The 112,704-nt window shown below is 69.4% G+C and carries 102 protein-coding genes, 4 tRNA genes and 2 pseudogenes (2 of these 108 running past the window's edge); 51 read left to right on the top strand and 57 right to left on the bottom strand.

Annotated features, from left to right (window positions below; genetic code table 11):
* Window positions 1-1,156, bottom strand: partial view of a MalY/PatB family protein gene (locus ACYVKA_RS12890; protein ID WP_460705966.1) — the 5' portion only. 20 nt of this gene lie to the left of the window's left edge; the window shows 1,156 of its 1,176 coding nt (coding positions 1-1,156); it begins with the start codon at window positions 1,154-1,156; the stop codon falls past the left edge of the window.
* 155 nt (window positions 1,157-1,311) lie between these two features.
* Here ACYVKA_RS12890 and ACYVKA_RS12895 point away from each other — a divergent pair, with 155 nt between their 5' ends.
* Complete coding sequence (locus ACYVKA_RS12895; protein ID WP_460705968.1) at window positions 1,312-2,703, top strand: MFS transporter; 1,392 nt, start codon at window positions 1,312-1,314, stop codon at window positions 2,701-2,703.
* 217 nt (window positions 2,704-2,920) lie between these two features.
* Here the strand turns inward: ACYVKA_RS12895 and ACYVKA_RS12900 are convergent, their stop codons facing one another.
* Window positions 2,921-3,127 (bottom strand): cold-shock protein, encoded by a 207-nt coding sequence (locus ACYVKA_RS12900; protein ID WP_394276014.1) that lies wholly within the window; start codon window positions 3,125-3,127, stop codon window positions 2,921-2,923.
* A gap of 300 nt (window positions 3,128-3,427) precedes the next feature.
* Between ACYVKA_RS12900 and ACYVKA_RS12905 the strand changes: the two genes are divergently transcribed.
* The 3 genes from ACYVKA_RS12905 (at window position 3,428) to ACYVKA_RS12915 (ending at window position 9,837) form a co-directional block, all read left to right on the top strand.
* Window positions 3,428-4,966: a DUF2079 domain-containing protein gene (locus ACYVKA_RS12905; RefSeq protein ID WP_460705970.1), complete on the top strand. Its 1,539-nt coding sequence runs from the start codon at window positions 3,428-3,430 to the stop codon at window positions 4,964-4,966.
* Between the two features lie 45 nt (window positions 4,967-5,011).
* Window positions 5,012-8,338, top strand: coding sequence for a GH92 family glycosyl hydrolase (locus tag ACYVKA_RS12910; protein ID WP_460705972.1), 3,327 nt, complete (start codon window positions 5,012-5,014; stop codon window positions 8,336-8,338).
* 254 nt (window positions 8,339-8,592) lie between these two features.
* Window positions 8,593-9,837, top strand: a complete 1,245-nt coding sequence (locus tag ACYVKA_RS12915) for an arginine deiminase (protein WP_460705974.1) — start codon at window positions 8,593-8,595, stop codon at window positions 9,835-9,837.
* Between the two features lie 75 nt (window positions 9,838-9,912).
* On the opposite strand, the gene ACYVKA_RS12920 is transcribed toward ACYVKA_RS12915, so the two are convergent.
* Complete coding sequence (locus ACYVKA_RS12920) at window positions 9,913-12,054, bottom strand: bifunctional metallophosphatase/5'-nucleotidase (RefSeq protein WP_460705976.1); 2,142 nt, start codon at window positions 12,052-12,054, stop codon at window positions 9,913-9,915.
* 257 nt (window positions 12,055-12,311) lie between these two features.
* Here ACYVKA_RS12920 and ACYVKA_RS12925 point away from each other — a divergent pair, with 257 nt between their 5' ends.
* Window positions 12,312-12,944, top strand: coding sequence for a peptidyl-tRNA hydrolase (locus tag ACYVKA_RS12925; protein WP_460706184.1), 633 nt, complete (start codon window positions 12,312-12,314; stop codon window positions 12,942-12,944).
* Window positions 12,945-12,957: 13 nt separating this feature from the next.
* On the opposite strand, the gene ACYVKA_RS12930 is transcribed toward ACYVKA_RS12925, so the two are convergent.
* From ACYVKA_RS12930 to ACYVKA_RS12945, 4 genes are all read right to left on the bottom strand, one after another.
* On the bottom strand, window positions 12,958-13,548 hold the full coding sequence (locus tag ACYVKA_RS12930; RefSeq protein ID WP_460705978.1) for an HAD family hydrolase: 591 nt from the start codon (window positions 13,546-13,548) through the stop codon (window positions 12,958-12,960).
* A 58-nt stretch (window positions 13,549-13,606) separates the two neighbouring features.
* Window positions 13,607-14,866, bottom strand: a complete 1,260-nt coding sequence (locus ACYVKA_RS12935; RefSeq protein WP_460705980.1) for a TIGR04053 family radical SAM/SPASM domain-containing protein — start codon at window positions 14,864-14,866, stop codon at window positions 13,607-13,609.
* A complete protein-coding gene (hemG, locus tag ACYVKA_RS12940; RefSeq protein WP_460705982.1) occupies window positions 14,863-16,275 on the bottom strand; it encodes a protoporphyrinogen oxidase in 1,413 nt (470 codons plus the stop codon). Before hemG ends, ACYVKA_RS12935 begins: the two co-directional genes overlap by 4 nt.
* 93 nt (window positions 16,276-16,368) lie before the next feature.
* Window positions 16,369-17,022, bottom strand: coding sequence for a LuxR C-terminal-related transcriptional regulator (locus ACYVKA_RS12945; protein ID WP_460705984.1), 654 nt, complete (start codon window positions 17,020-17,022; stop codon window positions 16,369-16,371).
* A 211-nt stretch (window positions 17,023-17,233) separates the two neighbouring features.
* On the opposite strand from ACYVKA_RS12945, the gene alr reads away from it, so the two are divergent.
* Complete coding sequence (gene alr / locus ACYVKA_RS12950; protein WP_460705986.1) at window positions 17,234-18,358, top strand: alanine racemase; 1,125 nt, start codon at window positions 17,234-17,236, stop codon at window positions 18,356-18,358.
* A gap of 36 nt (window positions 18,359-18,394) precedes the next feature.
* Here the strand turns inward: alr and ACYVKA_RS12955 are convergent, their stop codons facing one another.
* Window positions 18,395-19,069 carry an EcsC family protein gene (locus ACYVKA_RS12955; protein WP_460705988.1) on the bottom strand — a complete coding sequence of 225 codons (675 nt, stop codon included), beginning with the start codon at window positions 19,067-19,069 and terminating at the stop codon, window positions 18,395-18,397.
* A gap of 183 nt (window positions 19,070-19,252) precedes the next feature.
* Between ACYVKA_RS12955 and ACYVKA_RS12960 the strand changes: the two genes are divergently transcribed.
* The 3 genes from ACYVKA_RS12960 (at window position 19,253) to ACYVKA_RS12970 (ending at window position 22,313) form a co-directional block, all read left to right on the top strand.
* Complete coding sequence (locus ACYVKA_RS12960; protein WP_460705990.1) at window positions 19,253-20,569, top strand: citrate synthase; 1,317 nt, start codon at window positions 19,253-19,255, stop codon at window positions 20,567-20,569.
* Between the two features lie 90 nt (window positions 20,570-20,659).
* Entirely contained in the window at window positions 20,660-21,457 is a 798-nt protein-coding gene (gene aat / locus ACYVKA_RS12965) for a leucyl/phenylalanyl-tRNA--protein transferase (RefSeq protein WP_460705992.1), read from the top strand.
* Window positions 21,450-22,313: an Fpg/Nei family DNA glycosylase gene (locus ACYVKA_RS12970; RefSeq protein ID WP_460705994.1), complete on the top strand. Its 864-nt coding sequence runs from the start codon at window positions 21,450-21,452 to the stop codon at window positions 22,311-22,313. Before aat ends, ACYVKA_RS12970 begins: the two co-directional genes overlap by 8 nt.
* A 125-nt stretch (window positions 22,314-22,438) precedes the next feature.
* On the opposite strand, the gene ACYVKA_RS12975 is transcribed toward ACYVKA_RS12970, so the two are convergent.
* From ACYVKA_RS12975 to ACYVKA_RS12985, 3 genes are all read right to left on the bottom strand, one after another.
* Entirely contained in the window at window positions 22,439-23,209 is a 771-nt protein-coding gene (locus ACYVKA_RS12975; RefSeq protein WP_460705996.1) for a hypothetical protein, read from the bottom strand.
* A gap of 270 nt (window positions 23,210-23,479) precedes the next feature.
* Window positions 23,480-24,148, bottom strand: coding sequence for a response regulator (locus ACYVKA_RS12980; RefSeq protein ID WP_460705998.1), 669 nt, complete (start codon window positions 24,146-24,148; stop codon window positions 23,480-23,482).
* Window positions 24,133-25,344 carry a sensor histidine kinase gene (locus ACYVKA_RS12985; protein ID WP_460706000.1) on the bottom strand — a complete coding sequence of 404 codons (1,212 nt, stop codon included), beginning with the start codon at window positions 25,342-25,344 and terminating at the stop codon, window positions 24,133-24,135. The genes ACYVKA_RS12980 and ACYVKA_RS12985 overlap by 16 nt, the downstream gene beginning before the upstream one ends.
* Before the next feature lie 90 nt (window positions 25,345-25,434).
* On the opposite strand from ACYVKA_RS12985, the gene pheA reads away from it, so the two are divergent.
* The gene (pheA, locus tag ACYVKA_RS12990) at window positions 25,435-26,355 is read left to right on the top strand and encodes a prephenate dehydratase (protein ID WP_460706001.1); all 921 of its coding nucleotides are present in this window, start codon (window positions 25,435-25,437) and stop codon (window positions 26,353-26,355) included.
* Window positions 26,355-26,789 (top strand): SRPBCC family protein, encoded by a 435-nt coding sequence (locus tag ACYVKA_RS12995; RefSeq protein ID WP_460706003.1) that lies wholly within the window; start codon window positions 26,355-26,357, stop codon window positions 26,787-26,789. The genes pheA and ACYVKA_RS12995 overlap by 1 nt, the downstream gene beginning before the upstream one ends.
* 33 nt (window positions 26,790-26,822) lie before the next feature.
* On the opposite strand, the gene ACYVKA_RS13000 is transcribed toward ACYVKA_RS12995, so the two are convergent.
* The 8 genes and pseudogenes from ACYVKA_RS13000 to ACYVKA_RS13035 all read right to left on the bottom strand — a co-directional run bounded on the left by ACYVKA_RS13000 (window position 26,823) and on the right by ACYVKA_RS13035 (window position 34,336).
* Window positions 26,823-27,497 (bottom strand): FMN-binding negative transcriptional regulator, encoded by a 675-nt coding sequence (locus ACYVKA_RS13000; RefSeq protein WP_460706005.1) that lies wholly within the window; start codon window positions 27,495-27,497, stop codon window positions 26,823-26,825.
* A 10-nt stretch (window positions 27,498-27,507) separates the two neighbouring features.
* Window positions 27,508-27,987 (bottom strand): annotated as a pseudogene (locus ACYVKA_RS13005) (HutD/Ves family protein); the annotation flags it as partial.
* A 187-nt stretch (window positions 27,988-28,174) separates the two neighbouring features.
* A complete protein-coding gene (locus tag ACYVKA_RS13010) occupies window positions 28,175-29,155 on the bottom strand; it encodes an aldo/keto reductase (protein ID WP_460706007.1) in 981 nt (326 codons plus the stop codon).
* Window positions 29,156-29,203: 48 nt separating this feature from the next.
* Window positions 29,204-30,016 (bottom strand): Cof-type HAD-IIB family hydrolase, encoded by an 813-nt coding sequence (locus tag ACYVKA_RS13015; protein ID WP_460706009.1) that lies wholly within the window; start codon window positions 30,014-30,016, stop codon window positions 29,204-29,206.
* Window positions 30,009-30,884, bottom strand: coding sequence for a PRD domain-containing protein (locus ACYVKA_RS13020; protein WP_460706011.1), 876 nt, complete (start codon window positions 30,882-30,884; stop codon window positions 30,009-30,011). The genes ACYVKA_RS13015 and ACYVKA_RS13020 overlap by 8 nt, the downstream gene beginning before the upstream one ends.
* Window positions 30,885-30,984: 100 nt before the next feature.
* Window positions 30,985-32,391: a glycoside hydrolase family 1 protein gene (locus ACYVKA_RS13025; RefSeq protein ID WP_460706013.1), complete on the bottom strand. Its 1,407-nt coding sequence runs from the start codon at window positions 32,389-32,391 to the stop codon at window positions 30,985-30,987.
* Window positions 32,392-32,431: 40 nt separating this feature from the next.
* Window positions 32,432-34,093, bottom strand: coding sequence for a glucose PTS transporter subunit IIA (locus ACYVKA_RS13030; protein WP_460706015.1), 1,662 nt, complete (start codon window positions 34,091-34,093; stop codon window positions 32,432-32,434).
* Complete coding sequence (locus ACYVKA_RS13035) at window positions 34,094-34,336, bottom strand: PTS transporter subunit EIIB (protein ID WP_460706017.1); 243 nt, start codon at window positions 34,334-34,336, stop codon at window positions 34,094-34,096.
* A 294-nt stretch (window positions 34,337-34,630) separates the two neighbouring features.
* On the opposite strand from ACYVKA_RS13035, the gene ACYVKA_RS13040 reads away from it, so the two are divergent.
* From ACYVKA_RS13040 to ACYVKA_RS13050, 3 genes are all read left to right on the top strand, one after another.
* On the top strand, window positions 34,631-35,644 hold the full coding sequence (locus tag ACYVKA_RS13040) for a zinc-dependent alcohol dehydrogenase family protein (RefSeq protein ID WP_460706019.1): 1,014 nt from the start codon (window positions 34,631-34,633) through the stop codon (window positions 35,642-35,644).
* A gap of 69 nt (window positions 35,645-35,713) precedes the next feature.
* Entirely contained in the window at window positions 35,714-36,361 is a 648-nt protein-coding gene (locus tag ACYVKA_RS13045) for a TetR/AcrR family transcriptional regulator (RefSeq protein ID WP_460706021.1), read from the top strand.
* A gap of 202 nt (window positions 36,362-36,563) precedes the next feature.
* Window positions 36,564-37,415, top strand: a complete 852-nt coding sequence (locus ACYVKA_RS13050) for an NmrA family NAD(P)-binding protein (RefSeq protein ID WP_460706023.1) — start codon at window positions 36,564-36,566, stop codon at window positions 37,413-37,415.
* An 83-nt stretch (window positions 37,416-37,498) separates the two neighbouring features.
* Here ACYVKA_RS13050 and ACYVKA_RS13055 read toward each other — a convergent pair whose 3' ends face one another.
* Window positions 37,499-39,091: a bifunctional phosphatase PAP2/diacylglycerol kinase family protein gene (locus ACYVKA_RS13055; RefSeq protein ID WP_460706025.1), complete on the bottom strand. Its 1,593-nt coding sequence runs from the start codon at window positions 39,089-39,091 to the stop codon at window positions 37,499-37,501.
* 76 nt (window positions 39,092-39,167) lie between these two features.
* Between ACYVKA_RS13055 and serS the strand changes: the two genes are divergently transcribed.
* A complete protein-coding gene (serS, locus tag ACYVKA_RS13060; protein ID WP_460706027.1) occupies window positions 39,168-40,442 on the top strand; it encodes a serine--tRNA ligase in 1,275 nt (424 codons plus the stop codon).
* A gap of 191 nt (window positions 40,443-40,633) precedes the next feature.
* On the opposite strand, the gene ACYVKA_RS13065 is transcribed toward serS, so the two are convergent.
* Together ACYVKA_RS13065 and ACYVKA_RS13070 are read right to left on the bottom strand one after the other, a co-directional pair.
* Window positions 40,634-41,416, bottom strand: coding sequence for an HAD family hydrolase (locus tag ACYVKA_RS13065; protein ID WP_460706029.1), 783 nt, complete (start codon window positions 41,414-41,416; stop codon window positions 40,634-40,636).
* 88 nt (window positions 41,417-41,504) lie between these two features.
* On the bottom strand, window positions 41,505-41,996 hold the full coding sequence (locus tag ACYVKA_RS13070) for a WhiB family transcriptional regulator (RefSeq protein ID WP_460706031.1): 492 nt from the start codon (window positions 41,994-41,996) through the stop codon (window positions 41,505-41,507).
* Window positions 41,997-42,302: 306 nt separating this feature from the next.
* Between ACYVKA_RS13070 and ACYVKA_RS13075 the strand changes: the two genes are divergently transcribed.
* The 5 genes from ACYVKA_RS13075 to ACYVKA_RS13095 all read left to right on the top strand — a co-directional run bounded on the left by ACYVKA_RS13075 (window position 42,303) and on the right by ACYVKA_RS13095 (window position 50,128).
* Window positions 42,303-43,619 (top strand): DUF4921 family protein, encoded by a 1,317-nt coding sequence (locus ACYVKA_RS13075; protein WP_460706033.1) that lies wholly within the window; start codon window positions 42,303-42,305, stop codon window positions 43,617-43,619.
* Between the two features lie 226 nt (window positions 43,620-43,845).
* Entirely contained in the window at window positions 43,846-45,798 is a 1,953-nt protein-coding gene (locus tag ACYVKA_RS13080; RefSeq protein WP_460706035.1) for an ABC transporter transmembrane domain-containing protein, read from the top strand.
* Window positions 45,795-47,747 carry an ABC transporter ATP-binding protein gene (locus ACYVKA_RS13085; protein ID WP_460706037.1) on the top strand — a complete coding sequence of 651 codons (1,953 nt, stop codon included), beginning with the start codon at window positions 45,795-45,797 and terminating at the stop codon, window positions 47,745-47,747. The genes ACYVKA_RS13080 and ACYVKA_RS13085 overlap by 4 nt, the downstream gene beginning before the upstream one ends.
* Window positions 47,748-47,912: 165 nt before the next feature.
* Window positions 47,913-49,658, top strand: coding sequence for a pyruvate dehydrogenase (locus ACYVKA_RS13090; RefSeq protein ID WP_460706039.1), 1,746 nt, complete (start codon window positions 47,913-47,915; stop codon window positions 49,656-49,658).
* Between the two features lie 119 nt (window positions 49,659-49,777).
* Window positions 49,778-50,128 (top strand): hypothetical protein, encoded by a 351-nt coding sequence (locus ACYVKA_RS13095; RefSeq protein WP_460706041.1) that lies wholly within the window; start codon window positions 49,778-49,780, stop codon window positions 50,126-50,128.
* Between the two features lie 143 nt (window positions 50,129-50,271).
* Here the strand turns inward: ACYVKA_RS13095 and argG are convergent, their stop codons facing one another.
* Window positions 50,272-51,690, bottom strand: a complete 1,419-nt coding sequence (argG, locus tag ACYVKA_RS13100; RefSeq protein ID WP_460706043.1) for an argininosuccinate synthase — start codon at window positions 51,688-51,690, stop codon at window positions 50,272-50,274.
* A gap of 85 nt (window positions 51,691-51,775) precedes the next feature.
* Here argG and ACYVKA_RS13105 point away from each other — a divergent pair, with 85 nt between their 5' ends.
* On the top strand, window positions 51,776-52,165 hold the full coding sequence (locus tag ACYVKA_RS13105) for a hypothetical protein (RefSeq protein WP_460706045.1): 390 nt from the start codon (window positions 51,776-51,778) through the stop codon (window positions 52,163-52,165).
* A gap of 142 nt (window positions 52,166-52,307) precedes the next feature.
* On the opposite strand, the gene ACYVKA_RS13110 is transcribed toward ACYVKA_RS13105, so the two are convergent.
* Window positions 52,308-53,282, bottom strand: a complete 975-nt coding sequence (locus ACYVKA_RS13110; protein WP_460706047.1) for an NAD(P)H-quinone oxidoreductase — start codon at window positions 53,280-53,282, stop codon at window positions 52,308-52,310.
* Between the two features lie 110 nt (window positions 53,283-53,392).
* Here ACYVKA_RS13110 and ACYVKA_RS13115 point away from each other — a divergent pair.
* Together ACYVKA_RS13115 and ACYVKA_RS13120 are read left to right on the top strand one after the other, a co-directional pair.
* Window positions 53,393-53,480, top strand: a tRNA-Ser gene (locus ACYVKA_RS13115).
* 63 nt (window positions 53,481-53,543) lie between these two features.
* A complete protein-coding gene (locus ACYVKA_RS13120) occupies window positions 53,544-54,140 on the top strand; it encodes a hypothetical protein (protein ID WP_460706049.1) in 597 nt (198 codons plus the stop codon).
* Window positions 54,141-54,171: 31 nt separating this feature from the next.
* Here the strand turns inward: ACYVKA_RS13120 and ACYVKA_RS13125 are convergent, their stop codons facing one another.
* The gene (locus tag ACYVKA_RS13125; protein ID WP_460706051.1) at window positions 54,172-55,884 is read right to left on the bottom strand and encodes an LCP family protein; all 1,713 of its coding nucleotides are present in this window, start codon (window positions 55,882-55,884) and stop codon (window positions 54,172-54,174) included.
* A gap of 130 nt (window positions 55,885-56,014) precedes the next feature.
* Between ACYVKA_RS13125 and ACYVKA_RS13130 the strand changes: the two genes are divergently transcribed.
* Window positions 56,015-56,108 (top strand) — tRNA-Ser (locus tag ACYVKA_RS13130).
* Between the two features lie 61 nt (window positions 56,109-56,169).
* Here the strand turns inward: ACYVKA_RS13130 and ACYVKA_RS13135 are convergent.
* Window positions 56,170-57,417, bottom strand: coding sequence for a PTS transporter subunit EIIC (locus ACYVKA_RS13135; RefSeq protein WP_394275925.1), 1,248 nt, complete (start codon window positions 57,415-57,417; stop codon window positions 56,170-56,172).
* Between the two features lie 8 nt (window positions 57,418-57,425).
* Window positions 57,426-58,211 carry a GntR family transcriptional regulator gene (locus ACYVKA_RS13140; protein WP_460706053.1) on the bottom strand — a complete coding sequence of 262 codons (786 nt, stop codon included), beginning with the start codon at window positions 58,209-58,211 and terminating at the stop codon, window positions 57,426-57,428.
* 197 nt (window positions 58,212-58,408) lie between these two features.
* Between ACYVKA_RS13140 and ACYVKA_RS13145 the strand changes: the two genes are divergently transcribed.
* Both ACYVKA_RS13145 and ACYVKA_RS13150 read left to right on the top strand, forming a co-directional pair.
* Complete coding sequence (locus ACYVKA_RS13145; protein WP_394275927.1) at window positions 58,409-58,639, top strand: glucose PTS transporter subunit EIIB; 231 nt, start codon at window positions 58,409-58,411, stop codon at window positions 58,637-58,639.
* Window positions 58,636-59,082 (top strand): PTS sugar transporter subunit IIA, encoded by a 447-nt coding sequence (locus ACYVKA_RS13150; protein WP_460706055.1) that lies wholly within the window; start codon window positions 58,636-58,638, stop codon window positions 59,080-59,082. Before ACYVKA_RS13145 ends, ACYVKA_RS13150 begins: the two co-directional genes overlap by 4 nt.
* Window positions 59,083-59,190: 108 nt before the next feature.
* On the opposite strand, the gene ACYVKA_RS13155 is transcribed toward ACYVKA_RS13150, so the two are convergent.
* On the bottom strand, window positions 59,191-61,098 hold the full coding sequence (locus ACYVKA_RS13155; RefSeq protein WP_460706186.1) for a phosphoenolpyruvate carboxykinase (GTP): 1,908 nt from the start codon (window positions 61,096-61,098) through the stop codon (window positions 59,191-59,193).
* A 259-nt stretch (window positions 61,099-61,357) separates the two neighbouring features.
* Between ACYVKA_RS13155 and ACYVKA_RS13160 the strand changes: the two genes are divergently transcribed.
* The 5 genes and pseudogenes from ACYVKA_RS13160 (at window position 61,358) to ACYVKA_RS13180 (ending at window position 65,923) form a co-directional block, all read left to right on the top strand.
* Window positions 61,358-61,430: transfer RNA gene (locus ACYVKA_RS13160), tRNA-Arg, on the top strand.
* Between the two features lie 535 nt (window positions 61,431-61,965).
* A complete protein-coding gene (locus ACYVKA_RS13165; protein ID WP_460706057.1) occupies window positions 61,966-62,688 on the top strand; it encodes an Lrp/AsnC family transcriptional regulator in 723 nt (240 codons plus the stop codon).
* 43 nt (window positions 62,689-62,731) lie between these two features.
* Window positions 62,732-63,574, top strand: a pseudogene (locus ACYVKA_RS13170) (PEP/pyruvate-binding domain-containing protein); the annotation flags it as partial.
* A gap of 652 nt (window positions 63,575-64,226) precedes the next feature.
* The gene (locus ACYVKA_RS13175; protein ID WP_460706059.1) at window positions 64,227-65,363 is read left to right on the top strand and encodes a PEP-utilizing enzyme; all 1,137 of its coding nucleotides are present in this window, start codon (window positions 64,227-64,229) and stop codon (window positions 65,361-65,363) included.
* Window positions 65,360-65,923, top strand: a complete 564-nt coding sequence (locus ACYVKA_RS13180; RefSeq protein ID WP_460706061.1) for a hypothetical protein — start codon at window positions 65,360-65,362, stop codon at window positions 65,921-65,923. The genes ACYVKA_RS13175 and ACYVKA_RS13180 overlap by 4 nt, the downstream gene beginning before the upstream one ends.
* Before the next feature lie 36 nt (window positions 65,924-65,959).
* Here the strand turns inward: ACYVKA_RS13180 and ACYVKA_RS13185 are convergent, their stop codons facing one another.
* Window positions 65,960-67,036 (bottom strand): tocopherol cyclase family protein, encoded by a 1,077-nt coding sequence (locus ACYVKA_RS13185; protein WP_460706063.1) that lies wholly within the window; start codon window positions 67,034-67,036, stop codon window positions 65,960-65,962.
* A 48-nt stretch (window positions 67,037-67,084) separates the two neighbouring features.
* Between ACYVKA_RS13185 and ACYVKA_RS13190 the strand changes: the two genes are divergently transcribed.
* The 3 genes from ACYVKA_RS13190 to ACYVKA_RS13200 all read left to right on the top strand — a co-directional run bounded on the left by ACYVKA_RS13190 (window position 67,085) and on the right by ACYVKA_RS13200 (window position 69,963).
* Window positions 67,085-67,807: a glycerophosphodiester phosphodiesterase family protein gene (locus ACYVKA_RS13190; protein ID WP_460706065.1), complete on the top strand. Its 723-nt coding sequence runs from the start codon at window positions 67,085-67,087 to the stop codon at window positions 67,805-67,807.
* A 32-nt stretch (window positions 67,808-67,839) separates the two neighbouring features.
* Window positions 67,840-68,853, top strand: a complete 1,014-nt coding sequence (locus ACYVKA_RS13195; RefSeq protein ID WP_460706067.1) for a 1,4-dihydroxy-2-naphthoyl-CoA synthase — start codon at window positions 67,840-67,842, stop codon at window positions 68,851-68,853.
* A gap of 162 nt (window positions 68,854-69,015) precedes the next feature.
* Window positions 69,016-69,963: a type IV toxin-antitoxin system AbiEi family antitoxin domain-containing protein gene (locus tag ACYVKA_RS13200; protein WP_460706069.1), complete on the top strand. Its 948-nt coding sequence runs from the start codon at window positions 69,016-69,018 to the stop codon at window positions 69,961-69,963.
* A gap of 87 nt (window positions 69,964-70,050) precedes the next feature.
* Here ACYVKA_RS13200 and ACYVKA_RS13205 read toward each other — a convergent pair whose 3' ends face one another.
* The gene (locus tag ACYVKA_RS13205; RefSeq protein WP_394275936.1) at window positions 70,051-70,533 is read right to left on the bottom strand and encodes an NUDIX domain-containing protein; all 483 of its coding nucleotides are present in this window, start codon (window positions 70,531-70,533) and stop codon (window positions 70,051-70,053) included.
* A 199-nt stretch (window positions 70,534-70,732) separates the two neighbouring features.
* On the opposite strand from ACYVKA_RS13205, the gene ACYVKA_RS13210 reads away from it, so the two are divergent.
* Entirely contained in the window at window positions 70,733-72,139 is a 1,407-nt protein-coding gene (locus ACYVKA_RS13210; protein ID WP_460706071.1) for an NAD(P)/FAD-dependent oxidoreductase, read from the top strand.
* Window positions 72,140-72,221: 82 nt separating this feature from the next.
* Here ACYVKA_RS13210 and upp read toward each other — a convergent pair whose 3' ends face one another.
* Window positions 72,222-72,863, bottom strand: a complete 642-nt coding sequence (upp, locus tag ACYVKA_RS13215; protein WP_460706073.1) for a uracil phosphoribosyltransferase — start codon at window positions 72,861-72,863, stop codon at window positions 72,222-72,224.
* Between the two features lie 145 nt (window positions 72,864-73,008).
* Here upp and ACYVKA_RS13220 point away from each other — a divergent pair, with 145 nt between their 5' ends.
* The 3 genes from ACYVKA_RS13220 (at window position 73,009) to ACYVKA_RS13230 (ending at window position 74,361) form a co-directional block, all read left to right on the top strand.
* Entirely contained in the window at window positions 73,009-73,716 is a 708-nt protein-coding gene (locus ACYVKA_RS13220; protein WP_460706075.1) for a tRNA adenosine deaminase-associated protein, read from the top strand.
* Between the two features lie 26 nt (window positions 73,717-73,742).
* Window positions 73,743-74,168, top strand: a complete 426-nt coding sequence (locus ACYVKA_RS13225; RefSeq protein ID WP_460706077.1) for a nucleoside deaminase — start codon at window positions 73,743-73,745, stop codon at window positions 74,166-74,168.
* Between the two features lie 105 nt (window positions 74,169-74,273).
* Window positions 74,274-74,361 (top strand) — tRNA-Ser (locus tag ACYVKA_RS13230).
* 231 nt (window positions 74,362-74,592) lie between these two features.
* On the opposite strand, the gene ACYVKA_RS13235 is transcribed toward ACYVKA_RS13230, so the two are convergent.
* From ACYVKA_RS13235 to ACYVKA_RS13245, 3 genes are all read right to left on the bottom strand, one after another.
* The gene (locus ACYVKA_RS13235; RefSeq protein ID WP_460706079.1) at window positions 74,593-75,882 is read right to left on the bottom strand and encodes an IS256 family transposase; all 1,290 of its coding nucleotides are present in this window, start codon (window positions 75,880-75,882) and stop codon (window positions 74,593-74,595) included.
* 262 nt (window positions 75,883-76,144) lie between these two features.
* On the bottom strand, window positions 76,145-76,438 hold the full coding sequence (locus tag ACYVKA_RS13240; protein ID WP_460706081.1) for a hypothetical protein: 294 nt from the start codon (window positions 76,436-76,438) through the stop codon (window positions 76,145-76,147).
* Window positions 76,439-76,718: 280 nt separating this feature from the next.
* A complete protein-coding gene (locus ACYVKA_RS13245) occupies window positions 76,719-77,333 on the bottom strand; it encodes a hypothetical protein (protein WP_460706083.1) in 615 nt (204 codons plus the stop codon).
* 445 nt (window positions 77,334-77,778) lie between these two features.
* Here ACYVKA_RS13245 and ACYVKA_RS13250 point away from each other — a divergent pair, with 445 nt between their 5' ends.
* The 4 genes from ACYVKA_RS13250 (at window position 77,779) to ACYVKA_RS13265 (ending at window position 80,260) form a co-directional block, all read left to right on the top strand.
* Window positions 77,779-78,048, top strand: coding sequence for a site-specific integrase (locus ACYVKA_RS13250; protein ID WP_460706085.1), 270 nt, complete (start codon window positions 77,779-77,781; stop codon window positions 78,046-78,048).
* 33 nt (window positions 78,049-78,081) lie between these two features.
* The gene (locus tag ACYVKA_RS13255) at window positions 78,082-78,270 is read left to right on the top strand and encodes a hypothetical protein (RefSeq protein WP_460706087.1); all 189 of its coding nucleotides are present in this window, start codon (window positions 78,082-78,084) and stop codon (window positions 78,268-78,270) included.
* Between the two features lie 354 nt (window positions 78,271-78,624).
* Entirely contained in the window at window positions 78,625-78,831 is a 207-nt protein-coding gene (locus tag ACYVKA_RS13260) for a hypothetical protein (RefSeq protein WP_460706089.1), read from the top strand.
* Window positions 78,832-79,078: 247 nt separating this feature from the next.
* Window positions 79,079-80,260 (top strand): HNH endonuclease, encoded by a 1,182-nt coding sequence (locus ACYVKA_RS13265; RefSeq protein ID WP_460706091.1) that lies wholly within the window; start codon window positions 79,079-79,081, stop codon window positions 80,258-80,260.
* Here the strand turns inward: ACYVKA_RS13265 and ACYVKA_RS13270 are convergent.
* The gene (locus tag ACYVKA_RS13270) at window positions 80,218-81,228 is read right to left on the bottom strand and encodes a DNA cytosine methyltransferase (RefSeq protein ID WP_460706093.1); all 1,011 of its coding nucleotides are present in this window, start codon (window positions 81,226-81,228) and stop codon (window positions 80,218-80,220) included. The genes ACYVKA_RS13265 and ACYVKA_RS13270 overlap by 43 nt on opposite strands.
* Window positions 81,229-81,905: 677 nt before the next feature.
* Between ACYVKA_RS13270 and ACYVKA_RS13275 the strand changes: the two genes are divergently transcribed.
* Window positions 81,906-83,420 carry a potassium/proton antiporter gene (locus ACYVKA_RS13275; RefSeq protein WP_460706095.1) on the top strand — a complete coding sequence of 505 codons (1,515 nt, stop codon included), beginning with the start codon at window positions 81,906-81,908 and terminating at the stop codon, window positions 83,418-83,420.
* A gap of 58 nt (window positions 83,421-83,478) precedes the next feature.
* Here ACYVKA_RS13275 and ACYVKA_RS13280 read toward each other — a convergent pair whose 3' ends face one another.
* Entirely contained in the window at window positions 83,479-83,991 is a 513-nt protein-coding gene (locus ACYVKA_RS13280; RefSeq protein WP_394275941.1) for a LytR C-terminal domain-containing protein, read from the bottom strand.
* A 39-nt stretch (window positions 83,992-84,030) separates the two neighbouring features.
* The gene (locus ACYVKA_RS13285) at window positions 84,031-84,324 is read right to left on the bottom strand and encodes a type II toxin-antitoxin system VapB family antitoxin (protein ID WP_394275942.1); all 294 of its coding nucleotides are present in this window, start codon (window positions 84,322-84,324) and stop codon (window positions 84,031-84,033) included.
* 100 nt (window positions 84,325-84,424) lie between these two features.
* Here ACYVKA_RS13285 and ACYVKA_RS13290 point away from each other — a divergent pair, with 100 nt between their 5' ends.
* Window positions 84,425-86,035 (top strand): helicase HerA-like domain-containing protein, encoded by a 1,611-nt coding sequence (locus ACYVKA_RS13290; protein WP_460706097.1) that lies wholly within the window; start codon window positions 84,425-84,427, stop codon window positions 86,033-86,035.
* A gap of 79 nt (window positions 86,036-86,114) precedes the next feature.
* Here ACYVKA_RS13290 and ACYVKA_RS13295 read toward each other — a convergent pair whose 3' ends face one another.
* The 3 genes from ACYVKA_RS13295 to ACYVKA_RS13305 all read right to left on the bottom strand — a co-directional run bounded on the left by ACYVKA_RS13295 (window position 86,115) and on the right by ACYVKA_RS13305 (window position 89,308).
* Window positions 86,115-87,053 carry a universal stress protein gene (locus tag ACYVKA_RS13295; RefSeq protein WP_460706099.1) on the bottom strand — a complete coding sequence of 313 codons (939 nt, stop codon included), beginning with the start codon at window positions 87,051-87,053 and terminating at the stop codon, window positions 86,115-86,117.
* A 142-nt stretch (window positions 87,054-87,195) separates the two neighbouring features.
* Window positions 87,196-88,428: an extracellular solute-binding protein gene (locus ACYVKA_RS13300; protein ID WP_460706102.1), complete on the bottom strand. Its 1,233-nt coding sequence runs from the start codon at window positions 88,426-88,428 to the stop codon at window positions 87,196-87,198.
* The gene (locus ACYVKA_RS13305; RefSeq protein WP_460706104.1) at window positions 88,370-89,308 is read right to left on the bottom strand and encodes a helix-turn-helix domain-containing protein; all 939 of its coding nucleotides are present in this window, start codon (window positions 89,306-89,308) and stop codon (window positions 88,370-88,372) included. The genes ACYVKA_RS13300 and ACYVKA_RS13305 overlap by 59 nt, the downstream gene beginning before the upstream one ends.
* A 201-nt stretch (window positions 89,309-89,509) precedes the next feature.
* Between ACYVKA_RS13305 and ACYVKA_RS13310 the strand changes: the two genes are divergently transcribed.
* Entirely contained in the window at window positions 89,510-90,103 is a 594-nt protein-coding gene (locus ACYVKA_RS13310; protein WP_460706106.1) for a MarC family protein, read from the top strand.
* Window positions 90,104-90,181: 78 nt separating this feature from the next.
* On the opposite strand, the gene ACYVKA_RS13315 is transcribed toward ACYVKA_RS13310, so the two are convergent.
* Both ACYVKA_RS13315 and ACYVKA_RS13320 read right to left on the bottom strand, forming a co-directional pair.
* The gene (locus tag ACYVKA_RS13315; RefSeq protein WP_460706108.1) at window positions 90,182-90,724 is read right to left on the bottom strand and encodes a hypothetical protein; all 543 of its coding nucleotides are present in this window, start codon (window positions 90,722-90,724) and stop codon (window positions 90,182-90,184) included.
* Between the two features lie 121 nt (window positions 90,725-90,845).
* Window positions 90,846-92,081 carry an MFS transporter gene (locus tag ACYVKA_RS13320; protein ID WP_460706110.1) on the bottom strand — a complete coding sequence of 412 codons (1,236 nt, stop codon included), beginning with the start codon at window positions 92,079-92,081 and terminating at the stop codon, window positions 90,846-90,848.
* 597 nt (window positions 92,082-92,678) lie between these two features.
* Here ACYVKA_RS13320 and ACYVKA_RS13325 point away from each other — a divergent pair.
* The gene (locus tag ACYVKA_RS13325; RefSeq protein WP_460706112.1) at window positions 92,679-93,560 is read left to right on the top strand and encodes an oxygenase MpaB family protein; all 882 of its coding nucleotides are present in this window, start codon (window positions 92,679-92,681) and stop codon (window positions 93,558-93,560) included.
* 11 nt (window positions 93,561-93,571) lie between these two features.
* On the opposite strand, the gene ACYVKA_RS13330 is transcribed toward ACYVKA_RS13325, so the two are convergent.
* Entirely contained in the window at window positions 93,572-95,197 is a 1,626-nt protein-coding gene (locus ACYVKA_RS13330; protein ID WP_460706114.1) for a peptide MFS transporter, read from the bottom strand.
* Between ACYVKA_RS13330 and ACYVKA_RS13335 the strand changes: the two genes are divergently transcribed.
* Window positions 95,196-96,560 (top strand): adenosylmethionine--8-amino-7-oxononanoate transaminase, encoded by a 1,365-nt coding sequence (locus ACYVKA_RS13335; protein ID WP_460706116.1) that lies wholly within the window; start codon window positions 95,196-95,198, stop codon window positions 96,558-96,560. The two genes, ACYVKA_RS13330 and ACYVKA_RS13335, sit on opposite strands and share 2 nt — an antisense overlap.
* A gap of 1 nt (window position 96,561) precedes the next feature.
* Window positions 96,562-97,227: a dethiobiotin synthase gene (gene bioD / locus ACYVKA_RS13340; RefSeq protein ID WP_460706118.1), complete on the top strand. Its 666-nt coding sequence runs from the start codon at window positions 96,562-96,564 to the stop codon at window positions 97,225-97,227.
* Between the two features lie 382 nt (window positions 97,228-97,609).
* Here the strand turns inward: bioD and ACYVKA_RS13345 are convergent, their stop codons facing one another.
* From ACYVKA_RS13345 to ACYVKA_RS13370, 6 genes are all read right to left on the bottom strand, one after another.
* The gene (locus ACYVKA_RS13345; RefSeq protein ID WP_460706120.1) at window positions 97,610-98,257 is read right to left on the bottom strand and encodes a response regulator; all 648 of its coding nucleotides are present in this window, start codon (window positions 98,255-98,257) and stop codon (window positions 97,610-97,612) included.
* The gene (locus tag ACYVKA_RS13350) at window positions 98,254-98,598 is read right to left on the bottom strand and encodes a hypothetical protein (protein ID WP_460706122.1); all 345 of its coding nucleotides are present in this window, start codon (window positions 98,596-98,598) and stop codon (window positions 98,254-98,256) included. The genes ACYVKA_RS13345 and ACYVKA_RS13350 overlap by 4 nt, the downstream gene beginning before the upstream one ends.
* Window positions 98,599-98,712: 114 nt before the next feature.
* Entirely contained in the window at window positions 98,713-98,973 is a 261-nt protein-coding gene (locus tag ACYVKA_RS13355; RefSeq protein WP_460706124.1) for a hypothetical protein, read from the bottom strand.
* An 8-nt stretch (window positions 98,974-98,981) separates the two neighbouring features.
* Window positions 98,982-99,779 (bottom strand): sensor histidine kinase, encoded by a 798-nt coding sequence (locus tag ACYVKA_RS13360; protein ID WP_460706126.1) that lies wholly within the window; start codon window positions 99,777-99,779, stop codon window positions 98,982-98,984.
* Window positions 99,707-99,994 (bottom strand): hypothetical protein, encoded by a 288-nt coding sequence (locus ACYVKA_RS13365; protein WP_460706128.1) that lies wholly within the window; start codon window positions 99,992-99,994, stop codon window positions 99,707-99,709. Before ACYVKA_RS13365 ends, ACYVKA_RS13360 begins: the two co-directional genes overlap by 73 nt.
* Before the next feature lie 465 nt (window positions 99,995-100,459).
* Window positions 100,460-100,873 carry an HTH domain-containing protein gene (locus tag ACYVKA_RS13370; RefSeq protein WP_394276871.1) on the bottom strand — a complete coding sequence of 138 codons (414 nt, stop codon included), beginning with the start codon at window positions 100,871-100,873 and terminating at the stop codon, window positions 100,460-100,462.
* A gap of 138 nt (window positions 100,874-101,011) precedes the next feature.
* Between ACYVKA_RS13370 and ACYVKA_RS13375 the strand changes: the two genes are divergently transcribed.
* The gene (locus ACYVKA_RS13375) at window positions 101,012-102,199 is read left to right on the top strand and encodes a zinc-dependent alcohol dehydrogenase (RefSeq protein ID WP_460706130.1); all 1,188 of its coding nucleotides are present in this window, start codon (window positions 101,012-101,014) and stop codon (window positions 102,197-102,199) included.
* Between the two features lie 48 nt (window positions 102,200-102,247).
* On the opposite strand, the gene ACYVKA_RS13380 is transcribed toward ACYVKA_RS13375, so the two are convergent.
* The 8 genes from ACYVKA_RS13380 to ACYVKA_RS13415 all read right to left on the bottom strand — a co-directional run bounded on the left by ACYVKA_RS13380 (window position 102,248) and on the right by ACYVKA_RS13415 (window position 110,361).
* Window positions 102,248-102,436, bottom strand: coding sequence for a hypothetical protein (locus ACYVKA_RS13380; RefSeq protein ID WP_460706132.1), 189 nt, complete (start codon window positions 102,434-102,436; stop codon window positions 102,248-102,250).
* Entirely contained in the window at window positions 102,436-102,927 is a 492-nt protein-coding gene (locus tag ACYVKA_RS13385) for a YczE/YyaS/YitT family protein (protein WP_460706134.1), read from the bottom strand. The genes ACYVKA_RS13380 and ACYVKA_RS13385 overlap by 1 nt, the downstream gene beginning before the upstream one ends.
* Before the next feature lie 65 nt (window positions 102,928-102,992).
* Window positions 102,993-103,409: a QcrA and Rieske domain-containing protein gene (locus ACYVKA_RS13390; protein ID WP_460706136.1), complete on the bottom strand. Its 417-nt coding sequence runs from the start codon at window positions 103,407-103,409 to the stop codon at window positions 102,993-102,995.
* Entirely contained in the window at window positions 103,406-104,377 is a 972-nt protein-coding gene (locus ACYVKA_RS13395; RefSeq protein WP_394276867.1) for an acyl-CoA thioesterase, read from the bottom strand. Before ACYVKA_RS13395 ends, ACYVKA_RS13390 begins: the two co-directional genes overlap by 4 nt.
* Window positions 104,378-104,475: 98 nt before the next feature.
* Entirely contained in the window at window positions 104,476-104,769 is a 294-nt protein-coding gene (locus ACYVKA_RS13400) for an excalibur calcium-binding domain-containing protein (RefSeq protein ID WP_460706138.1), read from the bottom strand.
* Between the two features lie 78 nt (window positions 104,770-104,847).
* Entirely contained in the window at window positions 104,848-107,289 is a 2,442-nt protein-coding gene (locus tag ACYVKA_RS13405) for a nuclease-related domain-containing DEAD/DEAH box helicase (protein ID WP_460706140.1), read from the bottom strand.
* On the bottom strand, window positions 107,175-108,482 hold the full coding sequence (locus ACYVKA_RS13410) for a hypothetical protein (protein WP_460706142.1): 1,308 nt from the start codon (window positions 108,480-108,482) through the stop codon (window positions 107,175-107,177). The genes ACYVKA_RS13405 and ACYVKA_RS13410 overlap by 115 nt, the downstream gene beginning before the upstream one ends.
* A 349-nt stretch (window positions 108,483-108,831) precedes the next feature.
* Window positions 108,832-110,361 (bottom strand): sensor histidine kinase, encoded by a 1,530-nt coding sequence (locus ACYVKA_RS13415; protein ID WP_460706144.1) that lies wholly within the window; start codon window positions 110,359-110,361, stop codon window positions 108,832-108,834.
* Window positions 110,362-110,460: 99 nt separating this feature from the next.
* Between ACYVKA_RS13415 and ACYVKA_RS13420 the strand changes: the two genes are divergently transcribed.
* Both ACYVKA_RS13420 and ACYVKA_RS13425 read left to right on the top strand, forming a co-directional pair.
* On the top strand, window positions 110,461-111,651 hold the full coding sequence (locus ACYVKA_RS13420) for a hypothetical protein (protein WP_460706146.1): 1,191 nt from the start codon (window positions 110,461-110,463) through the stop codon (window positions 111,649-111,651).
* Window positions 111,652-111,868: 217 nt separating this feature from the next.
* Window positions 111,869-112,704: the 5' portion of a hypothetical protein gene (locus ACYVKA_RS13425; RefSeq protein ID WP_460706148.1), read on the top strand. It continues 427 nt past the right edge of the window; the window shows 836 of its 1,263 coding nt (coding positions 1-836); the start codon lies at window positions 111,869-111,871; its stop codon lies beyond the right edge, outside the window.

The raw sequence follows: 112,704 nt of genomic DNA on the forward strand, positions 1-112,704 counted from the left end.
GCTTGATCCGTCCCAGGCCATCGGCGAGGATCTCGGGGCTGGTGGCGACGTTCAGGCGCGCGAATCCCGCCCCGCCGGTGCCGAAGGTGTGGCCGGAGTTCAGCCAGACCTTCCCCTTGTCCAGCAGGAAGGCGGCCGGGTCCTCGCCCAGCCCGGTCCCGCGCATGTCGAGCCAGGCCAGGTAGGTGGCGTCCTGTCCGTCGTAGCGCACCCCGGGCAGTTCGTCGGCGACGAAGGCCCGGGTGTCCTCGATGTTCTCCGCGATCTGGTGACGGGCCTGGTCGAGCCATTCGTCGCCGTGCTCGAAGGCGGCGATGTTGGCCTCGATGCCCAGGGTGGTCGCGCCGTAGAGGTGGTCCTCGTGTGCCCCCTCGCGGAAGAGCCGCGCCCCGGCCTCGGTGTGGAGGGTGACCGTCGCGCAGGGCAGTCCGGGGATCGAGAAGGACTTCGACGCGCTGGTGATCGTCACGCAGTGGCTGGCGGCGGTCTCACTGACGCCCGAGTAGGCGACGTGCTCGATGCCGGGCAGGGTGAGCGGGGCGTGGATCTCGTCGGAGATCACCCAACCGTCGTACCTCGCGACGATCTCGGCGATGGCCGCCAGCTCCTCGCGGCTGAAGACCTTGCCCACCGGGTTGTAGGGCTGACACAGGACCAGGGTGCGGGCGCCCTCGGTGAAGGCCTTCTCGATCCCTTCCAGGTCGAAGCTCCAGCGGCCCGCGACGTCGGTGGCCGAGGGGTCCTCCAGCAGCGGCACCTCGACGGCCGGGCGTCCGGTCAGGCCGGGGATCACCAGGAAGTGCATGTAGGCCGGCGTGGTCACCACCACACCGGCGCCGGGCGGGGTGACGACGTCGAGGGCCACCTCGATGCCGGCCAGGACGTGCGGGACGACGGTGGTCCACTCCGGGTTCACGTCCATGCCCAGGCGCCGGGCGGCGAAGCGGCTGAAGGCCTCGGGCACCCGCTGGTCCACCTGGGCGTAGCCGAAGCCCTGGCGGGCGACCACCTGCTCGATGGCCTCGCGCACCGGGTCGGCCAGCGGGAAGTCCATCTCGGCCACCCACATCGGCAGCACGTCGGGGCCCTGACGGGTCCACTTCATGCTCTGGCGCTCGCGCAGCTGCTGGGGAGTGAGGGAGTCGAATCCAGTCATGTCCCCGAGTTTGCCCCAGTCAGCAGGAGCTCCTCGGTCGTGACCGGATGGCAGCCCGGAGGCAAGAAGTGGCAAACGTGCTGCGCGTCGAGGCCACGTCTCGATGATTGAGTCACTTGGAAGACAGCCCGATGACGCGCTGGAAAGGCCTCCTCATGACTTCGCAGCTCCCCGACAACAAATCCGTCACCCAGGTCCCCGGGCAGGAGGACCTGGTGGCCGCCCCCACCTCCCCCGGAGGTGTGGCCTATGTCCCCGTTGACGAGGACGCCAAATTCGTCAAGCCCAAGGGACGCACCATGGCGGCCGTCTCGCTCGCCACCGCCCAGTCGGTCGACAACACCGAGGGCGGCGTCTCCAAGGTCTTCTTCCCGCAGATCATGACGGCTTTTGAGGTCGGCAACAGTGCCCTCGGCCTGCTGAACTCCTTGGGCAACTTTGCGCGCATGCTCTTCGGCCCCGCGTGGGCCATTGCTGCTGATCGCTGGGGACGCAAGAAGATCCTGTTCATCGTCACCGGCCTGTGGGGTCTGTGGACGCTGGCGACCGGTTTTGCACAGACTTGGAACCAGCTGCTCGTGCTCTACGGCATCTCGCTGATCGGGACGGTGGCGAGCGAGCCGATCATGAACGGCCTGCTCGGATCCCTTTATGCCAAGAGCGAGCGTGGCAAGGCCTTCGGCACGGTGCGGGGCGTCTCGTCCTTCATCGGCATGGCGCTCACCCCGGCTCTGGGCCAGTTCGGCAACAACCCCGATGGCTGGCGCTATGCAATGTTCGCGATGGGTGCCCTGTCGATCATCTCCGGCATCCTGATCCTGATCTTCGTCAAGGAGCCAGAGCGAGTCGATCAGCGAATCTCCGACGACCCGGACGCGGGCGTCTTCAAGTGGAGTGATGCCGCCAAGCTCTTCAAGATCCCGACCTTGGTCGGCATGGCTCTCATGCTCCCCTTGGTCACCTCGCTGGTGATGTTCGGCTTCCAGGCCAAGTTCTGGGCCGGGGACCTGGGCTATGGGGTCAAGAATGCGTCGTACCTCTACACCGTGATGCAGCTGGGCATGCTGTGCTCGGCCTTCCTCGGCGGTTTCCTCGGTGACTTCTTCCAGAGGAAGTTCGGCGACAAGGGCCGCATCATGCTCTTCCAGATCTACGCCCTGGCCTTCGCAGCAATGACCTTCATCGCCTTCCAGGTGAAGTTCACCTACCCGCAGTACTACGCGGTGGCCTTCTTCCTCGGTCTGGTCTTTTCGATCGGCTTCTCCGGCTGCGTGCTCCCGATGGTCTCCTCCGTGACCCCGAAGCAGCTGTCGGCCACCGGCTTCGCGGTGCTCTTCAGCCTCGTGCAGGGCTTCCTGACCGCGATGTACTCGCTGGCCACAGGATGGATGGCCGACCAGTTCGGTCTGCAGCGGGCGCTGCTCTACTTCGTGACCATTCCCTATGTGCTGAACGCCGTCCTGTGGTTCATGTTCTACAAGATCTACCCCAAGGACGTGGCGCTGCAGCGGGAGCGTACCCAGCTCATCGAGCAGGGCCAGTTCTGATCCAGGCCTGACCAACACACCGGACGGCGCCCCGCAGGATTCCCGCGGGGCGCCGTCGTGTGTCCACCTGTCGCAGGCGGTCGGCCCCGGCCCGCCAGTCCCCGGGCGTCAGGTTCTGGGCACAAAACTCCGGGCACAACAGAACCGCCCGCCCTGCCGGAGCAGGACGGGCGGTTCGAAGACTGTGTCAGCCGGAGCTGGAGTCGTTGAGGCTGAATCAGCCGATCACGCGGATGTCGGCGGCCTGGGCGCCCTTGGGGCCCTGGACAACCTCGAACTCGACGCGGTCGTTCTCGTTCAGGCTCTTGAAGCCCGAGCCCTGGATCGCGCTGAAGTGAGCGAACACGTCGGCGGAACCGTCCTCGGGAGCAATGAAGCCGAAGCCCTTTTCGGCGTTGAACCACTTCACGATGCCAGTAGTCATGTCATCCCTGCTTTCTGGGTGCTGTGATGCGCGCCTTTCGCACATCTCGTAGCTGTGATGCCTGTGAACCATCCAGAAAACAGCCCGACCACTTCCGCAGGGGAGGCACCCGAAACCGCTTGTCATGCGAGGTACTAGAACTTCAACAACTGGTTTCCACCATACACGGGGCCCTCGGGGGACCCCAAGCCAGATCGCGCTTTTGGGGTTAATTCTGGGTGAACGCGCGCATGTCGCTCGGTTTGAACGAGCCAAGTGCGAAGACGTCGGCAGTGGGGTCGCGGCCCTAGACTGGCGGGCATGAGTTTCCCCCTGCCCGCGCGCGGATCGCGCCGCGTGTCACCCGCCGGGTTGGCCGCGCAGGGGGAGCGTCGCACCACCGCACAGGTGTGGGCCTTCACGGTCGGGGTCTGGCTCGTCTACACGGTCTACTGCCTGGGTCGTTATCCGCAGTTCCTGGCCGCTGGCTACGACCTGGGCATCTTCGACCAGGCAGTGCGCCGCTACTCACGCTTCGAGGCGCCGCTGGTGGCGCTCAAGGGCGACAACTACAACATTCTCGGCGACCATTTCCACCCGATCCTGGCCACTCTCGCCCCCCTGTACTGGATCTGGGACGACCCGCGGGTACTGGTCATCGCGCAGGCCGCCCTGGTCTGCCTCTCCATCCCGGTGGTGGCGCGGATGCTGCGCCGCCACGGCGCCCACTCCTGGCTGCTGTGGGTGCTGCTGGTGGGTTATGCCCTCAGCTGGCCCCTGCAACGACTGGTCGACTTCGACTTCCACGAGATCTGCTTCGCCATCCCGCTGCTGGCCCTGGCCCTCGACGGGCTGGACCGGCGCGACGACCGCCGACTCCTGCTGGCCTCCCTGCCGCTGCTGCTGGTGCGCGAGGACATGGGGATGGTGCTGGCGATGCTCGGACTGGCCCGCATCCTGCTCAGCCTGCGCGACCGCCGCGACGGCACCCGTCGCGACCTGCGACGAAGCCTCGCGCTCGGCTCGGCGATGATGCTGCTCGGCGTGGTCGTCTTCGCACTGGTGGTGAAGGTGGTGCTGCCCCACTTCGCGCCCAGCGGGCAGTTCGCCTACTGGTCCTATGACGCCCTGGGGCCCGACGCGTTCAGCTCGATCCGTTTCATCCTGCTCCACCCGCTGCGCACCGCCGAGATCTTCTTCTTCCCCTGGGAGAAGTCGCGCGGCCTGCTCTACCTGCTGCTGCCGCTGGCCTTCGTCGCCGTGCGCTCCCCGATGCTGCTGGCCACCCTGCCGCTGCTGGCCCAGCGCAACCTGTCCTCGCGCACCCACCTGTGGGGCACGGCCTTCCACTACTCCGCCCCGATCTTCGTGATCCTCGTCTTCGCCACCGCCGACGCGATGAGCCGCCTGGGCCCGGCCTGGCGACGACGACTGGCCGCCTTCATCGTGGCGATGGTGGCCATCACCCCCGCCTTCGACCTGGCCGTCCAGGGCCGCAACTACCCCTTGGTGCGGCTGTTCTGGTCCTCCTGGCAGCGCAAGCCGATCATGGAGCACCAGAGGGCCGTGCTCACCCACATCCCGCCCAACACCTGCGTCGAGGTCGACGACCGGCTGGCGGTCCACCTCACCCGCACCAACCGGGTCACCCTGCCCACCCTCACCCGCCGCACCAGTGACTTCGTGGTCATCGACATGAGCCAGGACGAGGTGGGCTACCCCCTGCCCAGCCCCGCCACCGTCGAGGATCTGTTGAAGAGCAAGGAGTACACGCCCGTCGCCAAGGAAGGTTCCATCACCGTCTGGCAGCGTCCCGGTTACTCTGGGCCCAGTGAAGGGTGCGGCCCCGACGCGCCCTGAACCCTGAGGCCCCTCAGGTCCCCCGACGAGTCGATGGAGAGCCGTATGGACAGCCGCGAGACCCGCCCCGACGCCCGCCATCGTCCCGAGGGAGTTGGGCAGCCCGGGGGAGCCGTGCAGCTCGACGACCAGGGGCCTGAGCTCAGCCCGTCGCCCGGACCCGACCGCCCCATGGCCTCGATGGCGGGCGTGGGCCTGTTCCGGGTCGAGCACCCATCGCAGCAGGTGCACCACTTCCGCCAGCGCACGGCCGGCGGCTCCAGCCACCTGGCCGAGGGCTTCGATGTCGAGCCCGGCACCGTCTGGCAGGTGGCCGTCTTCTGCGACCTGGAGCACGACCCCCGCTCCAACAGCTCGCCCGAGCCCAACCACGACTGCCGCTCGATCGGCCTGCTCTTCGTCACCGATGACGGCCCCGTCACCCTGCGCGACCAGCACGGGCACGCCATCGACGGACAGCGCCGCTGCCTGGTGGGCAACAACTGGAATCTGCTCAGCCTCGACCTGTCCCCGCTGGCCGGCCGGCGGGTGCACGAGGTGCGGCTGGCCTCCGTCCCCGGCCTGGTCGGTGCCGGCTGGGTGCAGGTGCGCGGGGTCCGCCCGGCGCCGGTGGAGGCCGCCGATCCCGTCGACCGGGTCCGCACCACCCGCGGCACCCACTCCGACTTCCTCTACTCCCGCGGCAATGCCCTGCCCCTGACCTGCCTGCCGCAGGGCTTCAACTTCCTGGTGCCGCTGACCGAGAGCCGCGACCGCAACTGGCTCTACGGCTGGCACCGCGACGGCGGCCCCGAACCCCGCCTGGAGGCGCTGGCCTTCAGCCACCAGCCCAGCCCCTGGATCGCCGACCGCTCCGCCTTCCAGGTGATGGCCTGGCAGGGCCGCCCCAGCGCACAGCCGTCGCACCGGGCCCGCGTCTTCAGCCACGACGATGAACTCGACCGGCCCCACCACTACCGGGTGCGCCTCGAGGGCGGGATCACCGCCGAGATGGCCCCCACCAGCCGCGCCGCGATCTTCCGCTGCAGCTTCGACTCCGGCGAGCGCCACGGCGTCGTGCTCGACCAGCCCTATGCCGGCAGCATCTCCACCGAGGAGCTCTCCGACGGCCGCCTCGCCTTCCGCGCCGCCATCGCCCCCGCCTCGGGTTGGAGCGCCGGGCTGCACCTGCCCGCCCCGCCCGCCTATGTCTACGGCGAGACCAATGTGCCGGTCACCGTCCACGCCGCCCGGGAGCGCCGCAGCCCGCTGGAGGGCTTCAGCTGGCGCGGCAAGCGCTTCCACAAGAGCTGGTTCGGCCGGCTGAAGCTGCCGATGCAGCGGCCCCAGGTCCTCGTGCTGGAGACCGACGCACCAGTGGTGGAGGTGCGCGCGGCGATGAGCTTCATCGGCGTCGACCAGGCCCGCCGCACCCTGGCAGCCGAGATCGGACTGCTGGGAACCGAGGCCTGCAAGGGCTTCGACGATGTGGTCGCCGAGGCCCGTGAGGCCTGGTCGGCCCTGCTGGAACGACTCGAGATCGACGGCGGCACCCTCGATGCGCGCACCACGGCCTGGTCGAATCTGGCGGCGCTCTACTGCTGGCCCAATGACCACCACGAGGCCGTCGCCGACGGGTCCGAGCAGGGCTGTCACTGGGCCTACGCCTCGCCCTTCCGCCCGGCCGCCCCGCACACCCCGGAGCGCACCGGCTGCCAGGTGGTCGATGCCCAGCTGCAGGTGAACAACGGCTACTGGGACACCTTCCGCACCTGCTGGCCGCTCTACTCGCTGCTCACCCCCGAACGGGCCCCGGAGCTGCTGGGCGGCATCCTGCAGCAGTACCGCGACGGCGGCTGGATGGCCCGCTGGTCGGCGCCCGGTTATGTCGACTGCATGCCCGGCACCAGCTCGGACGCGATCTTCGCCGACGCCTCCCTGCAGCACACCCTGACCGGGGCCGACGAGCTCGACGCCTATGACTCGGCGCTGCGCAATGCGACGGTGCCGCCCGACCATGCTCTGGCCGGGCGCAAGGGAATCGGCCGGGGCCGCTTCGTCGGCTGGATCGACACCTCCACCGAGGAGGGGCTGGCCTGGACCATGGACAATGCCTCCTGCGACGCGGCGATCGGGCTGTGGTCGGGCCGGCTGGCCGCACGGGCCCGCGCTGGGGAAGAGGGCCTGGCCGACCGGGTGGAGGAGTTCGAGGCCAATGAGCGCTGGTTCGCCAACCGCGCCCTGGTGCACGCCGAGATGTTCGATCCGCGCATCGGCTTCTACCAGGGCCGGCGCCCCGACGGCGGCTTCCGCGTCGAGCCCGCCGACTTCGACCCGCGCCAGTGGGGCCATGACTACACCGAGACCAATGCCTGGGGGCAGGCCTTCCACGCACCCCACGACGGGGCACTGCTGGCCCGGCTGCTCGGCGGCGAGCAGGCCCTGGCGGCCAAGCTTGACGAGATGCTGGCCACCCCGGCCGTCACCCGCCCGTCGATGTGGGGCAGCTATACCTACAACACCCAGGAGATGAACGAGGCCGAGGCCGACGGCCTGGGGCAGCTGGCGATCAGCAACCAGCCCGCCCACCACATCCCCTTCATGTACCTGTTCGCCGGGCAGCCCCACAAGACCCAGTGGCTCACCCGGGAACTGCTCGACACCCGCTTCGTCGGATCCGAGATCGGGCAGGGATATCCGGGCGACGAGGACAACGGCGAGATGAGCGGCTACTGGCTCCTGCTGGCCCTGGGCCTCTACCCCTTGTTCGTCGGGGGTGGCGAGTTCGCCATCACCGCACCCCTGTTCGAGCGGATGGCCTTCCGTCGCGCCGACGGCAGCCGCCTGGAGGTGCGGGCCACCGGAGTCGAGCACCGCTATGTCCAGCAGCTGCGGGTCAATGGTGAGTTGTGGAATGCGGTCAGCATTCCCGTCGAACTGCTGCGCGGCGACGTGCTGCTGGAGTTCGAGCTGGGCCCCGAGCCGTCCAACTGGGGTGCCGGCACCCGGCCGTGGAGCGCGTCGACGGCCACCGGCGAGCCGGTGCGCTGGCGTGCTGACCGGACCCTCGGCGCGGCCGTCGAGGGTCCGCTGGAGCTGGTGGACGACCGCGGGGAGCGGGTGGTGGAGCTGCAGGCGGGGGAGTCGGTGACCTTCACCTGGCACGAGGGCTTCGTGCCCGAGTGGATCACCTTGACCAGCCCTGATGTGGAGCCTCTGCCGGTGCGGCTGGAGGCGCGCGCTGGCGACCAGTGGCGGGACCTCGGCATCACCCCGCGACCGGCCCGCTGGCGGGGCCAGACCCAGGCCTACCTGGGCGATGGGCAGCCGGCCGAGCAGTTGCGCCTGGTGGCGGTGGGTCCGTGCCGGCTGGTGCAGGTGGAGGTCTACTGACCCGGCCTGGTCTGGCGGTTCGGCCCCGGCAGGAAATTCGCTTCGGCAGGTGATTCGGTGCGGCAGGGGGGCCGTGCTGCCTCAGGCCGCCGTAATTGCACCGCATACGGCGCTGGAAGGTTCAAATTGTCCTCCGTGGCCGTATGAGCTGCATTTTCAGCAGCTCTGGGTCCTGCAAAGTGCTGAATTCCTGTTTCCGGCGGCGTAGGTTCACCCCCAGGGGGCGCCGTGGCCGCCCGGGAAGGGGAGGCGCCATGCGCTACCAGGGGGAATCCGAGGTGGCACGCCTGCAACAGGTGATCGTGCACCGCCCGGGCGTGGAGATGTCGCGCCTGACCCCCGGCAACATGGGGGAGCTGCTCTTCGACGACATCCTGTGGCTCGAGCGAGCCCAGCAGGAGCACGACCAGTTCGTCGAGGCGCTGGCCTCCCGCGGGGCCGAGGTGCTGCACCTGCACACCCTGCTGGCCGAGACGATGGCCATCGACGAGGCCCGCCGTGAGCTGTCGGCGAGGGTCTTCGGCCCCCACCTGCTCGGCCCCGCCGGCGCCGAGGCCCTGCAGCAGATGGCGGCCGGCCTCGAGACCGATGGGCTGGCCGACCTGCTGGTGGCGGGGCTGACCCGACGCGAGGTGCTGGAGCGCATCGGCGAGCCCGCCGCACTGGGCCTGATGGTGCGCGGCCTGGACGACTTCGTCATCGACCCGCTGCCCAACCACTTCTTCACCCGCGACACCTCCTGCTGGGTGGGTGGACGGGTGCAGGTCAATGCGATGGCGCTGCCGGCCCGGCGCCGCGAGGCCCTCAACTACGAGGCGATCTACCGCTGGCATCCCCGTTTCGCCGGCACTCCCCGCTGGGGTGGGGTCTGGCCCGAGCCCACCGAGGGCATCGCCGACGGGTTGTGGCCCGATGAGCGTGGTGCGCTGGAGGGCGGCGACGTGCTGGTGGTGGGCAATGGCTCGGTGCTGGTCGGGCTGGGGGAGCGCAGCACCCCGCTGGGTGCCGAACGGCTGGCGCGTTGCCTGTTCGCGGCCGGCGCGGCGAACCGGGTGGTGGCGGTGGACATGCCGCAGGAGCGGGCGATGATGCACCTGGACACCGTGATGACCATGCTCGACGAGCACTCCTTCATCCGCTATTCCGGCTTCGGCGACCGCGCCACCTGGGTGATGACCGCGCGTGACGACGGCGGGCTGTCGATCGAGTCCCGGGAGCCAGCCGATTTCCCGCAGGTGCTGGCGCAGTGCTTGGGGGTGGAGCGGGTGCGCCTGCTCACCGCCCCGCACGATGACCTGGTGGCGCAGCGCGAGCAGTGGAATGACGCCTGCAATGTGCTGGCGCTGGAGCCGGGGGTGGTGCTGGGTTATGAGCGCAACCATCTCACCCGGCGTTTCCTGGAGGGCCACGGCATTGAGGTCATCCCGGTGCCCGGCGACGAACTGGGCCGGGGCCGTGGCGGGCCGCGCTGCATGACCTGCCCCACCCGTCGAGGCTGATCGGCGCTGGACACCGGCAGCTGGACCATGAAAAGGGCCCCGGGGGTTGATCCCCGGGGCCCCTCGTCGGCTGGTTCAGGCGATGGTCACCGGGATGCTGACGGTGGTGCCCGAGGCCTCGGCCGTGAGCGTCAGCACGGCGGCACCCTTGGCGACGGTCGAGGGCACGGTGACGGTGATCGTGGCCTTGCCGCCGGCGACGGTGGCGGTGCCGACCTGCATGTCACCGATGGTGGCCACCAGCTGGCTGTTGGCGACGGCACCGGTGGACTTCATGTCCAGGCTGTCGAGCTGGAGTGCACCCTGCGGGGCTCCGACGGTGAAGGTCGCGGCCTGGCCTGCGGTCAGGGTGGCCGGGGTCGGGCTGACGCTGACGGCGCCGCGGGCGAAGCTCGGCGAGACGGTCTGCTGGGCGCCCAGCCAGTCCACCCAGGCGGCCAGGTCGCTGGCGCCGGTGTCGCGGGTGTTCTGGCCCTCGGCGAGGACGCGGAAGTTGTCGCCGCCGGTGACCAGGAAGTTGCCGGAGCCGACGGTGTAGAGCTTGGCCGGGTCGATGGGTGCGCCGTTGACGGCGATCGAGGTGATCCGGTCGCCGGCGGGGCGGGACTCGTCGTAGGTGTAGGTGACGTTCTTGCTCAGGCCCAGCTGCAGGTAGGGGCGGCTGGGGGTGGTGCCGTCGGCATTGGTCTGCCACTGCTGCTCGAGCATCGTCTTGACCTGGGCGCCGGTGAGCTGGGTGGTCATCAGGGTGTTGGCGAAGGGCAGCACGGCCGCGGCGGCCTGGTAGCTGATCTCGCCGGCGGGCAGGTCGGCGCGGGTGCCGCCGGGGTTCTGCACGCCGATGAAGTCGGCGTCGCCATTGCCCAGGACGTCGAAGAACATCTGGGCGACCATGTTGCTCAGCGAGCTCTCGGTGGCGCGGTTGTCGAGGCTGCCGTCGGCCTTGAGCCCGCGGGTGACGGCGGCGGTGGAGGTGGCGATGGTGCGGCTGCCGATGACGCTGGCCTGGGCCAGGGCGTCGGTGGTGATCTTCTGCACCTCGGCGACGCGCGGGTACTGGGCCACCAGGGTGGGCACCTGGGCGCTGTCGACCACGGGCAGGTTCTGGGCCCGGGCGCTGCACACGGTGCCGCGGAACTCGGCGCCGGGATCCTTCACCGAGCCGAAGCCCTTGCCGGAGTTCTTGCCGGGGCGCACGGCGCGGCTGGCGTCGACGCGCAGCTGGACCTGGCCGACGAAGGCGCCGTAGCTGCCGGACTCCAGGACGGGGCGGGTGCGGTCCGTGCCGGGCACGGGAGCGTCCCAGACGTAGTTCTGGTGGGTGTGGGCGGTGAGGATGGCGGCGACCTTCGGCGAGGTGCCGTTGACGATGTCTGCAAAGGGCTTGCTGGCCAGGGCCTGGTCCAGGGTGGCGGGCTCGCTGACGGCGGCACCCTCGTGGTAGCTGGCCACCACGACGTCGGCCTCGCCGTTGGTCGGGTCGCCGTCGGTGAGTTGCGCGGTGGTGCGGTTGACGGCCCCGACTGGGTCACCGAGGTCGACGTGCTGGAAGACCTCGGTGCCGACCAGGCTCTTGAGGTCGCCGGTGACGGCGCCGACGATGGCGACCTTGATGCCGTTGCGCTCCTCGATTCGGTAGGCGTCGACGGCTGGCGTGGTGGTGCCCTTGGTGTAGAGGTTGGCGGCCAGGTAGTCGAAGTCGGAGCGCTCCTGCAGACGGTCGGAGAAGTCGTCCCAGCCGCGGTCGAGCTCGTGGTTGCCGACGGTGGAGGAGTCCAGGTCCATCGCGTTGAGGATGTCGAGGGTTGGGTTGTCCTCCTGCACCGCGGACGGGAAGAGTGAGGCGCCGACATTGTCGCCGCTGGAGTGCAGGATGGTGGACTGTTCGCCGGAGGCCTGGCGGGCCTGTTCGACGGTGCCGAAGAAGGCGACGGTGTCGGGGCTCTTGGTGGCGATGCGGCCGTGGAAGTCGTTGAAGGCCAGCAGGTTCACCACGCTGGTCTGCTGCTGACAGGCGGCCATCTTGGTGTGGTTGGGCTTGGTGTGGTTTGGATTGGTGTGGTTGGGCTTGGTGTGGTTGGGCTTGGTGTGGTTGGGCTTGCTGTGGTTGGGCGGGGTGGTGGGCGCCTTGGCGGCGGCGATGGTGCTGCTGCTGGCCGCGAGGGCGACGGCGGCGAGTCCGGTGGCGGCGAGGCGCGCGAGTCCGGGCTTGGACATGGGTTCTCCTTCGTGGGCGATCCGGCTGGATCGGGCGGGTCGTGGCGCTGGGGTGCGTGCCCGTGGGGGGTGGACGGACTCGTGTGCGGCGCTGCACTGTTCATCGTCGTCAAGGTCACCGGCCATGGCAAGCGTCTTGTCGATCAGTTGCCCCATCGTTCACCCGGCGGTGCCGTGGGCCGGGCCTAGAGTGGGGTGACGTGAATGACGCCTCATCCCCGATCGACGGCCACCTCGACCACGAGATTCCCTGGGCCATGCAGTTCGCGGTCCGCTATGACAAGTCCAGGCCGGCCAGCCACGTCGACACCTGCGAGGCGGTCGCCCGGGCGGCGGTGGCCCTGATCAGTTCACCGCAGGCCCGTGACGGCCAGTGGCGTGAGGCCGTCGACCACTGGCGCGACGGCAGGATCCGCAAGCTGGTGCGTCGGGCGCGGGGCGAGGTGCGCTGGCAGGAGGTGCACCAGCTGGACGGCGTCACCGTCGAGCAGCAGGGCGACGAGTCCGAGGGGTTGGCGGGGGCACGGGCCTTCGTCCCCGGGCCGGTGCGTCCGCTCCCCCCGATCCTCAAGAAGCTGCAGGTGGAGGGCACCGAGCTGCCCGATGCCCATCCTTCGCGCACCGAGGATGCGCTGGTGCGGGTGGGCATCAGCCCGCACATCACGATGAGCACCGGCAAGGCTGCCGCCCAGTGCGCGCATGCCGCGCAGCTGGCCTGGGAGCAGATGGACGGGCCGACGCGGACCCGCTGGGCCGCCGACGGTTTCCGGCTGCGCGTCGAGACCGTCGATGCCGAGCAGTGGGCCAGCGACCAGGGCCGGGTGCAGGTGGTCGACGCCGGCTTCACCGAGCTGGACGGCCCGACGGAGACCACCCGCGCCTGGTGGTGAGGGTCTCGGATCCTCACCCCTCCAGGGCGCCGATCCCGACCAGCCACTCGCGGGTGTCGGTGTCGTCGACGAACAGGTGGGTCTGCCAGCCACGGGTTGCGGCTGCCTCGAGGTTGCGGGGGCGGTCATCGATGAAGTGGAAGCCCGCGGGGTCGGTGCCCAGTTCCTGCTCCACCACCTGGTAGATGCCCGGATCGGGCTTCATCACGCCGAGTGCGCCGGAGATGAAGACGCCGTCGAGGAAGAAGCGCCAGTCGCTGTGCCCGACGGCCTCGGTGAAGCGCGCCGCGGCATTGGACAGCAGCCAGACGCGGTGGTCGGTGGCCGAGAGCTCCTCCAGGATCGCCTGCGCCTCGGGTCGTAGCTGGGTCCACAGGGTCACGTCGTGGGCGGACAGGTGCTCGACGGCACGCTCGTTGACGGGGATCTGCCCCGCGACGGCCTGCCAGTAGTCGTGGTCGCTGCCGCCGCGGTCCCAGTCGTCGCGGTGCCTCCAGTAGGGCCCGTGCACCTGGTGCGGGGCCAGGCCCAGGGCTTCGGCGGCGTCGCGCACCTGGGAGGTCTCCGAGACCAGCACCCCACCCAGGTCGAAGATGATCTCCATCCCGTGAGCCTAGGAGGGGCTGCCGGCAGGAGCAATGGCCCCGCGGGTGATGCCGGCCTCAGCCCAGCCGCCGCGGCAGGTTCTCCTGTTGCTCGGCCCAGGCCTCGGGAACCCACATGCAGGTGGGGTCGCTGGCCAGGTAGTCGCCGGTCATCGCGTACGACGTGGAACGCGACCCGCCGCACAGCTTGTTGAACTCGCACACCCCGCACTTGCCCTTGAACTCGTCGGGGCGGCGCAGCGCCTGGAAGACCGGCGAGTTGGCATAGATCTCGTGGAAGGGCTGGTCCTTGACGCTGCCACAGTGCTCCGGGAGGAAGCCATTGGGGTAGACATCGCCCAAGTGGTCGATGAAGGCGAAACCGGACCCGGAGTTGACGGCCATCGGCGCGCGCGGCCGGCGGGGCTTCTCGGGGGCGGCGCCCAGCAGGCGGGTGGTCTCCTCGGTGAGGTAGTGGTAGAGCTCGCCGCGGTGGGCCACCTGGTCGGGCACGGGGATGCCGTTGCGGGCCTGCTCGCGCTGTACCGCGATGCGGCGGTACTGCGGCGCCTCGGTGGTCTTGATGGCGATGCGGTCGCTGATGTCGTGCAGCCAGTTGAGCACGTCCTCGCGCTCCTCGGGGCTCAGCGCATTGAGCGCGGCACCGCGGCCCGTGGGCACGAGCATGAAGGTGTACCACATCTTCGCACCCATCCCCAGGACGGTCTTGAGCAACAGGGGGGCCTCACGGATGTTGCTCTTGGTGAAGGTGGAGTTGATCTGCAGGCGGTAGCCCTCAGCATTGATCCAGGCAGCGGCCTCGACGGTCTTGTCGAAGGTTCCGGGGAAGCCGCGGAAGGCGTCGTGGGTCTCGGCGGTGGCGCCGTCGAGGCTCATCGACATCGCCTTGCCGCCGGCCTCGCGCATCTGGTGCAGCCGTTCCGGCGTCAGCAGCGGGGTGACCGAGGGAGACAGCGAGACCGACAGGCCCTTCTCGGTGCCGTAGCGGCACAGCTCGGCCAGGTCGGGACGCTCGAAGGGGTCGCCCCCGGTGAACACGACCAGCGGCTTGGGGTTGTCGTAGGCGGCCAGGTCGTCGAGCAGCTGCTTGCCCTGCTCGGTGGTCAGCTGGTCGGGGTGGGCGCGGTGCTGCGCGTCGGCGCGGCAGTGCTTGCACACCAGGGCACAGGCCCGGGTCACCTCCCAGATGACGATGAAGGGCTTGGTGTTGATGTCGTGGCGCACGGTGCGCACCACGGGGGCGTGGTGGGCACGGGTGTGCTCGGGCGCCTCGTCCCCCACGGTGGTGGGGACATCGGACGGATGGGTGGTGGTCACCTGGATTCCTTGCTGTCGGTGCTGGCGCCGAGTGCGTCGGCGACGAGGGTGGCGGCCTGCTGGCCGGAGCGGACGGTGGCGCCGATGCCCAGTCCGTCGACGGTGGCGCCGGCGATGGCGATGCCGCCCAGTGCGGCCAGCTGCTCACGGGCGGTGGCGACACGTTCCTTGTGGCCGGGCATCAGCTGGGGCATGGCATGCGGCCAGCGGTACACCAGCCGCACCTGGGGTTCGGCGTCGATCCCTGCCATGGATGAGATCTCGGTGGCCACGCGGGTGGTCATCCGATCATCGTCGAGCTCGTCGAACAGGGAACTGTCGACGCGCCCGACAGAGGCGCGCAGCAGGTGATGTGTCGAGCCGAGTTCGGGCCACTTGCGGGTCAGGTTGGTGGCGGCCTTGAAGGTGCGCACCCGCTTGCTCGGCAGCAGGATCCCGTTGAAGTCACACAGGATGCGGCTCTTCGCGGCGGCGGCGCGGTCCCAGCCGAGCAGCACCGTGGCCACCGAGGCGGTGGGCACGCGGTCGTAGAGCTGGGCGGTGGCGGGACTATGGGGGCGCAGCAGGTCGGCGGTGACGGCTCCCGGGGTGGTGAACAGCACCTGGTCTGCGGCCAGGCGCTCCCCGCCGTCGAGGATGACCGTCCACCGCGCACCCTCGTGCTCCAGCCCGACGACCCGGGCGCCGGTGCGGATGGTGGCTCTGCTCTGCTCAGCCAGGGCCCGGGTGAAGGCGGCCAAGCCGCCCGGCCAGGAGGCGAAGGCGGGCAGCGGGGCCTTCTGCAGGCGGGAGGCCGGCTTGCTGCGCTTGAGGTTCTTGAGCAGCATCGAGCGCCCGGCGGAGGCGTCGTCGACGAGCTGGGGTGCGGTGGCGCGCAGGGAGAGGCGGTGGACGTCGCCGCCGTGCAGGTTGCCCAGCAGGGGGTCGACGAAGGTGTCGGTGACCTCGCGCCCGAAGCGGGCACGGGTGAAGTCGCCCACGGCGATGTCGGAGTCCACCTTGCGCAGCGCGGTGAGCGGCTCCAGGCCGGCGCGCAGCAGGCCGAGGGGGCTGAGGATGCCCGACTTGAGCACGGGCCAGATCCTGGTGGGGCCGGTGGGGCCGACACCGGCGGGCAGCGGCCGCAGGCCCTTGCGGGTGGCCATCACGGAGCTGCCGGGGGCGGCGCCCACCACGGACTCGGCCAGGCCGAGCTCGCGGACAAGGGCGGCGACGTGGGGTGCCCCGAGGTGGACTGCCTCGGCGCCGACGTCGACCTGCGCCCCGTCAACCTCGATGGTGTGGACCTGTCCGCCGACGTGGTCGGATGCCTCCAGGCAGATGACGTCCACCGATGGGTCCCGGGCGATCTCGCGGGCTGCGACGAGTCCGGTGATGCCGGCTCCGACGACGATGACGCGTTTGGTCATGGCTCACCTCCGTAGTGCTGCCGAGACTACCCGGAGCATTCCGGAGAAAATCGGGCGGGGTGCCGCCTGGCCTCCTTGTGGCCGCTCAGGCCCTCACAGGATGCGCAGGAGCTGCGGGGTCATGCCGTTGTCGATTCCCCAGGCGACGGCCTGCGAGCGGCGGCTGACTCCGATCTTGCGGTAGGCCGAGCGAATGTAGGACTTCACCGAGTTGGGGCTCAGGTAGGCCTGGGCGGCGATCTCGGCATTGCTGTAGCCCTGCGCGATGAGCGAGATCATCTCCGCCTCGCGCATGGTCAGACCGGCAGAGCGACCGGGCCAGTCGTGGCCTCCGCGGCGCTCGGTGGTGGCGTCGACCTCCGCGGGGGTGGCCCAGGTGGTGGCGAGGCCGGCGGCCACGCGGTCCAGTTCCGCCAACAGCTGGCAGCCGTCCAGGGACTTGGGGATGATGGCGTCGATGCCGTGGGCGCGAGCGATGGACTGGGCCTCGGCGCGGGCGCCCCAGGTGTAGAGCGCCACCACGCCCACCAGGGGGTGGGCGAGCTGCTCCCGGATCACCTCGGCGGTGCGCCGGTCCTGCCCGACGAGGTCCACCAGGGCGATGTCGACAGGCTGGGTGACGTGCCCGTCGACGGGCAGGTCCACCACCTCCACCCGGTCGCCAAAGGGTGCCAGGAGGGATCGCAGGCCTGCGAGGACGAGCTCGTGGTCATTGACGAGTGCTACGCGCATGGGGGCCGAGGTCACCCCGCGATTATGGCAGGGTGCCCGTCCAGAAACTCCGCATGAGGGGATGGGCCAGCCCTTTCCCACCCGCAAGGGTGTGCTCTCAAGGGGGCGCCATGGTGGCTCCGGCTGCTCTCTGTGGGGATCGAGAAAATTCATCACTCACTGACGGGCCAGGCTCGGCAGCGGCTGCTTGCCCGTGCTGCTTGGTCCGTGGTGGGATGATGTTGCGGTGCTGTACACCACCCACGCCCCCGTCGACCTCGGTGCCCTGCACCACAACCTGCTGGCCGTGCGCCAGCTGGCGGCCGGTCGCGAGGTTGCGCTGGCCGTCAAGGCGGACGCCTACGGACACGGAGCGGTGGCCGTCGCCCAGCTCGTGCAGGAGACCGGCTGCGCCGACCGGCTGGCGGTCGCGACCGTGCCCGAGGCCCTCGAGCTGCGCCGCAGTGGGATCACCCTGCCCATCCTCAAGCTCTCCCACTGCTTCCAGCACGAACTGTTCGCCGCCGTGCAGGCCGGTGTCACCCTCACCGTCGTCGACGAGCGCACCATCCGGCAGGCCGAGGGGGTCGCGGCCGGGCTGGGGGTCGTCGCCAACGTGCACCTGAAGGTGGACACGGGAATGCGACGCATCGGCGCCGAGCCGGAGGACGCCACCGAGCTGGTCCGGCTGGTCGACACCATGCCGCACCTGTTCCTCGAGGGCATCTTCACCCACCCCCCGGTCAGCGATGTCGCCGAGCAGTACCAGTGGACGGCCCAGGAGCTGGGCGACTTCCGCGCCCTGGTGACGGCGGTGGAGGCTGAGCGCGGACCGATCCCGCTGGTGCACGCCGCCCCCTCGGGGGCGATCCTCGGCCACGACCTGGAAGGCATGACGATGGTGCGGCCCGGCATCATCGCCTACGGCTACTACCCCGACCCCACCTCCCCGCACACCATCGAACTGCAGCCGGTGATGGGCCTGACCAGCCGGATCAGTTTCCTCAAGCAGGTGGAGGCTGGCCAGAGCGTCGGCTACGGCCGCACCTGGACCGCGGGGGAGAGCTCGTGGATCGCGACCATCCCCGTGGGCTACGCCGACGGCTACAGCCGCAGCAATTCCAATGTGGGCCATGCCCTGGTCGGCGGGCGTCGCTGCCCGGTGGCGGGGCGGGTCTGCATGGACCAGACGATGATCGACCTGGGGCCCGAGCTGGGCGACGTGCAGGTGGGCGACCCCGTCGTGCTGATGGGGCGCCAAGGACAGGAACAGATCACCGCCGACGACCTCGCCTCGATCATGGGCACCATCAGCTATGAGGTGCTGTGCCGGATCTCGCCGCGGGTGACTCGGGTCTACCTCGAGGGCTGAGGGAGGCTGCGCCCCGGCGATGCCCCGGGGGGCTGCTCAGCGGCGACGGGTCACGAACTGCTTGCGCGCGAAGCTGCCGGTGCCCCAGGTGGCCCAGCCATCGGTGCCTGCACCGATCGCGCCACCCACGCCGGGGATCTTCTTGCCCGCCAGCAGGGAGACGCGCTTGCCACCCACCTGCCCCATCAGGGAGCCCAGCACCTTCTCGGCGATGGTGGAGTCCAGGGCTGGGTCGTGCACGGGGGCAGTTGCGATCGCCAGCGCCGAGCTGGGCAGCTCCTGGCGCTGGACGGCCTCCTGGGCGAGGTTCTCGCCGAGCAGGCACATCAGGATGGCGCTGCGCACCCGAGGGTCCTCGATGTCATAACCGCGCAGGTGGGCGATGGCCGCCACCATGCGGCACTGGACGATCGCCACGCCGGTCACATTGGCGGGGATGCTCACCGCCAGCGTCGCCAGGCCGCCGAGGTTGGTCACGAAGCCCTGCGCGCCTGCCATGGCGACGTGCTGCTTGACGATCATGTTGACCGCCGGCTCCACCGCCCCCTGCTTCTGCAGTGCGGCGGCGGCCGTCGCCTTCGCACCGGGAATGCGGCCGGCGCCGTCGATGGCCAGGTCCAGGGCCTTGCGCAGCACCATCGCCGAGGCGCCCGGCGCCAGTTGCGGAGCCTGTGCCAGGATCTGCTTGCCGAAGTCCTTCGCCGTCGCCATCTCGTCCTCCTGCGGTCGTGGATCGTGCACTCCACCGTAGTGGAGGCCCGCCGCGGAACGGGGGCATGCCTGCCCTGAACCCTCCCTCATTCGCCGTCGGCGCAAGGGCCACCATGTGGTCCTGCCGTCGCGGCGGCAGGGGCGGGAGCACGATGGGGACCATCCGAGCAGGAGGAGCACCCCATGGGAACCCAGACACCCGAAACCCCGGCTGGCAGCGCGCAGACCGCAACCCTCGTCGTCGACGGCGTCAGCCACGAACTCCCATTGGTCACCGGCACCATGGGGGAGCAGGCCATCGACATCAGCCGCCTGCGCGCCACCACCGGCCTGGTGACCCTCGACGAGGCCTTCGGCAACACCGCCAGCTGTCGCTCCGCGATCACCTACATCGACGGTGAGCAGGGGATCCTGCGCTACCGGGGCATTCCCATCGAGGAGCTGGCCCGCAACGGGTCGTCCTTCGTCGAGACGGCCTGGCTGGTGATCTTCGGCCAGCTCCCCACGCAGGCCGAGCGCGACCGCTTCTCCGAGCTGCTCACCGAGTCCTCCGCCCTGCACAACGACATGGGCAAGCACTTCGACGCATTCCCCGAGAGCGGCCACCCGATGGCCATCATGAACGCGATGATCAACGCGATGAGCACCCACACCAGGCCGCGCATCAATGACGAGGAGAGCTTCCTGGTCGCGGCCGCGCACCTGCTCAGCAAGGTGCGCACCATCGCGGCGGCCTCCTACAAGTCCCACAAGGGCGAGCCGATCATCTACCCGCGCCGCGACCTCAAGTACGTCGAGAACCTGCTGCACATGATGTTCTCGCTGCCCTACGACGACTACGAGCCGGTGCCCGAGGTGGCCCGCGCGCTCAACTTGTTCTTCACGCTGCACGCCGACCACGAGCAGAACTGCTCCACCTCGACCGTGCGCATGGTCGCGAGCTCCGACGCCAACCTCTACACGGCCTGCTCGGCGGGCGTCGCCGCCCTGTGGGGGCCGCTGCACGGCGGCGCCAACATGGCCACCGTGCAGATGCTGCAACGCCTGCACGACGAGGGCACCAGCGCCGCAGACCTGGTGGCCCAGGTGAAGGACCGCAGTTCCGGGGTGCGCCTGATGGGCTTCGGGCACCGCGTCTACCGCAACCGCGACCCTCGCTCCGTGATCCTCAAGGAGGCCGTCGACGACCTGCTGCGCGCACTCGACATCGACGACCCGCTGCTCGAGATCGCGCTGGAGCTGGAGGACGTGGCCCTGCACGACGACTACTTCGTGGAGCGAAAGCTCTACCCCAACGTCGACTTCTATTCCGGCATCCTGTTGCGAGCCATCGGCATCCCGCTCAACATGTTCACCGTGATGTTCGCGATCGGGCGGATGCCCGGCTGGATCGCGAACTGGCGTGAGGTGAACATGGACCCGTCCGGCCGCATCCAACGACCGCGGCAGGTCTACACCGGCCCTGAGCTCGTGGAGTGGGTGCCCCGCGAGCTGCGCTGAGTCCGTTGGTCGTGCTGGGTTCGTGGGCCGGGCTGGGTTCGTTGGTCGTCATCGGCGCACAGTGTCGGCGGCGGGTGCAACAGTAGGGATGTGCTTGCCCATGTCTTCGGCCCTTGGACCCAGTGGCCGGAACAGGACCTGGTGGCCTTCACGACCAACTTCGACGAGGACCTGGCCGTCGCCGCCTACTGTTCCGGCTTGTTCCCCATGCCCCTGCCCGAGTCGGGCTTCGACGAGATGGGCTGGTGGTCACCGGTCGAGCGCGGCATCCTGCCGCTGCAGCAGTTGCGCATCACCCGCAGCCTGCGCAAGAACCTGCGCCGCCAGGTGACCACTGTCGATGCCTGCTTCGAGCAGGTGCTGGCACGCTGCTCCGACCCCTCACGGCCCGACGGCTGGATCGACGACGACATCCGCGAGGTCTACACCGAGCTGCACCGGCGCGGCCTGGCACACTCGGTGGAGACCTGGGACGACGAGGGCCGCCTGGTCGGGGGGCTCTACGGCGTCTGCCTGGGAGGGCTCTTCGCCGGCGAGTCGATGTTCCACGACCCCGAGCACGGGCGCGACGCCTCCAAGACCGCGTTGGTGCGGCTGGTCAGCTGCCTGCTCGACGACGGCGCCGAACGGCTGCTCGACGTGCAGTGGCGCACCGACCACCTGGCCAGCCTCGGTGTGGTGGAGGTGGACCGGGTCAGCTACCTCAGCCGGCTGGACTCGGCCCTGGAGCTGCCGCCACCGGACTGGGGCGATGCGTCGAACCACGACCCGCTGACCGGGGATGCGCTGCTGTCCCTGCACGCCGAACGGTTGGCCGCGGCCCGGGCCCTGGCCGTCGAGCAGGAGGCCGAGGAGCTGGACGTGATCGAGGAGGAGAGCCATGCCTGAACTTCCCGAAGTGGAGGCCCTGCGCGCCTTCCTGGACGAGCGGCTGCGCGGGCGCGCAGTGGCTGCTGCGCAGTTGATGGCCTTCAGCGCCCTCAAGACCTATGACCCTCCGCTGGACTCCCTGCTGGGCCTGGAGATCGACGGGGTGCGCCGCCACGGCAAGTTCCTCGACATTGAGGCCCAGGGGATCCACCTGTGCTTCCACCTGGCCCGGGCAGGGTGGGTGAAGTGGCACGACCAGGTGCCCGCGAAGCTGCCACGCCCCGGCAAGGGGCCACTGGTGCTGCGGATGGTGCTCGACGACGACTCCGCCTTCGACCTCACCGAGGCCGGCACCCAGCGCAGCCTGGCCATCCACGTGGTCACCGACCCACAGCAGGTGGAGCGGATTGCCAGCCTGGGGCCGGATCCGCTGTCGGATGAGTTCACGCCAGAGGTCTTCGGCGCCGTCCTCGACGCGGCCGGGCGCTCCCAGCTCAAGGGGGTGCTGCGCAGTCAGCAGACCATCGCCGGCATCGGCAATGCCTACTCCGACGAGATCCTGCACGCCGCCCGGTTGAGTCCCTTCGCGCCCGCCAATTCCCTCGACGACCAGGGCAGGGCCGGGTTGTACGAGGCGGTGCGACAGACCCTGCGTGAGGCGGTGGAGCGGGCTTCAGGGCTGGCCGCCGGCGAGCTCAAGGACGACAAGCGCTCCCACCTGCGGGTCCATGGGCGCACCGGCGAGGCCTGCCCGGTGTGCGGGACGACGATCGCCGAGGTGAGCTTCGCCGACTCCTCACTGCAGTACTGCCCCGGCTGCCAGACCGGCGGCCGGAAGCTCGCCGACCGGCGGATGAGCAAGCTGCTCAAGTAGCCAGCGGTCCCGATCGGGCTGGGACTGGGGGCAGCGGTCCACAAACCACATCCAGAGCGGTGCTCGCTGCGGCATCTGCACCATCGACGGCCCTCGATGTGGTTTGTGGACGAGGGCGCCGCGGACTAGAAGGCCAGCGCCGAGAAGAAGGGCAGCACGGGCACCAGCAGCCCGGTGCTCATCCAAAACATGCCGAAGTTCATGGCGAAGTCGGCCAGGCCCACCATGCGGTGCTCGGGCTCGCGGATCGCGGTGACCAGGCCCTTCACGGCGGCGTAGAGCAGCCAGACCATCAGAGGAAGGCCGATGATGGCGAACCACCACATGACGTCATGCCCGGCGGCCATGTCGTGGCCCATGCTGCCGTGGTCCATGCCCGCCATCGGTGAGGGGCTGGCCGAGGCATGCCCCATGTCGTGGCCCATGCTGCCGTGGTCCATCCCGCTGTGGTCCATCCCGCTGTGGTTCATGGCGGGGGTGGCTGTCGGCCCGCCGGAGCTCATCTCCATGTGGTTGCCGGTGGAATGGCTCATCATCGAGTGCATCACCTGCATGGCCTCCAGGTGCCAGACCATCGCGGCGAACATCATGGCGCAACCCAGCGGATGCATCCGATGACCGGGATGGGCCCGGAAGGTCAGCCAGCAGAACCACACCAGGCCCACCGCCATCAGCACGATCGTCACCGGCATCGGCAGCACCTGCTGCAAGGGCTTCCACCAGCTCTTCGGCACCATCGCCAGCATGATGACGCTCATCAGCAGGTGCAGGCCGGCCGAGACCCCGCCCGTCACCGTCCGGGAGCGCACCGTGCGCAACAGTTCGTAGGCGGTGGTGAAGCAGAACAGGATCAGCAGGCCGATGAACTTCACCGGCACGGCGCTGAGGGTGAACATGGCTCTCCCGAGGACTAAATGGATGGTGTCACCCCAGTAGTCGTGCGGCGGGCCCGGAAAGTTCCCGGCCATGGCGAGCTTCTTCCCGGGGTCCTGGGTTCTGCGTCCTGGTGCCGTGGCCCCTGTGCCGTGGGCTCTGGTGCCGTGGGCCCTAGTTCCCGCTCGGGTTCCTTGCTCCCGCTCGGGTTGCAACACGAGCGAGGCCAGGAGACCCGAGCGAGGCCAGGAGACCCGAGCGCGAACGTCCCCCGAGCGCCGCGAGGACGCCCCTCAGTGACGGTTCTGGCGCGCCCTCTCCACCAGGAGGGCCAACTGCACCCGGTTCGTCGCCCCCGTCTTGTCGAACAGACGGTTCAGGTAGGTCTTCACCGTCGCCAGCGAGAGGAAGAGCTGCTCGGCGATCTCGGCATTGGTCAGGCCCTGGGCGACGGCCCGGGCCACCTCCGCCTCGCGCTCGCTGAAGGTCTCTGTGACGTCCGGCCCGGCTGGCACCGCCGCCCGCGAGGCGAGGGCGACGATCCGCTGCAGCACCTCGGGGCTGAAGCGCATCTGGCCCGAGGCCGCTCCCAGGACGGCCTGCACCAGCTCGTCGGGCGGGGAGCTCTTGAGCAGGAAGCCGTGGGCACCCCCGTCGAGGGCCTGCGCGACGAAGGCCTCGGTGTCGAAGGCCGTCAGCATCACCACGGCGGGGGCCTTGGGCAGGGCGCTGATCCGGTGCACCGCCTCGATCCCGTCCATGCCGGGCATGCGGATGTCGAGCAGCACGACGTCGGGACGAAGCGCCTCGACGGCCTGCACCGCGGCCAGGCCGTCGCCGGCCTCCCCGACGACGGTGATGCCCCGGGAGCCGTCCAGCAGCATCCGCAGACCCGCCCGCACCAGGGCCTCGTCGTCGACCAGGAGCAGCTTCACCACGGTCTGGTTCACCATGGCACCCATGCTCGCAGAGTGAACTCGCTCTGCCCGGCCTCGGCGCGCACCCAGCCCTGGGCTGCAGCAAGACGCTCCTGCAGCCCCACCAGGCCGAAACCGCCCGGCAGCGACTGCGCCTCGGAGTGGGCGAGTTGTGTGGTGACCTGCACCAGGACACCCCCGTCCCGGTCGCGCACGGCCACCTCCACCGGGCTGGCCGGGGCATGTTTGACGGCATTGGCCAGCCCCTCGGCCACGGTGCGCGCCAGGGCCACCGAGGCCAGGGCGGGCAGGGCTTCGAGCTCCAGCCCGGGGTCCACCTCCAGGTTGATCCTGCTGCCGCGCGCCCGCGCCTCGGCGACGATCGCGTCAACCTGGTCGATGCCGCGAGGCCGTGGCGCGTCGTCGGACGTGCGCAGCACGGTCAGCGTCTGGCGCAGCTCCTCGGCGGCGGCGTGCACATTGGCCTGGATCGTCGCGGCCGATTCGCGCACCTGCTCGGGGTCGAGGTCGTCGCGGTAGGCCAGGGCGCCGGCGTGCAGCGAGACCAGCGAGAGTCGGTGTGAGAGCCCGTCGTGCATGTCGCGGGCGATCGCCTGCCGCTCCTCGGCGCGTACTCGGGCCACGGTCTGGTCACGTTCCCGCTCGGCGGCTTCGGCACGCTCCCGGTAGGCGACCATCAGCGAGCGGCGGTTGCCCAGCACCCGGCCGAACAGGACGGGGACGGCGAGGATCCCGAGGCTGGCGAGGGTCAGCTCCAGCAGGCCGATCTCCTGTGGGGAGGGGGTGAAGTGTGTGACCACCAGACTGGAGGTGAGCGTCACGAGCAGCGCCGCCACGATCCAGCCCGGCACCAGCCAGGCGCCGACGACCACGAGCATCACCATCGCGGCCGGCAGCGCCCACACCGACGGCCCGGCCACTGCCAACAGCAGCATGCACAGGATCGCGGAGCGCTGGGTGGGCTGTCGCACCTGTGTGACCAGGGGCAGCAGGAGGCAGGTCAGTAGTCCCACGGCGAGGTCCAGCACCATCCAGGTGAGCACCTTGTCCTGCAGGGGCTGGGGGAGGGCGTCGACGTCGGGATAGTCGGTGGCCCAGGTGGCACCCCAGAGGACCAGACCGGCGAACCAGCAGGTGACCGCGACCAGCCAGTGGGTCCATCGACGCCCGACCCACTGGACCATGCGGGTACTGATGGCGGGGCGCCGGGCTGCTGTCATGGTCCCCACGCTAGGGGGCGCAGCCGCCCCGTGGTGTCAGCCGAAGGACGGACACGGCCGGTGACGGTGGCTGCGCCCTAGACTCAGCCCATGCTCGGATACTTCGGCCCGGCCGGCACCTTCACCCACCAGGCGCTGCTGCAGGTCAGCGGGGACGAACCCACCCAGCCCTTCGCGACGGTGGCCGTCGCCCTCGACGCGGTGCGTCGCCTCGAGGTGCGTGCGGCGCTGGTGCCGATCGAGAACTCCATGGAGGGCGGGGTCTCCGCCACCCTCGACAACTTGGCCAGCGGCGAGGACCTGGTGATCGTGCGCGAGGTGCTGCTGCCGGTGCAGTTCGGCCTCTACGCCCGCCCGGGAACCACGCTGGAGCAGGTCAAGAGCATCGTCACCCATCCGCACGCCTACAACCAGACCCGCGACTGGCTGGGCGAGCACATCCCACATGCCAGCGTCATGACCGAGGGCGGCTCGACGGCCGCCGGTGCGGTGGAGGTGGCCAATCCCGACTCGCGTCACGACGCCGCGATCTGCGCCGAGGTCGCCGGCCAGATGTACGGGCTGGAGGCGCTGGCCACGGGCATCGCCGACAACCAGGCCGCCGTCACCCGCTTCGTGCTCGTCGCCCGGCCCGGCAGCCTGCCCGAGCGCACCGGCGCCGACAAGACCACCCTGGTGGCCTACATGCACGAGGACCATCCCGGCTCGCTGCAGGAGATCCTCGACCAGTTCACGGTGCGCGGGGTGAACCTGAGCCGCATTGAGTCGCGCCCCACCAAGACAACCCTGGGCCAGTACTGCTTCTCGATCGACGCCGACGGGCACCTGGACGATGCCCGGATGGCCGAGGCGATGCAGGGCCTGCACCGCACCTGCAAGAAGGTGGTCTACCTGGGCTCCTATGCCCGGGCCGATCGGGTCAAGACCCGCGTGCCCGCCGGTGCCACCGACAGCGACCACCGCGCTGCCGCCGCCTGGATGGCGGGCCTGCGCACCCCCAAGGAGTCCTGATGCGCTACACCTGCCAGATCCAGATCGCAGCGCCCCGCGCCCGGGTGCTTGAGCTGATGACCGACGGCGACCGTGCCGCCGAGTGGATGCCCGGTCTGGTCAGCTACCGGGCCGTCGAGGGGAAGCGGGGCCGCCCCGGATCGGTCAGCGAGCTGCGCTTCGATGGGATGCCCGGTGACGGGAAGCTCGTCGAGAAGGTCATCCGTCTGGACGACGAGCACTACGACCTGGTGCACCTGATCGGCCCGGTGCGCAATGAGGCGCTCAACACCTTCACCGACAACGACGGCGGAACCCTGTGGAGTGCCGAGCACGTCTTCCACCTGCCGCCCGGCATGGCCGAGGGCATGGGGCCCGACGGGCAGAAGGCCTTCGAACGCAACACCGAGAACTCGATGGGCACCTTCAAGGCCTGGTGCGAGGCGAATGCCTGAGCCGACGGGCGAGTTTCCGCGGCCTCTGAATCCTCAGTCGCGCGAGCTGATGCGGGTGTCGAGGGCCCGGCCGCCGCGCAGTTCGCTGACCAAGGCGTGCCGCGCCTGGGCGTGCGGCAGGCTGACGGTGCGCAGGTAGTCCACCAAGGCCTGCTCGCCCTGGGTCTCCAGGGCTTCGGCCAGGGACCGAATGTCGTCGGGATGCCTGTTCTGGCTCATCTTCGCCTTCGCCTCGACGCGCTCCACCTCCACCTCGACGGCCACGATCGCCTTGGCCATCCGCGCCAGCTTCTGCTCGCCGACCTCGTCGAGGACGTCAGCCTCGAAGTGGTCGGTGAGGGTGCGGGCTGCCCGCAGCGCCGCCTCGGGGCTGGTGTCGAGGTGCAACCGGCCCCAGACGTGGATGGTGATGTAGTCCCAGGTGGGCACGGTCGGAAGCGCGTCATGGGTCGCATACCAGCGAGGTGAGACATAGGCGTCGGCCACATCCAGCACCACCATCGCCGGACCGGTCGTCGGACGCAGCGCCTGCGGGTTGTTGCGCACCAGGTGCGTCACCAGCCGGTTGCGCTGCTCGTCGAGGAAGAAGGGCGCCAGCGTCGCATCCGGCCCGTCCTCGTGCACCGTGACCAGGTTCCCCGCCCGGGCGGTGCGCAGCAGCTGGCGCACGTGCTCGTCGGGAAGGCGGAAGTGGTCGGCGACGTACATGGCATCGAGCCTAGTCGGCGGGGGTGAGGACGACGTCGGCGAGCACGGCGCCGCTGCCGGCCAGGTGCACGGGTCCGTGGTCCTGGTCGAGGTCGGCGACGTCGAGTGCGCCCAGTTGTTCGCCAGCGACGGTGGGGTGGCCGTCGAGGACGACGACCATGCGCCGCCCCGCCGCCGGACCGAGGCGGAGTTCACCGTCCAGGTGGCGCACCTCGACCTGGCTGGTGAGCACCCCACGGTGGGTCATCACGTTGCAGTCCAGGCTCGGCTCGATGATCTGGCTGGTCACCGGCACTTCCCCGGCGAAGGCCCAGGGCTCGAAGCAGCCCAGGTCGAGCACCTCGTCGCCGTCGGTGCCGTGTGCGGTGAGCACCATCCGTCCGCCGCGCAGCAGCAGGATCACCCGGTCGATGCCGGGGAAGGCGGAGAACGGCCCGCCCTGGTCGACCCGGGCGAAGCTCATCCGCCAGTCGAAGTCGTCCATCCCAGCGGTGGCAGGAAATCACGCCACCTCCAATGTGGTGCCGCCGCCATTGCGCCAGGGCATCTCGGTGTGGTCGCTGGGACGAAGGATGCGCACGGGAGGTCTCCTCACGGGTCGAACCGGCCCATGGGGCCGTGGAGCGTGTGTCGCAGCCCTCGACGTCGAGGGCTGGGACACACACTCCATCACAGCCTCAGGCGGCGCCGACCACCGCGTGCGGCACGTAGTGCTCCTCGAGCAGGGCCTTGTCGTCGTCGCTGAGCTCCAGTTCGAGGGCGGGCAGGGCCGAGGTGATGTGGCTGGTCCTGGTGGCGCCGATCAGTGGCGAGGCCACCGGCTCCTGCGCCAGCAGCCAGGCCAGCGCCACCTGGGCGCGCGGCACGCCGTGAGCCTCGGCCACCTGGCCCATCGCGTCGACGATCCTGCGGTCGGTCTGCTCGGTGGCGTCGTACTTCTGGCGGGCGACGAAGTCGCTCTTGGCGCGCTCCGAGGTGGAGTCCCAGTCACGGGCCAGACGGCCCGCGGCCAGCGGCGAGTAGGGGGTGACGCCGATGCCCTTGGCCCGGCACAGCGGAAGCATCTCGCGCTCCTCCTCGCGGTAGAGCAGGTTGTAATGGTCCTGCATGCTGATGAATTTTGACCAGCCGTGCTTCTCGCTGACGTGCAGGGCCTCCAGGAACTGCCAGGCGAACATCGCCGAGGCGCCGATGTAGCGCGCCTTGCCGGAGCGCACCACGTCGTTGAGCGCCTCCATCGTCTCCTCGATCGGGGTGGTGTAGTCCCAGCGGTGGATGATGTAGAGGTCGACGTAGTCGGTGCCCAGGCGCTCCAGGCTGGCGTCGATGGCGCTCATGATGTGCTTGCGCGACAGGCCCTCGCCATTGGGGCCTTCGTGCATCCGGCCGTTCACCTTGGTGGCCAGGACGATCTCGTCGCGCCTGGCCATGTCCTTGAGGTGCTTGCCGAGGATGCGCTCGCTGCCGCCCTGGGAGTAGACGTCGGCGGTGTCGAAGAAGTTGATCCCGGCATCCAGCGCCGTCTTGACCACCTCGCGGCTGGCCTGCTCGTCGATGACCCAGTCGTGGATCCATTCGCCGGGCGTGCCGAAGCCCATCGTGCCCAGGCACAGGCGCGAGACCTCCAGGCCGCTTCGGCCAAGCTTGGTGTACTCCATTGTCCTTCTCCTTCTGGGGTGGGGATTGGGTGGTTCGTGGGTGGGGGGTCAGACGAGCCCGAGCTCCTGGAAGGCCTTGGCCAGGCCGTCGTGGTCGACGTGGTCGGTCACCAGGTCGGCCAGTGCCTTGAGCTCGTCGGGGGCCTGGCCCATGGCGACGCCGGTGCCGCAGGCCTGCAGCAGCGGGATGTCGCTGCGGGCGTCGCCGAAGCCGATCAGGTCGGAGGTCTCGCGGCCCAGCCGCTCGGCCAGGATCCGGACCCCCTTGGCCTTGTCGACGCCGAGCTGGCCGATCTCGCCGAACTCGTCCTCGACGCCGGTGGCGGTCCAGGAGTCGATGTGGGCGCGGCCGTCGAAGAGCCGGTGCAGCTCGTCGAGCTCCATGCCGCGCGGCAGCACGAAGCTGATCTTGTTGACGTCGTCGTGGCCGCGGGAGGTGTCGTGGACCATCTCGGGGAAGGTGCCGCGGACGAAGTCGGGGGTCTGGCCGAGCCGTTCGGCCGCCTGCTCCGGCAGGTCCTCACTGCCGAAGAGCCCGGAATTGCACTCCAGGTAGAAGGCCAGGCCCTTGTCCTGCAGCCAGGCGATGGCCTGTTCCACCACGTCGACGGCGAGCACCTGGTGGTGCACCACCTCGCCGCGGTGCTCGATGTAGGAGCCGTTGCCGCCGATCATGCCGTCCAGGCCCAGCTCCCACAGGTGCTCGTAGACCTCTGCCCTGGCCCGGCCGGTGCAGATGAAGACCTCATGGCCCCGGGCCCGGGCGGCCCGCACCGCCTCGGCGGCGCTCGCGGGCAGTGAGGTGTCATGGCGCACCAAGGTGCCGTCGACGTCGAGCAGCAGGATCTTGGGTTCAGTCATGGTTCTCCTCGGGCAAGGACGAGCCGCCGGGGCGTTCGGCGGAGGCGAGGCGTGCGATGTGCATGGCCAGGTAGGTGGTCTCGCTGTGGGTCACCGGCGCGCCGAGTCGCAGTTCCAGGATCTCGGCGACCCGGCGGGCGGAGCGGGCGGCGTCGGGATAGGTCTGTTCGATGCTGGCGCTCAGTGGGGAGAGGTCGTCGTGCAGCTGCTCGCCGGCATGGGCGCGCACGAAGAAGTAGCGCAGGTGGGTGATGAAGCGGGCGCTGTTGACCGAGTTGCGGTCCAGCGGGGCATCCATGGCCGACTCGATGATGTCGAAGACCTGGTTGAAGACGCCGGTCATCTGGTAGGTCTTCGACAGGTCTCCACCGTTGAAGGAGGCATTGACCAGGTGCAGCGCGACCGGCATCGCCTCGTCCGGGTGGAGGGGCTGGTCGAGCTCGGCATTGACGCGCTCCAGCAGCCGCTCGGCCGTCGCGATCTCCTGCGGGTACAGGTGGGCCACCTCGGCGCGCAGCGGGTAGTCCACCTCGATGCCGCTGCGGGCGCGCTTGATGGCGAAGCTCAGGTGGTCGGCCAGCGCCACCAGGGTGCTCGACGGGTAGCCCTGCGGCAGGTCGCCCCGCACGGCGTCGAGTGCCCGGGCCGCCAGGTCGAGGTGTTCGGGTGGGATGGCCGCCAGCAGCGCCGCGAAGTTGTCGGCATTGCGTCCGGCGTCGGGCACGAAGGTGTGCACCACCTTTGACTCGTCGACCAGCTGGCCCGGCCTTGCCTGGAAGCCCAGGCCACGCCCGGTGAGCACCACCTCGTCGCCCGAGGCGGCGCGGGCGAGCACCACGTTGTTGTTGAAGACCCGCAGGAGCTCCATCGCCCCACCTCCGTTCGTGCTGCTGGACTGGTGACGGGGCCGACCTGCCAGGGATCCGTGACAGGTTCGGCCGTCCCGTGCCGGTTCGACCGGTCCGCCGTCAGGTCAGGCTGGCGCCATTGCTGGCGATGACCTGCTTGTAGAAGTCGAAGGACTTCTTCCTGTAGCGCTCCAGCGTGCCGGTGCCGTCGTCATTGCGGTCGACGTAGATGAAGCCGTAGCGCTTGGACAGCTGCGCGGTCGAGGCGCTCACCACGTCGATCGGGCCCCACCAGGTGTAGCCGAGCAGGTTCACGCCGTCGGCGATGGCCTCGCGCACCTGGACCAGGTGGTCATTGAGGTACTGGATCCGGTAGTCGTCCTCGACCGTCTTCACGCCATCCTTCTCGACCAGTTCGTCCTTGGCGCCCAGCCCGTTCTCGACGATGAACAGCGGCTTCTGCCAGCGGTCCCAGTAGTCGTTGAGCACCAGCCGCAGGCCCACCGGGTCGATCTGCCAGCCCCACTCGGAGGCGGGAAGGGTCGGGTTCGGGACGCCGGCGAAGATGTTGCCCGGGCCCTTCTCCACCGTCGGGTCGGCAGAGGCGCAGATGCTGACGTAGTAGCTGAAGCTGACGAAGTCGACGGTGTGCTTCAGCGTCTCGCGGTCGGAGTCGGTGATCTCCAGCTCCACGCCCAGCTGGGCCAGCTTGCGCAGGAAGTAGCCGGGGTAGGTGCCGCGGCAGTGCACGTCGCCGAAGGCGTAGTTGTCGCGGTCGATCATCCTGCCGGCCAGCACGTCGGCCGGGTCAGGGGTGAGCGGGTAGACGGGCATCGCGATGATCATGCAGCCCACCTGCAGCTCGGGGTCGATCTCGTGGGCGATGCGGGTGGCCGAGGCGGAGGCCACCAGCTCGTGGTGGATGGCCTGGTAGAGCTGCTGCTGCGAGAGCTGCTCCTTGGGCGTCCAGATGCCGCCGGACATCAGCGGGGCGTGCAGCACCGAGTTGATCTCGTTGAAGGTCAGCCAGTACTTGACCCGCTTGCCGTAGCGCTCGAAGCAGGTGCGGGCGAAGTTCTCGTAGAAGCCGATCAGGCGACGGTCCACCCAGCCGTCATAGGTCTTGGCCAGGTGCAGCGGGGTCTCGTAGTGGCTCAGCGTCACCAGCGGCTCGATGCCGTGCTTCTCGCACTCGTCGAGCACCCGGTCGTAGAAGGCCAGGCCGGCCTCATTGGGCTCGGACTCGTCGCCATTGGGGAAGATTCGGCTCCAGCCGATCGAGAAGCGGAAGACCTTGAAGCCCATCTCGGCGAACAGGGCGATGTCCTCGGCATAGCGGTGGTAGAAGTCGATGCCCTCGAGCTTCAGGTTGTCGGGGGTGGGCTCCTCGGTGGGCGGGGCGGCGATGCCCTTGGGCATCACGTCCTGGATGCTCAGGCCCTTGCCGTCGACGTCGTAGGCGCCCTCGTACTGGTTGGCGGCCAGGGCGCCGCCCCACAGGAAACCTTCGGGGAATGGTGTTGTCATGTCTCGATTCTCCTCAATCTGCAGATCTTGTGAAGGGTGGTCAGGAAGTGACGACGCAGGCATCGCCGCCTGCCGGGACGTGGCCCAGCGCGGCGGGGATGACCTCGGTCATCTTGGCGGTGTTGGTGACCACGACGATGGTGGTGGCGTCGTAGCCGGCAGCCGCGACCTTGTCGAGGTCGACGGTGCACAGCGTCTGGCCCTTGGTGACGCGCTCACCCTTGGTGACGACGGGGGCGAAGCCGTCGCCCTTCATCTGCACCGTGTCGATGCCCACGTGGACGAGCACCTCGGCGCCGTTGTCGGCGCGCAGGCCGAAGGCGTGGCCGGACTTCATCGAGACCATCACCGTGCCGTCGCAGGGGGCGACGACGGTGCCGTTCGCAGGCACCACGCCGAAGCCGGAGCCCATCGCGCCGGAGGCGAAGACCTTGTCGGGCACCTGGTCGAGGGCGACCAGCTGGCCGGCGACCGGCGAGCCGAGGGTGACGACGCCGGTGGCCACGGGGGTGGGGGCCACGGCGGCCGGATCGGTGCCGGGCTCGGCCTCGTCGACGACCGGGTCGGGCAGCACGTCGGCCACCTCGTCGGGCTGCTCGCGGTCCATCGCGACCAGGGTGATGCCGAAGGCGATGGCCACGGCGGTGGCGCAGCCGATGAGCTGCATGGTGAAGTTGCCGTGCTGCATGTAGGCGGGCAGGCCCAGCAGGCTGGGGAAGACGAACTGGTTGTTGGCGCTGCCACCCAGGGCGGCGATCGTGCCACCCACCGCGCCACCGGCGATGCCGGCGTAGAAGGGCAGCTTCAGCGGAAGGTTCACGCCGTAGATGACCGGCTCGGTGACGCCGGCCACGAAGCCCGACAGCGAACCGGCGGTGGCGATGTCGCGGCGCTTGGCGCTGCGGGTGCGCAGGGCGACGGCCAGTGCGGCGGCGGCCTGGGCGAGCACGGCGGGCGGGATCGGGCCGCCGAGCAGGGTGTAGCCCGGGGTGGAGAGGTCGTTGAGCATGATCGGCACCAGGCCCCAGTGCAGGCCGAAGAGCACGAAGACCTGCCACAGGCCACCCATCACGGCACCGGCCGCCCACGGGGCAGTGGCGAAGAGCCAGTTGACGCCCGTCGAGACGCCCTGGGCGGCAATGGTGGTGACCGGGCCGACGGTGATGAGGATCAGCGGCACCATGATGGCGATCGTCAGCAGCGGGGTCATGAAGTTGCGCAGCCAGTCGGGCAGGACGCGGTTGAGGCCACGCTCCAGGTAGCTCTGCAGCCACACGCCGATCACGATGGGCAGCACGGAGCTGACGTAGCTCATCATCACCACCGGGATGCCGAAGAACTCGACCTTCTGGCCCGGCACGTTGAGCGCGATGATCGTCGGGTAGACCAGTGCGCCGGCGATCGCCATGGCGGTGAACTGGTTGGCCTTGAAGCGCTTGGCGGCGGTGACGGCCAGGAAGATCGGCAGGAAGTTGAACAGCGCATCGGCGGCGGCGTTCAGGATGATGTAGGTGGTGCTGGTGGTGCTGATCCACTTGAAGGTGGTCGCGGCGGCCAGTCCGGCCTTGAACAGGCCCGCACCCGACAGCGGCCACAGCACCGGCAGGAAGATCGAGCTGATCAGCTGGATGAACTGGTTGAGCAGGTTGCCCTTGGGGCCGGTGTCCTCCTCGGCGGCCGTTTCGCCGGTGAGCTTGGCCATCTAGCCGAGGGCGGCATAGACCTTGGGAACGTTGTTGCCCACCACCACCTGGTACTGGCCGCCGGCCTTCATCGCGGTGATGACGCCGGGCACCTTCTCGACGGCCTTGTCGTCCGCCAGGGACTCGTCGCGCAGCTTGAGCCGCAGCCGCGTGGCACAGTGCGTCGCACTCGCCACATTCTTCTCGCCACCAACGAGCTCGAGGATTCGAGCCGCGGTGTCCTTGTAGTCAACCGACGCCATTGCCGGACCTTCCTGTTCTGGGAACTGCCGAGAGAACACCCAGGAAAACGAAAAGACCCGGAGCACGATGAAGTGCTCCGGGTCTTGCCTCGCGACGTGGCGAGTAACAATCCTGGTTCCCCGAGGGGATGGTGCCATCGTAGGGCATGTGCCGAACACACGCGGCGCCAGGGTCGGGATCTCAGCCGGTGTACCTGGCTCCCCTTGCTGGGGGAAGATGTGTGAAGGGGTCAAGGACGGACCCCTGCGTCCCGGGGACGGCGGACCACGCGTCCGCAGAAAGTGAGCAGAACCATGTATGGAGCAGTCATCCACGGCGCCAACGACGTCCGCTTCGAGGAGCGGGAGGACCCGACGATCGTCGAGCCCACCGATGCCGTCATCCGCACCGTGGCCACCTGCGTGTGCGGCTCGGACCTGTGGCGCTACCGCGGCATCTCGGAGGTCGATAGGCCCACCCCGATCGGCCACGAGTACGTCGGCATCGTCGAGCAGGTGGGTGACGAGGTGAGCAGCGTGAAGGTCGGCGACTTCGTCGTCGGCGGCTTCACCTACAGCGACAACACCTGCCCGGTGTGCCGCAAGGGCGCCCACGCCAACTGCCTCAACGGCGGTGGCTACGACGGCTGCCAGGCCGAAAGGATCCGCATCCCGCAGGCCGACGGCACCCTGCTGGCCACCCCCGGACAGCCCGACGAGGACCTCATCCCGCACCTGCTGGCCCTGTCCGACGTGATGTGCACCGGCTGGCATGCCGCCGTCAGCGGCGGGGTCGGCCCCGGCAAGACCGTGGCCGTGGTCGGCGACGGCGCCGTCGGCCTGTCCGCGGTGCTGGCCAGCGTCGAGCTGGGCGCCGAGCGCGTCATCGCCATGAGCCGCCACGCCGACCGCCAGCAGATCGCCAAGGACTTCGGCGCCACCGACATCGTCGCGGAGCGCGGCGAGGAGGGCGTGAAGAAGGTTCAGGAGCTCACCGAGGGCATCGGCGCCGACGTGGTGCTGGAGTGCGTCGGCACCGAGGACGCGCGCACGCAGGCCGTCGAGTGCCTGCGTCCCGGCGGCATGGTGGGCGTCGTCGGTGTTCCCCACGGCGACATGGACATCACCCAGATGTTCTGGAAGAACCAGGGCGTCCACGGCGGCGTCGCGCCGGTGCGCAACTACCTGGAGCACCTGCTGCAGCTGGTGCTCGACCGCAGGATCCAGCCCGGCAAGGTCTTCGACCTGGAGCTGCCGCTGGAGAAGGTGGCCGAGGCCTACACGGCGATGGACGAGCGCACCGCCACCAAGGTGCTGCTGCGCCCCTGAGCCGGGTGGGGTTCGGGCCGCGGTGTGAGGCGACAACCGTCGCCACGGCCGTGCGGTACGGTCGAGCGCATGGCCCGGACCCCCACCTCCACAGCACGGCAGCGCCCGGGCGGCTCGTCGGGCCCGGCCAGGGATGCCGGGCGTGACGTGCGGATCATCGAGGCGGCGCTGGACCTGATCGTCGAGTCCGGCTATGCGGATCTCACCATGGCCGCCATTGCGGCACGGGCCGGGGTGGGTAAGGCGACGGTCTACCGGCGCTGGGCCTCCCGGGAGGACCTGGTGGCCGATGCCCTGGAGAGCATCATGGTGCCGACGCCTCCGCCGGAGCCCGCTTCGGGTTCGCTGCGCGAGGACCTGGTGGCCGCACTGGTGCACAGCTCTGCCTGCCAGCAACCCGACCACCGCTGCTTCCAGGCGATCCTGGGTGCGGTGGCCGTCACCCACCACGAGGTGGCCGACACCCTGCGCGAGCGCTACATCGCCGCCCAGCGCGAGGCCATCGGGCGGTGCCTGGTGGCGGCGGGGGAGCGCGGTGAGCTCGACGCCGGCCAGGTGGCCGCAGTGCTCGGGCCGGGGCGGTTGGAGGTCCCGGCGGTGGTCGCGCTGCTGGTGATGCAGGAGGAGCTGACCGGCGGCCTGCTGGGCGTCGAGGGGATCACCCGTCTGGTCGACGACGTGCTCCTCCCGCTGGTGCCAGCGGGCGCGGCGCGCTGAGTCGGGCCCCGACGTCGAGGAATTGGGCCTTCGGCGTGGGAATACCCAGACAACACGAGACGCTGCAGTCTCGTGTTGTCCCCGTGGTCGGAGCAGGCCACCGGTTCCCAATGGAATCGAGGAATCCCCATGACCACCTCCCCGAAGAAGGTGCTCGTCACCGGCGCCACCGGAATGCAGGGCGGCGGCGTCGTCCAGGCCCTTGCTGGCCGCTGGCCACCACGTGACGGGCTTCGTGCGCAATCCCGACTCTCCCGCCGCCAAGGCACTGGTCGAGCAGGGCGTCGCGCTGGCCGTCGGAGACCTCGACGACCAGGCATCCTTGGAGGCCGCCACCCAGGGCCAGGACGCCGTCTTCAGCGTGCAGATGCCCGGCGTGAACCCGGCCGATCCCGGCTCCGAGGAGCGCCAGGCCCGCAACCTTGCCACCGCCGCCAAGCAGGCCGGCGTCACCCACCTCGTGCACACCTCCGTCTCGGCCGCCGGCTGGCGCGACCAGCACCCCGAGATCACCGAAATCGACCCGCTGATGAAGGACTACTGGGACCAGAAGGAGGCCGCCGAGCAGGTCGTGCGTGACTCCGGCATCGAGCACTGGACCATCTTCCGTCCCGCGCTCTACATGGAGGACTTCCTGCTGCCGCGGCTCAACGTCCAGTTCCCCAAGCTCCTCGAGGGCAAGCTCCTGCTCGGCGCCCCCATCGACACCCCCATGGCCATGATCTGCGCCGAGGACCTGGGCGCCGGCGTCGCGGCCGCCATCGCCGATCCGGAGCGCTTCGACGGCGCCCAGATCGAGCTGGCCGGTGACGTGCGCACCTGGAAGGAGATTGCCGAGACCATCTCCGCTGCCTCCGGCAAGGACGTCCAGGCCGCCCAGGTCTCCTCCGAGGACCGCGCCGAGAAGCTGGGCGCCCCCTCCGCCTGGGGCCACCAGTGGGACGACCGCGTCGGCTACCCCGCCCGCCCCGAGCTCGCCGAGGAGTTCGGCCTGCAGATGACCACCTTCGACCAGTGGGCCAGGCGTCAGGACTGGAGCATCATCTCCGCCTGACACGACACGCACGTCGAGTGCAGCGAAGTGTGTGGCCCAGTCCTCGACATCGGGGGCTGGGCCACACACTCCACGGCGGGGGTTCACTCCTGCATCAGCAGCAGGGCGCCGGCTGCGACCTCGGCCTCGAAGACCGTCGTGTGGCCCTCGGTGTCGCCGTCGAGCTCGTAGGGCATCTTCTCCGCCACCTCCAGGCGCACCTTGCGCGCCTGCACCTGGTCCACGCGGTCCACGTCACTGGCGACTCGCCCCAGGACCTTCGCGGTCATGGTGGCCATGTCCACATAGCTGCGCGGCGAGGCGACGATCAGGTCCAGCAGGCCGTCGCTGGCATTGGCCCGCGGCATCAGCTGGATGCCGCCCTGCAGCATGCCCACATTGCCCACCACCGCCATCGTCGCGCGGCGGTGCTGCGGCTCGCCGTCGTCGACGGTGAAGGTGAGCTCCATCGGCTCCGAGGCCACCTCGCGGGCGGCGGCCAGGAAGTAGGCGGCCGAGCCGACGACCTTCTTCAGCTCCGGCCGGGTCTTCTCCATGATCCGCGCGTCGGTGCCGATCCCTGCCATGACGGCGAAGTGGACGTACCGTTCGGTGCCGTCGGCCTCCACCGGGTCGTCGACACGCACCCGCACCAGGTCGATCGCGCGCGGCTTGCCGTTGAAGGCGACGGCGGCCGCTGCCACCTCGTCGAGCGGGATGCCCAGGTTCCTGGCCAGCAGGTTTCCGGTGCCGGCCGGGATGATGCCCAGCGGGATGCCGGAATTGGCCAGCTCGGAGCACACCACGCGCACCGTTCCGTCGCCGCCGGCCACCACCACCAGGTCGACATCGCGGGAGATCGCCTCCTGGGCCATCGCATAACCCGGGTCGTCACGCTTGGTCTGCAGCCAGAGCGCGTCGCCCCAGCCACGACGGTCGAGCTCCCACTCCAGGGTGCGACGGAAGCTGGCCGGGTCGAGCACCTTCGACGGGTTCCAGATCACCGCGCAGGTCCGGGTGCGGCCGTCGAGCAGGTGCCGGGCCGGAAGCGGCAGCACGTGCACCCGGCAGACCAGGCAGGCCAGGCTGGCGCAGACCACGCCGAGCAGCAGCCCCGCCACCACGTCGCTGGGCCAGTGCGCCGACATCACGACGCGGTCGATCGCCACCACCATGACCAGGATCACGCCGACCGCCCGCCACAGCAGGCGGCTGTCGGCGGGCTGCCGGGTGGTGGTCGTGGCGGCCGCAGCCATCAGGGCGACGGTGGTGGCCATGGTCATGTGCCCGCTGGGATAGGAGGAGCCGTGCTGGGTGATGACGTCCATCACCGGCGCGGGGCGGGGGCGGCCCACCAGCAGCTTGAGCACCGTGAAGGAGAGCCAGGCCAGCGCCACCGAGCCCACCAGCGCCATCGCCAGGTTGCGCAGCCGGCGCCGCCAGGCCCACAGCGCCACCACGCACAAGCAGGCAGCCAGCACGCCCGGCATCGTCACCACGGCGATGGCCGACCAGACCTCTGCGGCGGCACCATCGGGGGTGATCCAGCGGCGCTCGGCCCACCGGTCGAACCCGTCGAGCAGGCCGGTTCCCAGCACCAGCCAGGTCCACACCGCCAGCCCCAACAGGGAGAGCACCAGGGTGGACAGGGCCAGGTGGCGCCGTCGCAGCCGGTCGGGGGACAGGTGGGCGAACATGTCCCGATTCTGACACGGGCGCCCGTGTGCGGACGCCGCAGACGGCACGGGGGTCCGCAGTCGGTAGTCTTGGGCCATGATCGATCCGAAGCTCCTGCGCACCGACCCCGACCGAATCCGTCGTAGTGAGATCGCGCGCGGAGGATCAGGCGAGGTCGTCGACCAGCTGCTGGCCGCCGACGAGGCCCGCCGCAGCAACATCATGACCTTCGAGACCCAGCGCGCCGAGCAGAAGGAGCTCGGCAAGCAGGTGGCCAAGGCCTCCGGCGAGGAGAAGCAGCAGCTGCTGGCCCGCACCAAGCAGCTCGCTGCGGACGTGAAGCAGGCCCAGACCGCCGCCGACGAGGCCGGCGCCAAGTTCGACGAGCTGATGAAGCAGCTGGGCAACCTGGTCATCGACGGCGTCCCCACCGGCGGCGAGGACGACCTGTACGTGATCGAGACCCACGGCACCCCGCGTGACTTCGCCGCCGAGGGCTTCGAGCCTCGCGACCACCTGGAGCTGGGCGAGATGCTGGGCGCCATCGACATGGAGCGTGGCGCGAAGGTCTCGGGCAGCCGCTTCTACTTCCTCACCGGCGTTGGCGCGCAGCTGGAGTTCGCGCTGAGCCAGTTCGCCATGGCCAAGGCCCTCGAGTGGGGCTTCACGCCGATGATCCCGCCGGCCCTGGTGAAGCCCTCGGCGATGGAGGGCACCGGCTTCCTGGGCCAGGCCGCCGCCGACGTGTACCACCTGCAGACCGACGACCTGTACCTGGTGGGCACCGCCGAGGTGCCGCTGGCCGCCTACCACTCCGACGAGATCCTGGAGGGGGCTAGCCTGCCGCGCCACTATGCCGGCTTCAGCCCCGCCTACCGTCGCGAGGCGGGCAGCTATGGCAAGGACACCCGCGGCATCTTCCGCGTCCACTGGTTCGACAAGTGGGAGATGTTCGTCTACTGCGACCCGGCCGATGCCGAGGCCGAGCACGAGAAGCTGCTGAACTTCGAGAAGGAGTTCATCACCGCGCTGGAGCTGCCCTTCCAGGTGCTCGACGTGGCCAGCGGCGACCTGGGCCTCTCGGCGGCCCGCAAGTACGACTGTTACGCCTGGCTGCCGACGCAGAACCGCTACCGCGAGATCACCTCCACCTCGAACTGCACCGAGTTCCAGGCCCGTCGCCTGAACATCCGCGGCCGCTTCGCCGACGGCGTGCGCCCGCTGGCGACGCTCAACGGCACCCTGTGCGCCATGACCCGCATGATCATCATGCTGCTGGAGAACCACCAGCAGGCCGATGGTTCGGTGCACGTCCCCGAGGCGCTGCGCCCCTACATGGGCGGGCTGGAGAAGCTGACGCCCAAGGCCTGATCAGCTTCGCGCCACGTGGAGGCGGCGGCACCCCTGATCAGCTTCGCGCCTCGTCATTGCCCGGCCTTCGTCCACGAGGCACGCGGTTCCCGAACCACCCGCGTCCACAAACCACACTGTGAGCGGCCGTCACTGCAGATGCTGCAGTGACGGCCGCTGTGGATGTGGTTCGTGGAGGCCGGGGCAGGCCCTCAGAGCCAGCGGTGCAGCTCCTCGACGGTGCCGCCCTCGGCGAAGCTCCCGGTGACGTGGTCGGCGCACTCCTTGACCTCGTCGGGGGCATCACCGATGGCCACGCCGCGCCCCGCCCACTTGAGCATGTGGGTGTCATTGCGGCCGTCGCCCAGCGCCAGGACGTCCTTCTTCTTGATGCCGAGCTCGGCGCAGACCTGCTTGAGCCCGGTGGCCTTGTTCACCCCGACCGGCGCGATGTCGAGCCAGGCCGACCAGCCGATGAAGTAGCTGACGCCACGCATGCCGAGGCTCTTGGCCAGGGCCTGGAAGTCCTCGCTGGATGCGTCCGGGTCACGGATGATGACGCGCGTGACGGGTTCGGCGCACAGCTCCTCGACGCTCTGGATGCGCATCTCCCCGGTGAGGTCGCCCTCGGGGAAGTGCTCGTTGAGCCGGTAGCCGCCCCGCGGGTCCTCGACGGCCACCCGCAGGTGAGGCGCCTCGGCGAGCACCCGGCGGATGGCCGGAGCCGGGTCGAAGGTGACCTGCTTGCGCAGGTGGAAGGGCGGGAAGTCGACCACCACGGCGCCATTCGAGCTCACGGCGGGGCCGCTGGGCAGGCCGAGCTGCTCGAAGATCGGCCGGGTGTCGCCCCAGGCACGGCCGGTGGCCAGCACGACCGCGACCTTCGCGGCCAGCAGGCCCTGGACGGCGTCGTGCACCTCCTGTGGCATGCGCCCGGCGTGGTCGACGAGGGTGCCGTCGATGTCGAGGGCCACCATCTTGGGTCTCCAGGTCATGCTGTCCACCATGCCACCGGTGGGTGACCACCAGGTGTCGTGCCGGTTTCCAGCGCGTGCCCTGCAGCCCGCGGCCCCTGCCGCCGGGTCAGGCCGCGGCGTGGTTGGGCCGGCCGATCCCCAGCACGCACCTGGTCGCGGCGAGCACCTCGTCCATGGTCGGCCGGGGGCCGGGCTTCGGCTGCGTGAGGGGTGCGTCGTTGCGGGCCCGGCGCAGGTGGCGCTTGACCGTCGACAGGCTGCAGCCCAAACGCTGCGCCAGGCTCTCCAGCGAATCGTGCGGATTCGCTGCACGCAGGCGGACCACCTCGTGTGGGTCGATCTGGCGGTTGGGAGCCAGGGCGCCGGAGATCCGGTCGAGGTCCTCGGTGCCCACCTTGATGCCCAGGCGCTGCCGGATCGCATTGCGTTGCGAGACGGTGGTCTGGGCGACGTAGCCGGCCACGTCGTGCTCGACGACGGCGAAGTAGAGGCAGCGGTGCAGGGCGGGGCACTGGGCGCAGGCCTGGCGGGCCCGCTGGACGAGCTGGGCCTGCTCGAGGCGCTTGGCGGCTGTGGACGCAGTGCGGGGATCCTCCATCAGGGGATGCTGGAAGACATCGGTGAGGGTGAGACAGGCTTGGTCCGGACTGGCTTTGGGCTGGGAGGTCATTGCTGGAGCAACTTTCACGGGACTCATGGGTGAACGAATTTTCCGTGCGACGGGTGGGGTGGACCCTGTCGGGTCTAGGTTTGCAGCAGCGCCCTCTCAGACTTCACTCAGGTGGTGAAGGAAGATACCCAATTCACGTGCGCTCAGGTACTCACTGACTCCTGAGTAGCTGTACTCACTTGCCCGGTGAAAGTGCTTGTCACCAGCGCCCTGTGGATCACCTAGAGTGGCCTCATGAGCGCCCATGACGAGCTCCTGCGTCGCCTGCCCGACGGCACCGTGAAGCAGCGCAACCCCTTCACCGGGACGCAGGTGTGGACCATGCCCGGCCGCGGCCGCCGCCCCCTGCCCGCCGCGCTGGACGATCCGGCGCCGCTGCCGCCGGGGGGTGTTGCTGGCCAGTGTGCCTTCTGCGAGGGCCACCACCTGGACAACCCGCCGGAGCGTGCCCGCATGGTGCGCGAAGGCGGCGGCTGGCGCACCCTGACAGGGCTCTCGGCAGGCCAGCTCGGCGACAGCCGGGCGGAGCTTCGACGGGTCCCGAACCTCTTCGAGATCTGTTCGCTGGACTACTGGCGCCTCAACCACGGCGTCGAGCCGTCGGCCGAGACCGTGGCCAGGGCAGACGCCTACCTGGCCGATCCCGAGGGTCGCGAGCACCTGCGTCGGGTGTGGGCGCTGCGCCAGCGCATGGTCGACGGCCGCAGCGATCCGACCGCCGACGAGCTGCGCCATGCCGCGCTCGGCTGGTTCGGCACCACCCACGAGCTGGTGATCCCGCGGCGCCACCACGTGGACGGCGCCACCCGCACCGACGAGCTGGCCTCCTCGGGGAGCCTGACCCTCGACGAGCACCGCGCCTATGTGGGCATGAGCGTGCAGGCGATGGCGGACCCCTACGCCACCAGTGATGCCGTGCGCTACGTCTCGGTCTTCCAGAACTGGCTCAAGCCGGCGGGTGCCTCCTTCGAGCACCTGCACCGCCAGGTGGTGGCCGTCGACGAGGTGGGCGTGCACGTCGACGCGGCGGCCGATGCCGTCGCCCGCGACCCGCAGGTCTTCAACACCCGCCTGCTGGACGTAGCCGTCGACAATGGTCTGCTGCTGGCGGCCAATGACCACGCCGTCGCCCTGGCAGGATTCGGCCACCGCTACCCGGCCATCGAGATCTACTCGCTGTCGCCGCGCCGGGCCCCGTGGCTGATGCAGCGAGACGAGTTGGATGCAATGTCGGACGTGCTGCACGCCGTGCACGCGGCCGGGGGAGTGCGCCTGTCGTGCAATGAGGAGTGGCACCATCGCCCGCCTGGCCTCGACGACGCCCCAGGCGGGGTCGACCTGCCGGTGCCCTTCAGGATCGTCGTGAAGTGGCGGATCTCCACGCTGGCAGGTTTCGAGGGGGCGACGAAGATCTACCTGAACACGCTGTCGCCCTGGGATGTGCGTGACCGGATGCTGCCGGAGCTGGTGCGCCTGCGCACCGAGGGGCGCATCGCGCCGCTGCAGATCGGCGACGAGGTCTCGATCGGCAAGGGGGCGCTGCCGGGCTGAGGCCTCGGCAGGGAGACGGGGCACCCACCATGGTGGGTCGCCACAAGGACGACGAGGTGGTCCACATGGAGGGCTACGTGGAGCCCGACGAGGCCTGATCCCGTCCCCGTCCCGGAAGATCTCGGAAGATCTGGTGCCCCCACGGGACCGGATCTTCCGAGATCTCTTGGTGCCGCCCGAAAATCGGGTGCCGCCGCGCCCACCGCACCCTAGGGTTGCGGGTGCCATGCAGATCTTTCCCCCGCCGAGCAGCGCCTACCAGCAGCCCACCCGCCCCGCCGCGGGTGGTGCCGTCGCGCACCCCGACGAGCCGGACACCCGAAGCCCCGCGCGCTTCCTGCTGTGGCTGCTGAAGCGCCAGCGGGGGCTGGTGCTGCTCAATGCCGCTGTCGGCGTGCTGTGGTTCCTGCCCAGCGCCGTCAACCCGTGGCTGATCGGCAAGGCCATCGACCACGGCGTGCTGCGCGGCAGCCTCACCGACACTCTGCCCTGGGCCCTGGCGATGGCGCTGTGCATCGTCCTGGGTGTCGTCGGGGGCGTCGCGATGCACACCAGCGGGGTGGCAAGCTTCCTGGTCGTGATGTTCCGCGTCATGAAGCTGGTGCTGCGCAAGGCCGCCCAGATGGGTCACGTGGCCGGACGCCGCACCCCCACCGGCGAGATCCTGTCCATCTCGGGCAGCGACTCGCCCACCTATGGCATGCTCGTCGAGGCCGTCGGACGGGCCCTGGCGGCACTGGTGGCCTTCGTCTTCGTCGCCGGGCTGGTGCTGGCCCAGTCCTGGAAGCTCGGCCTGGTCACCCTGGTGGCCGCGCCGCTGCTGGTGGGGGCCGCATCGCCGCTGCTCCGGCCGCTGCAGCGGGCCCAGGCCAGCGAGCGCAGCCGCGCCAGCGAACTCACCGGCATGGCCACCGACATCGTCGCGGGCCTTCGGATCCTGCGCGGCATCGGCGGCGAGCAGACCTTCGGCGAGAACTACGCCATCCAGTCACAGAAGGTGCGACGCGCCGGGGTGGCGGCGGGCAGCTGGCAGGCGGCCGTCGACGCACTCGGCGTGCTGCTCTCGGGCCTGCTGCTGGTGCTGCTCACCTGGCTCGGCGCCCGCGAGATGCTGGCGGGCCGGTTGAGCATCGGCCAGCTGGTGAGCTTCTTCGGCTATGCCATCTTCATGGTCTGGCCCATCCAGACCTTCTTCGAGGTCGTGCAGAAGTGGGTGCAGGGGCTGGTGGCGGCCCGCAAGACCATCGTCGTGCTCGGCCAGCAGCCGCCCTGGCGGCCGGGGGAACCGGGGGCGATGATCGCTCCCGGCGCCCGCATCGTCGACGGCACCACCGGCCTGGTGGTGCGGCCCGGCGAACTGACCGTCGTGGTCAGCGCCGTGCCCGACGACTCCGCCGCGCTGGCCGACCGGATCGGGCGCTACCTGCCCGTCGAGCACGAACCTGTCGCCCTGGCCCCGCAGGAGGGGTTGAAGGGCCGCGCTGCCCGGCGCGACCGGGAGCGCCGCGAGGCCGAGCGCCGGGAACGGATCATGGCCGACGACGCCCGCGCCGAACAGGCCTGGGGCGTGGAGGCCGATGGCGTCGACCTGGCCCGGATCGACCTGGACGAGCTGCGCCGCCGGGTGCTGGTGAGCGACACCTCCTCGCAGGTCTTCGCCGGCACCCTGCAGACCACCGTCGACCCGCACGGTCGGGCCACCCGTTCCCAGGCCGAGGCGGCCCTGCACGCCGCCAGCGCGGAGGACGTCTACGACGCCCTGCCCGGCGGCTGGCAGGGGATCCTCGACGAGCGGGGCCGCGGCCTGTCGGGCGGACAGCGCCAGCGGCTGGTGCTGGCCCGCGCCCTGCTGGCCGAGCCCGAGGTGCTGGTGCTGGTCGAGCCCACCAGCGCCGTCGACGCCCACACCGAGGCCCGCATCGCCGAGCGCGTCCCGCAGTACCGCGCCGGGCGCACCACCCTGGTCACCACCGTCTCGCCGCTGTGGCTGCACCACGCCGACTGCGTCGCGCTGCTGGTCGACGGGAAGCTGGCTGCCACCGGCACCCACCAGGAACTGCTCGACGGCCACCCCGGCTACCGCGATGTCGTGGCACGGGGTGTGGAGGAACAGGGCCCGGAGGAACAGGGCCCGGAGGAACAGGGCCTCGAGGAACCGGAAGGGGAGGAGCAGCCGTGAGCGAGCCACCGATGACCACCGGCCCCGACCTGCTCGCGACCTCGGCCGAGACCTGGAGCGAGCACCCGACCACCGTCGAGGCGCTGCCCGAGGTGCTGCGACCCGTGCCCGGCCAGTCCTGGCTGGCGGGGATGCGTGGCTGGCGGGCCCGTCGCGATGAGCGCGGCCGCCGTGCCGAGCGCTACTTCCTGGCCTCCCGCAATCCCGAACGGGGCCTGCCGGTGGCGCCCGACCACGTCGTGGTGGCCTTCCTGCGCGGCATGCTGCAACGCCGGCCCTGGCTGGTGCTGGGGCTGGTCGCGCTCAATGCGGCCGCCGCCGTGGCCGGGCTGTTCGTGCCGCGGCTGCTCGGCCAGCTCGTCGACCGTGCGGGGGAGGGCGGCGACGGCCTGGCGCAGCGGCTCGACCAGATCGCGCTCGCCGTCGTCGGGGTGGTCCTGGTGCAGACCCTGCTCACCTTCGGGGCCCGCTGCATCAGCGCCCTGTTCGGCCAGGACCTGCTCGCCGAGGCGCGCGAGTACGTGATGCGCTTCGTGCTGCGGCTGCCGCTGTCCACAGTGGAGCAGGCCTCCACCGGAGACCTGGTGACCCGGGTGACCCGCGACGTGTCGTCGATGTCGGGCGCGGTGCGCTGGGCCCTGCCGCAGCTGGTGATCGCCAGCGTGATGACGGTGCTCACCCTGGTGGCGATGTTTGCCAACTCGTGGCTGCTGGCGCTGCCGACGCTCGGCTCGATGCTGCTGTTGTACGTCGTCGGACGGGCCTACCTGCGCCGCGCCCCGATGGGTTACATCGCCGAGGGCGGCACCTATTCGACGGTCAACACCAGCCTCACCGAGACCGTCGAGGGGGCCCGCACCGTCGAGGCGCTGGGCCTGCGCGAGGACAGGGTGAGGCGCACCGATGCCGACATCGAGGCCTCCGCCCAGGCCGAGCGCTACACCATGACGCTGCGCAACCAGATGTACCTGAGCGTCGACTTCGCCTACCAGGGCCCGCTGGTGCTGATCGTGCTGATCGGCGCCTGGGGCTACTCACGCGGGTGGGTGAGCCTGGGCCAGATCACCGCGGCGACGATCTACGTGCAGCAACTGGTCGAACCGATGGACCGGCTCATCCAGACCCTCGACCGGTTGCAGGTGGGCCTGGCCGCCACCACCCGCCTGCTGGGCATCTCGCAGGTGCCCGCCGACCGCACCGAGCGTCCGGAGCGCCCCGCCGACGCCCACCTGGTGGCGCGTGACCTGCGCTTCGCCTACCGCGAGGGCCACGACGTGCTGCACGGGGTCAGCCTCGACCTGCGCCCCGGGGAGCGGCTGGCGATCGTCGGGCCGTCGGGCTCGGGCAAGAGCACCCTGGGGCGGCTGCTGGCCGGCATCAACAGCCCGCGCCAGGGAAGCGTCACCGTCGGTGGCGCCGACGTGATGGGCCTGCCGCTGCAGGAGCTGCGCACCCAGGTGGCGCTGGTGACGCAGGAGCACCATGTCTTCGTGGGCAGCATCCGCGACAACATCGTGTTGGCCCGGGAGCACTCCACCACCGACGAGCAGGTCTGGCAGGCGCTGCGCGCGGTGGAGGCCGTCGAGTGGGTGGAGCGTCTTCCCGAGGGGCTCGACACCTTGGTGGGCTCGGGCAAGCAGGTGCTCACCCCCGCCCAGGCGCAGCAGGTGGCGCTGGCCCGACTGGTGGTGGCCGACCCGCACACCCTGGTGCTCGACGAGGCCACCAGCCTGATCGACCCGACCACGGCCCGGCACCTGGAGGGCTCGATGGCAGCCCTGTTGGAGGGGCGCACGGTGGTGGCGATCGCCCACCGCCTGCACACCGCCCACGATGCCGACCGGATCGCGGTGGTGATCGGCGGACGGATCGTCGAGCTGGGCAGTCATGACGAACTGATGGCCCTGGACGGACAGTACGCCAGCCTCTGGCGTGCCTGGACCAGCTGAGTCGACCCCCACCCCGCCGAGCCCGCCGAATCGGGAGTGCACCCGTATGGCGGTGTTGATTGCGCTGTGAGCCAAGGAAGCCGAGGTTTCGTGCGTCCCCCGCCTAGCGTGTAAGAGGAGACATCGCCATTTCGGGGCCCACGCGCGCCCCGTCGAGGAGGACCCATGAAGCTCGCAGACCAGATCGTTGCCCAACTCCAGACTGCCGGCGTCCGGCGCATCTACGGGATCGTGGGCGACTCCCTCAACCCGATCGTCGACGCCGTGCGCCGCACCGGCGGCTCGGCCGAGGGCGGCATCGACTGGATCCACGTGCGCCATGAGGAGGCGGCCGCCTTCGCCGCCGCTGCCGATGCCCAGCTCACCGGCGAACTGGCGGTCTGTGCCGGCTCCTGCGGCCCGGGCAACCTGCACCTGATCAATGGTCTGTTCGACGCCAACCGCTCCCACGCGCCGGTGCTGGCGATCGCCTCCCACATCCCCACCGCGCAGATCGGCATGGACTACTTCCAGGCCACCCACCCGGAGAAGCTCTTCGACGAGTGCAGCGTCTACTCCGAGATGATCCTCAACCCCCAGCAGAGCCCGCGCGTGGTCCAGGCCGCGATCCAGCATGCGGTGGCGCTGCGGGGCGTCAGCGTCATCACGGTTCCCGGCGACGTCACCGACGAGGACATCGAGGTGGAGGAGGTGCCACTGCACACCCCCGTCGTGCTGGGCAGCGTCCACCCCACACCCGAGAAGGTGCAGGAGCTGGCCGACGCGATCAATGCCGCCGAGAAGGTGGCGATCTTCGCCGGCGCCGGCGTCGAGGGCGCCCATGACGAGGTGATCGCGCTCGCTGAACTGGTCAATGCCCCCGTGGGCCATTCGCTGCGCGGCAAGGACTTCATCCAGTACGACAATCCCTTCGACGTGGGCATGACGGGCCTGCTGGGCTATGGCGCCGCGGCCGCGGGCATGGAGGATGCCGACCTGCTGGTGCTGCTGGGTACCGACTTCCCCTATGACCAGTTCCTGCCCGACGTGCGCACCGCCCAGGTGGACCGTTCGGCCGAGAAGCTCGGCCGTCGCACCGACGTCGACGTGGCGGTGCACGGTGAGGTGCTGCCCACGCTGCAGGCCGTGATGCCGCTGGTGAAGAAGAAGCGCAAGGACAAGTTCCTCAAGGAGATGCTGAAGAAGCACCACCGCATCGTCGACAAGGGCACCAATGCCTACACCCGCAATGCCAAGAAGCTGACGCCGATCCATCCCGAGTACGCGGCGGCGATCCTGGACGACATGGCCGCTGAGGACGCGATCTTCACCGCCGACACCGGCATGTGCAATGTGTGGACCGCGCGCTACATCACCCCGAACGGCCGCCGTCGCCTGATCGGTTCCTTCCTGCACGGCTCGATGGCCAATGCCCTGCCGCACGCGATCGGCGCCCAGTTCGCCCACCCCGAGCGCCAGGTCATCAGCGTCAGCGGCGACGGCGGCCTGTCGATGCTGCTGGGTGAGCTGCTGACCATCGCCACCTACCAACTGCCGGTGAAGGTCATCGTGTTCAACAACTCGACGCTGGGCATGGTCAAGCTCGAAATGCTGGTGAACGCGCTGCCCACCTTCGGCACCGACGTGCCGGTGGCCGACTACTCGGCAGTGGCGAATGCGATGGGCATCAAGGGCATCCGTGTCGAGAAGGGCGGCGACATCGAGAAGGCGTACCGCGAGGCCTTCGCCCACAAGGGCCCGGCGCTGGTCGAGGTCATCACCGACCCGAATGCGCTGTCGATCCCGCCGGAGGTCACCCTCGATCAGGTCTACGGCTTCGCGACGGCGATGAGCCGTACCGTGCTCAACGGTGGCGCGGGCGAGGTCGTGCGGATGGCCCGCTCGAACCTGCGCAACATCCCGCGCAGCTGACGCACCGGCCGGCGGAGGACCGGTTCAGCGCAGGGGGGCAACCGGAGCCATTGACTTGGCGCCGGTTGCCCCAGTTGGCTTGGGTGGAGACAAGACCACATCGATCCAGAGGAGCTCCCATGACCGACATCCACCGCCGGCTCGGCGTCGCGGCCCTGTGTGGCCTCACCCTCGTGCTGGGTGGCTGCAATGACTCCAGCGACCCGGAGCCCGAGCCCACCGCCAGCCTGCAGCAGCCTGCCGGGGGTGCCACCAGTGAGGGTTCGGTGCGCTACCAGGACGATGACGCGACGCCGGATGCGGATGACGGCACGCCGGACGTCGATGCCAAGGACGACGATGACGACGGCACCCCGGATGTCGACGATCGCGATGGCGACAAGGACGATCGCGATGGCGACAAGGACAATCGTGATGGCGACAAGGATGATCGTGATGGCGACAAGGATGACAAGGACGACGATCGCTGATCCGCACCATTCCTGACACGCCCGAGGGCCCCGACCATTCATCGGGGCCCTCGTGCGTGCCATAGGTGTCCGGGGGTGGTGGACGCGGGCGGGTGCGGGGTGACGCGCCGCCCGGCACCCCGGGCAGCGGGCGTCGGGGTGGATCAGTCGAAACCGAAGTCCATCGCGGCCGAGTCGAGCGAGGCCTCGGCCTCACCGGACAGGCGGCCCAGCGACGGGATGGTGCGTCCCTCGCCGGCCTTGAGCTCGCCGACCAGTTCGGCGGAGGCGCCGCCCAGCACGCCCTGGCTGGCGTAGATCTCGAGCTTCTCGCGCGAGTCGGCGATGTCCAGGTTGCGCATGGTGAGCTGGCCGATGCGGTCGGTGGGGCCGAAGGCGGCGTCGTGCACCCGCTCCATCGACAGCTTCTCGGCGTGGTAGCTCAGGTTCGGGCCGTCGGTGTCGAGGATCGTGTAGTCCTCGCCCCGGCGCAGGCGCAGCGTCACCGAGCCGGTGACCGCGCTGGCCACCCAGCGGGTGATCGACTCGCGCAGCATCAGGCTCTGCGGGTCGAGCCAGCGGCCCTCGTACATCAGCCGGCCCAGGCGCAGGCCCTGCGAGTGGTAGTTGGCCAGGGTGTCCTCGTTGTGGATGGCATTGAGCAGCCGCTCGTAGGCGATGCGCAACAGCGCCATGCCGGGGGCCTCGTAGATGCCGCGGCTCTTGGCCTCGATGATGCGGTTCTCGATCTGGTCGCTCATGCCCAGACCGTGACGGCCACCGATCCCATTGGCCTTCATCACCAGGTCGACGGGTGAGGAGAAGCTCTCGCCGTTGATCTCGACGGGCCGTCCCTGGTGGAAGGTGATCTTGACGTCCTCGGTGTCGATCTGCACCGACGGGTCCCAGAACTTCACGCCCATGATCGGCTCGACGCTCTCGAGCGAGACGTCCAGGCTCTCCAGGGTCTTGGCCTCGTGGGTGGCGCCCCAGATGTTGGCGTCGGTGGAGTAGGCCTTCTCCTTGGAGTCGCGGTAGGGCAGGTTGCGCTCGGTGAGCCAGACGCTCATCTCGTCGCGCCCGCCCAGCTCCCGCACGAAGTCCTCGTCGAGCCAGGGCTTGTAGATGCGCAGCGAGGGGTTGGCCATCAGCCCGTAGCGGTAGAAGCGCTCGATGTCGTTGCCCTTGTAGGTGCTGCCGTCGCCCCAGATGTGCACGTCGTCATCGGCCATGGCCCGCACCAGCAGGGTGCCGGTGACGGCGCGGCCGATCGGCGTGGTGTTGTAGTAGGCGCGGCCTGCGCTGGTGATGTGGAAGGCGCCACAGGCCAGGGCGGACAGGCCCTCCTCGACGAGCTGCTCGCGGCAGTCGACCAGGCGGCTGATCTCGGCGCCGTACTGGCCGGCGCGGCCGGGGACCGACTCGATGTCGGGCTCGTCGTACTGGCCGATGTGCGCGGTGTAGGTGCAGGGAACTGCACCCTTCTCGCGCATCCAGGCGACGGCCACGGAGGTGTCGAGGCCTCCGGAGAAGGCGATGCCGAGCTTTTCGCCGGCGGGCAGGGAAGTCAGAACTTTGGACACGCGAAGAGCCTAGCGCATATCTATTCCAAACGCCGAATACTTATTCCATGGATCGTCGCGGCCGCCCGTGGGCCACACTGGGGCGATGGACTCGACACTCAGGCTCCACCTGTTCGCCGCCAATGCCCGCGGCGACGTGCAGGTCTGGATCGACGGGACCGAGCACCGCCTGGCCGCGGGGGACCCGGCCGTCGTGCACGAGATCGCCCTGGCCCCGGGTCGCCACGAGGTGGAGTTCGCGGGCCGCGTGCCCACCGGACGCACGGGCAGTGCCGCAGCCGCCATCGAACTCCCCGAGGACGACACGCTCGACCTGTACTACGCGCTCCCGGCCATGGCTCGCATGCGCGGGGAGGTCTCCGACAGTCCCGATGCCGTCCCCGGCCGCGAGTGGCCCCTCACCATCGCCTCGGTGCTGCTGCTCCTGCTGGCGGTGTGGGGATTCTGGTTCGCCTGGTGGTTCTGGCTGCGCTGAAGGGGCCGGTGCCGCAGGGCCAACGCCGAAATTGCAGCACCGGCGGCGCACGACACGTTCAAATTCCCTCGGTGGCCGTATGTGCTGCAATCACGGTGTCCTGCGGGCGCAATGCTCCCCGGCCGGGGCCGGTCTGCGGCGATCAGAGAGTCAGGATGATCTTGCCCATGTTGTCCCCGCCCTCGAGCTGCTCGTGGGCGCGGCGGGTCTCCTGGATCGGCATCCGGGTCTCGGGGGAGGGCTTGATCCGGCCGTCGGCGATCATCGGCCACACCACCTCGGCCACCCGCTGGCAGATCTCCGCCTTCTGCTCCAGGGGGCGGAAGCGCAGGCTGGTGGCGGTGATGGTGGCGCGCTTGTTGAGCAGCTTGGCCATGTCGAGGGTGCCCTTGCGGCCGCCCTGCAGGCCGATGGTCACCTGGCGGCCGTCGGTTGCGAGCACGTCGAGGTTCATCTCCAGGTACTTGGCCCCCATCACGTCGAGGATGACGTCCACACCGCGATTCTCGCGGGTGGCCTCCTTGACGGCCGCCACCCAGTCCTCGTGGTAGTCGATGGCGACGTCGGCTCCCATGGCGCGGCAGTGCTCCAGCTTGCGCTCGCTGCCGGCGGTGGTGATGACGGTGCAGCCCAGTGCCTTGGCGTACTGGATGGCGAAGCTGCCGATACCCCCGGCGCCGCCGTGCACCAGGAAGACCTCGCCGGGCTGCAGCCCGACGTGGTCCATGTTGCTCACCACGGTCGCGGCCACCTCGATGGTGCCGGCGGCGGTGACGGCATCGATGCCCTGCGGTACCGCGATGCACTGCCCCTGGGGCGCGACGAAGTACTCGGCCTGGCCGCCACCGGCCAGTAGGCAGACGACCTCGTCGCCCTCGGCCAGGCCCGTGACGCCCTCGCCGAGCTCGACGACGACGCCGGAGGCCTCGAGTCCCAGCACATCGCTGATGCCCTTCGGTGGCGGGTAGTGGCCCATCCGCTGCAGCACGTCGGCACGGTTCACGCCGGCCGCAACGGTGCGCACCAGCACCTCACCGGATGCGGGGGTGGGGGTGGGCACCTCGCTCCACTGGATCTGCTCGGGTCCGCCGGCCTCGGTCACGGTGATCGCATGCATGGACCCACCCTGCCACAGCGATCCCGGCTCCGACAGGGGTCCGGGTGTGCTCGGCGACGGCCAGCCCTGCCAGTCGAGTAGGATCGATGTGTCCCGTCTGCACGGGGCGTGGCGAGGTCGCATAGTGGACTAGTGCAGCCGCCTTGAAAGCGGCCGTGGGGCAACTCACCGTGGGTTCGAATCCCACCCTCGCCGCCAGGCCCGGCCGTCGTCGCCGACGACCGTCCCCCGCTCCACCGCCGCCACATCCCAAGGAGTGCCGTGTCCACCACCCCCGCGCCGTCCAGTCCAGGTCCGTCCCAGCCCGAGCACTCCCAGCCCGAGGTCACCCAGCCCGACGGCTCACGTGTGTCGCACCCCGCGAGCAGCACCCACGTGCTGAACCCGCGCCCGCCGCTGCGCGCCTTCGGGATCGCCGCGGTGCTGGTCCTGGTGGGGGCGGTGCTGCTGGTGGCGGCCGCCTCGACGGTGCTGGACGTGCTGGCCGGCCTGCTGCTTGTGGCCGGTCTCGTGCTGGCGGCGATGGGTGCCTGGTCGATGCGCACCATGCGCACCTTCGTCGAGCTCAACCAGTCCGGCTACCGCATCCATGGCCCGGACGTGGACAAGTCGGGCGTGTGGTCCGATGTCACCAAGGTGACCACCAGTGCCCACGGCGCCCACCTGACGCTGTACCACGGCGAGGTGGGCCGCACACACGTCATCTGCCCGGGCGGCGGCGAGGACCCCGAGATGAAGGAGCTGGTGCAGGCCGTCGCCCAGCACCTGGATGCCGACCGCGGTTACGGGGAGACGATCAACGTGCCCCTGATCAACCCGCACGGCCCCGAGGATCCGCAGGTGGTCTCGCACCAGTAGGCCCCCTGGCCTCGCACCAGTGCCCCGGCGCTCAGCCTTCGACCGCCGAGGGGTCGTAGGCGCAGGCGTCGTCGAGGCTGACCTCGGCCGCCCGGGCGCTGCTGCTGGACGACGGCGTGGCCTCGTCTGGTGTGGGGTTTTCCGGTGCGGTAGCGGCCGGGTTCGTGCCGGGATTGGCCGGTGCCGTGGGCTGCCCGGCGGGTCCAGTCTCCTGCGCGGGCTGGGGCGTCGCGCTGGCTCGGGCTGTGGACTTCTCGATTCCCTGTTGCACCAGCTGCTGCATCTTGGCCTGGTCGGGGTCCCACGGTTCGAAGGGGCTGCCGTCCAGGTACTTGGTGCGCGGGTAGGCGAACAGCACTCGCTGGCGCTGGCCGTCCTTCATCCGCAGCGCCAGGTCCACCATGGCGGGCGCGACATCCTGTGGGATGTCGGTGACGAAGGCATTGGTGCTGGCCTGGGCGATGGCCTCGTAGCGGGTGAGGATGTTCTGCGGGTTGGCCTGCTCGATGACGGCCTTGACGACGCAGCCCTGGCGCGCCATCCGGTCGGAGTCGGTGACGTTCTGCCGTGAGCGGGCGTACCACATGGCGTAGTACCCGTTGAGGTGCCGGTGGGGCCCGGGCTCGATCCACCCGGTGGCGGCCTTGCCGTCATTGTTGCCGCCGACGGGGATGCGGGTGTTGACGTTGAGGTCCACGCCGCCCATCGCATCGATCAGCTCGGTGAGGCCGTCGATGCTGAGCATGACGAAGTAGTCGGGCTTGAGCCCGGTGATCCCCTCCACCGCGATCTTGAGGGCATCAGCGCCGGGATAGTCGGTGCCGGTGAACAGGTCGGGGTGGGTCGCGGGGACGTTCTTGTAGACCGAGTTGAGCTCGTATTCCGGGTTCTCCCGGCTCTGCCCGTCCCAGTAGCCGTCGGGGTAGGCCTTGGCGAGGCTGCTGGCGGCCGGGAAGGTGAAGGTGGACATGTTGCGCGGCAGCTGGACCAGGGCCATGTCGCCGGTGGCGGTGTCGATGGAGGCCAGCATCACCGTGTCGGTGCGCACCCCTGCCTCGGGGTCGAGCCGGTCGCGGTCGGCCGTCGAGTCGGCGCCGAGCAGCAGCACGTTGAGCCGTGCCTTGTTCTTCCACACGTCGCCGCCGCCCAGGTCGGGTCGGGTGATGGAGCGGGTGCCCACCTTGAAGACGCCGTTGACGAGGAAGGCCTGGCTGCGCGCGTGGCTCGCGCCCACGATCAGCGGGGCGGTGACCACGAAGGTGAGCAGGCCCACGAGGGTCGAGCCGACCAGGCGCTGCATCACCGCCGGCGTGCGCGGTCGGGTGAGCAGGTGGGTCCAGGTGATCATGGTGGCCAGCACGATGCCGACGCCCAGTGAGCCGACGCCGAGCAGCCGCAGGGCACGCGGACGCACCACGGCTGACAGCAGCCAGGACAGGTCCACCACGCCCACCGCGACGACCGCGAGGACGGCGGCCAGGAAGAGCAGCAGCACGAACTGGCCGGCGCGACGGGCCTTGGTGGGCCAGAGGCCGAGGCCGGGCAGGATCGCCCCGGCCGTGGTCCAGAACAGCGAGGCGCGCAGGCTGTGCTCACGGCCGTCGAGGTAGTGGCTGTGGCGGGCTGTGGCGGCGTGCCGACCCAGGGCAGCGGGACGGCTGCTGGGCCCTGCCGGCTGGCTGCTGGCCCGACGTGGGGTCGCTGCCGCCGCGTGGCGCCGGCCGCTGCCCCCGTCCTGGTGCATCCTCGTCCTCCAGTGGTCTCTGGGGATCATAGTGGCGTCCATCGCCGCCCACCCACCAGGGGGTGCCCGGTCAGCCCGGGCGCGGCCGCTTTGCCGAGTCCGCGCTCACCCGTTAGGCTTGTCATTCGTTGGAGGTGTCGCCTAGTCAGGTCTATGGCGCCCGCCTGCTAAGCGGGTTTGGGGCTACAACCCCATCGCGAGTTCAAATCTCGCCACCTCCGCCAACACCGAAGGCCCCCGGGAGATCCCGGGGGCCTTCAGTCATGTGCTGTGCGGGAAGGACGCTCAGGTGTTCACCTGGTCGTCGGCGATGCTGACCGTGCCCTCCTCCTCACGTCCGGGGGTGCGCAGGTTCCACTTGCGGATGATGATGCGGAAGAGCACGTAGTAGACGACGAAGTAGACCAGCCCGATCCCCACCAGCAGCAGCGGCTTGGTGGAGATGTTCCAGTTCAGGGCCAGGTCGAACAGGCCCGCGGAGAAGGTGAAGCCGGCCTTGATGCCCAGGGCATTGCACAGGGCGACGGAGACGCCGGTGAGCACGGCGTGCACCACGTAGAGCGGCCAGGCGACGAACATGAAGGCGAACTCAAGCGGCTCGGTGACGCCGGTGAGGAAGGCGGTCAGGGCCGAGGAGAGCATGATGCCGCCGGTCACCTTCTTCATCTGCGGCTTGGCCTCCTGCCAGATGGCGATGGCGGCACCGGGCAGCGCGAACATCATGATCGGGAAGAAGCCGGTCATGAAGGCACCGGCGGTGGGGTCCTTGTGGATGAAGCGCTGGATGTCGCCGTGCCAGACCTGGCCGGAGGCGTCGGTGAAGTCACCCAGGATGAACCACGGCACGGAGTTGAGGATGTGGTGCATGCCGGTGGGGATCAGCAGCCGGTTCAAGGTGCCGTAGACGAAGCCACCGACCACGGCATTGCCGGCCACCCAGTTGCCCACGGCGGTGAGCACCTGGTCGAATGCCGGATAGAGGAAGCTCATGGCGACGCCGAGCAGCAGCGCCGAGAAGGAGGTGAGGATCGGCACCAGGCGACGACCGCCGAAGAAGGCCAGGTAGTCGGGCAGCTTGGTGCGGTAGAAGCGCTGGTACAGGTAGCCGGCGATCAGGCCGATCAGGATGCCGCCCAGCACGCCGAAGTTCACCAGCTGCTGCTCCTTGCCCTTCTCGGGCAGGCCCAGTACGAAGGGGCTCATGGCGTCGGTGACGCCCTTGAAGACCATGTAGCCGACGGCGGCGGCCAGGGCCGTGGAGCCGTCGGACTTCTTGGCCATGCCGATCGCGATGCCGATGGCGAAGAGCAGGGGGAGCCAGCCGAAGATGCCGTTGCCGGCCGCGGCGATGATCGGCGCCACATGGGTCCAGCCCAGGCCGTCCTTGCCCAGCAGGTCGTCCTGGCCCAGGCGCAGCAGCAGCCCGGCGGCGGGCAGGGTGGCGATCGGGAGCATCAGGCTGCGCCCGAACTTCTGGATTCCCGCCATGCGGGAGCCGCCCTGCTTGGCGGTCTTGTCTGTGGTGGTGGACATTGTTCCTCTCAGGATGTGGTGGGGAAGGTCGTGGGTTTGGGGGAAGTCGCGGCCATGGTGCCGTCGAGGCACATGGACAGGCTGTAGCGGTCGCCGCGGTAGTCGCTGCGGGCGTACTCGACGGGACGTCCGGCCGAGGTGGACTGGCGCACGAAGACCATCACCGGCGCCGGCGGCTCGACGTGCAGCGCCCGGCACGTGGCGGCGTCGGCCAGTTCGGTGCGCACGCTCTGCTCGGCCGCGTCGATCCCAAGCCCCTGGTCGCGCAGCAGCAGGTAGAGCTGGCCCAAGTCGTGCTGGTCGAGCCCGGGCAGCAGGCGCGCGTTGTACCAGCTGGTCTCCAGGGCCATCGGGATGCCGTCGGCCAGCCGGACCCGCTCGACGAGCCAGTGCGCTCCCGCCCCGAGGAAGGCGGCGACGGGTGCGGACGCCTCGAGCAGCCGGCAGCCCAGCAACTGGGAGGTGGGCTCGTAGCCGCGGCGTCGCATGTCCTCGGTGAAGGAGGCCAGGTGCAGCTGCGACTCCACCCGGGTGCGGGTGACGAAGGTGCCCTTGCCGGGGGTGCTCACCAGCAGCCCATTGCTCACCAGCTCGCCGACGGCCCGTCGCACCGTCGCGCGCGAGACGCCGTGGCGGGCCATCAGTGCCCGCTCCGAGGGCAGGGCGTCGCCGGGGGAGAGTTCCTCGCGGACCAGGCGCAGCAGGCCCTCGCGCAGCTGGACGTGCTTGGGGACCATCGAGTCTGTCAACGGCGCCGGGGCCTGGACGGGCGCGGCGGAGGCGGAGCGCGGCACTGGTGTCTCCTGGTCTGGTCGGGGTGACCCCATCGACACCCCTCGGTACTGACTGGTACGGCCCAGTTGGTACCAGATGAGCGTGCAGCGTCGCGCGCGGTCGTGTCAACACCGCCACGCGGGGCGGCCCGGGCGGTGGCGAAGTAGGCTCGCCGCAGACCGGAAGGGTCTGGCTGACGATCACGAGAGGACCTCAGATGAGCAAGGCAGAGAAGATCCTGGCCGCCCTCGGTGGCGCCGACAACATCATCGAGATGGAGCCGTGCATCACCCGGCTGCGCACCGAGGTGAACGACGCCTCCCTGGTGGACGAGGCCGCCCTCAAGGCTGCCGGCGCCCACGGCGTGATGCGCTCCGGCAGCGCCGTGCAGGTGGTCGTCGGGCCCGAGGCCGACACCCTTGCCGAGGACATCGAGGACTTGATGTGAGCACCGTCCAAGCCCCCGTGGCCGGTACCGTGCGTGCCCTGCCAGGCGTCAGCGACCCCGTCTTCGCCGCCGAGATGGTCGGCTCCGGTGCCGCCGTCGAGCCGCGCCTAGAGAAGCAGCAGGTGACCAGCCCGATGGACGGCACGCTGGTCAAGGTGCTGCCGCATGCCTTCATCGTCCACGACGGCACTGCCGGCGTCCTGGTGCACATCGGCATCAACACGGTGACGCTGCGCGGCGAGGGCTTCGACGTCCTGGTGGAGGAGAAGCAGCAGGTGACTGCCGGCCAGCCCGTCGTCGGCTGGGAACCGCAGGTGGCCGTCGACCACGAGATGGACACCGTCGTGCTGGTCTGCCAGATGGAGACCGCGCCCGGTGCCATCACGCCGGAGGGCGTCGACACCGAGGTGGAGCAGGGCGATCCGCTGTTCACGACGGTCTGAGCTGTCCACGGCCCGTCCAGTGAAGGACGGTGCGGGATGGCTCCGGGAATGACGCAGGGGCCGGCAAGCAGATGGTTGCCGGCCCCCTCCTCGTCCAGGGACGGTGTGTTACTTGACGGCCTCGCGCACCTTGTCGAGCTCGTCGGCGATCGGCTTCGGCAGCTTGTTGCCGAAGCTTCCCAGCCAGCTCTCCAGGCGCGGCAGCTCGTCGGCCCACTCGTGGGGGACGAACTGGGTGCACTCCTTGACGCCGGCCTCGTCCAGCTCGAGGCCCTCGACGTCGAGCTCACCGTCGCCGGGCAGGATGCCGATCGGGCTCTCCACGCCCTCGACCTTGCCCTCGATACGGTCGATCATCCACTTCAGGACGCGGCTGTTCTCGCCGAATCCGGGCCACAGGAAGTCACCATCGGCGCTCTTGCGGAACCAGTTGGTGTAGAAGATCTTGGGCAGCTTGTCCTCGTCGGTCTTGTTGCCCATGTCGATCCAGTGCTGCAGGTAGTCACAGACGTGGTAGCCGATGAAGGGCAGCATGGCCATCGGGTCGCGGCGCAGGACGCCGACGGCACCCTTGGCGGCCGCGGTGGTCTCCGAGGAGCAGGTGGCACCCATGTAGACACCGTGGTTCCAGTCGCGGGCCTGGGTGACCAGCGGAATGGTGTTCTCGCGACGACCGCCGAAGACGATGATGTCGAGCGGGACGCCGTTGGGGTTGTTGAAGTCCTCCGACAGGATCGGGCACTGCTCGATCGGGGTGCAGAAGCGGCTGTTCGGGTGGGCGGCCTTCTCGTTGAAGCGGCCACCCTCCGGGCCGTTCTCGGGCGTCCAGGAACGGCCCTTCCAGTCGGTCAGGTGCGGAGGCTTGACCTCGGTCATCCCCTCCCACCAGACGCCACCGTGGTCGGTCAGGGCCACATTGGTGAAGACCGAGTTGCCCTGCTCGATGGTGCGCATGGCATTCGGGTTGGTGGAGACACCCGTGCCGGGGGCCACGCCGAAGAAGCCGTTCTCCGGGTTGGTGGCGTAGAGGCGGCCGTCCTTGCCCGGGCGGATCCAGGCGATGTCGTCGCCCAGGGTCTCGACCGTCCAGCCGGGGATGGTGGGCTCCAGCATGGCCAGGTTGGTCTTGCCACAGGCGCTGGGGTAGGCCGCGGCCAGGTGGTAGCTCTTGCCCTCGGGGCTGGTCAGCTTGAGGATCAGCATGTGCTCGGCCAGCCAGCCCTCGTCGCGGCCCATCACCGAGGCGATGCGCAGCGCGTAGCACTTCTTGCCCAGCAGGGCGTTGCCGCCGTAGCCGGAGCCGAAGCTCCAGATCGCGCGCTCCTCGGGGAAGTGCACGATGTACTTGATGTCATTGCAGGGCCACGGCACGTCCTTCTGGCCGGGCTCGAGCGGCATGCCGACCGAGTGCAGGCAGGGCACGTAGGGGGCATTGCGCTTGGTCATCTCGTCCAGCGCGGCCTGTCCCATGCGGGCCATGATCTTCATGCTCAGCACGACATAGGCGGAGTCGGACAGCTCTACGCCGAACTTGGGGTCCTCGGCATCGAGTGGGCCCATGCAGAAGGGGATGACGTACATGGTGCGTCCGCGCATGCAACCGTCGTACAGACGGTTCATGATGCCCTTCATCTCGTCAGGGTGCATCCAGTTGTTGGTGGGGCCGGCGTCGGCTTCCTTCTTGGAGCAGATGAAGGTCTGGTCCTCGACGCGCGCGACGTCCTCGGGATCGGAGCGGAAGTAGATGGAGTTGGGCATCACGTCGTCGTTGAGGCGAATGGCGGTGCCGGAGGCCACCAGCTCATCGACCAGTTCATTCCACTCGGCATCGGATCCGTCGCAGTAGCGGATCTGGTCGGGCTGGGTGAGGGCCGCGACCTCGTTCACCCAGTCGGTGACCGAGGCCAGCTCCGGGACCCTGCCGACGACAGGGATGTCCTTGACGTCCTTGCGTTCGAAGTCCTTGCACGGCTCGTCGTCCAAGGGATTGACGGGCTCGGGATTCGGGATGTGCATGCTCACGGCTGCTCCTGTACGTCGACGTACTGCTGGCATCTGGACGATCGCCGGCGACCCCGGCCTGCGAGGGGATCCGTCGATCGATGTGACCAGTACGGTTACTGGTCCCAAAAAATACCACTTGAATGGGTTGTATCATCCTGCAGCCCACAAGCGCTTGTCCACCCATGGGCCGCTCGGTGAAACGGCCCCCGGGGGGCTCGATTTGTGTTCTGTCTGGGGTGGGGGTAGTGTTCAATCTCGCCCGCAAGGCATTGCACTCGTGGCTCAATGGATAGAGCATCTGACTACGGATCAGAAGGTTGGGGGTTCGAGTCCCTCCGAGTGCGCAGGACAGGAAGGCCCCGAGGAAGCTCAGGGCCTTCCTGCGTGTCCGGGGCTCCTGTGTGGCCCTGCGGCAGTCCTTGGTGGTGTGTCCAGTGGAGGGGTGGCGAGCGCTGCAATTCTGCGACCCCTGGGGGATCGTGAGAATTCTCACACTGCAGCTCTGCTGGGTGGTCGCCGGCTCGGCAGCCGCACACGACGACGCCCCCAGCGAGCCCCAGGAGGATTCCTGGGGGCCTGCTGGGGGCGTCGAATGACCTGGGGTGCCGGGGTGGTGGCCTCTCCTGCCCTCCGGTGCCTTGTGGGCTTCCTTCGGGTGTCGTGTCGATCGGCGGGGTGTGCTCCTCGATGTCTGCAATCATTCGCCAGCGCGGGCAATGTGCGCAATGATCATTCAAAGATTTGGGCAAAATGATCAATCTCGGGCGATGGGAACCGGCAATTCTGGTCAGATGGTCCAGCGACTGCTCGACGCCGGGCCGATCGCGTGCCGTATCGCGGAACGGCATGGGCTGGAAGGCAGTGGAGGAAGGGATCGGGATGGATGGACAGGTGCAGGACGAGCAGGCGGCCTACCGCCTCGACACCACCGACCGCCTGCTGCTGCGGGTGCTGGACGAGGACCCGCGAATGAGCGTGCTGCTGCTGGCCCAGAAGACCGGCCTGGCCCGGGGCACCGTCCAGTCGCGCCTGGAGCGCTACCGGGAACTGGGCCTGCTGCGACTGGCCAGCACCCGCATCCCCCCATCGGCCCTGGGCAGGGGGCTCACCGGAACCGTCTCGGTGGAGCTGGACCAGCACCTGCTCGACGACGCAGTCACTTCCCTGCAACGGATTCCCGAGGTGCTGGAGTGCTTCGCCCCGGCCGGCTCCACCGACCTTCTGGTGCGCGTCGTGGCCCGCGACCCCGACGACCTCTACCGAGTCAGCGAGGAGATCCGGCTGTGCCCCGGGATCCTGCGCACCTCCACCAGCGTCTTCCTGCGCGAGGTCGTCTCCTACCGCATCCACCCCCTGTTGGAGGCCGACGCCCCGCCAGCCGACGCCCGGCGCAGACCTAGGATGGGGGCTGGCCAGGGCAGCCGCGAGGGCACCTCACGACAGTCCCGGCCCAGCACCGCGACCACCCGCACCACAGCGCCCGAACGGCCGGTGGCGGGCGGCCACCGCGATGGCATGACCAGGACACCAGGTCCGACAGGCACACCAGGTCCGACAGGCACATCAAGGTCGCCAGGGACATCAAGGCCGACAGGGCAGTAGCGCACACCGGACAGTGCCCGGCCCCGGGCAGTGGAGGAGCACCATGCACACCATCAGCTGGCTCGACCAGGACCGCGGACGCCAGGACGTCGGCGGCAAGGCGGCGACCCTCTCGGCCCTGCTGCGCGCCGGCTTCCCCGTCCCGAACGGCTTCGTCATCACCGTCGACGGATGGCTGCAGCACCTGCAGCACCACGGCCTGGCCGAACGCCTCGGCCCACTGGAGGCGTCCGGCGGGGCACGGGTGGTGCGTCGCGCCCTCGACGTCACCCTGCCCGAGGAGCTTGCCGCGCAAGTGCTCGAGGCCTGGCGGCAGCTCGGGGGAGGGCCGGTCGCCGTGCGCAGCTCATCCACGGTCGAGGACCTGCCCCAGTTCAGCGCCGCCGGCCAGCTCGACAGCTTCCTCAACGTCCACGGCGCCGACGAGCTGCTCGCCGCCGTGCGCGGCTGCTATGCCTCGCTGTGGAGCGACCGGGCCGTCGCCTACCGTCGCCAGCACCAGCTCGACGACGCCGAGGCCCGGGTGGCCGTCCTCGTGCAGCTGATGGCACCCGCCGAGGCCGCCGGCGTGATGTTCACCGCCAACCCCCTCACCGGACGGCGTGAGGAGACGCTGGTCACCGCGAACCTGGGGCTGGGGGAGCACACCGCCGAAGGCGACGCCGCCGACACCTTCGTCGTGCGCGACCGGCAGGTGAGCGAGCGTCGCCTGGTCACCAAGCGCACCCGCACCGTCAGCGACCCCGAGGGGCAGGGCACCATCGAGGTGCGCGTGCGCGGGGAACAGGCCACCGGGCAGGCCATCGATGACGGGCAGGTGCTCGCCCTGGCCGAGCTGGGCGCCCGCGTCGCCGACTTCTTCGGCAGCCCGCAGGACATCGAGTGGGTGATCACCGACGGCCAGCCCGTGGTCGTCCAGGCCCGGCCCGTCACCGTCCTGCCCGAGCCGATCGGGGAGGTGCCTGACGACTGGGAGGTGCCCGACGAGAAGGGCATGTACGCCCGCAGCGCCTTCACCGACCTGCTGCCCGACCCGCTCAGCCCCTTGTTCGCCGACCTGCTGCTGCCCCAGATGCCCGAGGCCATGTGCCGGGTCCTGCGCCGCCACCTCGACGAGGACGTGCTGCGCGAGGGCGAGGTCGAGATGGTGCTGGTCAACGGCTACGCCTACTACCACCACAGCCACAAGGGACTGCGACGCCTGCTCACCCACGGCAGCCGCACCCTGACCGCCCTGCGCGGCCGCAGCCCCCACGACCCCGAGACGCTGGCCACCGTCGCAGAACCCGCCCATCACGCGGTCCTGGACGCCTGGCGTGGACGCGAGGTCGCCACCATGCCCAGCCACGAGCTGCTGCGGGGAACCCAGGAGCTGCTGGGTGCCGCCTGCGAGCACTACAGCTGGCTGCAGGCCTGCCTGCCGCTGGCCAGCAGCTCCGAACTGCCCTTCGCCCGGCTCTACACCGGACTGGCCAAGCAGATCGGCGGCCCCTCGGTGAACACCTTCCTGCGCGGCTACGAGACCCACCGCGTGCGTCGTGCCCGCTCACTGCGCGCGCTGGCCGAACAGGTGCGGCCAGTACCCCGAACTGACCGCCGCCATCCTCGAGGGGCGCGAAGCCGACGAGCTGGAAGGAATGGAGGGCCTGGAGCAGGCGCGGGAGGCCTTCGCTCGCCACCTCGCCGAGCATCCCCGCCCCGGGCGCAACCTGGACCTGTGCGTCCCGCTGGACTCGGAGGACCCGACGCGGTCCGTGCAGGCCCTGCAGCCACACCTCGACGGCGAGGCGCCCGATCCCGACGAGGAGCTCGCCCGCCGCGCCGAGGAACGCGAACAGGCCACCCAGGACCTCTTCCAGCGCCTCGACCCGGCCCGTCGCGCCATCCTGCAGCCCCTGCTGGAGAAGGCGCAGGCCGCCACCCCTGCCCGCGAGGATGCCCTGGTAGGAGTGGTGGCCGGTTGGCCCCTGATGCGCCGCATGATGCTGGAGCTCGGCCGTCGCCTGGTCGACGTCGGCGCCCTGCAGCAGGCCGGCGACGTCTTCTGGCTCCACCTGGACGAGGCACGCGAACTCGCCGACCACCTCGACGCCTTCGGTGGCCACACCCACAGCCGCAACGACCTGGTGCAGCAGCGACGCACCACCTGGCGCGGCCAACGCAGCGCCGAGGCCCCCGCCCTGCTGCCGCGTCACGCCTGGAACCGGATGTTCACCCGCTTCGTGCCCGCCATGGAGAGCCACCAGCGCGGCCCCGTCATCAAGGGCTTCGGCGTCAGCCAGGGCCGCATCACCGGCCCCGCCCGCATCATTCGCGGCCCCCAGGACTTCGAGACCATGCGACCCGGCGAGGTGATCGTCTCCCCGGCCACCACGCCCGCCTGGACCCCCTTGTTCGCCACGGCCGCCGCCCTGGTCACCGACGTCGGCGGGCCGCTCTCGCATTCCTCGATCGTCGCCCGCGAACACGGCATCCCCGCCGTGCTCGGCACCGGCATCGCCACTCGCCGCATCCGCAATGGCATGCTTGTCACCGTCGACGCCGACCGCGGGAGCGTCACGATGCCCGAGGGTGAGGACCCGATCGAGACCGGATTCCGCCCCAAGGTGCCCTACAAGTTCGCCATGGGTGGCGCTGCCGCCGCCCTGGCTCTGGTCCTGAGGAAGATGCTGTGAGAGCCCGACTCGGCGCCTGTCTGGTGGCCCTGCCACTGATCCTGGCCGCCAGTGCCTGCAGCGACGGCGACCAGACCGAGGAACCGACCGCCCCCGGCCAGGTGGAGCTGGGCTACGCACTGCCCGCAGGCATGAAGGAGGTGGCGATCCCCTCGGCCACCCCCACCGCCGGCATGCAGTACGACATCAAGCTGTTCACCGGCAAGAACGACTGCGAGCTGCGCGTGGTTCGCATGAAGCTGCCCAAGGGCGACGGCACCGAGGACCAGGACGCCACCTACAACATGCTCGGCGCCATCATGGAGTCCTCCGGGGTGCAGGACTTCACCACCAACGGCCACATGCTGCCCGGTGAGCCCGGACCGGTCCCGGCGCTGTCGGTGAGCGGATCGTCGAAGGATCTGGACCTGCGCGCCGCCGGACGGATCAGCAATGACTCGCTGCAGGGCTTCCAGATGGTCTACGGCTGCAAGAAGGGCACCCTGGACCAGAAGACCTGGCAGGCACTGGTCGATTCGCTGAAGGTCGACGACTTCAAGGGCTCGCTCAAGATGCACTGAGGCGGCCCGGGCTCCCTCCCGGGGCCGGCCACGGCCTCAGTCGCGGCGCGGCAGCGGGTTCCCGGCTCGCTGGGCCAGCTGTGCCTCGGCCAGCTCCCGTCCACCATCCTCCAGCGCGGCCAGGTTGCTGATTCCCTGCCAGTACGGACGCCCGTCACGGAACAGACGCACCTCCAGGTGGCCGAGCTGTGCCTCCACCGCGCCCGGCGCCAGGGCACGCTCCTCCACCAGGGGCACCGGCAGCACGAAGGCCTCCTCCAGTGGCGCGGCGGCGTCCACCTCGACCCGCCAGCCGCGACGGCGCCCACGCAGCCGCCAGTGGCCGTCGCCCACCGTCGCCACGACCGGGCTCGTCCCCGGATTGCCGAAGCGCAGCTGCTCGCCGTCGGGGGTGCGCACCACCAGCGCCGTCACCGTCGTCGACAGCCGCGCGTCACGTCCCGGGCGCCCCAGGTGGATCCGGCCGCCACCGAAGGCAACACAGGCCGTCGGCTCGGCGAAGCCCTGCGCCTGGCCCCACCACCACTGCACCGGGAAGCCGCCCCGCCCCCAGTTCTTCTCCGCATAGACCTGGGCGTCGTCGAACTCCCAGCGGGTGCTGCCGTCGTCGAAGACCCCCGAGGCGCTGCCGCCCAGCACCCACGGATGCCAGTACTGGTTGAGCCGGGGCACCATGCCGAAGACGTCGGAGCCGCCCAGCCGTCCCTGCCACTCGTCGAGACGGTCGAAGCGCAACTCCAGTGAGGTCGAGCCCAGGCGAGCCTGGAGGGACTCGCGGGTGGCGCGGAAGTGGCCCTCGTCGCCCCGCATCGAGATCCGCAGGCCTCGCTCGTCGCCGGCCACCGACGACAGCGTCGCCGTGGTCAGCGAACGTGCCGGGTCGGCGGCGATCCCGACGATGCCCCAGGGCTCGCCCTGCCGGGGCGTGTTCAGACCGGCCAGCGCCAGCGCCACGCGCCCCGAGGCCGGGTCGCTGATGCGCCAGAACCAGCCGTCCATGCTGACGCCACGGGCCGCCACCAGGTCGCCGCCGGGCAGCTCCGCCCCCGTCGCCCGCCAGCTGCGTCGCAGACCTTCACCCAGAGTTCGTCGGAGACCGCCGATCGCGTCCATGGCCCCACCCTAGGCTGGGAGTGATCCCGTCCGAGTCTGGAGGCAGCAATGACGAGCAAGATCTGGGCCCACCGCGGCGCAAGCGCCGAGGCACCCGAGAACACGATGGCGGCCTTCCGGCGTGCCATCGAACTGGGGGCCGACGGCATCGAGCTCGACGTGCAGCGCAGCGCCGACGGGCGCCTGGTGGTCATCCACGACGAGACCGTCGACCGCACCACCACCGGCAGCGGCCGGCTCGTCGAGATGACCTGGGAGCAGATCGAGCCGCTGCGCATCGTCGAGGACGGCCGGGAACTTCCCGACGAGCGGCTGCCCCTGCTGGAGGAGGTGCTGGAGCTCGTCGCCCCCGCCGGCCTGGAACTCAACATCGAGCTCAAGGACGGCCTGGAGCCCTATCCGGGCATGGATGCCCAGGTGGTGCAGGCCGTGCGCGTGGCACGGATGACCGACCGGGTGATCCTCAGCTCCTTCAACCACGTGCAGTTCCACGGCTCCCGCGCCCTGGGGCTCCCCCTCGGCCTGCTCTATGTGGAGCCGCTGTGGGCGGTGGAGGACTATGCCGCCCGCTTCGGCGCGGCCGCCGTCCACCCCGACTTCCGCACCCTCGCCGAGCCCGGGCTGCTGGAGCGGCTGCGCGCCGAGGCGATCGCGATCAACGCCTGGACCGTCAACGAGCGCGCCGACATCGAGGCGATGCTGGCGCTTGGTGTCGACGGGATCATCACCGACGAGGTGGCCCTGGCCCTGGAACTGCGCGACGGGCACTGAGCCGGCCGGGGTGGCCCGATAGGCTCCCGGGCATGAGCGAGCAGAGCGGCAATCCCTTCAAGCCCGAGCTGTGGGACGAGGTGCCCGGCTTCGGCTTCACCGACATCACCTACCACCGTGCCAAGAACGTGCCCGCCGTGCGCGTGGCGATCAATCGCCCCGAGGTGCGCAATGCCTTCCGGCCGCACACCGTCGACGAGCTGTACACCGCCCTGGAGCACGCCCGCACCAGCGCCGACATCGGCTGCGTGCTGCTCACCGGCAATGGCCCCAGCGCCAAGGACGGTGGATGGGCCTTCTGCTCCGGCGGCGACCAGCGCATCCGCGGCAAGGCCGGCTACCAGTACGAGAGCGAGGGGGGGCGACCCCCCTCGAACCCCCCGACGGACTCGAGCGCGCCGGCCTCCGCAGGCTCCGGCCTGCCCTCGTCGCACGAGGGTGCCGCCGCCAACGACGGTTCCGCCAAGCCCTCGCCGATCGACCAGGCCAAGCTCGGCCGCCTGCACATCCTCGAGGTGCAGCGCCTGATCCGCTTCATGCCCAAGCCCGTGATCGCCCTGGTCAACGGCTGGGCGGCCGGCGGCGGCCACTCCCTGCACGTGGTCAGCGACATGAGCCTGGCCAGCGCCGAGCATGCCCGCTTCAAGCAGACCGATGCCGACGTCGGATCCTTCGACGCCGGCTACGGTTCGGCCTATCTGGCCCGGCAGGTGGGGCAGAAGGTGGCGCGCGAGATCTTCTTCCTGGGCCAGACCTACGACGCCCAGCGCGCCTACGAGATGGGCACTGTCAACAAGGTGGTGCCGCACGCCCAGCTCGAGGACGAGGGCCTGGAGTGGGCCCGCATCATCTGCGGCAAGTCCCCGACGGCGCAGCGCATGCTCAAGTACGCCTTCAACGCCATCGACGACGGGCTGGTGGGCCAGCAGATCTTCGCCGGTGAGACCACCCGCCTGGCCTACATGACCGACGAGGCCGTCGAGGGGCGCGACTCCTTCCTGGAGAAGCGCGATCCCGACTGGTCCAGCTTCCCGTACTACTACTGATCGCCAACCCCTGACCTGCCCCGCGGGCTCAGTTGGTCAGACATGTGTGGAGCCGGTGCAACACATGTCTGACCAACATGCGGTGGTTCGGGTGTTGGCCAGGTGTTGTCCGTGCCCCGGCAGCCCTTCCGTGAGCCGTGGGGGTACGGGAACGATCAGTGCATGGCCCCACGTGCACCCATCCCCGAGTCGCTGCTCCAGTTGGCGCGGGCCCAGGCCGGTGCCGTGACTCTCGAGCAGTGCCGGATGGCGGGCCTGCCTCGAACTGGCCTCTCGCGCCTGGTTGCCGAGGCTCTGTGGGTGCGCGCTGGCCGAGGGCTGTACGTGACGCATCCGCTGGAATGGGGCGAGTCCACCCGCCAGTGGCTCGCCCTGCTGGCTGGCGGCGAGGCCGCAGCGCTGGGCATGGAGACCGCGGCCGCCTTGCAGGGTTGGCGTCAGCCCTCCCGCACGGTTCACGTCGTGGTGCCCTGGAGTCGCCGCGTGGTCCAGCCCGGTCCGTGGCTGAGCCACGCCACCCGCATTCCCTTCCGCGCCGTCGGTGATCCGCCCCGTACCACCGTGGAACGCACCGCTCTCGACCTGGTCCGGGCCGATCCGTCGAATGCCAGTGCAATCCTCGCCGATGCCGTGAACTCGCGTCGCACCACCGCCACCCGGATCCTGCAGGAGCTCGAGGCCTTCGGCACCTTCCCTCGCCGTGATGTGGTGCGCGCCATCCTGGGAGACGTTGGGGACGGCGCGCTCAGTGTGCTGGAGCTGATGTGGCTGCGCGAGGTGGAACGTGCCCATGGCCTGCCGCGCGGCCAACGCCAGAGCAGTAACCGGGTCGGCCTGCGCGACATCACCTACGGTCGGCTGGTGGTGGAGCTCGACGGCAGGCTCGGCCACACGGGAGCCGGAGCCTTCAGGGACATGCACCGGGACAACCTCCATCTCCTCCAGGGAGAGCCCACGCTGCGCTTCGGCTTCCATGACACCGACACCCGGCCCTGTGCGTGCGCGGCGATGGTGGTGGCAGTTCTGCGCAGGATGGGCCACGGCGTCGACTGGCACTCATGCCGCCGGGGCTGCGTGGAGTCCGAGGCCCTGTTGGACGGCGTCGCCTGAGGCTGGCGTGACGGCTGGTCAGGATTGTGCTGCACCGATGCCACACAACTCTGACCATGACCGCGCACGGCCGGCTCGGGGCGAGCTTCAGCCCACGACGCCCCCGACGCGGTGGCCGTCCTCCAGGTAGACGCAGCTGCGGGCCTCGAGCCCCACGGCGACGCGGCGGCTGATCGCCGGGCGCAGCATCTCCAGTGCCTCGGGAACCGGTGCGAAGCGGAACCCGCTGATCTCCTCGGGCTGCACGCGGATGCGTCCGAGGGCGGCGGGCGACAGGGTTCCGCAGTGGAAGAGGAAGCGTAGGCCCAGCTGGCGCCCGACGTGGGGACGGGTGTCGACGGCCACGAGCCGCCCCCGCCGCACGAGCAGGTTGGTCTCCTCGTGCACCTCCCGGCGGCAGGCCTGCCAAGGGGACTCCCCGTCATGCTTCATCGCCCCGCCGGGGATGCTCCACCCGCTCTTGTGGGTGGGCTTGACCACCAGCAGCCGGCCGCAGCCGTCGAGCAGGATCGCGCCGCAGCTGACCGGGACGGTGGGTGGGGGCAGGGGAACGTTCTGGCGGGATGGCACCAGCACAGCATGCTGCACACGGCCCCTCGCCCGCACGCGCAGCCGCTCGCGCCGAGGCCCGCGGGGAATCTGTGGGGAGCGCGCGGGCGACCTGTGGGCTGAGAGCGAAGAATGTGACCATTGCCACAATTGCGAGCTAGCCTCTGGAACGATCAAGAGTTCAATGGCCCGTGCAGCTGCGGGCCACGACAGGAGCACCATGAGCAAGTCCCGCCCGCACGTCGTCATCATCGGATCCGGATTCGGCGGGCTCTTCGCGGCCCAGCAGCTGGCCGACGCCGAGGTCGACGTGACCATCGTGGCCAAGACCACCCACCACCTCTTCCAGCCCCTGCTCTACCAGGTGGCCACCGGAATCCTGTCGCCCGGCGAGATCGCCCCGCCCACACGCGAGATCCTGCGACACCAGAAGAACGCCCGGGTGCTGATGAGCGAGGTGACCGCCATCGACATGGACGCCCGCGAGGTGGTGGCCGAGGCGCTGGGCAAGACCAGCACCATCAGCTACGACTACCTGGTCGTCGCAGCCGGCGCTGGCCAGTCCTACTTCGGCAACGACCACTTCGCCATCTTCGCGCCCGGCATGAAGTCCATCGACGACGCCCTGGAGCTGCGCGCCCGCATCTTCGGCTCGCTGGAGGTGGCCGAGCTCACCGAGGACGCCACCGAGCGCGGGCGTCTGACCACCTTCGTCGTGGTCGGCGCCGGCCCCACCGGTGTGGAGATGGCCGGCCAGATCCGCGAGTTGACCAGCCACACCGTCAAGGACGACTACAAGAACTTCGACCCGGCGAGCTCACGGGTGCTGCTGGTGGATGCCGCCGACAAGGTGCTGCCGCCCTTCGGGGGGAACCTGTCGGCCAAGGCGCAGGAGCAGCTGGAGAAGATCGGCGTCGAGGTGAAGCTCGGGGCCATGGTCACCGGGGTCGACGCCGACGGGGTGGAGCTCAAGTACTCCGATGGCACCTCCGAGCGCATCGAGTGCGGCTGCAAGGTGTGGGCCGCCGGTGTGCAGGCCAGCCCGCTGGGCAAGATGATCGCCGACCAGTCCGAGGCGACGATCGACCGCGCTGGCCGCGTCGAGGTGGACAAGGACTGCGCGGTGCCCGGGCATCCCGAGGTCTTCGTCGTGGGCGACATGATGAGCCTGGACAAGCTGCCGGGCGTGGCCCAGGTTGCGATCCAGTCGGGCCGCTATGTGGCCGACAAGATCCGTGGCCAGGTGGAGGGCAAGCCCGTGACGGCCCCCTTCCGCTACCGCGACAAGGGATCGATGGCCGTGATCAGCAAGTACAGCGCCGTGATGAAGTCCGGCAGGCTGGAGCTGACGGGCTTCCCCGCCTTCGTGGCATGGCTGGGGCTGCACCTGCTCTACATCGTCGGCTTCAAGGCCCGCTTCACCACCCTGGTGCACTGGGCGATCGCCTTCTTGAGCACCGATCGCAGCGAGCGGATCACCACCCGTCAGCAGCTGGTGGGGCGCCTGGCGCTCAAGCAGCTGGGCAGTGACTTCCAGCCCACCATCACCGGCACCCAGAACCCCTCGCGGATCGAACCCAAGCTCGCGGTCAGCGACATGGAGGAGCCGGACGAGCACCGTCTGTGAGCCAGTCCCGGCACGTGCCGGGTGAATGACGACTCGGGCCCCGCGATGGATCGCGGGGCCCTGGTCGTGTGCTGGAGGGGGGTCAGTCGGCCAGTCCGTAGAGGCGGTCGCCGGCGTCGCCCAGTCCGGGGACGATGTAGCCGTGCTCGTTGAGTTTCTCGTCGACGCCGGCGATGACCAAGGTGCAGGGCACCTCCAGGTCGGCGACGAGCTTGCGGAAGTTCTCGATGCCCTCGGGGGCGGCGAGGATGCAGATGCAGGTGATGTGGTCGGCGCCGCGGTCCACCAGGAACTTCACGCAGCCGCCCAGCGAGCCGCCGGTGGCCAGCATCGGGTCGAGCACGTAGCACTGGCGTCCCGACAGGTCCTGGGGGAGGCGTTCGGCATAGGTGACCGGCTGCAGGGTCTCCTCGTTGCGCACCATGCCGACGAAGCCGACCTCGGCGGTGGGCATCATGCGCATTATGCCCTCGAGCATGCCTAGCCCGGCGCGCAGGATCGGCACCACCAGGGGCTTGGGGTTGCTCAGTGTCAGGCCGCTGGTCACGGCGACGGGGGTCTCCACGTCGACGGGGCTGACGCGCACCTCGCGGGTGGCCTCGTAGCTGAGCAGGGTCACCAGTTCCTCCACCAGGTGGCGGAAGGTTGGTGAGTCGGTCTTCTTGTCCCGCAGCAGGGTGAGCTTGTGGGTCACCAGGGGATGGTCGAGTACGCGCAGTTCCACGCCCCTACTGTCCCACACGGGCCCGGTCGCCGACAGTCGGGAGTGGGTGCTGATGGGGTGCGCGTGTGCGGGCTGCGTCGGCGGGCGATTTGGGGTTGACTGGTCTGGGAGGATGGTCGTGGAGCACGTTGGCGAAGGAGGAGTCGTGACCGCATTCGACGATGAGGTGGATCCCTTCGAGACCAGGGACGCAACGCCGTCGCACTATCTGGAGGAGGACGTCGACGACTTCGACGTCGATGATCTCGACGAGGATGACGATGATCTCGACGAGGACGACTCGGACGAGGACGACGACTCCGACGATGATGATGACGAGGACGACGACTCCGACGATGATGATGACGACGACTTCGACGACCTCGACGACGCCACTGCGGACGAGATCGACCTGGTGCTTGCCCTCTACCGTGAGGACGGCCAGCCGGTCGGCGTGCCGCTGGCGGTCGACCTGGCCAATGACCTCGACGAGTTCATCACCCAGCTGAGGCGCATCCCCGGTGACGGTGGGGCGATCGGCATGGTCTCGGTGGCGGGTGAGTTCTTCGTCCTGTGCCGGGTGCGCGGACGCACCGTCCAGGTGCTGCTGAGCGATACCGTCGCCGCGAATGACTGGCCGATCGCCCGCGACGTGGCCGACTACCTGGGTGAGGACATCCCCGACCCGGACGACGACTCCGAGCCGATGGGCGATGCGGAGCTCCTGGTGGACCTGGGGGTCTCCGAGTTCGACCTGGAGGCGATTGCCGACGACTTGGAGGAGGACTCCGACGAACTGCTGCGCCGCCTGGCCGTCCGGCTGGGTTTCGGGCCGCAGTTCGAGCACGCCAGCCACGCCACGCCTCAGCGCTGAGCGTGGCCAGCCGCTGGGACTGGGCCATGGGCCTGGCCCTCGGCCAGGCACGTCTGGCCGCCAGTCACGACGACATCCCCATCGGGGCCGTCGTGCTGGGTCCCGATGGCGAGGTGCTGGCATCGGCCGGCAATGAGCGGGAGCTGACCGGCGACCCCACCGGGCACGCGGAGGTGTTGGCGCTGCGCCGCGCCGCCGAGGTGCGGGGCGGGTGGCGGCTGGAGGGCTGCACCTTGGTGGTGACCCTGGAGCCCTGCACCATGTGCGCCGGGGCGATCGTGCTCTCCCGGGTGGAGCGGCTGGTCTTCGGCGCCTTCGACGAGAAGGCGGGGGCGGTCAGCTCGCTCTTCGACGTGGTCCGCGACCCGCGGCTCAACCACCGGCCCGATGTGCGCAGCGGAATCAGGGCCGAGGAGTGTGGCCGCCTGCTGCGCGACTTCTTCGGGCGCTGAGCCCCAGCCTGCGCCAGCCCTGGCAATCAGCTCAGGGCAACCGATCCCGGGATCCGTCGGGCCCCGAGTGGCGCGCGATCCACCGACTGTGGCACACTTCTTCGCGGTGACGTGTCTGAGCGGCCGAAAGAGCTCGCCTCGAAAGCGAGTGTGGTGAAAGCCACCGAGGGTTCAAATCCCTCCGTCACCGCCAAGTTAGTGTTACTCGAACCCTCTGTAGAAATACCGGGGGTTCGTTCACATTCTGGCTCTTGGACGCTCCGGAACGGCTCCTTGAGGTCTGAGCCGGTGGCAGAGACCTCGTCGAGGTAGAGCGCCTCGAAGAGCGCCTGACACAGCAAGCCCCGGACCTTGTCAGGGACATCAGCGTAGAGATCACCGATTTCCCGCAGCGAGGAATAGTCAAGACCTGTGGATTGATGTGTCAGGCGGCGTGAGCGTGGCCTCCTGGTTCGTCGGGTCGTTCGACGAGCTTGCCGTTGCTGAACTCCGCGCCGGCACGGACGAGCGCAACGAGGTGGGGTGCGTTGACGGCGCGCCAGCGGGCCTGGGCGGACTCGATGAGCTTGAACGCCATGGCGATGCCGGCGGCGCGGGAGCCGGGGCCTTTGGTGACCCGCTGCCGGAGCCGGACGGTGGCGAAGGTCGACTCGATCGGGTTCGTCGTTCGTAGGTGGATCCAGTGCTCGGTGGGGAAGTCGAAGAAGGCGAGTAGGACGTCGAGGTCGTCGACGACCTTCGCGACGGCCTTGGGCCACTTCGCGCCGTAGTTGGCCGCGAACGCCTTGGCTGCGGCCCGCGCGTGGTCCTTGTCCTCGGCGTTGTAGATCTCCGCCAGGGCGGCCTTCGCCCCGGGGTGCGCCGACTTCGGCAGGGCGGCGAGAACGTTGCCGAGCTTGTGCCACCAGCAGCGCTGCTCCTTGGTGTCGGGGAACACCTCGCGCAGCGCCTTCCAGAACCCCAATGCACCGTCCCCGACGGCCAGCACCGGTGCGCGCATCCCGCGGCGCTTGCAGTCGCGGAGTAGGTCGGCCCACGACTCCGAGGACTCGCGGAATCCATCGGACAGGGCGACGAGCTCCTTGGTGCCGTCGAGGCGGACGCCGATCATCACCAGCAGACACACCTTGTCCTGCTCGAGGCGGACCGTGAGGTGGATGCCGTCGACCCACAGGTAGACGTAGTCGCTCTCGGCGAGCGACCGGTTGCCGAACGCCTTGGCGTCGTCTTGCCACTGGACGGTGAGGCGGGTGATGGTGGCCGCAGACAGGCCTGCGGCGGAGCCGAGGAACTGCTCCAGCGCGGGCACGAAGTCGCCGGAGGACAGGCCGTGCAAGTAGAGCAGCGGGAGCACCTCGGCCACGCCTGGGGACTTCCTCGCCCATGCGGGCAGGATCGCCGAGGAGAACCGCTTCCGCTCCCCGGTGGCCTCGTCGATGCGCTTGTCGTTGACCCGCGGCGCACGCACCGGCACCGCCCCAGCCGCGGTCGCGACCTCCCGCGGGTCGTGGAAGCCGTTGCGGACCACCAGCCGGTGCCCGTCCTCATCGACCTGGTGCTGGTGTGCCTCGACGTAGGCGGCAACCTCGGCCAGAAGCGCCGCCGCGAGCATCTGCCGCGCACCGTCGCGGGCGAGCTCGTCGAGCAACGACCCACCGACGGCCGCCGGGACGTGCTCCTGGGACCCGTTCTCCTCGTGGACTATCTTGAACATGGACGTACCTTCCCGAGCCGGCGCGTCAACGCCGACCACGATCCGAACTTGAGCATGGGCTTCGATCTTGCTCGGGAGGTACGTCTCCTCTACGTCACCTCGCCGAGAGCCATCCACAGGTTCTGATCATTGCTCTCCCGCAGCAGCTCGATGCCGGTGCGCAGCACGTCCATCCCGACCGCGAGTCGTTCGTCAGTGTCTCGCTTCTCGTCGTGGAGTCGCTCCCGATCCCACCCATGTCTCGCCGTGATCTCCTCTCGTCCTACGACTTGCGCGGGCGGGTGGTGGTCGTGGAGCTGGGTGCCTTGGCCGGGGTGGCCTCGGCGGTGGCTCCGAACAGCAGGGACAGTGCTCCCTGTTGCTCGAGGGCTTCCCGGTCGATCCCTTCGCGCAGGGCGTCGGCCTTGGCGGAGAGATTCTGGTCGCTCGACATGACCTGGATCTGGGTCTCGATCGCCTGCCGGATGGCATCAGTGAGCGAGACGTCGGCGAGCTTCGCCAAGATGACCAGACGTGCGTGCACGTCGTCATCGAGGCGGATGGCGAGTGTCTTCATGACACACCTTCCTTTCTGGGCTTGCCCCAGCTGCTCCCGTGCGGGGAGCGCTGGGCCACCTCCTCGGGGTGGAGTAGCCGCCGAACCGCTGAATGGGTTCGAGGGTGCGGCTACTGGCTCCCGGGGAGCACTTGGGAGGGGATCTGGGTCCGTAGTAGACTTAGAGATCCTCAGCGATTCCTATTGACGTGCCCCGAGGGGCGGCGCATACTAGCAGCATGAAAGGAGGACGGAATGGCACGATTTGGCGGCGCAGAAGGCTAATCTAATAGCGAGGGATTCACCCGATGTCACGGGATACTGAATACCCATAGACCTTATCCACCTCAGCATTCTTGATGCCGAGGTGGATTTTTGTGAGCTTTTTTCGTTCTCCGCGACGCGTCACATCCGGCTTCGGACTATCTTGAAATCCGGTCACACGAACATCTCGCGTCAAGAAGGTGTGATCCATCAGAATCGTCGACGAGAACTCCTCCATCTGGCGCCGAAAAGTCCACCGCATCTCCTCGGGAAGCCCATCCAGAATGTCTGCTGAAAACTTCGGCCAAGTGATGGAGAGACGCAATGAAACTTGCGAGTTCGGAGCTAGGTCTGGTGAGAAGTGGAGGAAGACGCGCAGTTGTTGCCCTGACCATTCGGGAATGGTCACAATTCGGACACCCTCAGATCCGTCCTCATTGAGATGGTAGGCGGAGACTCTTACGCGGCCATGCACTGAGCTGCTGAGGTGACTATCCGAATTCCTGTAAGTCAGGTTCCAGATCGCTGGTACTGCCTCTGAGCCGGCACGCACAGTAAGGTCGCGTTGGATCTCTGTGTCCCCGTGTTTGGTGATCATGACATTCTCATGCCAACTCACGATGTGGAATAGCAGGCGGTCATTCTCCTGCATGTCTTTAGCTCTTTTCCCGTACCCAGCTAGGACTCTCTTCGCCTCACTTAGCTCTCGACGCATGTACCGACGGCTCAGGCCAAGGGCTACAACGGCGAAGACTGCAACAACAAGGGCGAGCAGCAGGCTCGGCCACAACCCGAACGGGAGTACATTGCTCAGCCCCAGTACGGCCAGCACGACAGTCAGGACTGTCCCGCCTGTACCAATCCATCGGAGATGACGATCACGGACCTGATCCTCAATCCAATCGCTAATGCTGTCAATATGCTGTCGCACGGCGCCCCCTCTGACAGACAACAGAACCCGTGATGTACAGCATGGCCCAGTTTTATCGGACTCGTCAGGTATCTCACTGGTTTGATCGGAACACCCACACCCCTCCCTCCGGAATCTCAGTGAACGAGACCTCCCCACTGAGCCGCATGTCCTCAGCGAAGGCCTGGTGGTCGATGCGATCCCGGGGTCCTGGCAGCGGTTCTACGACACGTGCGAGAGCATTTTGCTGGATTACAGCTACAACACGGCGCGTGCCTACTACGCTGACCTCCAAGACATCTTCGAGTGGGCTGTGGCGAGGGACAAGGATGTTCTGGCTTTGACTGAGCGAGACATCCGGCAGTACTGCGCACTGCTTAGGCGGAGGAAGTACAGCGAGAACACGATCCGGAGGAGGATGGTGACGTGGGGGAAACTGTCGAGCGAACGTACTTAGGCGCACAGCGCACTATTTACGAGGAGATCCGCTGTGGGTAAGTATGATGAGCATGTGATACGCGCCGAACAAGCACTCGCAGAAGCGGAGGCCGAATACTCGGCAGCAGTCATAAAGATGGCCGACGCTGCTCCGGGTGTGCGGGAATTTGTCCTGGGAAATATCCAGTCCCGCATCGACGAAGCGAAGTGGATGATAGAAACATTCTCCTCGGCTGGATGAAGTCCAGCAGCGGCTCTTGAGAGGAGGTGAACAAAATGGAAAAGACCAACGGCTTGGATCAGTTCTACTCCCAGATGAATAAGGGAGGGAAGATCGAGTATTTCGCGGATCGGAGTGGGCGTCCGACGATGTACCGGCCACACGCGCATGTAACTCACCGTGGAGGGGGTTTTGTAGATATCGTTGCCACAGACAAGGATGGTAGACACGTCTGGCAAACTACGCTCAGGAATCCTAATGGGAACGATGTCAATCGTGCTATTTCGGATGCTTGGAGGCATCTCTAGAGATTGACGCCAACCGTGCGCAGGTGTAATATAGAAGCATATGACTCGAGATGACCTTGAAGCTATAGTGAACGCGATTGACGGTGCTGAGAATCGACTTTCGTCAGGGATTGAGGGTCTTAGAGCAGAACTCGATATCCTGTCGAGCAAGCTTGGTTTTCCGCCGAAGAACTTCGAAATCGTCGAAGAAAGTTCAGCGCTCATCAAGGCGAGGCGGCGTCTAGCGTCGGATGCTTCTGACGAACAAGAGTTAGCAAGCCAGTCGATGAAGTGATACTGGGCGGCGTTGTTGGGATTGCGCCGCTCAGTATCTTTTTGTTTCGGTTCACTTCCTGATGGCCTCGTTGATTTGTGCGGAGTAGTGCTCCCAATCTCGCAGCAGCAACACTAAGGTCTAGCTGTTACACATTCGCTCGCTCGCCAAGACAGAAGTCCGGTGCCCCGAAGGTTCGGTGTGTCCAGGCGGTAGCCATGCGAGGTTGTGCCAGACTGTTGTTAGCAGCTATCAACAGTGAGGCATCATGCACATTGGGTTCCGCACCTCTCAGGGTCGAGGGGAGTACGAGGTCGTCGGTACTCACAGTGGCTACACGGCAGCGAGCCTTGAGGGCTGGTCCTTCTTCATGCTTTGGCCCGACGGGGTGGCGCGCGATACGAACCTGTGGTTGGATCCTGCCGGTAGTGGGAAGCCTCGACTGCGCTCATTAGTGAAGCCACCCATCCAGATCGGGCGGATCGTGGCACCGATGCTCCTTCTGCCTGACCCCACGAGGTCGCGTGACTCCGCTCGTGCTGAAGTTCCAATCATTCGCGCCAAGAACTTTGCGGTCACTCAAGTGGGGTTCAGCCCGGAGAGTGACTTCGCAGGGGCTGCAGACCGAGTCACCTTCAAGCCGTCTTGGATTGAGGTGGCCAACCCAGCCGGAACAGAAGCCATCGGTGTGGAGTCGCGTTGGCGCCGGATCCAGGCGGTCTATGCCGACCTGGGTAAGTTGCCTGTCGATGTGGCCGCTTGTATGGCCAACCACCAGGCAAAGCTGTCGAGTGGCCAGCCGATTGATAGCAGTCTGACCTCAATCGTGACGAGACTTCGTGGTGCTCTCGCTGAAGTTCGAGGCCTTGGCTATGGCCGGGACTACGATCCGCTTCCAGCGCTGGAGCAACTTCTCGGCATTCCTGTGTATGATGGCCCGTCGCTCCCGCCCCCGAATGAGCTGTCAGAGGATGAGCCGGAGATCAGTACTAGAGCAGCGTTTCAGTATCGGCTGAGCAAGATCCGAGGGGCAACTGGTAAGGCGTTCAGTCTTGAGGTGCGCACTGCCTATGGACATCGTTGTGCCTTCTGCGGGGCGCGGCTGAGTGGACTCGATGGCATTCCTGCGGGTATCGATGCCGCCCACATCTTGGCATGGAGTAAGCATGACCTTGACGTGGTCTCGAACGGAATCGCACTTTGCAAGCTTCACCACTGGGCGTTCGATGCCAGCATCATGATGCCCGTGCAGGATAATGGACGCTACTCTGTGCAGTTCACCACGCTGGCGGATCGCCTTGATAGCTTCAGCTTGGCGCGCCTAGGCGACGAGGGAATGCTCATCAAGGACGAGTGGCTTCCTGCTGATCCGGCCCACCGACCGAGCGCGAAATATTTGCAGCTACTCTATGCAGACTTGGGTGTCTCGTTCAGGGAGGAGTTCCGCTGAGACAGTAGCCGCTCACCCATCACACTCATGATGCGTTTGCCGATCCACTCAGCCACTGGAACTGATACGGCATTACCACATGCGTGATAGCGCGCAGAGTCGAGGGTGTTTTCGTTGCCCATCTCGTGAGTCGGCATAGTCCAGTTGTCCGGGAACCCCTGGAGGCGCTCCGTCTCGAGCGGAGTCAATCGCCGGACACGGCCTTCCGGGTATGAAACATAGTTGCGGGACCAGTCCGTGCCAGTGTGTCGTGCTGACTCGGCATAGAGGCAGTGCGCAAGCTTCTTTACGTATCCTCGCTCAGAATCTCCAACGCTGATCGCAAAGGGGGAAACAGATTTCTTCCCATTCGATCGGCTCTTCTCAGAATCCCGGTCGCCGCATTCTGGCTCAAAAAGTACCTGTCCGGCACCGACTGGGTCTCCAAGAGATCCGACAACGAAGACTCTTGATCGGCTTTGGGGGATGCCGAAGTGTCGACTGTCAAGTACTCGCCATGCGAGGCCATACCCGATGTCGGCCAGCGTCCGTAGGATGATCGCGAAATCTCGTCCATCGTGGGAAGAGAGGAGTGCCGCAACGTTTTCGAGGACGACAACTTGGGGGCGACGCTCTGCAATGAGTCCAGCAAAGTCATAGAAGAGTCCTGATTGCTTTCCTCTAAGACCGCTTCTTGGACCCATGCGAGCGAGACTGACGTCTTGGCACGGGAATCCTCCCGCCCAGATTTCGGCGTCGGGGATGTCATCGGCGTTTACCTCCTGGATGTCTGAGACTCGGGGAACCTCGGGCCAGTGCTTGTGGAGAATGTCGAGACAGAACTCCTTCTTCTCGCACTGCCAGACGGTCTCCATGTCTGCATTCTCAAAGCCCAGGTCGAAGCCACCGATACCGGCAAAGAAGCTAGCCACGCGGACCTTCGGGCTCTCGTCCTGGGGCTTTGCTGGTACCAACTTGCTGATCGTCACGGCTTCCCTTCCTGTCTGTCTGAGCTTGTCAGGGACGCTACCCGGCAGGTCTGACAAGACTAGACATGGGCAACTGTACCCAAGGCCACCAGGATCCAACGGAGGCGCGCAGACGAGGGTGGCAAGCGTACCCTACATGCTGGACAGTGAGGATCGCGACCGCCGATGCTTCAGCACGTACTTCGACACCGAACTCTGCGAGACACCGTACTTCTGGGCAACGGCGCTCTGGCTCATGCCGTCTTTGCAGTCCTGAACCATCTGGGCTACTCGGTCTGGCCCGATGACCACCGCCAGCTTGCGTTTGACCTTGATGTCGCGGGCGGGGCCTCGCGGTGAGGCGGTTCGTGCGGCGTTCAGCGCTCGCTGGAGCGCGGGCAGATCGTAGGAGTACCTGGAGTAGGCCTTCAGTGTCTCCGCCAATGAGAAGGGGCTCCCGGATTCCGTGAGCCCCTTCTGGCATGTCTGGGCGACGAGGGATCCCCGGCTGGTGTCCAGGAACCACATCCACAGCGGTCCTCGCTGCCCAGGCGGCATTGATGGCTGCTGTGATGTGGTTTGCGGACGGGCCCCCCAAGACGGCCAGCCCGATGCGCGGGTCGGCACAGCAGCTGTGCGGTGGCGCGCGAGCCGAGCAGGTTGGCGATGGGCCGGGTCCGGGGGCGCCTTCTGGAACAATGGAAGCCATGCCCCCCATCGACCTCGCCCTGCTGGTTGGCGGTGTCATTACCCTGGTGGCGGTCGTCGCAGCCAGGACGGGTTCCCGGCTCGGACTGCCCGCGCTACTGCTCTTCCTCTTCCTGGGCATGGCCCTGGGCAGTGGTCCGGCCCCGATCAACTTCGACGACGCAGACCTGGCCCATGGCCTGGGTTTTGCGGCGCTGGTCTTCATCCTGATCGAGGGCGGTTTCTCGACCAGGTGGGAGACCATCCGGCCGGCCGTCGGTGCCGCCGGCGTCCTGGCCAGCCTTGGCATCGGGGTGAGCATCGCCCTGGTGGCGCTGTTCGGCCACTTCGTGCTCGGTGTGCCCTGGGCGGTTGCCGTGCTGCTGGGGGCGATCACCGCACCCACCGACTCCGCTGCCGTCTTCGCGGTGCTGCGGGGGGTGCCGCTGCCCAGCCGGGTGCGGGCCATGCTGGAGGCCGAGTCCGGGCTCAATGACGCCCCCACGGTGCTGCTCGTCGCGGCTGCTTCCCAGCTGGCCCTGGGCAATGCCCCGCACGGCGGCTACTGGGGCCTGCTGGGGGTGGTGGTCTTCGAGCTGCTCGGTGGCATCCTGCTGGGGCTGGCCCTGGGCGCTGCCGGCGTCTGGGTGCTGCGGCGGCTGGCGCTGCCCTCCTCGGGCCTGTACCCGCTGGCGGCGATGGCTTGGGCGGTGGTCACCTATGGCGGGGGCGTGAGCGTGCACGTCTCGGGATTCGCGGCCGTCTACGTGTGTGCGGTGGTGCTGGGCAATGGACAGCTGCCGCACCGCCACGCCACCCGCTCCTTCGCCGAGGGGGTGGGCTGGATCGCCCAGATCGGGCTGTTCGTGATGCTCGGCCTGTTGGCCGACCCGGGACGCATCAGCCTGCGGGAGGTGGTGGTCGGGGTGATGATCGGGCTCTTCCTGACCCTGGTGGCCCGCCCGCTGACGGTCTTCGCGAGCCTGTCCTGGTTCCGCGTCCCGCTGGCCGAACAGGTCTTCGTCTCGTGGGCGGGCCTGCGCGGCGCGGTCCCGATCATCCTGGCCACGGTGCCCCTGTCGGAGCGGGTGCCGCAGGCCGACGACCTCTTCGACATCGTGGTGGTCTTCGTGATCGTCTTCACCGCCCTGCAGGGGCCGACCCTGCCCTGGGTGGCGCGCAAGCTGCGGCTGGCCGACCCCAATACCGCCAGCGACGTGGACATCGAGGCGGCGCCGCTGGACAAGATCAATGCCGAGCTGCTGCAGGTGCGCATCCCCGAGGGTTCACGCCTGGCGGGGGTGACGGTGCGCGAGCTGCGGCTGCCGCGCAATGCGGTGGTCTCGCTGGTGATCCGTTGTGACCGCTCCTTCGCCCCGCACGGCCAGAGCCGGCTGGTGGTGGGCGACGAACTGCTGGTGGTGACCCCAGAGCGGCACCGTCGCGAGGTGGAGAACCGGATCACCGGCATCGGACGTGGTGGACGTCTGGCGCTGTGGACCGAACGCGATCCCCAGTCGCACTGAACGGGCTCCTTGCACTGACCGGGCAGTGCGCACCGACCGGGCAGTGAGCCCGGCAGGATCAGGCCTCGGGAGTGGCGACGGCCGGAGGCAGGCAGACGGTGGGGCCGTCGACGGCGACCTGCTTGGGGGCCGAGGCGGTGAAGCCGGTGTTCTTGTTGCCCACCAGCACCTCGACGCTGTGGTCGGCGCGGCCGTCGGCCTTGACCGTGGCGTCCTTGAAGAAGCCGGCCACGAGCTTGACCTCGGGATTGTTCACGTCGGCACCGATTACCTGGGTGTGGTTGACCTCGACCTCGGTGTTTCCGGTCTTGGTGACCGTGAAGCCGGCATCGCGCAGCTGCGCGGCGACCTTGGTGGCCAAGCCGTGGGTGCTGCCGCCGTTGTAGACCTTGACGCCCACCTGTTTGGCGGTCAGCGCCTTGCCGACGCTCTGCTCGACGCAGGGGACCAGCGGGGGCGGGGGTGGCGGGGCCATCACATTCCTGTATCCCCAGCGGGCGCCCAGGACCAGGAAGGCGAGCAGCGCGAGCAGGGTGACGGGCGTGGCGAGCATGCGCGCATACCGCTGCACGGGAGCCTCCTTCGTCGGGTGGGTCGAGCTGGGGGAAGCCTACTTCAGTTCCAGCACGCGGGCGTGCACGGTCTGGCGTTGCTGCAGCGCAGCGCGCAGGGCCCGGTGCAGGCCGTCTTCCAGGTAGAGCTCCCCGCGGTACTTCACCACGTGGGCGAACAGGTCGCCGTAGAAGGTGGAGTCGTCCTCGAGCAGTGCCTCCAGGTCGAGCATCCGCTTGGTGGTGACCAGCTCGTCGAGGCGTACCTGGTGGGGTGCGATGGCGGCCCACTGCTTCTGCACATAGCCATGGTCCGGGTAGGGCCGGGACTCACCCACACGCTTGAAGATCACGTCTCGAGCCTAGCGGGCAGAAGGTCCCACGGCATGGGGTGGTGCAGATCGTGTGTGTCACCACCGACGGGGAACGGCGTGGCTGTGACACGCTTGGGGCATGAGTGACCAAGCTGCCACGCCTGTCAAGGCGATCACCACCGGTTACACCTTCGACGAGCCCGCCATCGAGCTGGGGGTCCTGGTGGAGGCCGACCAGCCGGTTCCCGAGGCCGTCATCCGCATCCCGCTGGGCATGCTGAACCGGCACGGCCTGGTGGCCGGGGCCACCGGCACCGGCAAGACCAAGACCCTGCAGCTGATGGCCGAGCAGATCAGCGCTGCCGGGGTGCCGGTCTTCGCGGCCGATGTCAAGGGCGACCTGTCGGGGCTCGGCAGCGCCGGGGAGTCCTCCGAGAAGCTTCAGGCGCGCACCGCGGCGATCGGCCAGCAGTGGCAGGGCCTGGCCAGCCCCGTCGAGTACTTCCAGCTGGGTGACGAGCAGGGCGGCCAGGGCATCCCGCTGCGCGCCACCGTCACCAGCTTCGGGCCGCTGCTGCTGGCCAAGGTGCTGGGCCTCAACGAGACCCAGGAGAGCTCGCTGGGCCTGGTCTTCCACTACGCCGACGGCCACGGCCTGCCGCTGCTCGACCTGGCCGACCTGCGTGAGCTGTTGCTGTGGCTGACCAGCGACGAGGGCAAGCCGGAGCTCAAGGGCATCGGCGGGCTGTCCACCGCCACCGCCGGGGTGATCCTGCGCGAGATCACCGCCCTGCAGGCGCAAGGGGCCGACGCCTTCTTCGGCGAGCCCGAGTTCGAGACCGCGGACCTGCTGCGCACCGCCGAGGACGGCCGCGGCACCATCAGCCTGCTGGAGCTGCCCAACCTTGCCGACCGGCCAGCCCTGTTCAGCACCTTCCTGATGTGGCTGCTGGCCGAGCTCTTCCACGACCTGCCCGAGGTGGGCGATGTCGACAAGCCCCGCCTGGTCTTCTTCTTCGACGAAGCCCACCTGCTCTTCAACGGCGCCTCCAAGGCCTTCCTGGAGGCCATTGCCCAGACGGTGCGGCTGATCCGTTCCAAGGGCGTGGGCGTCTTCTTCGTCACCCAGAGCCCCAAGGACGTGCCTGACGCGGTACTGGCCCAGCTCGGCTCGCGGGTACAGCACCAGCTGCGTGCCCACACCCCGAATGACGCCAGGGCTCTCAAGCAGACCGTCGCCACCTTCCCCAGGAGCCACTACGACCTGGGCGAGGCCCTGCAGCAGTTGGGGATCGGCGAGGCGATCGTCACCGTGATGGATCCCGACGGGGCCCCCACCCCGGTCGCCTGGACCCGGATGCGCGCCCCGCAGTCACTGATGGCCCCGACCCCCGCCGAGCAGGTGGCGGCTGCCGTCGCCGCCAGCCCGCTGCAGGCCAAGTACGGCCACTCGGTCAACCGGGAGTCGGCGCAGGAGATCCTGGCCGCCCGGCTGCAGGCCAGCGCCGAGGTCGAGGCGGCCACCGAGCGCGAGAAGGAGTCCGCTGCGCGGGACAAGGAGCTGGCCCGCCAGCAGGCCGAACTGGACCGGGCCGAGCGTGCCCAGCAGCGCACCCCCGCCCCGCGCGGGCGCGCCGCGCAGGACAGGGGCATCGTCGAGCAGGTGGTCGGCTCCAGCGCTTTCAAGCAGTTCGCCCGCTCGGCCGGGCGCGAGATCGCACGCTCGATCTTCGGGACCCGCCGACGCTGACCAGTGGCCAGGCCCGGACCGGCAGCCAGCCGGTCCGGGCCGTCACCCCCCCGTCCTCGCGGTGTGAGGGGTGGGCTGCTCAGCGGCGGGTGGGCACCACGATCACGGGGCAGATCGACTGGCGCACCACGTGGGCGGCGGTGGAGCCCAGCACGGCGCCGGCCAGGCCCGAGCGGGCCCGCGAGCCGACCACCAGAAGCTCCGCCTCGTGCGAGGCGTTGACCAGCACCTCTCCGGCATGTCCCAGGCCCACCCGAACTTCGACATCCAGCTCGGGGGCCTGGTCGAGCTGGGCCCGCACCTGCTCCTCGAGCTGGGTGGAGAAGGTCTCCTGCACCCGGCTGAACAGGTCAGGGTCCATCACCGGAAGGCCCTCCACCGTGCCGGGGGTGTACTCCCAGGAGTGCACCACCAGCAAGCGGCCGCCCATGCGCGCGGCCTCCCGGATCGCCACCGGCAGTGCATGGGATCGCTCGGCATCCTCGACGCCCACCAGCACGGTTCCGGCCGATCGGTCGTCGTGGGCGGTGCCCGTCTCGGGCACCACGGCGACCGGGCCGTGGGCGTGGGAGACGAGGTGGCGCGAGACCGAGCCCAGCGCCATCGCCCGCACCGCTCCGAGGCCGCGGGTTCCCGCGACGACCATCTCGGCATCCTTGCTGGCCTGGACCAGCGCCAGCGCCGGTTCGGAGTCCTCCAGCAGCGCGGAGGAAATGTCGAGGTCGGGATGTTGCGCACGGGCCTCGCTGGTGGCCCTGTCCAGCCGCTCCCGGGCGGAGCGGGCGACACGGGTGGTGAAGTCACGGGCGTCCTGGCGCAGCATCTGGCTCAGGGAGCCGGGGCTGGGCACCTGCAGGGGCGGCAGGGCCAGGACCAGGGTGAGCCCGACGTCGAGGGCCTCGGCGCGTCGGGCGGCCCACTCGGTGGCCACGGCCGACTGCGAGGAGCCGTCGACCCCGACCACGATGCGGCCGGCGGTCTCGAAGGTGGGGGAGGTGGGGGAGGTGGTGGTGCTCATGGCTCGCTCCTGTCCTGTGACGGGGCGTGTCCGGGGCTACGCCCTCACCCCAAAGCTATCCCCGAAAGGGTGGAATGGGGGCAGAAAATGCCGAAGTCACCGGCCTGCGGGACGATGCTCATCCCAAGCGGCCACCGGGGCTTCACAGGTTGGACAGGCGGGCCAGGGAGGGGTCCTCGGCCAGCGCGTCGGTGATGCGCTGCATCTCTGCGGTGAGGGTGGCCACGTCGATACGGCGAGACAGGAAGGCATTCCACAGCAGCTGGTGGTCGCCCCGGATGCCGTAGTGGTCCAGGGCACGCCAGGTCACCTGCCGGCGGCCTGCTGCCCGCAGCAGCTCGTCCTGCCGTTCCAGCAGGCGCGAGGGCCGCGCCGGGAGGGCATCGGTGCGGGTGCTGGGAAGCTGCGTCTCGGCGCAGTGGGCGCGGGCGGCCTCCGCCGAGAAGGCGGCCAGCAACGCCTGCCGGGCCCCGGCGGGATTGGTCGAGCCGCTGGGCAGGATGAAGGCATCGGCAGGGCTGGTCTGCAGCGCGGCTGCTCCCATCGTCGGGGTGGCCGTGAGCGACGGGCAGGGCACCAGGTCGAGCTGGAATTCCTCCGTGGTCCTGGCCAGGGCCATGGTCCGGGCATCAGCAGCCACCATGAGCACCTCCTGGTCCTGGGAGAAGGCCCCGATGGCCTGCTTCCAGGTGCGCTGCGCGCCACCGGGGCGCACCAGGCCGGCGGTGAGGGCCTCGTCGAGCTGGTGAAGCGCCGACTGGAGGGCGGGGTGGGACCAGCAGCCGGCCGTCAGCTGGTCGATCGCGCGGAGCGGCTCGGGCCCTGCCTGCTTGGCGGCGCTGGCGACGACCAGGTCCAGGTAGTCGGTGGCGTGGTCCTGCCCCCAGCACAGCAGCTGCAGGCCCTGTTCGCGGCCCTGGCGTCCCAGCGCGAGCAGCTCGGGCCAGGTGGTGGGTGGTTGCCAGCCGTGCCGCGCGAACAGGCTGCGCGAGAACCACAGGCCGTGCACCAGCCAGGTAGCAGGAAGGGCCACCCGGCGGGCGGGCCGTCCGGCCGGGCCCTGGATGCGGGACCCGGCCCAGGCCTCCGGCCGCAGGTGGCTCGGCAGGTCTGCGGGCAGGTCGGGCAGGTCGTCCAGACCGGTGGCCAACCGCGCAACGGGCAGCGGGGAGGCGGCATCGTCGAGGACCAGATCGGGGCGGTCCTCGTCGTCCCCCAGTGCCGCGGCCAGGTCGCTGGCCATGGTTGCCGTGCTGGTGGGGCGCAGCTCCACCCGGCGGGTGCGCAGCTGGGAGTCGGCGGTGCGGAACCAGTCCTCAGTGGTGATGTCCTTGCCGATCAGCAGCCGGACGGGACCACTCGGGTCGGGGCTCACCATTGACGGTGTCGGGTTCGGACCGCCGGAAGAGGACGGTGCCGTGCGGGAGGGTGGGGGGGTGGGACCGTCGGCGGGGCGGGTGCAGCCGGCCAGGGCGGCGACAGCGAGCCCGCCGCCGATCTGCAGGATCCTTCGTCGCTGGGTGGTCACCAGGTCCACGATATTCCCTGCACGGCTCCCAGCGGGCGCCGTTCGAGCCGGGCGGTCTAGCTGCCGTGGGGCGTGGCCCCAGGAAGTGGACGGCCAGCACCACCTGCTCGGTGGGGCGGGTGAACTGCACGGCGATCCGGGCGGCCTGTTCCTCGTGGTCCACCCAGGCGCGGGTGGCGAACTCGTGCACCTGCCCACGACGAAGGGCCCTGTCGAAGTGGAATCGGGTCAGGTGGCGGCTGCGCCCCTCGTGGACGGTGCGGCCGTGGCCTTCGATCCCGCCTCCCCACAGCGCCTCGGTCTCCAGCCCGAGGTGGCCGCTGTCATTGCGCAGCTGCAGCCCGCAGCCGTCGGCGCCGTCGGCGCCGTCGGCGCCGTCGGCCGGCGCCCTGACCCGGTGGACCTGGATGATCTCCTCGGGGGCACGCTGGTCGCGGAAGGTGTAGGCGTAGGTGGCCTCGAGGATCTCGAAGGGGCCGCTGAGCTCGAAGAGGGGTCCGCCCTGTACGTGGTGGGCGGCATCGAACCACGGCTGCAGCGGCTCGACCCACTCGGGCAGGTCCTGGCAGATCGCCGTCCACAGCCGTGCCGAGGGCCGCTCGCGCCCCACCTCGACATTGGCCAGGGTGGAGCCGGCGATGACGTGGTCGAGAGCCTCCACCAGGTCCTTCTGGCGCAGGCCGTGTGCCTGTCGCTGGCGTCGCAGCGCCTGACCGAAACCCTCCACCACGTCATCGTGGCATGGAGTGCTCCGCACAGCGCCTGCGCCACGCGATACGCGCCCGATCACCGTGGCCCCCGATGCCGGGGTGGGAGGATGACTTGGTCGTGGGAGGGACTGTGAGTGAAATATTTCGGCTTTGGTGCGGGCTTGTGTGGTGGATTACCCTTCGGTTGCCAGGTGAGCGAGAAGAAGTGTGGAGGTTGCATGTCTCTGATGCAGGCGGTGACGCTGCTCTTCATCGTCATGGACCCCTTGGGCAACATCCCCTTCTTCATGACCGCCGTCAAGAAGGTGGCGCCGCAGCGCCGGCAGTGGGTGATCGCCCGTGAACTGCTGGTCGCCCTCGCCATCATGGTGGCCTTCCTGTTCGCAGGCCAGGGCCTGCTCGGCCTCATCCAGGTCTCTCCTGAAGCCTTGACTGCGGCCGGCGGCATCATCCTGATGCTGATCGCCGTGCGGATGGTCTTCCCCTCCCCGGAGACGACGCTGGAGGAGGTGAGCCTGTCCGACGAGCCCTTCATCGTGCCGCTGGCCGTGCCCTACACCGCCGGGCCGTCGCTGCTCGCCGTCGAGGTGTTGCTGGTGAGCCAGGACCCGGGGCGCTGGCCCGTCTGGCTGGCCGCGGTCCTGATGGCCTGGGCCGCCTCGGCCACGATCCTGTTCCTCTCGGGCTACCTGGAGCGCATCCTCGGTGAGCGGGTGCTGCTCGCGATCGAGCGCCTGATGGGCATGGTGCTGGTGATGATCAGCACGCAGATGGTCTTCGACGGCATCCAGCGCTTCTTTGCCATGGGCTGAGACATCCCGCCACGCACGAGGGCCCCGTCATCGACGGGGCCCTCGTACGTGCCGGCCCTCCCGGTCGGGGGTGTGGGCTCACAGGTGGCCTGCGAGGACCTGGCTGGCGTCCTGGTCGACGACCTGCAGGCGCACCTCGTAGGCGCCGTCGAGGGTGGCGACGGACAGGCGGCGGCGGGCGAAGGGGCACAGGTGCACCCGGCGGCTGGAAGTTCCGTCGCAGACCTCGACCTCGATGCTCTCGCAGCCGGGGTTGCGCACCGAGAGCACGACCTGGCCGCCGCGCACCCGCAGCTTGGCCTCGGCCTGCGGGGCGCCGGTGGTGCCGCTGATGCGGCGGTAGGTGCCGTGGACCGAGTGCAGGCCCAGGTCGTAGCGGCCGCTGGCCTGCCAGCAGGCGGTCATCTCGGCGCCGGGCTCGACGACGTGCACCGCGGGGGTGTGCTCGAGGGTGAAGGACCGGGCGTGCACGTCGAGGGCGCGCTGGTCGCGGTTGTGCAGGCGCGCGACGATCGTGGCCCCCTGGAGCGCCAGGTCGAAGGTGGAGCTGGGGGCCACCGTCGAGGACTGCTGGCGGTTGGTGATGCGCGGGCTGATGCGGGGGAGGGTCAGGACGCTCATGGTGTTCTCCTTGTGGGTTCACTGAAGAGTGAACGCGTCCCACATGCCGCCGGCGCCACGTCGAGGTGAACGAGTGGCGACGGCCCGGTGAATCCCACCCGTCGTGCCGGCGTGGAAGCTGTCACTGGGTGGTGGCGGGCTGTGCCGGCAGCTCCACGTCGTCGTCACGCCTGTGCGCGGCCAGCACCCCGGACAGCAGCAGGGCCATGCCCGTGGCCAGCGGCATCACCGTCAGGGCGGTGCGGAAGCCCACCACGTCGGAGAGTCGGCCGACCAGGGGAGGGCCGACGAAGAAGGCCAGGCGCAACAGCCAGTTGACGATGCTCAACCCGGAGCCAGCGGGCAGGCCGGGCATGTGGTGGGCGGTGTAGTAGACCGCCGGCACGATCGTGGCCACGCCCCAGCCGGCGCAGGCGAAGCCGAACAGGGTCAGCGGGATGGTGCCCACCAGCAGTGCCAGCCCCATGCCCAGGGTGGCGACGGTGCAGCCCAGGCGGGCGGCTCCTCGGTCGCCCAGCCGGTCGACGAGCCGGTCGCCGGTGAAGCGTCCGATGGTCTGGGCGCCGACCAGGGCCACCAGTCCCATGCCGGCCACGGCGGGCTCGGCTCCCAGTGAGTCGCGCAGGTAGAGGGCGCTCCAGGTGAAGCCGGAGTCCTCGATGCTGGCCGAGAAGGCACCCACCAGTCCCAGCGCCACCAGTTGCACCATCAGGTTGCGCGGGATCCGCACGCCGTGCGCGGGGGTCTGGGAATCCTCGACGACGTCCGGGTCGGGGCCCTTGAGCAGGAAGGGGCGAAGGCCCAGGTTGATGGCCAGCATCAGGCTGCCGCTGGCCAGGGCATGCATCGGCAGGGAGAGCCCGATGCCGGCGAAGGAGGAGCCCAGCAGGCCACCGCTGACCGCACCGAGGCTCCACCAGGCGTGGAAGGAGTTGTTGATCGAGCGCCCGTAGAGGTTCTGCACGCGCATGCCGTGGGCATTCATCGCGATGTCGGTGTAGACGTCGGTGGCGCTCATCAGCATGACGGCCAGGGCGAAGACCCAGGCGGTGGGGGAGTTGAGCACGATGCAGAAGAGCGCGATCTGGCCCACCTGGGCCCAGGAGGCCACCGCGGCCGAGCTGGTGGCGCGCATCACCCGCGAGGTGAGCAGTCCGGCGACCAGGCCGCCGAGCGGCCCCAGGGCGATCGCCAGGCCGAAGAAGGTGTTGGACAGCTCCAGGTGGTCGCGCAGCTCTGGGTAGCGGGGGACCAGGGAGGCGATCGTCGCGCCGTTGAGCCAGAAGAGGGTGGCGACGGCCGCGCGGGCGCGGCGTGCCTGGAGGGAGGGCTGCCGGGCAGCGGTGACGGTGGTCATGGAGGGCGGGCTTCTTCGGCTCGGAGGATGACGGTGCAGAAATCCTACCCAGTGGTAGGTCCGGGAAGGACCGAGGCGCCTTGTTGGACGTGTGACCCATTCCTGCAGGACAGCTGAGGAAGCCGTGGTCCTCCATGACGGAAGGGATTGCAGGTGCTTGAATGTTCACGCAGGACGATGGCGGGAGCTCTTGGAGGCTTCTGGCCTGCGGCACCAGGGGGTGCCGGCAGATCGGGGAACGCACCACGGCATGTGAGGACATTCCCCACTGCTCGTCGTGGCTCGTCATCGAAGGAGCGGTCCGCCCTACGGATGGTAGGGGGACGGCAGGCCTGTGGCTCGCACCAATGCAGGACGTGACAGTGAGGAACTGCGACCCTCCAGGTCGTCACGTCGCCGAGGTCGGGCACGGTCGGCAGGGTGTCACCCACGCCCCGATCGTGACGGGGACGGACCCATGCGGGTTCGACACGTGCATCCGCGTTCGGCACGAGAACAGCGGGCACATGATGGACATGCACCATCCAGGGGCGCGGCGATGATCGCCGCGCCCCGTCTTCGTACCGAAATCCGCATCGGGCAGGGCATGCTGGGTGCATGCCACGACCCGACCTGCTGCGCTCCCATGTCTCCGCCTTCCTGCGCTCCAAGGTGGCCGGCCCCGACGCGGCCGAACGCGCCTGGCGCATCTGGGGCGCCGAGGGCGAGCGACGATTCAGTGCCGAGGACCCGATCTGGCGGGTCAACCAGGATGGTGCGATGTACCCCGGCGGAGTCTGTGCACTCTTCCTGCAGTCCCTGCACCCCGGGCCGATGGCCGCCGTCGCCCAGCACGACAACTACCAGTCCGACCCCTGGGGGCGACTGCAGCGCATCAGCCACCACATCGCCGTCACCACCTATGCGCCGCTGCCCGAGGTGGAGGCCCAGCTGGCCCTGGTGCGCGCCGTGCACCGCAGCGTGGCCGGCACCGACGACTTCGGCAATGCCTACCGGGCCGACGATCCCGACCTGCTGCGCTGGGTGCACGTCGCCGAGACCTGGAGCTTCCTGACGGCCCACCAGCGGTGGGGCAGCAACCCGTTGACCCCCGCCGAGGCCGACCTCTACGTCGCCCAGTCCGCCGGGGCCGGGGAGGGCCTGGGCGCCACCGGACTGCCGCGCACGGTCGCCGAGCTCGACGCCCAGCTTGAGGCCTTCCGTCCCGAACTGGCCTGCACCCGCGACGCCCTCGAGGTGGTGGACTTCCTCACCCACCGCGCCCCACTGCCGCTGGTGGCCAGGCCCGGCTACCGGATGGTGATCGCCGGCGGCAAGGCGCTGCTGCCCGCCTGGGCCCGCGAGATGCTGCAGCTGCCCGACGGGGCAGTGACGGTGCGTCGTCAGGCGGTGCTGGGCGCGCTGGCGACCAAGGTCGTCGACTGGGCACTGGTCGGCCCCGATGGGGAGCACGACCGCCCGATGCAGCCACCTGCCTGAGCCGAGCCTGCTCAGGCGGCAGGGGAGGCCGTCCCGGCCAGCGGTGCCGTCGGTGCGGGCGACGAGGGCGTCTGCCGGGGCCGGGCAAGGATGCGGGTGAGCACGGCCGTCGCCAGGCCGATGCCGATCGCGCCCAGGCCGCAGGCCAGGAAGTAGCGCTCCTCCACCGCCGCCTGCTCCGGGTCGTACCAGCGGCTCAGCACGCCGGCCAACGAGGTGCCCAGCGCCATGGACAGGAAGTAGAGCGCCGAGAAGCGGGCGCGGAAGGCCGTCGGGGCGTGGGAGGCGGTGGCCGACATGCCCACCGGGCCCACCAGCAGCTCGCCCAGGGTGATCACCAGTACCGCCAGGGCCAGCGCCAGCACCGGGATCGACCCCGCGCCGCCGCCGGTGAAGGGCAGCAGGCAGAGCATCCCGCAGCCCGAGATCGACACCCCGAGCGACATCTTGGTGGCCGAGCCGGGGCCGCGCTGCCCAAGGCGCGTCCACACCATCGCCATCGGCGCCGAGAGCAGCAGGATGTAGGCCGGGTTGAAGGACTGCGTCCAGGCGGCGGGCATCTCGAAGCCGCCGACGTGGCGGTCCAGCCGCACATCGGAGTAGACGGCGAAGACGCCATAGGTCTGGTTGAGCACCGACCAGAAGGCGCTTGATGCCAGGAAGAGCGGGATGAAGGCAGCGGCCCGGCGCCGCTCCGGTGCGCTGACCCGCGGCGAGGTGAAGATCCGCAGGAAGAGCGCGACGGCGGCGCCCGCGGTGAGCGCGAGCAGGAGCGTGGCCAGGCTGCCCAACGGCAGTCGGCCGGTGGCCATGGCCAGCACCAGCAGGGCGACGAAGGCCAGTGCGAGGGCGACGGTGGCGGTGGCCCGGCGACGCGGCAGTGGGCTGTCGGGGCGCTGCACCGCGGTGCGCACCGACGGCTCCAGGCTGGCCAGCAGCCGGGGCCGCAGCAGCAGGTAGTGGGCCAGGCCGAGCATCATCAGGGCGGCCGCGGCACCGAAGCCGACGTGGTAGCCGTGGCGGGCGGCCAGCCAGCCGGTGAGCAGCGGGCCGAGCAGGGCGCCGATGTTGATGCCCAGGTAGAAGAACTGGAAGCCGGTGTCGCGGCGGGCGTCGTCCTCGCGGGGGTAGACGTGGCCGAGCACGGTGATCGCGGCCGTCTTCAGCGCCCCCGACCCGACGGCCACCAGCGCCATGCCGGTGGCCACGCCGCGCCCTCCGTCCAGGACGGACAGGGCCAGGTGTCCTGCGACCAGGCACAGTGCCCCGGCCAGCAGGGTGCGTTCGGCGCCCATCACGCGGTCGGCCACCCAGCCACCGGCAATGGTGCACAGGTAGACGGCCCCGCCGTAGGCGCCCATCAGGGCGGTGGCCTGGGCGCGGTCGAGGCCCAGTCCGCCGTCGCTGGCCTGGTGGTAGAGGAAGAAGACCATGATGGCCTGCATGCCGTAGAAGCTGAACCGCTCCCACATCTCGATGCCCACCAGTGCAGGCATCGCCACTGGCTGCCCCACCCCACTTGAACGGCGTTCAACTGTGTCCATGGGCCCCAGTATGGAGGGGGCCCCGCCAGTGCGGATCGCCGGGGGTGGTATATCTTGAACACTGTTCAAGTCGAGCTGACCAGGAGTGCCCATGGGACTGGATGCCGAGACCGTCGTCGCACTGGACCGAGAGCACCTGTGGCACCCCTACGCCGCCACTGCCACCGGGGGCCAGGCGCTGGCGATGGACAACCTGCCCGTCGCCTCGACCGAGGGAGCGCGCCTGCACCTGGCCGACGGCCGCAGCCTCATCGACGGCATGAGCTCCTGGTGGGCCGCCTGCCACGGCCATTCGCACCCGCACCTGGTGGCCGCCGCCCACGACCAGGTGGACGCGATGAGCCATGTCATGTTCGGCGGGCTCACCCACGAGCCCGCCGCCCTGTTGGCCCGCGCGCTGGTGGAGCTCACCGACGAGCCCCTCACCAAGGTCTTCCTGTCCGACTCCGGCTCGGTGAGCGTCGAGGTGGCGATCAAGATGGCGCTGCAGTACCAGCGCGGCATCGGGCATCCCGAGCGCTCCCGGCTGCTCACCTGGCGCAGCGGCTACCACGGCGACACCTTCGCCGCGATGAGTGTCTGCGACCCCGACGGCGGGATGCACTCCCTGTGGCGGGGGACCCTCGCCCAGCAGGTCTTCGCGCCACCGCCGCCGGTGCGCGGCTCCAGCCCCGACGAGCGCGCGGCCTACCTGCGCCAGCTGGAGGCGCTGGTGGACGAGACGATCGCCGCCATCATCATCGAACCGGTGGTGCAGGGGGCGGGCGGCATGCGCTTCCACGACCACGAGCTCCTGGTGGGGGTGCGCGAGCTGTGCGACCGCCACGGCCTGCTGCTGGTGGCCGACGAGATCGCCACCGGCTTTGGTCGCACCGGCGAGCTGTTCGCCACCAGCGCCGCCGGCATCACGCCGGACGTGCTGTGCGTCGGCAAGGGGCTGACCGGCGGATTCATGAGCCTGGCCGCCACCATCACCACCGAGCGCGTGGCCGCCGCCATCTGCAGCGCCGACGGTGGTGGCGTGCTCATGCATGGCCCCACCTTCATGGCCAACCCGCTGGCCTGTCGCGTCGCCGCGGCCTCGCTGGAGCTAGTGGCCGACGGCTACTGGTGCAGCACCGTGCCGCGGATCGAAACAGAGCTGCGCGCCGGGCTCGACGAGCTGGACGGCCTGCCCGGCGTGGCCGATGTCCGAGTGCTCGGGGCCATCGGGGTGGTGGAACTGGACCGGCCGGTGGACATGGCCGCAGCCACCGACGCCGCCGTCGCCCAGGGCGTGTGGTTGCGGCCCTTCGGGCGGCTGGTCTACTGCATGCCGCCCTTCACCAGCACCACCGAGGAGGTGGACCAGATCTGCCGCGGCATGAGGGCGGCCGTCCGGGCCGGACAGGCCCGCCAGGCCAACCCGGGGCATGTCCCGACAGGCCAGGGCACGACACGACAGGGAGAGGACTGACATGGCCGTCATCGTGGTCACCGGCACCAACACCGACGTGGGCAAGACCATCGCCACCGCCGCCGTCGCCAGCGTGCTGGCCTCGCGCGGGCTCGACGTGGTGTGCGCCAAGCCGCTGCAGACCGGTGAGCCGGACGGCAGCGGGGATGCCGTCACCATCACCCGGTTGACCGGGTTGCCCACGGCCGAGTTCGTGCGCTATCCCGAGCCCTTGGCCCCGAACCTGTCGGCGCGACGGGCCGGCATGCCCCAGGCGGTGCTCGCCGAGGTGGTGGACTGGGTGCGCGAGCTCGAACGGCAGTACGACGTGGTGCTCGTCGAGGGCGCGGGGGGCCTGCTGGTCCGACTGGCGGACGACTGGACGCTCGCCGACCTGGCGCTCGAGCTGGCCGCACCGCTGCTGGTGGTCACCTCCACCGGGCTGGGATCGCTGAACCTGGCCGAGTTCACCGTCGAGACTGGCAGGAGCCGCGGGCTGCAGATGCTGGGCCTGTTGGGCGGCAGCTGGCCGCAGGAGCCGGGCCTCGCCACCCGGCTCAATGCCGACGAACTGCCCGTGGTCTGTGGGGTGCCGCTGCTGGGCGTGCTGCCGCAGGGGGCCGGTGCGCTGGAGCGTGCCGACTTCGTCCGGATGGCGGACGGGATGGGCCTGCCGGACCTGGTCTGAGACCTTTCGGGAGTGATCTTTCGCGCGAGGGGCCGACCCAGTGGGGTCGCGGGCGCGCGGACAGGTGTCACGCGTTCAGGGGACATGTGTGAAGTGAAAGCCCGATCTATGCTTGCAGCACCGGCGCGGTGGGATGCCCGCTGGTCTGGACGCGGATCGACTTCGGGGGAGGCCACGAGGGGCAAGTGCCCATCGTGACGAGATCTGTGCCGACAGTGGGCGTGATCGTGGGGGTGGAGCAGAACTCGGGGGAGTTTGGTCGCTTGGCGACAGCACCGCACCACGTGAGCGGGCTCGGGGGAGCCCCCCCAAGCCCACCGCGTCGGTCAGCTCCTGCCCAGACCCACACCCTGACCCGGGGCGCCAGGGCCACTCGCGGGGCTCAGCCCTCGAAGTAGCCGTCCCGCTCGGCGTGGCTCAGTGCGTCGGGAACCCCGTGCACGGTGCGGCCCAGCTGGCGGTACTTGCCCGAGACGCGCCGCAGGTAGGTGGCCACCGTCGACTCGGAGGCCGGAGGATTCATCAGGCGCCCCACCGACTTGCGCGGAATGCCCTGGTGCAGCAGCTCCAGCGCCTCGATCTCGCGCGGTGCCAGCTTCGGCGTCAGGCTCGGATCCTTGATCAGCACGTCGGCCAGCTGGCTGCTGACGGCGAACTCCCGGGCCGCGGCGCCCTGGATGGTGCGGATCAGGCCGTCCAAGGGGTCATTCTTGAGCGCCAGGCCGAGGGCGCCGGCTGCCATCGCGCGACGGATCGGCAGCGGCCGCAGCTCTGCGGTGTAGACGACGCTGGGCACGCCCAGCTCGTCGAGCCGCTCCACCACCTCGGGACCCTTCAGCCCGTCCTTGAGCTGCAGGTCCACCAGGGCCACGTCAACGGGCATCTCCACCACCAGTCGATAGAGCTCTTCCGGCTCGGTGACTGAATGGACGATCTTCAGCTCCCCCGCGCTCACCTGTTCGACGGCCTTGAGTCCTGCCAGGACGACCGGGTGGTCGTCCAGGGCTGCAAGCCGAAGGGGATTGTTCATCGTGCCTCCACCGTCATTCTGAGAAAATCGTGGTCTGAGCCCATAATCCCACCGACTTCGTCCAACTTCGTCCTCCACAAGGAGGCCTGTTCCTCATCGGTGCCCACCATGACGGCCGTCGCGTTGGTGCCATTGGAGCTGATGGTGAGCACCTGACCCGGGCCGGTGGCGGGCCCGAGCAGGGCGACGATGCGTGCCGCAGCACCCAGCACTCCCGGTGGTTCCTCCGAGGTGAGCGTCGAGTGCACCTGCCAGCCCTGGCCGCGCAGCCGTGCCAGGTGCTCGCCCAGGCCGTGCTCACCGGGGTTCAGCAGCAGTTCGTCACGCAGCGAGGACTCCATTTTCCGGGCCGTCTGGCGGACCTGTTCGTCGCCGGCACAAAGCTCGCCAGTAGCAATGGAACGCAACAGGGGCAGCACTTCCTGCGTGACCCTTGCCGACCAGAACTGTTCCAGTCAGGCCCTTTGGCCCAGCCTGGCGGTGTCGCGGCGGGTCAATTCCGCCAGCTGCTGCTGGCTCGCGGCCGCCGTCGCGATCCTCTGCGCGAGGTACAGCGACTGGTAGGCGATCAGCACGATGATGCTGGTCACCAGGTTGCCGCCGCTGACGAAGTGCAGGAAGCTGTAGCGCAGGCCGAAGTGGGCCAGGACGCTGACGTGCAGCACCACCACCATGCCGATGCGGGCCGCGGCGCGGGGCGGGCGGGTCATCATCACCAGCTACGTCATCGGGGCAGCCCCCAGGACATCCACAGCATGTACACATCGGTCACGTCGTGGGGCGTGGTCAGCAGGTTCACCAGCCAGGTCCCGAGAGTCAGGACCAGCAGCGCCCACAACCCCGGGCGCGACAGGGGACGGCGCGCCAGATGCATACAGCACCAGGCACCCACGGCCATGCACACCATGGTCACCGCACCGCTGAGATGGAAGTGCAGCATCTGCGGTCCGGCCAGCACACACATCACGGTGGTGAGCACCAGTCCCGGGGTCACCATCAGGGCCATCATCCGGCGGCTGCCCCAATCGGCCTGGAGGCCGGGGCCCATGGCCGGCAGGCCGAGCGAGGTGCTGGCCTCGGGTCGCGGCCAGACCAGCGTCACGACGGTGCCGGTGCCGGGGCTGGAGCGCACCACGGCCTGGCCGCCGATGTCGTCGAGACGCTCTACCACCGAGCGCCTCAGGCCCAGCCGGCCACGGAAGTTCTGGGTGGTGTCGAAGCCCCTGCCGTCGTCGACAACGCGCACCTCACAGCCCTTCTGTCCCAGCGAGCTCAGCTCGACGCGCCAGGAGCGGGCACGGGCATGGCGCTCCACGTTCACCAGGGCCTCGTGGGCTGCCGAGGCGATCGCGGCCGCCACACCTGGAGGGATCGGCTCCACCTGCCCCAGGACGGGGGCCGCGAGCCGTTCGGTGGCAGGATCGGACAGCAGCAGGGCCCTGAGGTCCATCATCCCCGCCCCCTCGGCGGGCTGGTCGATCGCCTCGATGGCCACCACGCACTCCTCGATGGCGTCCTGCACGCTGACGTGCTCGCGGGGCTGCCGATGGCGTGCAGGGCGTGCAGCACGGGGTCGTGCAGCAGCCGCGCCGCCTCGCGCCGGCCGTCGTGCTCGGTGCGCTGGCCGGCATGGGCCCGGCTGGCCTCGCGGGCCATGGTGCTGCGCTCGTCGTACTGCTCGGCCATCAGCAGCAGCCCGACGGTGTAGACCATGATGATCGCGGTGGGATAGGCCACCAGGAACTCGTCGATGAGCCGCGCGGTGAGCAGGATCGCATGGCCCGCGGTCAGCAGTCCCCGCTACACCACCAGCCAGGACGTGGGGCAGCGACGCCGCAGCAGACCGGCCGCGGTCACCACCCAGCTGGTCACCCAGAGGGCGACGCCCACCATGTGTCCCGGCGTGAACAGGCCATGGAGGGCACCAACGGTGCGAGGGCGAAGAGCAGCTCGAAGACCAGGGTGGCCAGCGCCCCCACCCGGAACCCCTGGCCTACGTCATCGCGCCAGTCGCGCCTGGCGTGGGCCGGCGTATCGGGGGTCATGGGGTGGGACACCGAAACCTTCTCGGGGAGTGGCCGGTCGGCGCGTCCAGCAGGGCCGGCAGCTGGACGGGGGGAGCTCACGGGGCGGGTTCCCGGCATCGGCGGAACCCTCCGTGGCGGGGCGGTCACAGCGGAGTGCACCGCGCCGTGTGGAGGCTCAGAACAGGCGCGGTCCCTCCAACTGCGCATGCAGTGCCCCGATGGTGCCGGACATCGGACCCGACAGGGAGTTCGGGTGGGCGCCCAGGGCCAGCAACAGCCCGAGGACCTGTTCCACGTCGAGGCGCACCTCGGGATGCTCGCGCGAGATGTCCAGCCAGATGCCGCCCTGGCGTCCCCCACGGCCGTGCAGGGGGATTCCCGCAGCACGGATCTGCTCGATGTCACGCTCCATGGTGCGCAACGAGACGCCGATCCGTTCGGCCAGCTCGTCGGCCTGGATGGGGCGGCCCCGTTCGTCGAGCAGCTCGGAGATGACGCGCAGGTGGCGGGCCAGCTGGCGCGAGACGGTGCGGTCGTCGGCGGCCGCCATGACCCGGGGCTGGGGTGCGCGGGGACGAGGCGTGTTCATCCCCTCAGTCTCCCGCCGTGGGGCCCGGGCGTCCAAGCCGGGTCTCCGGACGCTCCATCCCCCGGATTCGCCCGTGGCGTAGGCAACCACCCCTCGAGGGGGACGCCCCGACGGACCGGCCTGCCTAGGGTAGGGGCCATGAAGGCACTCACATGGCAGGGAATCGAGGACGTCCAGGTGCGCGAGGTGGCCGATCCGGTCATCCAGGAGCCCACTGATGCGATCGTGCGCGTCACGTCCACCGCGATCTGTGGCTCCGACCTCCACCTCTACAAGGTGCTCGCCCCGTACCTGACACCCGGCGACGTGCTGGGCCACGAATTCATGGGCATCGTCGAAGAGGTCGGCAGCGGGGTGCAGAATCTCGCGGTCGGCGACCGGGTCGTCGTGCCCTTCACCATCTCCTGCGGCCACTGCTGGATGTGCCGGCGCGGCCTGTTCGCGCAGTGCGAGACCACCCAGAATGTCGACCAGGGCATGGGCGCCAGCCTGTTCGGCTACACCAGCCTCTATGGGCGCGTGCCCGGCGGCCAGGCCGAGATGGTCAGGGTGCCGCACGCCGACTTCGGACCCGTCAAGGTTCCCCACGACGGTCACCCCGACGAGCGCTACCTCTACCTGTCCGACATCCTGCCCACCGCCTGGCAGGGTGTGGTCTACGCCGACGTCCCCGAGGGCGGCACGCTGGCCGTGGTCGGGCTCGGCCCGGTGGGCCAGCTGGCGGTGCGCAGCGCCCTGCATCGCGGCGTGAAGCAGGTGATCGGCATCGACCTGGTGCCCGAGCGGCTGGCCAAGGCCGAGCAGGCTGGTGCCGTGGTCATCAACTCCGCGCAGACCAAGGACGTCGTCGCCGCTGTGAAGGACCTCACCGACGGGCGCGGCGCCGACAGCGTGCTCGACGCGGTCGGCATGGAGGCCCACGGCAATCCCGTCTCGGAGAAGATCGTCACCGCGACCAGCCACCTGCCGGGCCCGGCGGCCCGCCTCGCCTTCGAGAAGGTCGGCATCGACCGTCTGGCCGCGCTGCACCTGAGCCTGGAGCTGGCTCGTCGTGGCGGCACCGTCTCGATCAGCGGCGTCTACGGCGGAGCCGCCGACCCGATGCCGCTGCTGCAGATGTTTGACAAGGGCCTCACCCTGCGGATGGGCCAGTGCCACGTGCAGCGCTGGACCGATGAGCTCTTCGAGATCGCCAACCAGGCCGAGGACGTGCTGGGGCTGGAGTCGCTGGCCACCCACCACCTGCCGCTGGACCAGGCGGCCGAGGCCTACAAGACCTTCCAGACCAAGTCCGACGGCTGCCTGAAGGTGGTCCTCAAGCCCTGAGTCGTTGAGGAGCGCGGATGGGGCCGGCGCTGGTGCGGGTGCCGGCCCTCAGCGGTCGAGCTCGACGGTGCAGGCCGGCAGCCAACGCTGCACCAAGGGGCCGATGCCGATGGCGAAGACCACTGTCGCCACCCCCACCGTGCCGCCGAGCAGCCAGCCGATCGCCAGCACCGACACCTCGATGCCGGTGCGGATGGGGCCGACGCCCCGGCCGGTGATCCGCGCCAGCGCCGTCATCAGGCCGTCGCGCGGCCCCGGGCCAAGCTGGGCGCCGATGTAGAGAGCCCCGCCCAGGGCATTGATGGCGATGCCTGCCAGCAGCATCGCCCAGCCGGCCGGTGAAGCGTCAGGTGTCGGGGCAGCATCGCCAAGGTGGCGTCCATGGCGAGTTCGATCACGACGATGTTGAGCACCGTTCCCAGCCCCGGCCACTCCCGCAGCGGGATCCACAGCAGCAGCACCACGGCTCCGGTGACGATCGCCACGGTGCCGATGCTCAATGGCACGTGGCGGCTGATCCCCTGGTGCAGCACGTCCCAGGGAGCCAGCCCCAGTCCGCTACGCAGCAGGATCGCCGTCGAGGAGCCGAAGAGCCACAGCCCCACCATCAGCTGGACGATGCGTCGCCCCATCCGGCCGGCTCGCAGCTGCTCGGCGGGCGAGAGGTTCGTCAGCCCGCGGGTGGTGGCGGGCGGTGTGCTGGGACCATGGGGCGGGGTGGACGGCATCGCACCATCCTGCACCTTGCGGGCCGCACTGCGGCCATGGTCCCACAGGCCCCGCCTGGCCGGTCTCAGGCCCGTACGACCAGACGGTCGCCGTCGGTGGTGACCTGTGCGCGTGCCAGCGGCTCCTTGGCTGGCCCGTGCAGCACGGAGCCGTCGGTGGTGGAGAAGACGCTGTCATGGCAGACGCACACGATGCCCCGCTCGTCGAACTCGCTCACCTGGCAGCCCGCGTGGGTGCAATGGGCGTCGAAGGCCTCGAAATGACCCGCCTCGGGCTGGGTGACCACCAGTCCCTGCTCGTGCAGCACCAGCCCCTTGCCGACGGGGACGTCGGCCGCCGCCACCTCGGTTGCCGGGCCCCTCGTGCCACAGCCGCTGGCCGTGACGGCCGCCGCCACCGACAGCCCGCCCAGGCGCAGCGCCCCGCGACGGCTCAGGCTGCCCGCCAGCCCCAGCTTCGCCTTGCGGCCCCGGGAGGTCATTCGCCACTCCCGTAGGGCACTTCCTTGGGGGCGGTGCGGGCCAGCCCCTCGCGGATGTCCACCAGGCGCTTGGCATGTTCCTGCAGGTGGATGTCCTCCAGCAGACGCGGGTTCCAGGAGCGCACATAGGTCTTGTGGCGCCCGTCGGGATCCAGCCCCACCAACACCATCAGGCAGTGTGTGGTCAGCTCCATCTCGCGCTTCATCGGGTCGCCCGAGCGCACATGCACACTGACGTGCATCGAGGAGTGCCCGGTGTGGATCAGGCGCGCCTGCACCTCCACCAGGTGTCCGATCTGGATGGGGCGGTAGAAGCGCACACCGCCGGCGAAGACCGCGATCACCGGGTCCTGGTGCCAGGTCTCGCCCACCAGGTTCGCCGCCTCGTCGATCCACTCCATCACGATGCCGCCGTGCACCTTGCCGCCCCAGTTCACGTCACCGGGCTTGGCCAGGAATCGCAGCGTGGTCTGCAGCGCCTCGGTCTTGTCGGTGTAGACCTGCTCGGCCATGTCCTTCTCGATCAGCTTGCGGCCCTCGATGCGACGGATCGCCACCTGCTGCTGCTCGCGCTCCCAGTCGTCGTGGGCCTCGAAGGTGGGCACCTCCACCGACTTCCCGTGGCCGTCGGTGGCCACGAAGATGATCAGGCACTGGCAGGTGACCTCGAGTTCGCCGGTGCGGGGGTTGCCGGAGCTGACGGTGCACACGATGTGCATCGACGAACGTCCGGTGTGCACCATGCGGGCCTGCACCTCGACGAGCTCGCCGACGTGCACGGGCCGCTTGAAGCGCACATTGCCCACATAGGCGGTGACGCAGTAGCGCCCGCTCCACGCCACGGCCTGGGCATAGCCCGCCTTGTCGATCCAGGCCAGCACCGTCCCACCCTCGACATGGCCCTTCTGGTTGCCCTCCATGGGGGCGGCGAGGAAGCGAAGAGTGGTGTGGTGTTGGGTGCCTGGCATGGATGGTCCTTGGTCGTCGATGACGCACCAATTGTGAGCGATATCACAGTGGCAGGGCAAATGGGAACCAGTCATCGAAACGGCCGCGGAGCTGGATCTCAATGCTCGCAGGCAATCCCGTCCCTGTCGGCGTCAAGCTCCTTGGCATTGAGCTGGTAGGCCTTCTGGTTCACGGTGGCCTGGCTGGGCTTCAGGGTGCGTCCCTTGGAGACGACCTTGTTCTTGGTGGAGGCCTCGGCGCGCACGCCGTAGCGGTAGGCCTTGTTGAGGGCCTTGCAGTTTGCGTACCTCACGGGGGTGGGTGCCTTGGCTGCCTCGGCCTGGGGGGCGGGCACCATGCCGGCCGTGGCCAGCAGTGCAAGGACGGCGAGGCGGGCAGCGGACTTGGTCATCGGGGGATCTCCTTGGTCATGTGTACAAGGAAAAGCCAGGGCTACGCGGAGCCCTTCCGGCCGCAGGGCACGGGTGCTTCAGCCGATCCCCAGCCGCCGCGCCACCTCGTCACCGCCGATGGCCCACACCACGTCGGGATCGCCCACCACGACCAGCTGGTCGGTGGCGCGGGAGAGTCCCACGTAGAGCATCTCCGCGGCCCGGTCGCGGTCGGCCTCGACGTTGACGCACAGCACCACGGCCCGTCGCTCCATCCCCTTGAAGCCCAGCACGTGGCCGTAGAAGACGTCCTCGTCATCCCAGAAGCCCTGCCAGTAGCCCTCGTGTCCCAGCCGCTGCTGGCGCTCCACCTGCACCGGGTGGCGACGGCCCATCGTCAGCAGCGCGATGTCGTGGGCGAACCAGCCCTCGTCGAAGAGCGCCTCCACCTGGTCGTCGGCAGTGGTCACGGCCTCGTCGAGGGCGCAGGCGATGAAGCGGACCTGGGCGCCGGGCTCCCCACGGGGACGCATCGGCGGGGCGAGGGGCGCGAAGGCCTCGGCAATCTGGCGGGTGTTGCGCAGGTTCTCGTCGAGCAGCAGCGGCACCAGCGCCACCGGCGGGCGTCCCTGGCGGTCGAAGACCCGCTGCCGCTCGTCGGAGAAGACGTGGAGCCCGCCATGGTCGGGCTCGCGCAGTGCCAGCAGCAGCGGCTGCCACCAGTCGGTGGCGAAGTCCTGCCCCTCGTCGACCACGACCGCATCGAAGCGCTGCGACTCGGGCACGGTGAGCGCAGCCTCCGCCATCAGCGCTGGGAGCTCCCGCTCCCAGAAGTGCGAGGGCTCGTCGCCCCGGATCTGCAGCCCCCATCGGCGCCCCAGCTCCTCGAAGGTGCCGACGAAGGCGGGTTGGCGGCTGCGCGAGCCGACGCACAGCTCGCGCCGCAGATGGTGGGCCAGGCCGTGGGAGTAGCAGACCACCGCCACCCGGCGTCGCTGGCGGTCGATGCGGCCGCTGGCCAAGTCGCTGGCCTGCTGGATGGCCAGCTGCGTCTTGCCCGAGCCGGCGCCACCGCGGACCTCCACCCGGTGCAGCAGGCGGGTGGCGCGCAGCAGCAGCGCCTGCTGGGTCGTCATCCGGTTGGCGCGTTGCTCGCGCTCCTCGGCCAGCTCTCCAACGGCGCGGGGCGGCAGGCCGCGGCCGGTGAGGATCTCCTCCACCAGGTCGATGTCGTCGCGGGTCGGCACCCGGGCGTCGGTACGGTGACGCCAGGTGGTCTCCCAGACCCGCTCTCCCAGACGGTCCAGATCGCCGCGCCCGGTGACCATCCAGCGGGGGCAGCCGGGCAGCGCGAAGTCGGCGGCCAGGCAGGTTCCGGCCAGCACCACGTGGTGGCCCCACCGGATGCGTCCACGGCTGCCCCAGCGGGGATCGGACTCGACATAGTGGCGCAGCGCGTAGGCCGCGTCACGGGCCTGGTCGACGGGGTGGACCACCTGGTCGGTGCCGTCGCGGCGGATGCGCCAGTTCCCGCCATCGTGCCAGACGTGGCTGCCCTTGGTCTCCACCACGACGATGCCGGAGTTGGGCATCAGCACCACCAGGTCTGCCTCGTGGTCCTTGGCCTGGTCACTGACGCGCACGCCGGCGAGCACGAGGCTGTCCTGGTCGAACTGGGCCATCATCCGCTCGTGCACCGCCTTCTCGGAAGGGGTGACGAAGTCGGGCTGGGCTGAGGGGGTGCGCGCTGGCATGGGGAGAACTCCATCTGGTCTGGCCCCGAGCCGTCCGATCAGACTAGCCAGATCTGAGCTCGACAAGGAACGTACGACACTGGCGGACACCCTGTCTTCAGGGTGGACACACGTCCCAGTGCGACTGCTCCGGTCTTCACAGGTCCGAGGTGGAAGCGGGCTCCTCGACGGTGGACGCCTCACGGGATTCGGCAGGCAGCGGCAGCACCAGCCGCGTGGAGTCCTCGTCGACGACGGCAATGCCCCTGGCCGGGAAGGGGGGTCGCCCATCAGGGCCAGCAGTCGGGCGGCCCCGGCCAGCGACTGCGGCGGGTCATCGGGGCTGGCGGCGCCATCGGCCTCCGCGGCGAGCAGGGGGAGCGCCTCCTCGGTGACCCGGTGGGACCACGAGTCGTCCAGGTGGGCGGCCTGCTGGGCGCGGGCAGACAGGGCATTGAGCCGGCGCGCGCTGGTGGCGACGTGGGCCGCCTCTACCGCCTGGCGGCGCACGATCGCCAGCACTAGCACGATGATGGCCACCTCGCCGGCGCCGGTGGTGACGGTGCTGGCGAGGCTCGCCAACTGGCGGGGACCGGGGAAGAAGACCACCAGGCCCAGGGGCTGCACCGCGGTCCAGACGATGGTCAGCAGGGTCCCGACCCTCACCGTCGAGGCCAGCACCGTCAGGTGGATCAGGCAGGAGACCACCCAGGCGAGCCACAGGTGGTAGGGCTCATGGGTGTCTGCGGGGGCCAGAGCCAGGTTCCAACCCCAGGCGACCACGGACAGGAACACCAGGACGGCCACCAGCAACCGGCTGAGCGGCCCCTGCACCATCCGCAGCGTGCCGTGGAAGCCGACCGCGGCGCACAGCAGGCCCAGCGGCAGGGGGAGCGGGTCTCGTCCAGGTGCGTGCCGGCCAGCACCGCAGTGGACAGCGCGGTGAGCAGGCCGGCCCGACGGCGTGCAGCAGGGCCCGGCGGGTGCGGTCGTCCGGGCTGGCATGCCAGGCGGTGGCGCGGGCTGGAGTGGCGCCGCGGCCACTCGGGCACCAGGCCGGTGCCGTCGTGGGCGAGTGCCCCGCCCACTTCGTCGAGCACCTCCTGGGCCGGGCTGCCGGCCTGCACCAGGTGGGCCGTCTGGCTGCGGGGGCTGTCGACGACCACCCGTACCCCGCCGTCGCGGGGCAGCACCACGACCGTCGGCTGGGTTGCGGGGCGCCGGCGGGCCAGGGACCGGGTGATGCGGTGCACCGCCTCGGCCAGGGCGGCGGCCACGGGGTGGGGCAGGGGGGTCGACGCACCACCTTCGACGGTGACCCGCAGCCCGGGCGCGAGCACGTCCTCGAGCCACCACAGCAGTTGCTGGCTGCGCCTGGCCGACAGGCCAGCGACGGCCACCCGGCAGTCCTCGACGGTCGCTGCAGGGGTGCTCGAGCTCGACTGGCGCCCCAGCCCGTGCAGGGCGTGCAGCACGTGGTCGTGCAGCAGCCGGCTGGTCTCCCCCGGCGCTGGTTCTGTTCGCGCGTCTGCATTGCCGTCACCTGGGCCTGCGCGCGCGAGCGGCTCACCTTGTCGCGTGGGGCGGCGATCAGCAGCAGCGCGTCGACGAAGAGGGTTGCCTGCAGGATCGGTTGGGCGATCCAGACCAGGTCGATTGCCGAGCGCCAGTCGTCCAGGGGGACCATCAGGCTCTGCAGCAGGCAGTCGGCCGCAACCAGACCGGCCGCGTGGGCGATGTACTGCCGGCGGGGCAGGGTGGCCATGGCCAGCTCCATCAGCGAGACGCTCCAGTAGCCCGGGCCCACCCACCGGGTCCGAGCTGCCGTGGCGCAGCAGCATCAGCCAGAAGCCGGCCATCGCCAGTGCTGCGAGCACCCAAGGCAACCAGGGCGCCGCGCGGCGGCGCAGGAGGGCCAGTCCGCAGATGGCCTTGCTGGCGGCCAGCAGGACCAGCCCGGGGCAGGGGCCCGGCTCGGTGGTGGCCAGGTGCCAGGACATGGGGCAAGGCTCATCACGACGCTGAGCGTCAGTACCGCCAGTCCCAGGACGCGCAGGGCGGAGTGCGTGTCGTCGCGGCTTCCTGTGGCGCGCGGCATCGGTGGGGGCATGGAGGGCCTTGATGCTGGTCCTGGACTGGGGTGGCCGAGGGCTGGTCCGGGTCAGCTGGTGCCGACATGTTTGCTCTCGGAATCTCCAGCATGGCAGACCTGTGACTGCGGAGTCGCCCGATGTTTGTCCGGCAGGTGAGGGACCGTCGATTCCGAGTCTGATGGCTGTCATGGTCAACGGTCCTTGTCCCCTGATCGTGGGAAAAACAGTGCGGTGTGTGACAGACCCAGGTTGTGGCTCACACGTGCATGGCCGCCGTGTCGGTGATGTCGGACCCGGTATGCGCAGACGTGCTGGAGGGAACCGGCACCCGCAGCAACGGCGCAGGGGACGGGCCCAGCAACAGCTCGTCTCGCAGGCTGCTGTCCATCAGCCACGCCGTCTCGCGCACCGAGGGCTCCGCCGGGTCCAGCCCGCCCGTGGCCATCCGCAGCCGTGAGGCACGTTGCAGCGCACCGCTGGCCTGCTCTGCGACGGTGCGCACCGAGAGCAGCACCAGCAGGGTGACCGCGATGTCGCCGGCCCCGGCCGTCAGCAACGAGGACAGCTCCCACAGCAGCCCCGGGTCCCGGTAGCGCAGCAGCATCATGGTGGCCTGCAACAGCATCCAGCCCGAGGCCACCACGGTCCCCAGGTTCAGGCTCAGCGAGAGCACCATCAGGTGCACCAGCGTCGAGGAGATCCAGGCCATCCACAGCGCGTAGTCGATGCGGGGTGACTGGGGCACCAGCCACAGGTTCACGGCCCAGCCCAGCACCGCCGCGGCGCACAGGGTGGCGAACAGCATCCGGTTCATCGGGGAGCGCCGCAGCACCCTCATGGCCTGCAGCCCCAGCAGGACGGACACGAGGCCAGCCATCAGGGCCAGCGCCGGACTGGCGCTGCGCGGCGCCATCAGCAAGGTCATCACCAGCCCCGCCGCCAGACCGGGCAGGGCGGTGCGCACCAGCAGGGGGCGGCTCAGGTCGTCGGGCGCGACGGTCCACGCCCGGCGGGGGTCCTCCGGTCCGGCGTGCGGCCAGGTGAGCACCACACTGGTGCCCTGGCCGGGGCTGGTGTGCATGACGGCCGCGCCGCCGGCATCGGTCATCCGGCGCCCGATGGAGCCCAGAACCCCCAGCCGGTCGGCGGGGATCGTCGAGGGGTCGAAACCGCAGCCGTCGTCGGCCACCACGACCCGCACCCCCACGTCCATCTCCTCGACGACCACCCGGGCCGTGTGGGCATGGGCGTGGCTGGCGACATTCGACAGGGCCTCGCGCTCGACTGCCCCTGCCCGGTCCGGGAGAGGGCGTGCAGGGCAGTCCAGGCCATCGGCACACGGCCGCGCGGCAGCCAGAAGAAGGGGAGGCAGAGCAGTTGGTTGGCCACCAGCATCACCAGGCCCGGCGTGGTCGCGGGTGCGGCGGCGTGCACTTCGACGACGAAGGGCACGGTCTCGGTGAGCAGCACCAGGGTGAAGACCGCCAGGCCCAGCAGGTGCAGCCCGGCCAGCAGGCCGGCGCGCGGCACGATCTGGGCGGGGGATGCGACGGACATGTACCTGCTCGGTGGTCGGGGGGCGCCGGCGGAGGAAGGCGGTTGGTGGTTCAGCAACATGAAGCTCGTCATGCCCCCTTGGGGCAGGCCCCTCCGGACGCGCCAATGAAAGCCATCCGACAGTCTCGGCATGGTCCACCGCCGCTGGGTGGGTACTGCAGGAGGGTTCGACGGGGGTTGCGGTGGTGGCCACCGCCTTCCAGGGCACCAAGACCACCACCCGCACCATGCTGCCCGTGATCGAGGGTCCCAGGGCCGGCAGGAAATCGAGGCCCGCCGGTCCCCGGTGAGAGGATTCGGTGTGCTGGTGACAACTAGGCTGGGCGCCATGGATCCAGAACTTCAGCACCTGCTCGCCGATGCCCTCACCTGGGCCGAGGGGCGGGGCCGGGTGCTCGATGTCGAGCTCTTGCAGCTCCTGCTGGACCTGCACCTGGAGTTCGACGGGCTCGGTGACGCGCAGTGGCCGCCCTGCTCGGCCGAGCACTTGGTGGCGGAGCTCCTGCCCGCCCGGGGGCCGGTGGAGCTGCCGGCCGGTGACGACGTGGTGGCCACCCTGGACAGCTACTGGCGCTTCCTGCGCTCCACCGGGCGGATGGCCTCGGGCTCGGCGAGTCCTGCCGCGCTGCGCCAGGAGGCCCGCGGGGCCCGGGCCCGGCTGCGGCGTGCCGGTGAGCAGCAACTGGCGGCCCGCCGGGCGCTCCAGTCGGTCGTCCAGGAGGAGCGGCGCCAGGCCAGCCCCGCGCCCGCCGCGGCCAGCGTCGCCCACTTCCGTTCCAGCGCCCTGTGGCGACGGCTGGGGCTGCTGCTGGACTGGGTGCGCCAGGGCCAGGAGCATCGTCGGCCGGTCGACGCCGAGCATGAGCTGGAGGTCGACCTGGTGCGCGATCTCTACCAGGCTGCAGGGCTGGATGAGTGGACCGGACGCCACCTGGCACTCTCCCTGGAGAAGGAAGGGGCCGAGGGGCTGGGGCGCGGCGCGCGGTGGAGCCTCGAGCCCTGGCACGAGGACTGGCAGGAGCAGGCCGACTGCCTGGCTGTCGACCGGCTGTGGTGGGTGGCGCTGCGCAGCGGACTGCTAGCGGTGCGCGACGCCCGGGCCGAGGTGGTTTTCGTCGAGCCCGAGGATGTCCAGGGCTGGCGCCTGCTGGCGGTCGACGTGGCCGCCTCCCTGGTCGAGTGGGCCAGCTTCCAGGTCAGCATCGACGGGCTCGAGATGGTGCTGGTGCGCGTTGCGGGCCCCGGGGGCGAACCGCGCACCGTCACCGAGCTGGTCCAGGAGTGGGTGGAGCTGGTGCAGCTGGACCTGGAGGAGCTGGGCATCGACCCCAGCCCCGGGGCCGAGGGCGAACCAGGCCTGCTCGACGATGCCGGCGGGGACCTGGTGCAGGCGCTGGCGCTCTTCGACGATGCCGGCCTGTGGATGCGCTCGACGCGGCTGTCCGGCACCGAGCTCGGCTGGGACCTGCTGCTGCGGATGCGCCAGGAGGACGAGCAGGCCCAGGAGGTGCTCGGCTGAGGCGTCGGCTGCGCAGGAGCTGGTGATCGCCCGGCCTCTAGGGAGCAGCTGTTCTGCTGTTGGCGTACCGGGCCGGTACAGACGGGCTGGACCACACCCTGCGGGGTACATTCTGCGGGACTGGCGGGGGCTGGTGAAACCCGTCGTGACCATCGACCGGCACTGGCCGCCGAACATCCCAGGCGGGTACGTTCCACAGACTTCAGGAGGCTCCCCCGTGGCGATCAACATCAACCTCGGCCCCCGGCAGGAGGTGGACTCCCTCGACCAGCCGATCCCGCGCACCTTCACGGGCTTCGACGCGCGGCTGGGCGACGACCAGCTCTGGAATGCCAACCGTGGTGCCTGGGAGCTGCCGGAGCAGGCAGCCCAGGAGAGCTTCGCCACGTTCAGCTTCGACGGCGCCATCCGCCTGGTTGCCGAGCTGGAGGGGGTCGAGAACCTGCAGCAGGACGGGCGTGCGGTCCAGGCCCTGCTCGGCCGTGTCCTGCACGCCGGCGACCCGGTGCGCGATGCCCTGGTCGGCCGCCCGATCGACCAGGACGACGAGGTCAGCTTCATCGACACCACGGAACAGGACGAGATGCCGCCGGCGGAGCGCTATGCCCCCAGCGAGCGCAAGCGCCGTGTCTTCCTGGTGCGGATGAATGCCGACGACTGGTTCTGGACTCCCGAGGACGAGCAGGCGATCATCGCCCGCACCGCCGCCGGCGCCCCGGTGCGTGAGACCTGGCCGTCGGGTGGACGTCGCCACGGCATCGAGCCGGGGGACCGGATCTTCCTGGTCTACGTGCGCGACGGCGAGTTCAGCGTCCGCGGCAGCGGGGTGGTCTCCAGCCGCGTCTACAGCGGCGAGCACTGGGACGACCCACTGCGCAGCGCCAACTACATCGACATCGACTGGGACACCGTGCTGCCCGTCGATGATGCCGTCAGCCGCAAGACCCTGCTGGAGAAGGTGCCGGGCTATGCCTGGAACCCGCAGAAGGGCGGCGTGGAGCTGCACGAGCCGATGGCCAGCCAGATGGAGGAGCTGTGGCAGCAGCAGGTCAA

This window comes from Luteococcus sediminum (assembly GCF_054783495.1).

Coding starts and splice junctions, on each gene's coding strand:
- ACYVKA_RS12895 (WP_460705968.1), top strand. CDS start 1,312: ATGACTTCGCAGCTCCCCGACAACAAATCCGTCACCCAGGTCCCCGGG.
- ACYVKA_RS12900 (WP_394276014.1), bottom strand. CDS start 3,127: ATGACTACTGGCATCGTGAAGTGGTTCAACGCCGAAAAGGGCTTCGGC.
- ACYVKA_RS12905 (WP_460705970.1), top strand. CDS start 3,428: ATGAGTTTCCCCCTGCCCGCGCGCGGATCGCGCCGCGTGTCACCCGCC.
- ACYVKA_RS12910 (WP_460705972.1), top strand. CDS start 5,012: ATGGACAGCCGCGAGACCCGCCCCGACGCCCGCCATCGTCCCGAGGGA.
- ACYVKA_RS12915 (WP_460705974.1), top strand. CDS start 8,593: ATGCGCTACCAGGGGGAATCCGAGGTGGCACGCCTGCAACAGGTGATC.
- ACYVKA_RS12920 (WP_460705976.1), bottom strand. CDS start 12,054: ATGTCCAAGCCCGGACTCGCGCGCCTCGCCGCCACCGGACTCGCCGCC.
- ACYVKA_RS12925 (WP_460706184.1), top strand. CDS start 12,312: ATGCAGTTCGCGGTCCGCTATGACAAGTCCAGGCCGGCCAGCCACGTC.
- ACYVKA_RS12930 (WP_460705978.1), bottom strand. CDS start 13,548: ATGGAGATCATCTTCGACCTGGGTGGGGTGCTGGTCTCGGAGACCTCC.
- hemG (WP_460705982.1), bottom strand. CDS start 16,275: ATGACCAAACGCGTCATCGTCGTCGGAGCCGGCATCACCGGACTCGTC.
- ACYVKA_RS12955 (WP_460705988.1), bottom strand. CDS start 19,069: ATGGCGACGGCGAAGGACTTCGGCAAGCAGATCCTGGCACAGGCTCCG.
- ACYVKA_RS12960 (WP_460705990.1), top strand. CDS start 19,253: ATGGGAACCCAGACACCCGAAACCCCGGCTGGCAGCGCGCAGACCGCA.
- ACYVKA_RS12970 (WP_460705994.1), top strand. CDS start 21,450: ATGCCTGAACTTCCCGAAGTGGAGGCCCTGCGCGCCTTCCTGGACGAG.
- ACYVKA_RS12975 (WP_460705996.1), bottom strand. CDS start 23,209: ATGTTCACCCTCAGCGCCGTGCCGGTGAAGTTCATCGGCCTGCTGATC.
- ACYVKA_RS12980 (WP_460705998.1), bottom strand. CDS start 24,148: ATGGGTGCCATGGTGAACCAGACCGTGGTGAAGCTGCTCCTGGTCGAC.
- ACYVKA_RS12985 (WP_460706000.1), bottom strand. CDS start 25,344: ATGACAGCAGCCCGGCGCCCCGCCATCAGTACCCGCATGGTCCAGTGG.
- pheA (WP_460706001.1), top strand. CDS start 25,435: ATGCTCGGATACTTCGGCCCGGCCGGCACCTTCACCCACCAGGCGCTG.
- ACYVKA_RS12995 (WP_460706003.1), top strand. CDS start 26,355: ATGCGCTACACCTGCCAGATCCAGATCGCAGCGCCCCGCGCCCGGGTG.
- ACYVKA_RS13000 (WP_460706005.1), bottom strand. CDS start 27,497: ATGTACGTCGCCGACCACTTCCGCCTTCCCGACGAGCACGTGCGCCAG.
- ACYVKA_RS13010 (WP_460706007.1), bottom strand. CDS start 29,155: ATGGAGTACACCAAGCTTGGCCGAAGCGGCCTGGAGGTCTCGCGCCTG.
- ACYVKA_RS13015 (WP_460706009.1), bottom strand. CDS start 30,016: ATGACTGAACCCAAGATCCTGCTGCTCGACGTCGACGGCACCTTGGTG.
- ACYVKA_RS13020 (WP_460706011.1), bottom strand. CDS start 30,884: ATGGAGCTCCTGCGGGTCTTCAACAACAACGTGGTGCTCGCCCGCGCC.
- ACYVKA_RS13025 (WP_460706013.1), bottom strand. CDS start 32,391: ATGACAACACCATTCCCCGAAGGTTTCCTGTGGGGCGGCGCCCTGGCC.
- ACYVKA_RS13030 (WP_460706015.1), bottom strand. CDS start 34,093: ATGGCCAAGCTCACCGGCGAAACGGCCGCCGAGGAGGACACCGGCCCC.
- ACYVKA_RS13035 (WP_460706017.1), bottom strand. CDS start 34,336: ATGGCGTCGGTTGACTACAAGGACACCGCGGCTCGAATCCTCGAGCTC.
- ACYVKA_RS13040 (WP_460706019.1), top strand. CDS start 34,631: ATGTATGGAGCAGTCATCCACGGCGCCAACGACGTCCGCTTCGAGGAG.
- ACYVKA_RS13045 (WP_460706021.1), top strand. CDS start 35,714: ATGGCCCGGACCCCCACCTCCACAGCACGGCAGCGCCCGGGCGGCTCG.
- ACYVKA_RS13055 (WP_460706025.1), bottom strand. CDS start 39,091: ATGTTCGCCCACCTGTCCCCCGACCGGCTGCGACGGCGCCACCTGGCC.
- serS (WP_460706027.1), top strand. CDS start 39,168: ATGATCGATCCGAAGCTCCTGCGCACCGACCCCGACCGAATCCGTCGT.
- ACYVKA_RS13065 (WP_460706029.1), bottom strand. CDS start 41,416: ATGACCTGGAGACCCAAGATGGTGGCCCTCGACATCGACGGCACCCTC.
- ACYVKA_RS13070 (WP_460706031.1), bottom strand. CDS start 41,996: ATGGAGGATCCCCGCACTGCGTCCACAGCCGCCAAGCGCCTCGAGCAG.
- ACYVKA_RS13075 (WP_460706033.1), top strand. CDS start 42,303: ATGAGCGCCCATGACGAGCTCCTGCGTCGCCTGCCCGACGGCACCGTG.
- ACYVKA_RS13080 (WP_460706035.1), top strand. CDS start 43,846: ATGCAGATCTTTCCCCCGCCGAGCAGCGCCTACCAGCAGCCCACCCGC.
- ACYVKA_RS13090 (WP_460706039.1), top strand. CDS start 47,913: ATGAAGCTCGCAGACCAGATCGTTGCCCAACTCCAGACTGCCGGCGTC.
- ACYVKA_RS13095 (WP_460706041.1), top strand. CDS start 49,778: ATGACCGACATCCACCGCCGGCTCGGCGTCGCGGCCCTGTGTGGCCTC.
- ACYVKA_RS13105 (WP_460706045.1), top strand. CDS start 51,776: ATGGACTCGACACTCAGGCTCCACCTGTTCGCCGCCAATGCCCGCGGC.
- ACYVKA_RS13110 (WP_460706047.1), bottom strand. CDS start 53,282: ATGCATGCGATCACCGTGACCGAGGCCGGCGGACCCGAGCAGATCCAG.
- ACYVKA_RS13125 (WP_460706051.1), bottom strand. CDS start 55,884: ATGCACCAGGACGGGGGCAGCGGCCGGCGCCACGCGGCGGCAGCGACC.
- ACYVKA_RS13135 (WP_394275925.1), bottom strand. CDS start 57,417: ATGTCCACCACCACAGACAAGACCGCCAAGCAGGGCGGCTCCCGCATG.
- ACYVKA_RS13145 (WP_394275927.1), top strand. CDS start 58,409: ATGAGCAAGGCAGAGAAGATCCTGGCCGCCCTCGGTGGCGCCGACAAC.
- ACYVKA_RS13155 (WP_460706186.1), bottom strand. CDS start 61,098: ATGCACATCCCGAATCCCGAGCCCGTCAATCCCTTGGACGACGAGCCG.
- ACYVKA_RS13165 (WP_460706057.1), top strand. CDS start 61,966: ATGGATGGACAGGTGCAGGACGAGCAGGCGGCCTACCGCCTCGACACC.
- ACYVKA_RS13185 (WP_460706063.1), bottom strand. CDS start 67,036: ATGGACGCGATCGGCGGTCTCCGACGAACTCTGGGTGAAGGTCTGCGA.
- ACYVKA_RS13190 (WP_460706065.1), top strand. CDS start 67,085: ATGACGAGCAAGATCTGGGCCCACCGCGGCGCAAGCGCCGAGGCACCC.
- ACYVKA_RS13195 (WP_460706067.1), top strand. CDS start 67,840: ATGAGCGAGCAGAGCGGCAATCCCTTCAAGCCCGAGCTGTGGGACGAG.
- ACYVKA_RS13200 (WP_460706069.1), top strand. CDS start 69,016: ATGGCCCCACGTGCACCCATCCCCGAGTCGCTGCTCCAGTTGGCGCGG.
- ACYVKA_RS13210 (WP_460706071.1), top strand. CDS start 70,733: ATGAGCAAGTCCCGCCCGCACGTCGTCATCATCGGATCCGGATTCGGC.
- ACYVKA_RS13225 (WP_460706077.1), top strand. CDS start 73,743: ATGGGCCTGGCCCTCGGCCAGGCACGTCTGGCCGCCAGTCACGACGAC.
- ACYVKA_RS13235 (WP_460706079.1), bottom strand. CDS start 75,882: ATGTTCAAGATAGTCCACGAGGAGAACGGGTCCCAGGAGCACGTCCCG.
- ACYVKA_RS13240 (WP_460706081.1), bottom strand. CDS start 76,438: ATGAAGACACTCGCCATCCGCCTCGATGACGACGTGCACGCACGTCTG.
- ACYVKA_RS13245 (WP_460706083.1), bottom strand. CDS start 77,333: ATGCAGGAGAATGACCGCCTGCTATTCCACATCGTGAGTTGGCATGAG.
- ACYVKA_RS13265 (WP_460706091.1), top strand. CDS start 79,079: ATGCACATTGGGTTCCGCACCTCTCAGGGTCGAGGGGAGTACGAGGTC.
- ACYVKA_RS13275 (WP_460706095.1), top strand. CDS start 81,906: ATGGAAGCCATGCCCCCCATCGACCTCGCCCTGCTGGTTGGCGGTGTC.
- ACYVKA_RS13290 (WP_460706097.1), top strand. CDS start 84,425: ATGAGTGACCAAGCTGCCACGCCTGTCAAGGCGATCACCACCGGTTAC.
- ACYVKA_RS13295 (WP_460706099.1), bottom strand. CDS start 87,053: ATGAGCACCACCACCTCCCCCACCTCCCCCACCTTCGAGACCGCCGGC.
- ACYVKA_RS13310 (WP_460706106.1), top strand. CDS start 89,510: ATGTCTCTGATGCAGGCGGTGACGCTGCTCTTCATCGTCATGGACCCC.
- ACYVKA_RS13315 (WP_460706108.1), bottom strand. CDS start 90,724: ATGAGCGTCCTGACCCTCCCCCGCATCAGCCCGCGCATCACCAACCGC.
- ACYVKA_RS13320 (WP_460706110.1), bottom strand. CDS start 92,081: ATGACCACCGTCACCGCTGCCCGGCAGCCCTCCCTCCAGGCACGCCGC.
- ACYVKA_RS13325 (WP_460706112.1), top strand. CDS start 92,679: ATGCCACGACCCGACCTGCTGCGCTCCCATGTCTCCGCCTTCCTGCGC.
- ACYVKA_RS13335 (WP_460706116.1), top strand. CDS start 95,196: ATGGGACTGGATGCCGAGACCGTCGTCGCACTGGACCGAGAGCACCTG.
- ACYVKA_RS13330 (WP_460706114.1), bottom strand. CDS start 95,197: ATGGGCACTCCTGGTCAGCTCGACTTGAACAGTGTTCAAGATATACCA.
- bioD (WP_460706118.1), top strand. CDS start 96,562: ATGGCCGTCATCGTGGTCACCGGCACCAACACCGACGTGGGCAAGACC.
- ACYVKA_RS13345 (WP_460706120.1), bottom strand. CDS start 98,257: ATGAACAATCCCCTTCGGCTTGCAGCCCTGGACGACCACCCGGTCGTC.
- ACYVKA_RS13350 (WP_460706122.1), bottom strand. CDS start 98,598: ATGGAGTCCTCGCTGCGTGACGAACTGCTGCTGAACCCCGGTGAGCAC.
- ACYVKA_RS13370 (WP_394276871.1), bottom strand. CDS start 100,873: ATGAACACGCCTCGTCCCCGCGCACCCCAGCCCCGGGTCATGGCGGCC.
- ACYVKA_RS13375 (WP_460706130.1), top strand. CDS start 101,012: ATGAAGGCACTCACATGGCAGGGAATCGAGGACGTCCAGGTGCGCGAG.
- ACYVKA_RS13380 (WP_460706132.1), bottom strand. CDS start 102,436: ATGACGGCGCTGGCGCGGATCACCGGCCGGGGCGTCGGCCCCATCCGC.
- ACYVKA_RS13385 (WP_460706134.1), bottom strand. CDS start 102,927: ATGCCGTCCACCCCGCCCCATGGTCCCAGCACACCGCCCGCCACCACC.
- ACYVKA_RS13390 (WP_460706136.1), bottom strand. CDS start 103,409: ATGACCTCCCGGGGCCGCAAGGCGAAGCTGGGGCTGGCGGGCAGCCTG.
- ACYVKA_RS13395 (WP_394276867.1), bottom strand. CDS start 104,377: ATGCCAGGCACCCAACACCACACCACTCTTCGCTTCCTCGCCGCCCCC.
- ACYVKA_RS13400 (WP_460706138.1), bottom strand. CDS start 104,769: ATGACCAAGTCCGCTGCCCGCCTCGCCGTCCTTGCACTGCTGGCCACG.
- ACYVKA_RS13410 (WP_460706142.1), bottom strand. CDS start 108,482: ATGTCCTGGCACCTGGCCACCACCGAGCCGGGCCCCTGCCCCGGGCTG.
- ACYVKA_RS13415 (WP_460706144.1), bottom strand. CDS start 110,361: ATGGTGCGGGTGGTGGTCTTGGTGCCCTGGAAGGCGGTGGCCACCACC.
- ACYVKA_RS13420 (WP_460706146.1), top strand. CDS start 110,461: ATGGATCCAGAACTTCAGCACCTGCTCGCCGATGCCCTCACCTGGGCC.